107 protein-coding genes and 5 pseudogenes (2 of these 112 running past the window's edge) are annotated in these 112,689 nt (G+C 71.6%); 56 read left to right on the plus strand and 56 right to left on the minus strand.

Going from position 1 to position 112,689, the window contains the following annotated elements; genetic code table 11:
- Positions 1-554: the 5' portion of a helix-turn-helix domain-containing protein gene (locus tag U9R90_RS20275; RefSeq protein WP_411058068.1), read on the minus strand. It extends 133 nt beyond the left edge of the window; the window shows 554 of its 687 coding nt (coding positions 1-554); its start codon is at positions 552-554; its stop codon lies beyond the left edge, outside the window.
- A 248-nt stretch (positions 555-802) separates the two neighbouring features.
- Here U9R90_RS20275 and U9R90_RS20280 point away from each other — a divergent pair, with 248 nt between their 5' ends.
- The 5 genes and pseudogenes from U9R90_RS20280 to U9R90_RS20300 form a co-directional block, all read left to right on the plus strand.
- Positions 803-1,210 carry an STAS domain-containing protein gene (locus U9R90_RS20280; protein WP_411058069.1) on the plus strand — a complete coding sequence of 136 codons (408 nt, stop codon included), beginning with the start codon at positions 803-805 and terminating at the stop codon, positions 1,208-1,210.
- Positions 1,211-1,301: 91 nt separating this feature from the next.
- Entirely contained in the window at positions 1,302-2,177 is an 876-nt protein-coding gene (locus U9R90_RS20285; protein ID WP_411058070.1) for a universal stress protein, read from the plus strand.
- An 85-nt stretch (positions 2,178-2,262) separates the two neighbouring features.
- Positions 2,263-3,006, plus strand: a complete 744-nt coding sequence (locus U9R90_RS20290; RefSeq protein ID WP_411058071.1) for an HAD family hydrolase — start codon at positions 2,263-2,265, stop codon at positions 3,004-3,006.
- The gene (locus tag U9R90_RS20295; RefSeq protein ID WP_411058072.1) at positions 3,003-5,402 is read left to right on the plus strand and encodes a glycoside hydrolase family 65 protein; all 2,400 of its coding nucleotides are present in this window, start codon (positions 3,003-3,005) and stop codon (positions 5,400-5,402) included. The genes U9R90_RS20290 and U9R90_RS20295 overlap by 4 nt, the downstream gene beginning before the upstream one ends.
- 130 nt (positions 5,403-5,532) lie before the next feature.
- Positions 5,533-5,634, plus strand: a pseudogene (locus U9R90_RS20300) (IS3 family transposase); the annotation flags it as partial.
- Between the two features lie 39 nt (positions 5,635-5,673).
- On the opposite strand, the gene U9R90_RS20305 reads toward U9R90_RS20300, so the two are convergent.
- The 5 genes from U9R90_RS20305 to U9R90_RS20325 form a co-directional block, all read right to left on the minus strand.
- Positions 5,674-6,279, minus strand: a complete 606-nt coding sequence (locus tag U9R90_RS20305) for a hypothetical protein (protein WP_411058073.1) — start codon at positions 6,277-6,279, stop codon at positions 5,674-5,676.
- A gap of 47 nt (positions 6,280-6,326) precedes the next feature.
- Positions 6,327-7,658: a TerD family protein gene (locus U9R90_RS20310; RefSeq protein WP_411058074.1), complete on the minus strand. Its 1,332-nt coding sequence runs from the start codon at positions 7,656-7,658 to the stop codon at positions 6,327-6,329.
- 124 nt (positions 7,659-7,782) lie between these two features.
- Complete coding sequence (locus tag U9R90_RS20315) at positions 7,783-8,025, minus strand: hypothetical protein (protein ID WP_411058075.1); 243 nt, start codon at positions 8,023-8,025, stop codon at positions 7,783-7,785.
- 86 nt (positions 8,026-8,111) lie between these two features.
- Positions 8,112-8,267, minus strand: coding sequence for a MerR family DNA-binding transcriptional regulator (locus tag U9R90_RS20320; RefSeq protein WP_411058076.1), 156 nt, complete (start codon positions 8,265-8,267; stop codon positions 8,112-8,114).
- A 532-nt stretch (positions 8,268-8,799) separates the two neighbouring features.
- A complete protein-coding gene (locus tag U9R90_RS20325) occupies positions 8,800-9,117 on the minus strand; it encodes a DUF427 domain-containing protein (protein ID WP_411058077.1) in 318 nt (105 codons plus the stop codon).
- Between the two features lie 517 nt (positions 9,118-9,634).
- On the opposite strand from U9R90_RS20325, the gene dhaK reads away from it, so the two are divergent.
- The 6 genes from dhaK to U9R90_RS20355 all read left to right on the plus strand — a co-directional run bounded on the left by dhaK (position 9,635) and on the right by U9R90_RS20355 (position 14,218).
- A complete protein-coding gene (gene dhaK, locus U9R90_RS20330; protein WP_411058078.1) occupies positions 9,635-10,627 on the plus strand; it encodes a dihydroxyacetone kinase subunit DhaK in 993 nt (330 codons plus the stop codon).
- 21 nt (positions 10,628-10,648) lie between these two features.
- Positions 10,649-11,245, plus strand: a complete 597-nt coding sequence (dhaL, locus tag U9R90_RS20335) for a dihydroxyacetone kinase subunit DhaL (RefSeq protein ID WP_411058079.1) — start codon at positions 10,649-10,651, stop codon at positions 11,243-11,245.
- Positions 11,242-11,652 carry a PTS-dependent dihydroxyacetone kinase phosphotransferase subunit DhaM gene (locus U9R90_RS20340; RefSeq protein ID WP_411058080.1) on the plus strand — a complete coding sequence of 137 codons (411 nt, stop codon included), beginning with the start codon at positions 11,242-11,244 and terminating at the stop codon, positions 11,650-11,652. The genes dhaL and U9R90_RS20340 overlap by 4 nt, the downstream gene beginning before the upstream one ends.
- A 109-nt stretch (positions 11,653-11,761) precedes the next feature.
- Positions 11,762-12,295 carry an RNA polymerase sigma factor gene (locus U9R90_RS20345; protein ID WP_411058081.1) on the plus strand — a complete coding sequence of 178 codons (534 nt, stop codon included), beginning with the start codon at positions 11,762-11,764 and terminating at the stop codon, positions 12,293-12,295.
- A gap of 1 nt (position 12,296) precedes the next feature.
- Positions 12,297-12,935: a hypothetical protein gene (locus tag U9R90_RS20350; protein WP_411058082.1), complete on the plus strand. Its 639-nt coding sequence runs from the start codon at positions 12,297-12,299 to the stop codon at positions 12,933-12,935.
- 53 nt (positions 12,936-12,988) lie between these two features.
- On the plus strand, positions 12,989-14,218 hold the full coding sequence (locus U9R90_RS20355; RefSeq protein ID WP_411055621.1) for an IS701 family transposase: 1,230 nt from the start codon (positions 12,989-12,991) through the stop codon (positions 14,216-14,218).
- A gap of 349 nt (positions 14,219-14,567) precedes the next feature.
- On the opposite strand, the gene U9R90_RS20360 is transcribed toward U9R90_RS20355, so the two are convergent.
- The 3 genes from U9R90_RS20360 to lnt all read right to left on the minus strand — a co-directional run bounded on the left by U9R90_RS20360 (position 14,568) and on the right by lnt (position 17,508).
- Positions 14,568-15,299, minus strand: coding sequence for a GNAT family N-acetyltransferase (locus U9R90_RS20360; RefSeq protein ID WP_411058083.1), 732 nt, complete (start codon positions 15,297-15,299; stop codon positions 14,568-14,570).
- A gap of 106 nt (positions 15,300-15,405) precedes the next feature.
- Entirely contained in the window at positions 15,406-15,879 is a 474-nt protein-coding gene (locus tag U9R90_RS20365) for an NUDIX hydrolase (protein ID WP_411058084.1), read from the minus strand.
- A gap of 27 nt (positions 15,880-15,906) precedes the next feature.
- Positions 15,907-17,508, minus strand: coding sequence for an apolipoprotein N-acyltransferase (gene lnt / locus U9R90_RS20370; protein WP_411058085.1), 1,602 nt, complete (start codon positions 17,506-17,508; stop codon positions 15,907-15,909).
- 233 nt (positions 17,509-17,741) lie between these two features.
- On the opposite strand from lnt, the gene U9R90_RS20375 reads away from it, so the two are divergent.
- On the plus strand, positions 17,742-18,806 hold the full coding sequence (locus U9R90_RS20375; RefSeq protein ID WP_411058086.1) for an O-antigen ligase family protein: 1,065 nt from the start codon (positions 17,742-17,744) through the stop codon (positions 18,804-18,806).
- A gap of 59 nt (positions 18,807-18,865) precedes the next feature.
- Here U9R90_RS20375 and U9R90_RS20380 read toward each other — a convergent pair whose 3' ends face one another.
- Entirely contained in the window at positions 18,866-19,423 is a 558-nt protein-coding gene (locus U9R90_RS20380; RefSeq protein ID WP_411058087.1) for a hypothetical protein, read from the minus strand.
- Between the two features lie 71 nt (positions 19,424-19,494).
- Positions 19,495-20,280 (minus strand): glutamate racemase, encoded by a 786-nt coding sequence (locus U9R90_RS20385; RefSeq protein ID WP_411058088.1) that lies wholly within the window; start codon positions 20,278-20,280, stop codon positions 19,495-19,497.
- 58 nt (positions 20,281-20,338) lie between these two features.
- On the opposite strand from U9R90_RS20385, the gene U9R90_RS20390 reads away from it, so the two are divergent.
- On the plus strand, positions 20,339-21,541 hold the full coding sequence (locus U9R90_RS20390) for a glycosyltransferase (protein ID WP_411058089.1): 1,203 nt from the start codon (positions 20,339-20,341) through the stop codon (positions 21,539-21,541).
- A 4-nt stretch (positions 21,542-21,545) separates the two neighbouring features.
- On the opposite strand, the pseudogene U9R90_RS20395 reads toward U9R90_RS20390, so the two are convergent.
- Positions 21,546-22,193: pseudogene (locus U9R90_RS20395) on the minus strand (Tellurium resistance); the annotation flags it as partial.
- Positions 22,194-22,198: 5 nt separating this feature from the next.
- Here U9R90_RS20395 and U9R90_RS20400 point away from each other — a divergent pair.
- From U9R90_RS20400 to U9R90_RS20415, 4 genes and pseudogenes are all read left to right on the plus strand, one after another.
- Positions 22,199-22,483, plus strand: a pseudogene (locus U9R90_RS20400) (DUF6643 family protein); the annotation flags it as partial.
- 70 nt (positions 22,484-22,553) lie between these two features.
- Complete coding sequence (locus tag U9R90_RS20405; RefSeq protein ID WP_411058090.1) at positions 22,554-23,378, plus strand: MOSC domain-containing protein; 825 nt, start codon at positions 22,554-22,556, stop codon at positions 23,376-23,378.
- Positions 23,379-23,434: 56 nt separating this feature from the next.
- On the plus strand, positions 23,435-24,043 hold the full coding sequence (locus U9R90_RS20410) for a hypothetical protein (protein ID WP_411058091.1): 609 nt from the start codon (positions 23,435-23,437) through the stop codon (positions 24,041-24,043).
- 136 nt (positions 24,044-24,179) lie between these two features.
- Positions 24,180-26,588, plus strand: a complete 2,409-nt coding sequence (locus tag U9R90_RS20415) for a right-handed parallel beta-helix repeat-containing protein (RefSeq protein ID WP_411058092.1) — start codon at positions 24,180-24,182, stop codon at positions 26,586-26,588.
- On the opposite strand, the gene U9R90_RS20420 is transcribed toward U9R90_RS20415, so the two are convergent.
- Positions 26,558-28,903 carry a hypothetical protein gene (locus U9R90_RS20420; RefSeq protein WP_411059749.1) on the minus strand — a complete coding sequence of 782 codons (2,346 nt, stop codon included), beginning with the start codon at positions 28,901-28,903 and terminating at the stop codon, positions 26,558-26,560. The genes U9R90_RS20415 and U9R90_RS20420 overlap by 31 nt on opposite strands.
- 282 nt (positions 28,904-29,185) lie before the next feature.
- On the opposite strand from U9R90_RS20420, the gene U9R90_RS20425 reads away from it, so the two are divergent.
- Together U9R90_RS20425 and U9R90_RS20430 are read left to right on the plus strand one after the other, a co-directional pair.
- Positions 29,186-30,016 (plus strand): DeoR/GlpR family DNA-binding transcription regulator, encoded by an 831-nt coding sequence (locus U9R90_RS20425; protein ID WP_411058093.1) that lies wholly within the window; start codon positions 29,186-29,188, stop codon positions 30,014-30,016.
- Positions 30,017-30,079: 63 nt separating this feature from the next.
- Positions 30,080-30,562, plus strand: a complete 483-nt coding sequence (locus U9R90_RS20430; RefSeq protein ID WP_411058094.1) for an SRPBCC family protein — start codon at positions 30,080-30,082, stop codon at positions 30,560-30,562.
- A gap of 351 nt (positions 30,563-30,913) precedes the next feature.
- Here the strand turns inward: U9R90_RS20430 and U9R90_RS20435 are convergent, their stop codons facing one another.
- The gene (locus U9R90_RS20435; protein ID WP_411058095.1) at positions 30,914-31,372 is read right to left on the minus strand and encodes a DUF1348 family protein; all 459 of its coding nucleotides are present in this window, start codon (positions 31,370-31,372) and stop codon (positions 30,914-30,916) included.
- Between the two features lie 133 nt (positions 31,373-31,505).
- Between U9R90_RS20435 and U9R90_RS20440 the strand changes: the two are divergent.
- Positions 31,506-31,859: pseudogene (locus U9R90_RS20440) on the plus strand (TetR/AcrR family transcriptional regulator); the annotation flags it as partial.
- Between the two features lie 54 nt (positions 31,860-31,913).
- Here the strand turns inward: U9R90_RS20440 and U9R90_RS20445 are convergent.
- Positions 31,914-32,372, minus strand: coding sequence for a DUF1348 family protein (locus tag U9R90_RS20445; RefSeq protein WP_411058095.1), 459 nt, complete (start codon positions 32,370-32,372; stop codon positions 31,914-31,916).
- Positions 32,373-32,505: 133 nt separating this feature from the next.
- On the opposite strand from U9R90_RS20445, the gene U9R90_RS20450 reads away from it, so the two are divergent.
- The 3 genes from U9R90_RS20450 (at position 32,506) to U9R90_RS20460 (ending at position 37,607) form a co-directional block, all read left to right on the plus strand.
- Entirely contained in the window at positions 32,506-33,090 is a 585-nt protein-coding gene (locus U9R90_RS20450; RefSeq protein WP_411058096.1) for a TetR/AcrR family transcriptional regulator, read from the plus strand.
- Positions 33,091-33,174: 84 nt separating this feature from the next.
- Positions 33,175-35,874: a SpoIIE family protein phosphatase gene (locus tag U9R90_RS20455; RefSeq protein ID WP_411058097.1), complete on the plus strand. Its 2,700-nt coding sequence runs from the start codon at positions 33,175-33,177 to the stop codon at positions 35,872-35,874.
- 77 nt (positions 35,875-35,951) lie between these two features.
- Complete coding sequence (locus tag U9R90_RS20460) at positions 35,952-37,607, plus strand: right-handed parallel beta-helix repeat-containing protein (RefSeq protein ID WP_411058098.1); 1,656 nt, start codon at positions 35,952-35,954, stop codon at positions 37,605-37,607.
- Here the strand turns inward: U9R90_RS20460 and U9R90_RS20465 are convergent.
- From U9R90_RS20465 to U9R90_RS20485, 5 genes are all read right to left on the minus strand, one after another.
- Complete coding sequence (locus tag U9R90_RS20465; protein WP_411058099.1) at positions 37,541-38,968, minus strand: UDP-glucose dehydrogenase family protein; 1,428 nt, start codon at positions 38,966-38,968, stop codon at positions 37,541-37,543. The genes U9R90_RS20460 and U9R90_RS20465 overlap by 67 nt on opposite strands.
- Positions 38,969-39,007: 39 nt before the next feature.
- The gene (galE, locus tag U9R90_RS20470; protein WP_411058100.1) at positions 39,008-40,030 is read right to left on the minus strand and encodes a UDP-glucose 4-epimerase GalE; all 1,023 of its coding nucleotides are present in this window, start codon (positions 40,028-40,030) and stop codon (positions 39,008-39,010) included.
- Positions 40,031-40,055: 25 nt separating this feature from the next.
- Positions 40,056-41,930, minus strand: a complete 1,875-nt coding sequence (locus U9R90_RS20475; protein WP_411058101.1) for a glycosyltransferase — start codon at positions 41,928-41,930, stop codon at positions 40,056-40,058.
- Positions 41,927-42,967 (minus strand): UDP-glucuronic acid decarboxylase family protein, encoded by a 1,041-nt coding sequence (locus tag U9R90_RS20480; RefSeq protein ID WP_411058102.1) that lies wholly within the window; start codon positions 42,965-42,967, stop codon positions 41,927-41,929. Before U9R90_RS20480 ends, U9R90_RS20475 begins: the two co-directional genes overlap by 4 nt.
- A 307-nt stretch (positions 42,968-43,274) precedes the next feature.
- Positions 43,275-44,405, minus strand: coding sequence for a PLP-dependent cysteine synthase family protein (locus U9R90_RS20485; RefSeq protein WP_411058103.1), 1,131 nt, complete (start codon positions 44,403-44,405; stop codon positions 43,275-43,277).
- A gap of 316 nt (positions 44,406-44,721) precedes the next feature.
- On the opposite strand from U9R90_RS20485, the gene U9R90_RS20490 reads away from it, so the two are divergent.
- A complete protein-coding gene (locus U9R90_RS20490; protein ID WP_411058104.1) occupies positions 44,722-45,051 on the plus strand; it encodes a hypothetical protein in 330 nt (109 codons plus the stop codon).
- 207 nt (positions 45,052-45,258) lie between these two features.
- Entirely contained in the window at positions 45,259-45,750 is a 492-nt protein-coding gene (locus U9R90_RS20495; protein ID WP_411058105.1) for an ATP-binding protein, read from the plus strand.
- Between the two features lie 171 nt (positions 45,751-45,921).
- On the opposite strand, the gene U9R90_RS20500 is transcribed toward U9R90_RS20495, so the two are convergent.
- From U9R90_RS20500 to U9R90_RS20515, 4 genes are all read right to left on the minus strand, one after another.
- Complete coding sequence (locus U9R90_RS20500; RefSeq protein ID WP_411058106.1) at positions 45,922-48,492, minus strand: ABC transporter permease; 2,571 nt, start codon at positions 48,490-48,492, stop codon at positions 45,922-45,924.
- Entirely contained in the window at positions 48,489-49,301 is an 813-nt protein-coding gene (locus tag U9R90_RS20505; RefSeq protein WP_411058107.1) for an ABC transporter ATP-binding protein, read from the minus strand. The genes U9R90_RS20500 and U9R90_RS20505 overlap by 4 nt, the downstream gene beginning before the upstream one ends.
- Positions 49,298-49,579 (minus strand): SHOCT domain-containing protein, encoded by a 282-nt coding sequence (locus U9R90_RS20510; protein WP_411059750.1) that lies wholly within the window; start codon positions 49,577-49,579, stop codon positions 49,298-49,300. The genes U9R90_RS20505 and U9R90_RS20510 overlap by 4 nt, the downstream gene beginning before the upstream one ends.
- 178 nt (positions 49,580-49,757) lie before the next feature.
- A complete protein-coding gene (locus U9R90_RS20515) occupies positions 49,758-50,993 on the minus strand; it encodes an ROK family protein (protein ID WP_411058108.1) in 1,236 nt (411 codons plus the stop codon).
- 112 nt (positions 50,994-51,105) lie between these two features.
- Between U9R90_RS20515 and U9R90_RS20520 the strand changes: the two genes are divergently transcribed.
- A complete protein-coding gene (locus U9R90_RS20520) occupies positions 51,106-51,237 on the plus strand; it encodes a hypothetical protein (protein ID WP_411058109.1) in 132 nt (43 codons plus the stop codon).
- A gap of 37 nt (positions 51,238-51,274) precedes the next feature.
- Here the strand turns inward: U9R90_RS20520 and U9R90_RS20525 are convergent, their stop codons facing one another.
- On the minus strand, positions 51,275-51,934 hold the full coding sequence (locus U9R90_RS20525; RefSeq protein WP_411058110.1) for an alpha-ketoglutarate-dependent dioxygenase AlkB family protein: 660 nt from the start codon (positions 51,932-51,934) through the stop codon (positions 51,275-51,277).
- A gap of 166 nt (positions 51,935-52,100) precedes the next feature.
- Between U9R90_RS20525 and U9R90_RS20530 the strand changes: the two are divergent.
- The 4 genes and pseudogenes from U9R90_RS20530 to U9R90_RS20545 form a co-directional block, all read left to right on the plus strand.
- Positions 52,101-52,796, plus strand: a pseudogene (locus U9R90_RS20530) (serine/threonine-protein kinase); the annotation flags it as partial.
- Between the two features lie 89 nt (positions 52,797-52,885).
- On the plus strand, positions 52,886-53,182 hold the full coding sequence (locus tag U9R90_RS20535) for a hypothetical protein (protein ID WP_411058111.1): 297 nt from the start codon (positions 52,886-52,888) through the stop codon (positions 53,180-53,182).
- A gap of 177 nt (positions 53,183-53,359) precedes the next feature.
- Positions 53,360-54,100, plus strand: a complete 741-nt coding sequence (locus tag U9R90_RS20540) for a maleylpyruvate isomerase family mycothiol-dependent enzyme (RefSeq protein WP_411058112.1) — start codon at positions 53,360-53,362, stop codon at positions 54,098-54,100.
- The gene (locus U9R90_RS20545) at positions 54,100-54,405 is read left to right on the plus strand and encodes a DUF6332 family protein (RefSeq protein ID WP_411058113.1); all 306 of its coding nucleotides are present in this window, start codon (positions 54,100-54,102) and stop codon (positions 54,403-54,405) included. Before U9R90_RS20540 ends, U9R90_RS20545 begins: the two co-directional genes overlap by 1 nt.
- Here U9R90_RS20545 and U9R90_RS20550 read toward each other — a convergent pair.
- From U9R90_RS20550 to U9R90_RS20560, 3 genes are read right to left on the minus strand one after another with little or no spacing between them, the layout of a single operon-like run.
- Complete coding sequence (locus tag U9R90_RS20550) at positions 54,366-55,031, minus strand: response regulator (protein WP_411058114.1); 666 nt, start codon at positions 55,029-55,031, stop codon at positions 54,366-54,368. The two genes, U9R90_RS20545 and U9R90_RS20550, sit on opposite strands and share 40 nt — an antisense overlap.
- On the minus strand, positions 55,028-56,302 hold the full coding sequence (locus U9R90_RS20555) for a histidine kinase (protein ID WP_411058115.1): 1,275 nt from the start codon (positions 56,300-56,302) through the stop codon (positions 55,028-55,030). Before U9R90_RS20555 ends, U9R90_RS20550 begins: the two co-directional genes overlap by 4 nt.
- Positions 56,303-56,355: 53 nt before the next feature.
- The gene (locus tag U9R90_RS20560) at positions 56,356-58,560 is read right to left on the minus strand and encodes an MMPL family transporter (protein WP_411058116.1); all 2,205 of its coding nucleotides are present in this window, start codon (positions 58,558-58,560) and stop codon (positions 56,356-56,358) included.
- A 130-nt stretch (positions 58,561-58,690) separates the two neighbouring features.
- On the opposite strand from U9R90_RS20560, the gene U9R90_RS20565 reads away from it, so the two are divergent.
- Positions 58,691-59,524, plus strand: coding sequence for an AfsR/SARP family transcriptional regulator (locus U9R90_RS20565; RefSeq protein WP_411058117.1), 834 nt, complete (start codon positions 58,691-58,693; stop codon positions 59,522-59,524).
- 13 nt (positions 59,525-59,537) lie between these two features.
- Here U9R90_RS20565 and U9R90_RS20570 read toward each other — a convergent pair whose 3' ends face one another.
- Positions 59,538-60,239: a TetR/AcrR family transcriptional regulator gene (locus U9R90_RS20570; RefSeq protein ID WP_411058118.1), complete on the minus strand. Its 702-nt coding sequence runs from the start codon at positions 60,237-60,239 to the stop codon at positions 59,538-59,540.
- A gap of 134 nt (positions 60,240-60,373) precedes the next feature.
- Here U9R90_RS20570 and U9R90_RS20575 point away from each other — a divergent pair, with 134 nt between their 5' ends.
- On the plus strand, positions 60,374-60,844 hold the full coding sequence (locus U9R90_RS20575) for a nitroreductase family deazaflavin-dependent oxidoreductase (RefSeq protein ID WP_411058119.1): 471 nt from the start codon (positions 60,374-60,376) through the stop codon (positions 60,842-60,844).
- Here U9R90_RS20575 and U9R90_RS20580 read toward each other — a convergent pair.
- Positions 60,828-62,192 (minus strand): geranylgeranyl reductase family protein, encoded by a 1,365-nt coding sequence (locus tag U9R90_RS20580; protein ID WP_411059751.1) that lies wholly within the window; start codon positions 62,190-62,192, stop codon positions 60,828-60,830. The two genes, U9R90_RS20575 and U9R90_RS20580, sit on opposite strands and share 17 nt — an antisense overlap.
- A 237-nt stretch (positions 62,193-62,429) precedes the next feature.
- Here U9R90_RS20580 and U9R90_RS20585 point away from each other — a divergent pair, with 237 nt between their 5' ends.
- Positions 62,430-63,794, plus strand: coding sequence for a dipeptidase (locus U9R90_RS20585; protein ID WP_411058120.1), 1,365 nt, complete (start codon positions 62,430-62,432; stop codon positions 63,792-63,794).
- 131 nt (positions 63,795-63,925) lie between these two features.
- Positions 63,926-64,645: an MBL fold metallo-hydrolase gene (locus U9R90_RS20590; RefSeq protein ID WP_411059752.1), complete on the plus strand. Its 720-nt coding sequence runs from the start codon at positions 63,926-63,928 to the stop codon at positions 64,643-64,645.
- 64 nt (positions 64,646-64,709) lie between these two features.
- On the opposite strand, the gene U9R90_RS20595 is transcribed toward U9R90_RS20590, so the two are convergent.
- Positions 64,710-65,750 (minus strand): NUDIX domain-containing protein, encoded by a 1,041-nt coding sequence (locus U9R90_RS20595; protein ID WP_411059753.1) that lies wholly within the window; start codon positions 65,748-65,750, stop codon positions 64,710-64,712.
- A 794-nt stretch (positions 65,751-66,544) separates the two neighbouring features.
- On the opposite strand from U9R90_RS20595, the gene U9R90_RS20600 reads away from it, so the two are divergent.
- A complete protein-coding gene (locus tag U9R90_RS20600; RefSeq protein ID WP_411058121.1) occupies positions 66,545-67,864 on the plus strand; it encodes a phosphatase PAP2 family protein in 1,320 nt (439 codons plus the stop codon).
- Positions 67,865-67,879: 15 nt separating this feature from the next.
- On the opposite strand, the gene U9R90_RS20605 is transcribed toward U9R90_RS20600, so the two are convergent.
- Positions 67,880-68,836 carry an ROK family protein gene (locus tag U9R90_RS20605; protein ID WP_411059754.1) on the minus strand — a complete coding sequence of 319 codons (957 nt, stop codon included), beginning with the start codon at positions 68,834-68,836 and terminating at the stop codon, positions 67,880-67,882.
- Between the two features lie 116 nt (positions 68,837-68,952).
- Here U9R90_RS20605 and U9R90_RS20610 point away from each other — a divergent pair, with 116 nt between their 5' ends.
- The 4 genes from U9R90_RS20610 (at position 68,953) to U9R90_RS20625 (ending at position 72,749) form a co-directional block, all read left to right on the plus strand.
- Positions 68,953-70,038, plus strand: a complete 1,086-nt coding sequence (locus tag U9R90_RS20610; RefSeq protein WP_411058122.1) for a LacI family DNA-binding transcriptional regulator — start codon at positions 68,953-68,955, stop codon at positions 70,036-70,038.
- Positions 70,039-70,130: 92 nt separating this feature from the next.
- The gene (locus U9R90_RS20615; protein WP_411058123.1) at positions 70,131-71,024 is read left to right on the plus strand and encodes a metalloregulator ArsR/SmtB family transcription factor; all 894 of its coding nucleotides are present in this window, start codon (positions 70,131-70,133) and stop codon (positions 71,022-71,024) included.
- Positions 71,021-71,644 carry a dihydrofolate reductase family protein gene (locus tag U9R90_RS20620; protein ID WP_411058124.1) on the plus strand — a complete coding sequence of 208 codons (624 nt, stop codon included), beginning with the start codon at positions 71,021-71,023 and terminating at the stop codon, positions 71,642-71,644. The genes U9R90_RS20615 and U9R90_RS20620 overlap by 4 nt, the downstream gene beginning before the upstream one ends.
- 181 nt (positions 71,645-71,825) lie before the next feature.
- Entirely contained in the window at positions 71,826-72,749 is a 924-nt protein-coding gene (locus U9R90_RS20625; RefSeq protein WP_411058125.1) for a hypothetical protein, read from the plus strand.
- A gap of 26 nt (positions 72,750-72,775) precedes the next feature.
- Here U9R90_RS20625 and U9R90_RS20630 read toward each other — a convergent pair whose 3' ends face one another.
- The 5 genes from U9R90_RS20630 to U9R90_RS20650 form a co-directional block, all read right to left on the minus strand.
- Positions 72,776-74,062, minus strand: a complete 1,287-nt coding sequence (locus U9R90_RS20630; protein ID WP_411058126.1) for a DUF6986 family protein — start codon at positions 74,060-74,062, stop codon at positions 72,776-72,778.
- A 152-nt stretch (positions 74,063-74,214) separates the two neighbouring features.
- A complete protein-coding gene (locus U9R90_RS20635; RefSeq protein ID WP_411058127.1) occupies positions 74,215-75,177 on the minus strand; it encodes an electron transfer flavoprotein subunit alpha/FixB family protein in 963 nt (320 codons plus the stop codon).
- Between the two features lie 59 nt (positions 75,178-75,236).
- Entirely contained in the window at positions 75,237-76,022 is a 786-nt protein-coding gene (locus U9R90_RS20640; RefSeq protein ID WP_411058128.1) for an electron transfer flavoprotein subunit beta/FixA family protein, read from the minus strand.
- Between the two features lie 208 nt (positions 76,023-76,230).
- Entirely contained in the window at positions 76,231-76,752 is a 522-nt protein-coding gene (locus U9R90_RS20645; RefSeq protein WP_411058129.1) for a flavin reductase family protein, read from the minus strand.
- Positions 76,753-76,918: 166 nt separating this feature from the next.
- On the minus strand, positions 76,919-77,239 hold the full coding sequence (locus U9R90_RS20650) for a TlpA family protein disulfide reductase (RefSeq protein WP_411058130.1): 321 nt from the start codon (positions 77,237-77,239) through the stop codon (positions 76,919-76,921).
- A 251-nt stretch (positions 77,240-77,490) separates the two neighbouring features.
- On the opposite strand from U9R90_RS20650, the gene U9R90_RS20655 reads away from it, so the two are divergent.
- Positions 77,491-78,219, plus strand: a complete 729-nt coding sequence (locus U9R90_RS20655; protein WP_411058131.1) for a lysophospholipid acyltransferase family protein — start codon at positions 77,491-77,493, stop codon at positions 78,217-78,219.
- 25 nt (positions 78,220-78,244) lie between these two features.
- Here the strand turns inward: U9R90_RS20655 and U9R90_RS20660 are convergent, their stop codons facing one another.
- From U9R90_RS20660 to U9R90_RS20690, 7 genes are all read right to left on the minus strand, one after another.
- Positions 78,245-78,937, minus strand: coding sequence for a B3/4 domain-containing protein (locus tag U9R90_RS20660; protein WP_411058132.1), 693 nt, complete (start codon positions 78,935-78,937; stop codon positions 78,245-78,247).
- Positions 78,938-78,959: 22 nt separating this feature from the next.
- On the minus strand, positions 78,960-79,577 hold the full coding sequence (locus U9R90_RS20665) for a transglutaminase domain-containing protein (RefSeq protein WP_411058133.1): 618 nt from the start codon (positions 79,575-79,577) through the stop codon (positions 78,960-78,962).
- A gap of 75 nt (positions 79,578-79,652) precedes the next feature.
- On the minus strand, positions 79,653-80,723 hold the full coding sequence (locus tag U9R90_RS20670) for a threonine aldolase family protein (protein WP_411059755.1): 1,071 nt from the start codon (positions 80,721-80,723) through the stop codon (positions 79,653-79,655).
- On the minus strand, positions 80,720-81,475 hold the full coding sequence (locus U9R90_RS20675) for an SDR family NAD(P)-dependent oxidoreductase (RefSeq protein WP_411058134.1): 756 nt from the start codon (positions 81,473-81,475) through the stop codon (positions 80,720-80,722). Before U9R90_RS20675 ends, U9R90_RS20670 begins: the two co-directional genes overlap by 4 nt.
- A 26-nt stretch (positions 81,476-81,501) precedes the next feature.
- Positions 81,502-82,899 carry a DUF6421 family protein gene (locus U9R90_RS20680; RefSeq protein ID WP_411058135.1) on the minus strand — a complete coding sequence of 466 codons (1,398 nt, stop codon included), beginning with the start codon at positions 82,897-82,899 and terminating at the stop codon, positions 81,502-81,504.
- Between the two features lie 81 nt (positions 82,900-82,980).
- Positions 82,981-83,988 (minus strand): alpha/beta hydrolase, encoded by a 1,008-nt coding sequence (locus tag U9R90_RS20685; protein WP_411058136.1) that lies wholly within the window; start codon positions 83,986-83,988, stop codon positions 82,981-82,983.
- Positions 83,989-84,102: 114 nt separating this feature from the next.
- Positions 84,103-85,239 (minus strand): LLM class flavin-dependent oxidoreductase, encoded by a 1,137-nt coding sequence (locus U9R90_RS20690; protein ID WP_411058137.1) that lies wholly within the window; start codon positions 85,237-85,239, stop codon positions 84,103-84,105.
- Positions 85,240-85,390: 151 nt separating this feature from the next.
- Here U9R90_RS20690 and U9R90_RS20695 point away from each other — a divergent pair, with 151 nt between their 5' ends.
- The gene (locus U9R90_RS20695) at positions 85,391-86,011 is read left to right on the plus strand and encodes a helix-turn-helix transcriptional regulator (RefSeq protein ID WP_411058138.1); all 621 of its coding nucleotides are present in this window, start codon (positions 85,391-85,393) and stop codon (positions 86,009-86,011) included.
- Between the two features lie 351 nt (positions 86,012-86,362).
- Complete coding sequence (locus U9R90_RS20700) at positions 86,363-86,959, plus strand: HdeD family acid-resistance protein (protein WP_411058139.1); 597 nt, start codon at positions 86,363-86,365, stop codon at positions 86,957-86,959.
- A 182-nt stretch (positions 86,960-87,141) separates the two neighbouring features.
- Here the strand turns inward: U9R90_RS20700 and U9R90_RS20705 are convergent, their stop codons facing one another.
- Positions 87,142-87,912: an SDR family NAD(P)-dependent oxidoreductase gene (locus U9R90_RS20705; protein WP_411058140.1), complete on the minus strand. Its 771-nt coding sequence runs from the start codon at positions 87,910-87,912 to the stop codon at positions 87,142-87,144.
- Positions 87,913-88,124: 212 nt separating this feature from the next.
- Here U9R90_RS20705 and U9R90_RS20710 point away from each other — a divergent pair, with 212 nt between their 5' ends.
- Positions 88,125-88,748 carry a TetR family transcriptional regulator gene (locus tag U9R90_RS20710; RefSeq protein ID WP_411059756.1) on the plus strand — a complete coding sequence of 208 codons (624 nt, stop codon included), beginning with the start codon at positions 88,125-88,127 and terminating at the stop codon, positions 88,746-88,748.
- A gap of 251 nt (positions 88,749-88,999) precedes the next feature.
- A complete protein-coding gene (locus U9R90_RS20715) occupies positions 89,000-89,683 on the plus strand; it encodes a glycerophosphodiester phosphodiesterase (protein ID WP_411058141.1) in 684 nt (227 codons plus the stop codon).
- 57 nt (positions 89,684-89,740) lie between these two features.
- Here U9R90_RS20715 and U9R90_RS20720 read toward each other — a convergent pair whose 3' ends face one another.
- Positions 89,741-90,301, minus strand: coding sequence for a GNAT family N-acetyltransferase (locus U9R90_RS20720; RefSeq protein WP_411058142.1), 561 nt, complete (start codon positions 90,299-90,301; stop codon positions 89,741-89,743).
- A gap of 79 nt (positions 90,302-90,380) precedes the next feature.
- Between U9R90_RS20720 and U9R90_RS20725 the strand changes: the two genes are divergently transcribed.
- From U9R90_RS20725 to U9R90_RS20740, 4 genes are all read left to right on the plus strand, one after another.
- Positions 90,381-90,773, plus strand: coding sequence for a VOC family protein (locus U9R90_RS20725; protein WP_411058143.1), 393 nt, complete (start codon positions 90,381-90,383; stop codon positions 90,771-90,773).
- Positions 90,774-90,936: 163 nt separating this feature from the next.
- Positions 90,937-91,497 (plus strand): DUF5134 domain-containing protein, encoded by a 561-nt coding sequence (locus tag U9R90_RS20730; RefSeq protein ID WP_411058144.1) that lies wholly within the window; start codon positions 90,937-90,939, stop codon positions 91,495-91,497.
- Between the two features lie 96 nt (positions 91,498-91,593).
- Complete coding sequence (locus U9R90_RS20735) at positions 91,594-92,529, plus strand: M56 family metallopeptidase (RefSeq protein ID WP_411058145.1); 936 nt, start codon at positions 91,594-91,596, stop codon at positions 92,527-92,529.
- An 89-nt stretch (positions 92,530-92,618) separates the two neighbouring features.
- On the plus strand, positions 92,619-93,662 hold the full coding sequence (locus U9R90_RS20740) for a methyltransferase domain-containing protein (protein WP_411058146.1): 1,044 nt from the start codon (positions 92,619-92,621) through the stop codon (positions 93,660-93,662).
- 21 nt (positions 93,663-93,683) lie between these two features.
- Here the strand turns inward: U9R90_RS20740 and U9R90_RS20745 are convergent, their stop codons facing one another.
- On the minus strand, positions 93,684-94,661 hold the full coding sequence (locus U9R90_RS20745; RefSeq protein WP_411058147.1) for a serine hydrolase domain-containing protein: 978 nt from the start codon (positions 94,659-94,661) through the stop codon (positions 93,684-93,686).
- A 67-nt stretch (positions 94,662-94,728) separates the two neighbouring features.
- On the opposite strand from U9R90_RS20745, the gene U9R90_RS20750 reads away from it, so the two are divergent.
- Entirely contained in the window at positions 94,729-95,418 is a 690-nt protein-coding gene (locus tag U9R90_RS20750) for an HAD family hydrolase (protein WP_411058148.1), read from the plus strand.
- A gap of 28 nt (positions 95,419-95,446) precedes the next feature.
- Here U9R90_RS20750 and U9R90_RS20755 read toward each other — a convergent pair whose 3' ends face one another.
- A complete protein-coding gene (locus tag U9R90_RS20755; protein ID WP_411058149.1) occupies positions 95,447-96,820 on the minus strand; it encodes a pyridoxal phosphate-dependent decarboxylase family protein in 1,374 nt (457 codons plus the stop codon).
- 325 nt (positions 96,821-97,145) lie between these two features.
- On the opposite strand from U9R90_RS20755, the gene U9R90_RS20760 reads away from it, so the two are divergent.
- Positions 97,146-97,817 (plus strand): TetR/AcrR family transcriptional regulator, encoded by a 672-nt coding sequence (locus U9R90_RS20760; RefSeq protein ID WP_411058150.1) that lies wholly within the window; start codon positions 97,146-97,148, stop codon positions 97,815-97,817.
- Here the strand turns inward: U9R90_RS20760 and U9R90_RS20765 are convergent.
- Positions 97,805-99,304: an LVIVD repeat-containing protein gene (locus U9R90_RS20765; protein ID WP_411058151.1), complete on the minus strand. Its 1,500-nt coding sequence runs from the start codon at positions 99,302-99,304 to the stop codon at positions 97,805-97,807. The genes U9R90_RS20760 and U9R90_RS20765 overlap by 13 nt on opposite strands.
- Positions 99,305-99,506: 202 nt before the next feature.
- On the opposite strand from U9R90_RS20765, the gene U9R90_RS20770 reads away from it, so the two are divergent.
- From U9R90_RS20770 to U9R90_RS20780, 3 genes are all read left to right on the plus strand, one after another.
- Positions 99,507-100,178: a DUF305 domain-containing protein gene (locus U9R90_RS20770; protein ID WP_411058152.1), complete on the plus strand. Its 672-nt coding sequence runs from the start codon at positions 99,507-99,509 to the stop codon at positions 100,176-100,178.
- A 164-nt stretch (positions 100,179-100,342) separates the two neighbouring features.
- Positions 100,343-101,698, plus strand: a complete 1,356-nt coding sequence (locus U9R90_RS20775; protein WP_411058153.1) for an FAD-dependent oxidoreductase — start codon at positions 100,343-100,345, stop codon at positions 101,696-101,698.
- A gap of 180 nt (positions 101,699-101,878) precedes the next feature.
- The gene (locus tag U9R90_RS20780) at positions 101,879-103,309 is read left to right on the plus strand and encodes a nucleobase:cation symporter-2 family protein (RefSeq protein ID WP_411058154.1); all 1,431 of its coding nucleotides are present in this window, start codon (positions 101,879-101,881) and stop codon (positions 103,307-103,309) included.
- Here U9R90_RS20780 and U9R90_RS20785 read toward each other — a convergent pair.
- Positions 103,229-103,594, minus strand: a complete 366-nt coding sequence (locus U9R90_RS20785) for an ArsR/SmtB family transcription factor (protein WP_411058155.1) — start codon at positions 103,592-103,594, stop codon at positions 103,229-103,231. The two genes, U9R90_RS20780 and U9R90_RS20785, sit on opposite strands and share 81 nt — an antisense overlap.
- 119 nt (positions 103,595-103,713) lie before the next feature.
- On the opposite strand from U9R90_RS20785, the gene U9R90_RS20790 reads away from it, so the two are divergent.
- On the plus strand, positions 103,714-104,793 hold the full coding sequence (locus tag U9R90_RS20790) for an NADH:flavin oxidoreductase/NADH oxidase (RefSeq protein ID WP_411058156.1): 1,080 nt from the start codon (positions 103,714-103,716) through the stop codon (positions 104,791-104,793).
- On the opposite strand, the gene U9R90_RS20795 is transcribed toward U9R90_RS20790, so the two are convergent.
- The 6 genes from U9R90_RS20795 to aroQ all read right to left on the minus strand — a co-directional run bounded on the left by U9R90_RS20795 (position 104,790) and on the right by aroQ (position 111,194).
- Entirely contained in the window at positions 104,790-106,013 is a 1,224-nt protein-coding gene (locus U9R90_RS20795) for a GDSL-type esterase/lipase family protein (protein ID WP_411058157.1), read from the minus strand. The genes U9R90_RS20790 and U9R90_RS20795 overlap by 4 nt on opposite strands.
- A gap of 48 nt (positions 106,014-106,061) precedes the next feature.
- Positions 106,062-107,450, minus strand: coding sequence for an aspartate ammonia-lyase (aspA, locus tag U9R90_RS20800; RefSeq protein ID WP_411058158.1), 1,389 nt, complete (start codon positions 107,448-107,450; stop codon positions 106,062-106,064).
- A gap of 62 nt (positions 107,451-107,512) precedes the next feature.
- A complete protein-coding gene (locus U9R90_RS20805) occupies positions 107,513-108,571 on the minus strand; it encodes an asparaginase (RefSeq protein WP_411059757.1) in 1,059 nt (352 codons plus the stop codon).
- A 20-nt stretch (positions 108,572-108,591) separates the two neighbouring features.
- A complete protein-coding gene (locus U9R90_RS20810; RefSeq protein WP_411059758.1) occupies positions 108,592-109,311 on the minus strand; it encodes a FadR/GntR family transcriptional regulator in 720 nt (239 codons plus the stop codon).
- Between the two features lie 269 nt (positions 109,312-109,580).
- Positions 109,581-110,645: a hypothetical protein gene (locus tag U9R90_RS20815; protein WP_411058159.1), complete on the minus strand. Its 1,065-nt coding sequence runs from the start codon at positions 110,643-110,645 to the stop codon at positions 109,581-109,583.
- A gap of 90 nt (positions 110,646-110,735) precedes the next feature.
- The gene (gene aroQ, locus U9R90_RS20820) at positions 110,736-111,194 is read right to left on the minus strand and encodes a type II 3-dehydroquinate dehydratase (RefSeq protein ID WP_411058160.1); all 459 of its coding nucleotides are present in this window, start codon (positions 111,192-111,194) and stop codon (positions 110,736-110,738) included.
- 93 nt (positions 111,195-111,287) lie between these two features.
- Between aroQ and mmuM the strand changes: the two genes are divergently transcribed.
- Positions 111,288-112,232, plus strand: coding sequence for a homocysteine S-methyltransferase (mmuM, locus tag U9R90_RS20825; protein ID WP_411058161.1), 945 nt, complete (start codon positions 111,288-111,290; stop codon positions 112,230-112,232).
- Positions 112,233-112,341: 109 nt separating this feature from the next.
- Positions 112,342-112,689, plus strand: partial view of a WD40/YVTN/BNR-like repeat-containing protein gene (locus tag U9R90_RS20830; protein ID WP_411058162.1) — the 5' portion only. 735 nt of this gene lie beyond the right edge of the window; the window shows 348 of its 1,083 coding nt (coding positions 1-348); its start codon is at positions 112,342-112,344; the stop codon falls past the right edge of the window.

The following is a 112,689-nucleotide window of genomic DNA, read 5'->3' on the forward strand; positions in this document are numbered from 1 at the left end:
TCCCGGGCGTGGCCACGGACGAGCACGCTCCAGCCCTGGCTGAGCGCGTCGTCGATCTGGTCGACCTCAAAGGCGACGTGGGTCCCGACGGCCGCCGCGAGCGTGCTGTCGGGTGCGGTGCGGAAGACGACCTCGCCGTCGATGACGCTGTAGTTGACGGGGACGACGACCGGCCCCTGGGATGTGGATACCGCGAGGTGTCCCACGCCGTGCGTCGACAGCCGCGCCCGGCACTCCTCGGCGCTGAGCTCGTCCCACTGGGGGTTCGCGGCGGCTCGGCCCACGCCGGGTGGCAGGTCGGTTTCGGCTCCGCGCAGGACCGCGACCGTGGTCTGAAGGGCGTCGGCCAGCCTGATGAGGAGGCCGATGCCCGGCGCGGCTGTGGGATGTTCCTCCAGATAGCGGATGTATCCAGGCGCGGTCCCGGCCCGTGCGGCCACCTCCTGCACGGTCAGCCCCAGCTCTTCGCGCCGGTGCTCGATGCGCCTGCCGAAGTCGCTGTGTGCCGGCGCCGGCGGTGCGGGTGCGCCGGGTGAGGGGGTCTGCTCGGACATCGTCACTCACTTCCCTCGGAGCGTTCTGCGTCTCCATCCTGACCGGGACGGCGGCTGTGCGCATGAGCCGCTTGGTCCCCATCGCCCAGCCGGGTCGGTCCCGTCCACCCTCCGCGTTCCGCGCCGGGCCACGGCGCCCACACGGCCCCGCACGGCGCCCATACGGCTCCGCAGGGTGCCCGTACGGCTCCGCAAAGGGACCAACGGGCCCTTCCACCCACGGCCGCCGCCCCGATTTCCTGGGGCACATGCCCGAGACACCACTCCTGTGCACGCCCCTCCTGCGTGAACATGTCGTCGGCGGGGCCACCGTGGTGGCGCTGTACGGCGAGATCGACATCCTGACCGCGCCGCCCATCTCCGCGCGCCTCGACGTCCTGACCGCAGGTCCGCAGCCCGAGCTGGTGCTGGACCTGCGCACGGTGGCCTTCATGGACTGCAGGGGCCTGGCCCTGCTGTGCCGGGCCCGGAACCGCGTCCAGACCCGCGGCGGCCGCATCAGGCTCGTGGTCGACAACCCGCACGTCCTGCGGCTGCTGCGCCGCGCCGAGCTCGGCCAGGCCTTCGACCTGTACCCCAGCCTCCTCGGAGCCCTTCCCGCCGTGCCGGGCCGAACGTCCCGCAGCGGGGCCGGGGCGGCCCCTCCTGCCGGCTGACTCCCGATGGCACGCTGGAAAGTGGCCAACCGGCACCCGAGCGACCTTCGCGGCACATCCGTGGAGGCACCCGCGAGAGGCGGTACAGATCATGGAACTTCCCCTGGTCGTCGGTGTCGACGGCTCGGAGTCCAGTCTCCAAGCGGTCGACTGGGCGGTGGACGAGGCCACCCGGTACGGCCTTCCGCTGCGGCTCGTGCACGGGTCGCTGTGGGGGCGCTACGACGGACTCGCCCTGGCCGGAGGCGTGGGCGGCCCCCCGGAGCAGGCCATGGGCGAGGAGATCGTGCACGCGGCGGGCGAACGGGCGCGGCAGCGGGGCCCTGAGGTGAAGATCACCGCCATGGTGCTGCCCGAGGAGGCGGAGGACGCACTGCTGCGCGAGGCGCGCAACGCGACCGCCGTGGTCATCGGGCACCGCGGCCGGGGCGCGGTGGCCGAACTCCTGCTGGGCTCCGTGAGCCTGGCCATGGCGGCCCGGGCCCATTGCCCGGTGATCGTCGTACGCGGCGGTAAGGAGAGCCGGGACGGCACACATCGGCGCATCGTCCTCGGCGTGGGCGACGCCACGACCGGGGACGCCGCGGTCCGGTTCGCCTTCCGCGCGGCCGAGGCCCGCCAGTGCGCCCTGGAAGCGGTACGCGCCTGGCGGTGCCCGGCGCACGAGACGGCCGACCACCCGCTGCTCGTCGGAGAGCCCGCCCACTATCACCAGCGGCACGCGTCGGAGCTCCTCGACGACGCGCTGAGCGCCGCCAGGCGCGAGCACCCGGAGATCGAGGTCCACCGCTCCGTCGTCGAAGGCGCCGCCCGCAAGGTCCTCCTGGACCGGTCGGCCACCGCTGACCTCCTGGTCGTCGGCGCCCGACGCCGCCACGGGCACTTCGGCCTCCAGCTCGGACGCGTGGGACACGCCGTACTGCACCATGCCGAGTGCCCGGTCGCCGTCGTTCCGCTGCGCGGGTGAACGACCTCGTGGTGAACGACCTCGTAGCGACCGACCTTGCGCTGAACGACCTTGTGCTGAACGACCTCGTGGAGAAGGGGACTTCGTGACGGAAATCGCCGCACCGCTCAAGGGCGTTCAGGCCGTGGTGCTCGACACCGACGGCGTGATCACCGACTCGGCGCGGGTGCACGCCGCCGCCTGGAAGTCGGCCTTCGACGCCTTCCTGCGCGCCTACCCGCCACAGGACCCCGAGCAGCGGGGGCCCTTCGACGCGCACAAGGACTACCTACGCTATGTGGACGGCATGTCCCGCCTGGATGGTGCGGCCTCGTTCCTCGCCTCCCGGGGACTGCGACCGAGCGACACCGAAGTGCGGTCGGTGGCCGCGCAGAAGGAGGCGGTCTTCGTCGAGCGGCTGCGCCGGGGAGGCATCGCCGCCTACCCGGGCACGGTCCGTCTGCTGCACGCCCTGAGCCGCGCGGGCGTCGGCCTCGCCGCCGCGTCCGCGTCCCGCCACGCCCGCGAGCTCATCGAACGGGCCGGCCTCCTCGACGTGTTCGACGCGGTCGTCGACGGCGGTGAGGCGGCGCGGCTGCACCTGCCGGGCAAGCCGGATCCCGCGCTGTTCCTGGAGGCGGCCCGCAGGCTCGGCCGTACACCGCGGGACACGGCGGTCGTCGAGGACGCCCTGGCCGGCGTCGAAGCCGGCCGCCGCGGCGGCTTCGGCCTGGTCGTCGGCGTGGACCGTACCGGGACCGACGGCATGGGCGTCCGGCTTCGGCGGCACGGCGCCGACATAGTGGTACGCGACCTGGGAGACCTGCTCCTGGAAGGAGCCCCCTCATGACGGACTGGACCTGGGAGTACAAGGGCTACGAGCCCGCTCAGGAACAGCTCAGGGAATCGCTGTGCACCCTCGGCAACGGCTACTTCGCCACCCGCGGCGCGCTCCCGGAGTGCGCGGCCGACGAGGTGCACTACCCCGGCACGTATGCCGCGGGCTGCTACAACCGGCTCACCTCCGACGTCGCGGGACACCAGGTCGAGAACGAGGACATGGTCAACCTGCCCAACTGGCTGCCACTGCGCTTCCGCATCAGCGCCGACGACCGCACCGGACCGTGGCTGTCCCCGGACGTCGTGCGCCTCCTCGAACACCGTCAGACCCTCCACATCGGCTCCGGCATGCTGGAGCGCCACACGCGCTACGAGGACGACCAGGGCCGTCGGCTCGCCGTGCGCCAGCAGCGCCTCGTCCATATGGCGGACCCTCATACGGCGGCGCTGCGCACGGAGTTCACCGCCGAGAACTGGACGGGCGACCTGGACGTCGAGGCGGCCCTGGACGCGGCCGTCACCAACTCCGGCGTTGCCCGCTACCGCGATCTCGACGGCCGCCACCTCATCCACGTACATACCGGTACGGCCGCCGAGGACACCGTCTGGCTGCGCTGCCGCACCCGTACCTCCGACATCCGCGTCGGCATGGCGGCGCGCACGACCACCCTCGGCACAGCGGTGGCCGAGACCCGGCACGAAGGGCCACGCGCCACCCAGTCGTTCCGGCTCGCTCTCACGCCCGGCCGTACCGTCACCGTCGACAAGACCGTCGCCCTGCACACCTCCCGCGACCCGGCGATCAGCGACCCGTTGCAGGCCGCCGTCGACCGGGTGAGCACCGCGCCCGGCTTCGACGACCTGCTGGAATCGCACCTCACCGCATGGGACCAGCTGTGGCGCAGGGCCGCACTGGACGTACCCGACGAGCCGGGCGACATCCTGCGCCTGCACCTCTTCCACGTGCTCCAGACGCTCTCCCCGCACACAGCGGACCTCGACGTCGGCGTCCCGGCCCGCGGACTGCACGGCGAGGCCTACCGCGGGCATGTCTTCTGGGACGAGCTGTTCGTCCTGCCGTATCTGAACCTGCACTTCCCCGAGGTCTCCCGGGCGCTGCTCACCTACCGCCACCGGCGCCTGGAGCGGGCGTGCACGGCGGCCCGGAAGGCCGGCCGCGCCGGCGCCATGTACCCGTGGCAGAGCGGCAGCGACGGCCGCGAGGAGACCCAGGAGCTGCATCTCAACCCGCGCTCAGGACGCTGGCTCCCCGACCACTCGCGTCTCCAGCGCCATGTCGGCTCCGCCGTCGCCTACAACGTCTGGCGGTACTGGGAGGCCAGCGGCGACGCGGAGTTCCTGCACACCAAGGGCGCCGAGATGCTGCTGCAGATCGCCCGCTTCTGGGCGGACTCGGCCACGTACGACGACGCGCTGGGCCGCTACCGCATCCGCGGGGTGGTCGGCCCCGACGAGTACCACGAGCGGTATCCCGGCTCCGAGCGTCCGGGGCTCGACGACAACGCGTACACGAACATCACCGCCGCCTGGGTGCTCGCCCGCGCGCTGGAGCTGCTTGCGGTGCTGCCCGAGCCGCGCAGGCGCGAACTCGCCGAGCGCACCGGGTTCGACGGCGGCGAGCTGGAGCTGTGGGAGGACGTGTCCCGCTCGCTCCACGTGCCTTTCCACGCGGACGTCATCAGCCAGTTCGAGGGGTACGGCGAACTGGCCGAGCTCGACTGGGCCACATACCTGAAGCGGTACGACGACATCCGGCGCCTGGACCGGATCCTGGAGGCGGAGGGGGACAGCGTCAACCGCTACCAGGCGTCGAAGCAGGCCGACGTGCTGATGCTCGGCTACCTCTTCTCGCCTGCCGAACTCCGCTCGCTGTTCACGCGGTTGGGCCACACACTCGATGACGCCCTCTGGCAGCGCACCGTGGACTACTACATGCGCCGCACCAGCCACGGCTCCACGCTGAGCGGTCTCGTCCACGGCTGGGTGCTGGCCCGGGCACGGCGCTCCGACGCATGGGAGTTCGTCCAGGAAGCCCTGCTGGGGGACATCGCCGACCTGCAGGGCGGCACCACCGGAGAGGGCATCCACCTGGGTGCCATGGCCGGCACACTCGACCTCGTACAGCGCGGGCTGACCGGCCTGGAGACCCGCGACGGCGCGTTGTGGCTGGACCCGGTGCCGCTCCCGGAGCTGTCCGAGTACGGCTTCGCGATCCGCTACCGCGGCCACTGGGGCGTACAGCTGCGCACCCGGCCGGGTCTGCTGCACCTGGAGGTTCCCGCGTCCGGCCTCTCCGCCATCCGCGTGGAGCTGCCCGACCGCGCGGTCAGCGTGGCGCCCGGCGACTCCTCCGAACTGACCTTGCCCGCGGGCCTTGACCCTTGATCTTGGACACACGAGACACTGGATCCTGAGGATCTGAGAACGGACATCTCGTGGTCATGAAGCACTACCCGCCGGAGTTCAAGACGGACGCAGTGGGGGCGGAGAACCCGGCCCTGCGCAACAAGGTCCGATCAACCACAGCTCGGACGGCACCTACGGAGTCCCGAGGATCACCGCCGAGCTCCGCGAGGACGGCGAGCGGATCAATCACAAGCGTGTCGCCCGCCTCATGCCGTTCGGGTGGTGTTCTGAGGGTCCTGAGAGCCTGTCGTCAAACTCCCGCCTGCCCCGCGACGTCTGGGACGCCCGCCGCCGTGTACACGCGGCGCACCACCTCCAGGTCGACCGGCCGCTCGTAGTAGTCCTCCGCCCACTCCCGGAACTTCTCCGGGGTTCCCTCGACGAGGAGGTCGAGGAGCCGCTCCGCGCCGTCCACGTCGCCCTCCTCGTCGGGGAACGCGATGTCACCGGTGTGCCAGTGGGTGTCGCCAGTCTCGCGCCAGATGCAGGCCGTGACGCGCGGCAGGCCGTCGTCGGTGAACGCGGGCTCGTCGACGTACGCGCGGAAGGCCTCGGGCACCGAGTCGAGGACGCCGGGCCAGGCCTGCTCCTCGTCGTTCCCGTATGGGCTCATCGGCGACTCGTGGCTGAAGGCCCGTATGTAGACACCGGCCGGGGCGAAGACGACCGTGCAGTCGTCCCCCGACCCGGTGTCCACGGACAGCGCCTCCTCGGACTCGCCCCAGTTCGCTGCGTACACGTGATACGCGTACTCACCACTGGGGTTGACCATCGCCTCCGCCGCCGCGAGGGCACGGCACAGGGCGCGCAGGGTCGGGATGTCGGGCAGTCGGCGGGCTGCGTCTGGGGCGGTCATGGACCGATTGCACCAGACGCCACTGACAACGCCCGCCCGTACTCCGGTCAGCCCCTGCCGCGCCAGCCCCAGCGCGAGGACTTGCGGACGGTGTCCACCTTCTCCGGGCCCGGCACTGTGAACGGAGCGAACGTCTGGGCCGCGGCACCGTCCTCGGGCGGGGTGTCCTGCGGCTGCCCGACGCCCCTGAGCCTGGCCCGCCACGGGCCGTCCGCCATCTCCAGCTCGACAATCACCGGACCCGCGGGCAGTGGGTGGGTCTCCCGGCGGGAGCCGATCTCGTTGATGAAGTTCTCGCGGCGCGGGAGCGTCGTGTGGTCGGTGTAGCCCTCGAGCTCGTACCGGTGGGCGATGAGGTTGTCGTCGCCCTTGTAGCGGATGGCGAAGTCTGCCGGGCCCGCGCTGTGCAGAAGGACGTCCGGGCCGCGCCACTCCAGCCACTCTCCGGTCAGCCGGTGGGCCGCGGCGAGTGGCAGCACCGTCACCTGCCAGTGTCCCTCGGCCTGGAGTCGCAGGCGCAGCGGGCCGCCCTGCGGGACCGTGGTGAGCAGCCTGCCCTGGAAGTCGTCCTCGGTGCTGTTGACGAGGACGTCGCCCTCCTTGTTGCGCTGGTTGAGGGGCGTCAGACACGTCCACCCCTCGCCGCGGACGAACAGCTCGACAACGACCGGGCCCGGCGGGAGGCCGTCCACCTGGATGACGTCGTTGTCGCGGCCGGTGCGCGTGCGCGGCTCGAAGACGGGGCCAAACACCCAGTCGTGCGGGGCCGGTTGAGGCCGCGGGGGTGCAGCCGCCGGGATCGGCACCACGACAGTCGGTGCCGGTGCCTGGGCCTGTGCCGGAATGGGCGTCGGTATCGGTGCGGCCGCAGGCGCCCCCGCCGGCGGCGCGAACGGCACCGCGTCGCGCACTGGCGCCGCCCCCGCCACCGGCATCACCCTCACACCGTGATCCGCCGCCAGCGCCTCGAGCCCGCCCGCGTACCCCTGGCCGACCGCCCGGAACTTCCAGCCGCCCGCCCGCCGGTACAACTCCGCGAGCACCAGCGCCGTCTCGTCTCCCACCTCCGCCACCGCGTACCGGGCGACCGACGTCCCGTCCGGCGCGTACGCCTCCACCGACGGAACCCCCGTCTCCCGCACCGTCCCACCGCGCGTGGACCCGACGACGAGCACCCGTTCGACGTCCGCCTCGACCTCGCTGAGCCCCGCCTCCAGCCATGTGGTGCCGTCCGCGCCCCCCGCCAGGCGCACCGCGCCCGACGGATGTGCCGGCGCGCCGTCGGTCACGACGTCCTGGTCCCCCCGGACCTGGCCGTCCGCCGCCAGCAGCAGCGCCGTCGCCCGCAGTTCGCCGCGCACCGCGATGCGCAACGGCACTGTCGGAACGAATGTGTTGGCCCCTTTGACCAGATTGCTCACGGAAATGCCCCCTCCGTCATCACCGTCGTCCCTGCCGACGGCAGTTCTCTCAAGATATTCAGCACGTAGTCATCACGATGATCTACGGGCGGAGCATCCCATACGGCGACGTATCGTCGCCCCGCAAACGGACGATCATGATGTTGGGTGCCAGATCGTCCAGGTAGTTGGCGAAGTCCTCGGCCGCGCCCAACTCCCGGCGCAGCTCCTCGCACCGGGCATCCGCCTCGGCCCAGTGCCTGCGCAACCGTGCCACCAGTTCCTCGTACGCCCGCTCATCAGCATCAGGAGACAAGCTCCCCGGCTCGGGCAGTTGGTCCAGCACGTCCAGCAGTGCCCGTACGTCGTCCAGCCGAAGCCGAGCGGCTTCCTACGCCGCGCCATCGCCAGCCGTCGTACGTCCGCCTCCGTCTAGAGCCGGAATCCACCCGAGCTGCGCTCGCTGGGGGTGACCACCCCGGCCCTCTCGTAATAGCGAATCGTGCGCGGGGAGAGCCCCGTACGCTCGGACACCTCACCGATCTGCATCAGCCGCGCCGTCACGGCCCACCACATCGCGTCGCGCACGGGCTGCCTCGCCGGCCACAAACCTACTGTGACGTCAGGGTAGATTCCCAGACGCTGGGACGAGGACGCTCCAGGGAGCGCAGAGTGAGCAGCACGGCCTTCCCGCGTATCGCACGTTCCGATGCGCCCCTCATCGCCATCGGAACCCGATACGCCGAGGGCCCTGACCACCAGCGGCGGATGGCTGACGCCGACGCCGCCGAGTTGGACGGGGGCCCCGGGGTCGAGGGGCTTGCGGCCGTGACCTGGGCGCGGGCCCGGCGAGAGCCGTATCGAGGGTCCCGTCGTCGGCCCACTGCTCGTACGCCATCAGCGCTTGCCCGTCGGTACTCGTGAACAGCGACCAGCTCACCCGCCCCACGGGCCAGGCATGTTGGCTCCGGTCGACAGATGCCATCTCGGCCACGGAGCCACTGCGGCCCGTCGCGCACGCCCGCGACGGCGGCGCTGTCCGCCATCCGCGAGCGGCACGCTCTCGGAACCGGCTGTGCGCGAGGGCTGTCGCGGCGGGTTTCCGCGGAATGCCCAGGCGTCAGTGGCCCTGAACCGCTGGCTTCGCTTCTCGGGTTCCTTCGATGGTGACGCCGTTCCCGAAGGCGACGTGGTTCTTGATGTGGCGGGCGAGCGGGCTGGGGCGCGGGTAGTACCAGGCGGCGTCCGGCTTGGTGACGCCGTCGACGGTCACGGAGTAGTAGCGGGCGACGCCTTTCCAGAAGCAGAGCGACTTGGCCGGACTGTCGGTGACGTACTCGCGGTTGAGGGACTCGGGCGGGAAGTAGTCGTTGCCCTCCACGCGCTTGGTGCGGGGGGTTTCGGCGATGACGACGCCGTTGAAGACCGCTCGCATCATGGCGGCTCACACTCCTTCTGTTCGAGGGTTGCCATGGGAACCCGGTGGACTTGGGCCGGGCTTCCGCTTGTCGCGCGGATGGTGGAAGGCACCGTGTCCTCGCGGGGCTTCCCTCCTGTACGGCCCGTGCGGGCGGTTGCGAGTTGATGGAGGCCACATAAATGTCCAGGATTCCGGTCCATATGGTCGACAGTGCCGAGTCCTGCATCCCACGGGCGGCCAGCGGTGGACTTCCTCCCTCCTGATTCGGTACCGGGGCACGCCCAGGAGGCTCGCGCACGTGACCTTCACCGCAGCAAGGCCGATACTGCCGACAGCAGCACCCGAGCCGAGTCCCGCCCAACCGTCCGAACTACCTGATGCACCGTCACCAAAGTCAGCATTGAGTCAGCGAATGCGCCGCCACAACCAGCTTCAGGCCGTCACGGTCCGCCAAGATCGAAAACTGCCCACACAGCCACTGACCAGGAAATACGCGGGTCGCTGACCCGTTCGCTACCCTACTCAGGAGGTACCCATGAGGATGCTGATCAATGTCGCGGAGACGGTGGTCCCGGACGCGCTGCGGGGCATGGCCGTGGCCCATCCCGAGCTCACCGTCGACGTCGAGAACCGGGTGATCGTCCGCAGGGACGCGCCCGTCGCCGACAAGGTCGGTCTGGTCTCCGGTGGCGGCTCGGGGCACGAACCGCTGCACGGCGGGTTCGTGGGCCCCGGCATGCTGTCCGCTGCCTGTCCCGGTGAGGTGTTCACCTCGCCTGTGCCGGACCAGATGGTGCGGGCCGCGGCCGCCGTCGACAGCGGCAACGGCGTGCTGTTCGTCGTGAAGAACTACACCGGTGACGTCCTGAACTTCGACATGGCCGCCGAGCTCGCCGAGGACGAGGGCATCCAGGTCGCCAAGGTCCTGGTCAACGACGATGTGGCGGTGACCGACAGCCTCTTCACGGCGGGCCGGCGCGGCACCGGCGCCACCCTGTTCGTCGAGAAGCTGGCGGGGGCCGCCGCCGACGAGGGCGCGCCGCTGGAGCGGGTCGAGGCGATCGCCCGGCAGGTCAACGAGAACTCGCGCAGTTTCGGGGTCGCGCTGAGTGCCTGCTCGACGCCCGCCAAGGGCAGCCCCACCTTCGACCTCCCGGCCGGGCAGCTGGAGTTGGGCATCGGTATCCACGGCGAGCCGGGCCGCGAGCGGCGCGCGATGATGACCTCGCGGGAGATCGCGGACTTCGCCGTCGACGCCGTACTGGACGACCTGCGGCCGCGGAACCCGGTCCTGGTGCTGGTCAACGGCATGGGCGCGACCCCGCTGCTTGAGCTGTACGGCTTCCATGCCGAGGTGCAGCGGGTGCTCACCGAGCGCCAGGTGGCCGTCGCCCGGGTCCTCGTCGGCAACTATGTGACCTCGCTCGACATGGCGGGCTGCTCGGTGACGCTCTGCCAGGTCGACGAGGAACTGCTGCGGCTGTGGGACGCTCCGGTACGTACCCCCGCCCTGCGCTGGGGCGTGTGACGACCGATGCGAGGAGGGCATGTGCTCGACGCCGACTTCTTCCGCCGCTGGATGACGGCCGCCGCCGCGGCCGTCGACCGTGAGGCCGACCGGCTGACCGAGCTGGACTCGGCGATCGGCGACGCCGACCACGGCAGCAATATGAAGCGCGGTTTCACGGCGGTGACCCAGGTCATCGAAGCGGAGCCCCCACAGACGCCCGGAGCCGTACTGACCCTGGCCGGACGCCAGTTGATCTCCAAGGTGGGCGGGGCGTCAGGGCCGCTGTACGGCACTTTGCTGCGGAGTACGGGCAAGGCGCTCGGCGACGCCACCGAGGTCTCCGAGCCGCAGCTGGCCGAGGCGCTGCGTACCGGCGTGGCAGCGGTGGGCAAGCTGGGCGGCGCGGTGGCGGGCGACAAGACGATGCTGGACGCGCTGATCCCGGCGTCCGAAGCGCTGGACGAGTCCTTCGACGCGGCCCGCGCGGCCGCCGAGAAGGGCGCCCTGGCCACCACACCGATGCAGGCCCGCAAGGGGCGTGCGAGCTATCTCGGTGAGCGCAGCATCGGCCACCAGGACCCCGGAGCCACCTCGTCCGCGCTGCTGATCGCCGCGCTCGCGGAGGTGGCCGGGTGAGTGCGGACAAACAGGTCGGGATCGTCCTGGTCTCGCACAGCGGGCCGGTCGCCGCCTCGGTCGCCGAGCTGGCCAAGGGGCTGGCGGGCGGCGGCGCCACCGCCCCTGTCGCAGCGGCCGGCGGCGTCGAGGACGGCGGGCTCGGCACCAGCGCGGAGCTGATCGCCGACGCGGCGCGCACCGTCGACCAGGGCGCGGGCGTCGCCCTGCTCGTCGACCTCGGCAGTGCCGTCCTCACGGTGAAGTCGCTCATCGCCGACGGCGACGAACTCCCCGACGGTGCCCGCCTGGTGGACGCACCGTTCGTGGAGGGCGCGGTCGCGGCCGTGGTCACCGCCTCGGCCGGTGCGGATCTGGACGCGGTGGAGGCCGCGGCCAGGGAGGCGTACGCGTACCGCAAGGAGTAGCCGGGCCCCGTCTGCCTCGCCGTATACCCCGTATGAGAATGAGCCGCCCCCGGACCGAACGTTTCCGGGGGCGGCTCCGTCATTGGGGAAACGAGGCGAGGGGATGCGGATGGTGCGCTGGCTCGGAAGAGGGGCCACGAAGGACGGTTCGCCGCTGTTCTCCGATGCGGACAGCAGGCGGGTCAAGGCGGTGTTGCTGATGGGGGGACTGCCCTTCGACCAGCTCGACGACGGCCTGCAGCAGGTACGGCTGAAGCTCCTGGAGGCCCAGGCCGACCCGGACCGGCCGGAGATCCGCGAACCGGTGGCGTGGATGACGGTGGTGGCCTCCCGGCTCGCGGCCGACTGGCACCGGGGCCGGGCCAGGGACGCGGGCCTGCGCGAGCGGCTGGCCGCCCGCTGGTCCCTGCGTCCCGCGACGGACCATCCGCAGGAACACCGCGACCTGGCGCTGACCATGGCGGACGGACTGGAGCGGCTGACCCCGCTGCAGCGCCAGGCCGTGGTCCTGCGCTACTACGCCGACCTGCCCGTGACCGATATCGCCCGGCTCCTGGACGTACCCGAAGGCACGGTCAAGAGCCGGATACACGGGGCCGTCGCGGCCCTGCGGAACCAACTGAGCGACATGGAGGCGATCTGACATGCCCGACGAGCGGGAGCTGACCGGGCACGAGGAGGAGCGGCTGCGGCTCGCCCTCCGGGTGATCGGCGACGAGGCCGCACGCGAGGAGCCCGCGACGCCGCGGCCGCTCGCGTGGTGGCGCAACGGCAGCGTGATCGGCCCGCTGGCCGCGGCGGCGGCCGTGGTGGGGGTGATCGTGCTTGGCATCGCGAACGGCGCGGGTACGGGCTCGACGAACAACGCCAAGGACGCCGGTGCCGACGCCGGGGACAAGAAGGTCAGCGACGGCGCAGGCCAGGGACAGACCCACCAGGAGGGCATCGCCTGCGCCAAGATGATCGTCGAGGGAGACGTCCTCGCCGTCCGGAAGTCCTCCGCCGAGGGACGCGTCCTGATCACCCTTGAGGTGACGGAGTGGTTCAAGCCCACCAAGGGCACCGAACGCGTCGAGCTCGACCTGGTGGACCCGTCCCTCGTGGACGACGAGCGGTCCTTGCGCAAGGGACAGCACATCCTGGTCTACGTCCCGGTGCGGGAGGATCTCGATACCAACCCCAGCATCGACGACGAGGTGCCGTCAGAGCGGAAGAACCTCGAGTACTACCTGCCCAGGTCGGCGGAGACCGTGTGCCCGCCGTACTGGAAGAACGGGGACTAGTAGTGCTTCGTTAGGAGTGCCGATCTTGGCTGGTCGGGGGCATGCTGCGGGGTATGAGGCTCGGGGAGGTGGAACGGCTCCGGGGTGAGTTGGCGGAGTTCGTTGCCGAGGTGTTCGGTTCGCTGCCGCGGCGGGATCAGCGCCGGTGGGGCGAGTGTTATCTGCGTGGTCTGATGCTGGACGGTCGGCGTAAGTCGATCCAGCCGATGGCAGATCGGTTGCCAGACGGCAATATGCAGGCCCTGCAGCAGTTCGTGAACCAGTCGCCGTGGGACTGGTCCCCGGTGCGCCGACGGATCGCCGAACGGCTCGTCGAGGTGGTGCGGCCTGAGGTGTGGGTCATCGATGACGTGTCGTTTCCCAAGTGCGGGAAGGCGTCGGCGGGGGTGGCCCGGCAGTACTGCGGGGCGGTTGGCAAGCGGGCCAACTGTCAGGTCGCGGTCAGTGTGCATGCGGCCACCGATATGGCGTCCTGCCCGCTGGAGTGGGAGTTGTTCCTGCCCGAGGAATGGGCCGCGGACGATCCTCGGCGCAGGTCCGCCCAGATTCCCGACGAGGTCGGCCACGTCCCCAAGTCCCGTCTGGCTCTGGGCCTGTTGGACCGGCTGGCGTCCTGGTGGCTGGATGTCCCGGTGATCGTCGCCGATTCCGGCTATGGCCGCAGCGTCAGCTTCCGGCTGGCCCTGGAAGCCCGCGCTTGGACTTATGTGATGGCTGTCCAGCCCAAGGAGATCGCCCGACCGGCCGATGCTGAGCCGTGTCTGGCGGCCTACGGCGGGCTGGGACCGCCCACCCTGCCCCGCTATCGGGCAGCGGCCCGGCCGCTGCCCGACCTCATTGCTGCGGACACTTTGTTCGAGGAGGTCGCATGGCGTAAGGGCAGCAAAGGGGAGATGGCCTCGTACTTTGCCGTCCTTGAGGTCAGGCCCTCCGGCAAGGAAGCCTCCCGCACCGCCCAGGAACAAGGCGGCGGCCGCAACCGGTGGGACGGAGTACTCCCGCTGCGAACCCTGCTGGTCGAACGGGCCGACCCGGGCCAGGAACCGACCAATTACTGGATCTCCAACCTGCCCGCCACCACCCCGATCGCGCACCTGGTGAGGCTCGCCAAAATGCGCTGGCGGATCGAACACGACTACCGCGAACTCAAACACGGCCTGGGTCTCGATCACTTCGAAGGCCGCACCTGGCGCGGCTGGCACCACCACGTCACCCTCGTCACCGCCGCCCAGGCCTTCCTCACCCTGAGGCGGCTCGACCCAAAAGCCCGCACACCGGCCTGACCCTCTACCAGACCCTCGACGCCCTCCAGAACCTACTCCGCTGCTGGACCGGAACCTGCACCACCTGCGGCAAACCCCTAACACGAGCCAGAACCTAACGAAGCACTACTAGGGGGCGTCTCCCCGATCTTCGCGGATCAGCCTGCGCCCGCTGCGAAGCAGCTGATGTCTCGCGGTGCGGTGCATCGGCGTGCGGCCGGATCGCCCTCGTACTGGACGTACTTGGGTGATTCGGCCGTGCGTCGAAGGGGGTCCCTCCCTGCTCGAGCGCAGTCGAGAGCTTGGGGGCGCGTGCCAGGCGTCGCGGGCCCGCGAAGATAGGGGAGACGCCCCCTAGGGGGCGTCTCCCCTAGGACACCTCCGGCACCCGCAGCCCCGTGAACGACGGCCTGCTGCGCAACCGGAAGCCCAGCGTCTCGTACAGACGGATGGCCGAGGTGTTGGACGCGGCGGCGTTCAGGAGCGGGACCTCGCCGCGCTCCCGGATTCCGGCGCAAACCGCGCGGATCAGGCGCGCGGCCAACCCCTGGCCGCGGAACGCCGAGTCGGTGCAGACCGCGCTGATCTCCGTCCAGCCGGTCGGGCGCAGCCGCTCCCCCGCCATCGCCACCAACTCCCCACCGCGGCGAATGCCGAGGTAGGTGCCGAGCTCGACGGTGCGCGGCGCGAACGGGCCCGGCCGGGTGCGGTCGACGAGGGCCAGCATGTCCGGCACGTCGGCGGCGCCGAGCACCACGGCCTCGTCGTCCACCGCGGCGGCCACCGACTCGTCGACCAGCTGGACTCCGTCGGCGTGGAAGGTCACCTCCCAGTCCTTGGGCAGCTCGCCCGCGTATCCGGCGAGCGCGAAGGTCCCGCCGGGGCCGACCAGTGCGGCCACATCGGCCCAGTCGGCCGCGTCCGGGTCGTCCGGCAGGGCCAGCCACGGTGTGACGTCGGCCGGATAGCGCAGTACCCGGCCGCGCCGCTCGGCGAAGTGCGCGTGCGGCCCGGTGAGCGCGGACCGCGCCATGTGGTCGAGGGGGTGCGGTGCGCTCTGGTCGGGTCCGTCCAGGAGCCCGGACGGCTGCTGCGTGCTCATGCGGTCACCTCGGCCACGTACTGGTCCTCCTGTGGAGTGCTCTCGCTACGGGTGGGGATACGGCAGAGAAGGGTGGGCATACGGCAGAGAAGAAGGCGGGCGCGGGCTACGGCGCGGGGGCGAACCAGGTCGGTGCGTCGGACAGCGCCTGCTTGATACGGAACAGCCCGAACTCCTCCAGCTCCGGCAGCGCGTCCACCGCGAACCACGCCACGTCGAGGGACTCGTCGTCGTTCACCCGCGCCTGGCCACCCACCGCGCGGCAGCGCAGGGTGATGTCCATGAACTGGCAGATGTCGCCGTTCGGGTAGCGGACCGGCTCGCGCGCCTCGACGAGGACGACGCGCTCGACCTCACACCGTACGGCCGTCTCCTCGTACACCTCGCGGACGGCGCACACCGCGGGCTGCTCCCCCGGCTCCGGAATCCCGCCGATCACCGACCACTTGCCGGTGTCGGTCCGCCTGCCCAGCAGCACGCGACCCTCGTCGTCGAAGACGATGGCGGTGACGCCGGGCAGGCTCAGCATCTGGTGTCCTGCGGTGGCGCGGATGTCGCGGATGAAGTCGGGAGTTGCCATGCCCCCGACCCTAACCGGCCACGGGAATCAGTCGGTTCGAGTACGCCGAGCGCGTACGGCCAGCGTGCCCGCCCAGCCGAGACCGGCGACGCCCAGCGCCACCAGGACCAGCTCCGGGGCCACGCCAAGGCGCGTCGCGGGGGTGAGCGAGGAGCGCAGCGGCACTTCGGCGACCAGCGAGTCGGCCGTGAACAGCTCCGTACGCTGCACGATCTTGCCGTCCGGCATGATCACGGCGCTGACGCCGCTGGTGACCGGCACCAGGACGGGGCGGCCGTGCTCGACGGCCCGCACCCGGTCCATGGCGAGTTGCTGGTACGTCATCTGACTGCGCCCGAACGTCGCGTTGTTGCTGGGCACCGACAGGATCTGCGCGCCTGCCTTGACCTGGTCCCGGACCACGCTGTCGAAGGCGGCCTCGTAGCAGGTGATCGGGCCGACGCCGGCGCCCGCCATGTCGAAGACCTGGGTGCGGTCGCCCGGGACGAACCGGCCGGCCCGGTCGACGTCGGAGCTGAAGAGCCTGAAGAAGGACCGGTAGGGCATGTACTCGCCGAACGGCTGGAGCTGGCGCTTGTCGTAGAAGGCGCCGGGCCCGGTCTCGGGGTTCCAGAGGATCTGGCGGTTGCGGGGGGTGCCGTCATCGGCCGCGGCGACCGCGCCCACCGAGATCGGCGCCTTGATCGCCCGCGCGGCCCGGTCGATCACCTCGCGCGCGTCGGGGTTCACATACGGATCGATGTCGGAGGAGTTCTCCGGCCACAGCACCAGGTCCGGCTGCTCGGCCTTGCCCTGGGCGACCCGCTTGGCGAGCCGCTCGGTCTCGCGTACGTGGTAGTCGAGTACGGCGCGGCGCTGGGCGTTGAAATCCAGGCCCAGGCGTGGAACGTTGCCCTGGATCACCGCGACGGTGGTGGTGCCGTCCTCGGCCGAGGTGTTCACCAGCGGCATCGCGGCCGCTCCGGCCGCGAGGGGAAGTACGGTCAGCGCGGCGGCGAGCGCGACGCCCCGGTCACGCACCGCGCGCAGCTCGGCGAGCCGACGCACCAGGTCATACAGACCGAAGCCGCACAGCACGACGGCGAAGCCGAGCAGCGGGGTCCCGCCGAGCGCGGCGAGCGGCAGGAACACACCCTCCGGCTGGCCGAAAGCGGCCTTGCCCCAGGGGAATCCACCGAACGGGAAGCGGGCCCGCGCGGCCTCGGCCACGATCCACACACCCGCCGCCCACAGCGGCCACAGCGGCAGCCGCGAGACCAGTGCGATGCCCGCACCCGCGGCCCCCAGGAACAGCGCCTCGACCAGGGCCAGCGCGACCCACGGCAGCGGGCCGACGTCCACACCCGTCCAGGACAGCAGCGGCAGCAGAAAGCCGAGGCCGAAGAACCAGCCGAGGCCGAACGCGGCCTTCCAGGTGCGGCCGCGCAGACACCAGGCGAGCCCGGCGAACGCGGGCACCGCCAGCCACCACAGGGGGCGCGGCGGGAAGCTCGCGTACAGCAGTACTCCGGAGAGTGCCGCCGCGGCGGGCCACCGCAGCCGTCGCAGCAGCCGCTTGCCGCGGGATTCCGCCGCGGGCAGCGGTGCGGGCTGCTCCGGCACGTCTGTCGAGGTCGTGGTGGCTGTCACCTCGTGGAGTCTACGGCGCGGCACTGTCACCCCCGCACCGTGGGCCTGCCGGGCCGTCCTGGCGCCCGGCGCACCCCCGCCGCACACAACTGCAGCATCGTTCCTGCGCAACCCATGCACACATCGTGCCGCCAGCCGTTACGGTGTGCCCGAGTCCCTGCCGTCCAGCCGGATCGATCCGGCCACGGTGTTCGGGACCCGTCACAAGCCGGGGGTCGACGGGGGGCTAGCGCATGGCTTCAGCCACGCGGCCGGGGATGCGGGAGCGGCGTGCCGCGGCGGACGCGACCGGGGTCGCCGTGCTCGGAGCCTGCGCGGCATGGTCGCTGGTCACGGCCGCGGTGGGCGGCGGCAGGCCGGAGGGGGTACTGCTCGCGGTACTCGCCGTGGCCGCCGGCTACGCGGGCGGGCGCATCTGTGGAGCCCTGCTGCCCGCGGCCGCCTGCGGGGCCGCCGCGCTCGCCGCGCTGGGTCTCGCCGCCGCCTCGTCACAGGGCGTCCCCGGCGGGGGCGCCACCTCGCCGCTCGGCCACACGGGCGCCGCCGCGGCGCTGCTGATCCTGGCGGCCGGTGCGGCCTGCTGTGGGGCGTGGGCGACCGGGCGGCCCGCCGCGCGGCTGATGCTGCGGCTGCTGGCAGCCACGGTGGCGGGGACCGCGCTGGCGCTGGGCTCGTTCGCGGGGTTCGCGGGGGCCACCGGCGTGCTGCTGTGCTCCCTCGCGGCGGCCAGGATGCGGTACCGCGCGCTGGGGCTCGCGGGGTTCGCGCTGGCCGCGGTGGTGGTGACGGGGGTGTCCTGGGCGGTCGCCGAGGAGGCCCTGCCCGACGGTCTCACCGTGTCCCTGGAGGGCCAGCTCACGCAGCACCGGGTGCTGCTGTGGCAGGACGCGCTGACCGTGGCCAAGGACGATCCGGCGCTGGGCGTGGGACCTGGCAGGTTCGGGGAGGTCAGCGACACCGCCCGGCAGACCGTGCACGCTTATGGCCGACCGCATTCGGCGCCGCTTCAGCAGGCCGCTGAGCAGGGTGTGGTGGGCGTGGCCCTGCTGGCGGCGGTGTTCGGCTGGCTGCTGTACGCGCTGTGGTGCTCGTCCCGCTCGACGCCGGTGGTGCTGACGGCGGCCGCTGCGCTCACCGGGCTGGCCGCGCTGGCCTCGGTCGGCAACGCGCTGAGCTTCACTCCGGTGACGGCGGGGGCGGGATTGCTCGCGGGGCTCGCGACGGCCCGCCCGGTGGGCGACGAGCTGGTTCCTCCGCTGGGTCCTGACGAGGTACGGCCCTGGGGTGGCCGTACGTGACGTTCAGGCGCTACGTGACGTTCAGGCGCTATGTGACCGTTCAGGCGCTACGTGACCGTTCAGGCGCCGGGTGCCGGACCGGCGAGTACCCGCAGTCGGTCCCGGATGACGCGGACGGCCGCTTCGGCGTCGTCCACGGTGACGGTGAACTTGCGCCCCTCGACGAGGTCCAGGACCACGCCCTCACCGCGGCGCACCACGACAGCGGTGCCCTTCTCCGGCCGCCAGCGGTACCCCCAGCCACCCCACTGACACGGGGTGACCCGAGGCGCGAAGTCGGCGCCGACGACATGGCTGAGCGGAATGCGACGGCGCGGCAGGCCCATATGGCCGCAGCGCACCTCAAGTGAGTCCTTGTCCACCCGGACGGCCACATGGACGAACGCGAGCGTCCCGAAGAGCATCAGCAGGCCCGCGGCGACACAGCCGACCACCGCCATCAGCAACGGCGCGATCCCGGAGGTCCAGGCCGAGTCGACAGCGAGCTCGATACCCAGCGCCATGCACGCGGCGCCGGCCGACGCCAGCAGCCACTGCATGCGGTTCGTCGCGCGTCCGGTCCAGATTTCGGGTGGGGTCTCGCTCGCGCCCCGCTCGCTCTGGGGGTGGTCCCTCATGCGAAGCAGGCTACTCGTGTTCCGCTCCGAAGGCAGGGCTTAGCGCAGCGTCACTACCGAAAGGGGAGGTTTCAGCGCGCCGTGCTGACGGCCGCGAGCAGCTTGCCCTCGGCATAGGTCAGCGCGGGTCCTGACAGCTCGCCCTCGCGGCCGCTGAGGAGCACGGTGAGGCGCCCGGTGGGAGCCGCATCGGGCTGTGCGGGAACCCCGGCCCTGCGCAGCGCCTGGGCCGCGACCGCGTCGGCGCTGCCGTGCAGCACGAGCGGCACCAGGCCAGGGCCGCGCACGGCGGCACGGATACGCTCCGCTACCAGTTCGTAGTGGGTGCAGCCCAGGACGACGGCCCGCACATCGGGCGGGGTGCGCCGGGCGGCGGCGGCCACCGCCTGGTCGATCGCGACGTCGTCGGCCTGCTCGACCGCGTCGGCGAGGCCGGGGCACGGCACTTCGGTCACCTCGACGCCGTCCGCGAACGCGCGAATGAGGTCGCGCTGGTAAGGGCTGCCGGTGGTGGCGGGGGTGGCCCAGATGGCGACCGGGCCGCCGCCCGTCGCGGCGGGCTTGATCGCGGGGACCGTGCCGATGACGGGCAGTTCCGGCTCCAGACGTGCCCGCAGGGCGGGCAGGGCGTGCACGGACGCGGTGTTGCAGCCCACGATCAGCACGTCCGGACGGTGCGCGGCGGCCGCTTCGGCCACGGCCAGGGCACGGGCCGTCAGGTCTTCGGGCGTACGCGGCCCCCAGGGCATCCCGTCCGGGTCCGATGAGACCACCAGATCGGCGTCGGGCCGCAGGCGGCGTACCGCGGCGGCGGCCGGGAGCAGGCCGATTCCGGAGTCCATGAGCGCGATCTTCACCCGGTCACCTTAGACGATCGGCGCTGGCCGGCCCCAGGTGTGGGGCACACTCCCGTCCATGAGCGCCCTCGCGTGGACCGCCGTCGTGTCGCTGGCCGCCTGGCTCTGGCTGCTGCTCGGCCAGGGCTTCTTCTGGCGTACGGACGTACGCCTGCCGCCGCGCCGGGATCCGGCTGACTGGCCGTCGGTCTGCGTGGTCGTCCCGGCCAGGGACGAGGCCGCCGTACTGCCCGAGAGCCTGCCGTCGCTGCTGACCCAGGACTATCCGGGTCGGGCCGAGGTCGTCCTGGTCGACGACGGCAGCTCGGACGGCACCGGGCAGCTGGCCCGCTCGCTCGCCGATGCGTACGGCGGGCTGCCGCTGACCGTCACATCGCCGGGTGAGCCGCCCGCGGGGTGGACGGGCAAGCTGTGGGCGGTACGGCACGGCATCGCACGCGCGCGTGAGGGGCGATCCGGGGCCCCGGAGTACCTGCTGCTGACCGACGCGGACATCGCCCATGCCAGCAGCAGCCTGCGGTCGCTGGTAGCCGCGGCCCGTACGGGAGACTTCGACCTGGTCTCGCAGATGGCGCGGCTGCGCGTCGCGAGCCGGTGGGAGCGGCTGGTGGTGCCCGCCTTCGTGTACTTCTTCGCGCAGTTGTATCCGTTCCGGTGGGTGGGCCGGGCCGGGTCCAGGACGGCGGCCGCGGCGGGCGGCTGTGTCCTGCTGCGTACGGAGGCCGCCGAACGCGCGGGCGTTCCCGAGTCGATCCGGCAGTCCGTGATCGACGACGTGGCGCTCGCCCGCGCCGTGCGGCGCGCGGGCGGGAGGATCTGGCTCGGCCTCGCCGACCGGGTGGACAGCATCCGGCCCTATCCGCGCCTGGGGGATCTGTGGCGGATGGTCTCCCGCAGTGCGTACGCCCAACTGCGGCACAGCCCGCCGCTGCTGCTCGGTACGGTCGTCGGGCTCGCCGTGGTGTATCTCGCGCCGCCCGTCGTGCTGGTCGCGGGCCTGCTGGGCGGCGACGGAGCGGCGGCCGCCGCGGGCGGCGCGGCATGGCTGCTGATGACGGCGACGTATCTGCCGATGCTGCGCTACTACCGGCAGCCGCCGTGGCTCGCGCCGCTGCTGCCCGCGACGGCCTTCCTCTACCTGCTGATGACCGTGGACTCCGCGGTCCAGCACTACCGGGGGCGGGGTGCGGCGTGGAAGGGGCGTACCTACGCACGCCCCGAACGCACCGCACCCGGACCCCAGGGGCGGCCGGGCCGATGAGGCGTCACTTCCGGCCGGGCGTCCAGTTCATGCCCCAGCCGTAGGTGTAGTCCATGGTGCGCTGCGGGCTGACGCCGCGCTCCGGGATCAGGTAGCGGGCCTCGCGCCGCACCTGCAGGTCGCCGCCTTCGTTGGTGATCAGCGCGAGGGAGCACACCGGCGACGGGACGTTGCACTCGTCGAGGAAGAACTCGATCGGCGCGCCGTTCTGCGGCTGGAGGGTGACCGTGGCGTTGAGGTCGGCGAAGCTGTTCGCGCCCTCGTAGATGGTCACGAAGATGACGATCCGGCGGAACTTGCTCTTGTGGTCGAGGTTGATCGTGAGGTTCTCGCCGCTGTCGCGGGCTCCGGTGCGGTCGTCGCCGTCGAGCAGCATGTACGGCGGCTGGTTCAGTGCGCCGAAGGCGTTGCCCAGCGCCTGCACCACGCCCTTGGTGCCGTCGGTGAGTTCGAACAGGGCGCACAGGTCGAGGTCGAGCGGGGGCCGCATGGCCCGGCTGAGCTTGCTGCCCCAGCCGCCCTTGGTCTGCGGACGCATCTGCCAGTTGAGGTTGACCCGCATCGCGCCGGAGGTGCTGCCCTGCTTGGTCAGCGAGACCGACGGGGCCTCCTTGGTGAGCGTGACCTTGCTCAGGCTGATGGGCGCGGCGGGGGNCGGGCAGCAACCTGCCCGCGCTCGCGGCACCCCTACCCGCCCTGCCGGCCGCCCCTTCGCCACAGGCTTCCGGGTACGGCTACCAACAGGCACCGCAGCCCGCCCCGCTGCAGCACGCCCCCGCCCCTTACATCCCGCAACAGACCTCGGCGCCGCGGGGCTACCCGGGCAACCAGCCCCAGCAGGGCACGGGGTACGAGGCGATGCGCCCGGCGGCGCCGCGCCCCGCGCCCACCCAGTACGAGGACCCGTACTACCGCCAGAACCCGGGCGGCCGCGGGTACTGACGCCCAGCCCCCCGTCAGCCGGGCCGACCAGCCGAGGGCGCTGTCGGTGCCGCCTGGCAGGATGGGGGCCATGCCGAACGCCGCTCTCCACTCGATCCACGTCTATCCGCTCAAGTCGGTCGGGGGTCACTCCCCCGCCGACGCGGCCGTGCAGCCCTGGGGCCTGGCCGGGGACCGCCGGTGGATGCTGGTCGACGCCGAGGGGCGGCATGTCACCCAGCGTCCGCAGCCGCGCCTGGCGTTGGCGGCCGCCGAGCCCCTGCCCGGCGGCGCCATCCGGTTGTCCGCACCGGGGCGCGAGCCGCTGACCGTGTCCGTGCCTGATCCGGCGCACAGCGTGCCGGTGGAGGTCTGGCGGGACAAGGTCGAGGCCGCGCTCGCCGACACTGCCGCCCATGAGTGGATCAGTGACTATCTGGGTGCCGAGCTGCGCCTGGTGCACCTCGACGACCCGGCGACCCGCCGCCCGATCGACCCCGGCTTCGCCCGCCCGGGCGAGACGGTGAGCTTCGCTGACGGCTTCCCCCTGCTGCTCACCACGCTCTCCTCGCTCGACGCCCTCAACTCCCTGATCGCCCAGGGCGACCACGCGGACGAGGGCCCGCTCCCGATGGACCGCTTCCGGCCGAACGTGGTCGTGGACGGCACCGCGCCCTGGGCCGAGGACGACTTCCGGCGGATCGCCATCGGAGAGGTCACCTTCCGGGTCACCAAGCCGTGCGGCCGCTGCGTGGTGACCACCACCGACCAGCGCACCGCCGAGCGCGGCAAGGAGCCGCTGCGTACCCTCGCCCGGCACCGACGCTTCGGCGACCAACTCGTGTTCGGACAGAACCTGGTGCCCGAGCAGGAGGGCACCATACGTCTGGGCGACCCGGTGCGGATCATCGAGTAGCGTCCGCGCATGGACCGTGCCCGCACGGGACAGGTGATGTGGGGAAGGGGGGCGACATGCGGACGGTGGCCGGACTCTGGCGGTGGCGGCGCAGCGCGCTGTGGCGCCGCACCGATCGCGTCGAGGCCTGGACCGCGCTGGTGGCCGCGGTGCTGATCGCCGTGGCCGTGCCGCTCGTCGGCTGGACGGCCAGTGCGCGGTCCGCGGACGCGCTGCGCCGCTCGGCGCTCGCCCAGCACGAGCGGCACCACCAAGTCCCCGCCACCGTACTGCGGCAGCGGCCACAGCCCCCGGCCGACCCGGACCCCGAGACCTCGACCGATCGGGCCGGACACCGCCGGGTGGTCGCCACCTGGACGGCGCCGGACGGCACCCTGCACACCGAAACCGTCGCGGCCGCCCTGCGCTCCCCCGAGCCCGGCGACCGCTTCACGCTCTGGACCGACGCACGCGGCCGGGTGGTCGCGCCGCCCATGGACGACCACACCGTGCGCACCCACGCGGCGCTGGCGGGCATCGGGGCCGCCGCCGCGACGGCCGGCCTGGTGGAGTACGTCCGGCGGCTGGTCGTACGGCAGCTGGTCCGGCTGCGGTACACGGCGTGGGACCGGGCCTGGGAGAAGGCCGGTCCCGACTGGGGCCGGACGATGGGCACCGGAACCTGACCGGGCGCCACCCCCCTCCGCACATCCGGGTGTCCGCACTCGCGGAGCGGTCAACTCGTGCTGCCCGCGCACGCTACGGTGGACCGGCAGATCGGTCACGGACAGCGCACACATGAGGTGGGGGCACAGCAGCGCCATGGCACAGGGCACGGTCCAGGTGACGCACACCGGCACGTCGCGGTGGCGGCGCCGCACGGGCGAGTACGCCTCCCTCGCCGCCGCTCTCGACGCCGCGGGCGACGGCGACGTGCTCACCGTCGCCCCCGGTACGTACCGGGAGAACCTGGTGGTGCGGCGCGCGGTCACACTGCGCGGCCCCGACGGCTCCCCCGGCTCGGTGCGCCTGGCGCCCCTGGACGGCGTCCCGCTGACGGTGTGTGCGTCCGCCGTGGTGCAGGGCCTCCAGGTGGAGGGCCAGGACGCGGCCGCGCCCGCGGTGCTCGTCGAGGACGGCGCCCCCGAGCTCGGCGATCTCCGGATCGTCACGCGTTCCGCCGCGGGCCTGGAGGTGCGCGGCGGCGCCCGTCCCACCGTGCGCCGCTGCACCGTCGACAATCCCGCGGGCGTCGGGATCGCCGTACTGGACGGCGCGGGCGGGGTGTTCGAGGAGTGCGAGGTCGTCTCGGCGGGCCAGTCGGGGGTGGCGGTACGCGGCGGCGCCCATCCGCGTCTGGAGCGCTGCCGGGTCCACCACGCCTCGGGCGCGGGCCTGTCGGTCACTGGTGAGCACTCCGCGCTGGAGGCGCTCGGGTGCGAGGTGTACGAGGTCAAGGGCGCGGGAGTGCAGATCACCGGCCGGGGTACGGCACATCTCACGGACTGCGATGTGCACCGTACGACCGCCGACGGCGTCACCCTGGACACCGACGCCGTGCTCACCCTCGCCGACTGCCGCCTGCACGACATCCCGGAGAACGCCGTCGATCTGCGTTCCCGCTCGGTGCTCACCCTGACCCGCTCCACCGTGAGCCGCTTCGGCCGCAACGGCCTGTCGGTGTGGGACCCGGGCACCCGCGTGGACGCCAACCAGTGCGAGATCCACGAGAGTACGGGCGACTACCCAGCCGTCTGGGTCAGTGACGGCGCCACCGCCGTGCTCGACTCCTGCCGGGTGCACGACGTACCGGACGCGATCTTCGTCCTGGACCGCGGTTCGCGCGCCGACGTCGTGGACAGCGACCTGTCCCAGGTCCGCAACACGGCGGTGTCGGTGAGCGACGGCGCGACGGCCCAACTCGACGACTGCCGTATCCGGGAGGCCGCGACGGGCGCGTGGTTCCGCGACCACGGCAGCGGCGGTGTCCTGTCGGGCTGCACCATAGACGGCGCGCAGACCGGCGTGATCGTCACCAAGGGCGCCGATCCGACCATCGAACGCTGCACGGTCAACTCGCCCGCCGAGGCCGGGTTCTATGTCTCGGCGCAGGGCCGGGGCAGCTTCCACGGCTGCAAGGTCACCGACAGCGGCGGCTACGGCTTCCATGTGCTGGACGGCTGCCGTACGTCGCTGAAGAAGTGCCGTACGGAACGCTGTTCGCGCGGGGGGTACGAGTTCCCTGAGGACGGGCCGCTCGCCGAGGACTGCACCAGCGACGAGAGCGGCAGCAAACGGCCGGCGGCGCCGGAGTCGACGGTGCGGACCGCCACCGCCACCCAGTCGGCCGGGCTGCTCGGCGCGGTCCCCGGCCAACGCGGCACCGAGTCGGCTCAGCGGGCCGAGGCGCCGGCCCACTCCCGCTCGTCGGACGCGGTGCTCGGTGAACTCGACACGCTGGTGGGCCTGGAGAGCGTCAAGCGCGAGGTGCGGGCGCTCACCGACATGATCGAGGTGGGGCGGCGCCGACAGCAGGCGGGCCTCAAGGCCGCATCGGTCCGCCGCCACCTGGTCTTCACCGGCTCCCCCGGCACCGGCAAGACGACGGTGGCGCGGCTGTACGGCGAGATCCTGGCCTCGCTCGGGGTGCTGGAGAAGGGCCATCTGGTCGAGGTCTCGCGGGTGGACCTGGTCGGCGAACACATCGGCTCGACGGCCATCCGCACCCAGGAGGCCTTTGAACGCGCGCGTGGCGGTGTGCTGTTCATCGACGAGGCCTACGCCCTCTCGCCGGAGGACTCCGGGCGGGACTTCGGCCGGGAGGCCATCGACACGCTGGTGAAGCTGATGGAGGACCACCGGGAGGCGGTGGTGGTGATCGTCGCGGGCTATACGGAGGAGATGCGGCGGTTCCTGTCCGTGAACCCCGGGGTGGCGTCCCGGTTCTCACGGACCATCACCTTCGGCGACTACTCCCCGGAGGAGCTGCTGCGGATCGTGGAGCAGCAGGCGCAGGAGCACGAGTACCAGCTCGGCACGGGGTCGGCGGAGGCGCTGTTGAAGTACTTCACCGCGCTGCCCAAAGGGCCCGCCTTCGGCAATGGACGCACCGCGCGGCAGACGTTCGAGGCGATGGTCGAGCGGCATGCGGGGCGGGTCGCGCAGTTCGACGAGACGAGCACCGACGATCTGACGTTGCTCTACCCCGAGGACCTGCCCGAACTCCCCTGAGACCGGCCCGAATTCCCCTGAGACCGGCCCGGACTCTGCTGAGACTGACCTGAACTGCCCCGGGACTGTTCCGATTCGGGCCCCGGCTGCTGCGGCAGGGGCTGCTTGGCCGGTCCGCTGCCGCGCAACCGGGCGAGCAGCGCGGTGCGTTCGGCGTCGAAGGCCGGGTCGGCCTGGTAGTCGGAGTGACCGAGCAACGGCGCGGGCAGCGGCTGCGACTCGGTGCGGCCGTAGGCGAGAGGGTCCTTCAGGGACGGGCGGTCGACGTCGGGGCCGCAGTCGCCGGCCAGGCCGATAGGGCCGCCGATGGGGTCGGTAGGCCGGTGCAGATTGCGCCAGCAGTCCACTTCGTGGTGCAGGGCGGTCAGTGCCGCGGGGCCGAAGTGCGCCGGGAACCAGCGCCCGTAGAGCCGCTCCAGGGGTGAGCCGTAGGTGAGCAGGGCGACCCGTCTGCGGACGGAGGGGCTCAGCTGCCAGGCGGCCGCGGCCGCGAGGACACTGCCCTGGGAGTGCCCGGAGATGACCAGCCTGCGGCCCGGCGTGCGGGTCCAGGTGGCCATCCGCCAGGTGAGGTCGGGGACGGCGCGCTCCGCGTAGCAGGGCGGCGCGAAGGGGTGGGCGGCACGCGGCCAGAACGTGCCGACGTCCCAGACGATGCCGATGGTGCGGCGGGCCGAGGGGTCGCGGTAGGCGCGGCGGCCCCAGGTGACCAGCAGTATGAAGCCGAAGCCGATCAGCCAGGAGCCGAGCGCCTGGGCGGTCTGCGCCGCGCCCTGGAAGAACGGCGCGGCGTCCTTGGCCGCCTCGCCCGGTACCTCGCCGGTGCCCCAGGCACCGACCAGGGCCGCCGCGCCGAGCAGCAGTGTGACGGTCGAGACGATCCCCACGACCAGGGGTGCGTGGTCGGTGAGTTCGGCACGCGCGCGGGTGCCCGCGATGCGGCGGGTGCGCGCCGTGTCCTGAGGCTCGCCGGGGTAGTCGCGCGGTATCTGGTCGATCTCGTCGCGGCCCCGCAGCAGGGCGCGTACGGCGAGCACCAGCGCCAGCACCACCACCACGACCAGCAGGACGGGGATCACCGACGCCTGCCAGGTCAGCAGGGCGGGCGGGCCGGGGAAGGCCCGGCCCGCCTCACCCGGAGTGCCGCCGCTGTCCAGCCAGTCGCCGACCCGCTGGGCGACGCCGCCGGACATCACCCCGCCCAGCGCGCAACCCAGCATCGCCGCGGCGGGCCCGCCCAGGCCCCGTAGCGCGGTGCGGGAGCCGGGCGCGCTGCGGTACAGCACGCCCGCCACGACCGCGAGTGCCACCACCAGCAGCCCCTGGACCAGGGCTATGCCGCCGAAGGTCGCGTCGCCCGGCAGCCGCCCGGCGGAGACCCAGCCGGGGCGGTCCCAGCCCGCGTACACCAGGGCGAGGGCCAAGACACCGAGCGCCGCGCCGGGCAGCAGCCGGGTGACGGCCCGGTCCACCCGCTGGTCGATGACGTCCTCGCTGCGGCCTCTGCGGCACACCACCCACACCACGACGACGGTGCCCGCGACCAACGTCGCCACCATCAGGCGCCCGAGCAGGTCCAGGGCGAGGGGGCCGCCCGGCTGCCGGTCGAAGCGCGCCGCCGAGGTGGACACGGCCGCGGCGCAGGTGAGCAGGCCGGCCGCGGTGTGGGCAGCACGCAGCCGGGCGACCAGTCGGCGCCCGTACCAGAAGCCGGGCCTGCTGAGCGCCGATCGCCTGAGGTCGTCCTCCGGCTCCGGCTGGTGCGGCAGCGGATGCTGGGACTCATACGCGCTCCAGGTGCGGTGCGACAGGTACCAGAGCAGTCCGGTGAGCGCCGCGGGCACCAGGGCGGCGAGGGCGAGCCTGCGGCCCGGCTGCGACCACCAGCCGCCGTGCCCCGAGGCGTCGGTGGCGAGGAAGCCCAGCCAGGAGCGGCTCTCGGAGCACTCGGGGGTGCCCGCGCACTGCCAGGCCGCCAGATCGAGCGCGACCTCGCAGGCCGCGGCGACCAGGAGCACGGTGAGGGTGAGGCCGACCAGGCGCACGAGGACGCCGTAGAACCGCATGCTCCTGCGTAGGCCACGGGTGTTGGGCCGCATCCAGTGGGCGAGGTTGACCACCATGAAGGGCAGCAGAAGTAACCACAGGGCGCGGGCGCCGTTGCCGGAGGTGAGGTTGGACCAGACATACGCCTCGGGCACCGGTTTGCCCGCGTAGTCCTCGGGGCGCTCCTCGGCGTCCACGTCGTCGGTGCGGCGGAAGACGGCCGCGGTCTTGTCGCCGGTCACGCGGACGGTGCGCGGATCGCCCAGCATCTCCTCGGCCGTGGTGCCACCAACGCCGTGGACCAGCAGTTCCAAAGCGATGTCTTCGGCCGGGTCACGCTGCACTGTACGACTCCCCCGTGAGTCCCGAATGTGCTGTGTGCCTACCAGGATCGCGGTCCTTGGGCCCTGCGCGCACCCATCGTCACGGAATCTCCCCGAGACGAGTGACGCTGCCCGCCGAGACAGGGGAGAGCGGGGTGTCGGTGGGGCGTGCGAGGATGAAGGATCTTCACGGCATCAGCACGCGCGAAGGAAGGACCGGTATCGGGTGTGAGCGAGAATCAGAACCTCCTCGCGGAGCAGCGCCGCGCCCTGATCCTGGAGGAGGTCAGACGGCGCGGTGGGGTGCGGGTCAACGAGCTCACCAGGAGGCTCAGCGTGTCGGACATGACCATCCGGCGCGATCTGGACGCACTGGCCCGCCAGGGCGTACTGGAGAAGGTGCACGGCGGTGCGGTGCCGGTGGCCGACGCGAGCACCCACGAGCCGGGGTTCGAGGCGAAGTCGGGGCTTGAGCTGAGCGCCAAGGAGTCCATCGCGCGGGCGGCCGCGAGGCTGGTGGCGCCGGGCAGCGCGATCGCGCTGTCCGGGGGGACGACGACGTTCGCGCTGGCCCAGCATCTCGTTGAGGTGCCGGATCTGACGGTGGTGACCAACTCGGTGCGGGTGGCGGACGTGTTCCATGCCGCCCAGCGCGGTACGGGGCAGCGGCAGGGGGCGGCGACCGTGGTGCTCACCGGAGGGGTGCGCACACCGTCGGACGCCCTGGTCGGGCCGGTCGCCGACCAGGCGATCCGCTCTTTGCACTTCGATGTGCTGTTCCTGGGGGTGCACGGGATATCGATCCAGGCGGGCCTGTCCACGCCGAACCTCGCGGAGGCGGAGACCAACCGGCGTCTGGTGCGGTCCGCGCGCCGGGTGGTGGTGGTCGCGGATCACACCAAGTGGGGCACGGTCGGGCTGAGTTCGTTCGCCACGCTGGAGCAGGTGGACACCTGGGTCACGGACGCCGGTCTGTCCTCCGAGGTGCGCACGGAGGTCTCCGAGCAGCTGAACCAACTGGTGATCGCGGGCCAGCCGGATACCTCCGCAGACATCTGACGCCCCCTCAGCTATGGTGGCCGGGCCCGGTCAACGCCCGTCCCCCTGGGGGTGCAGATCCCAATGGCACGCCAACTGAGCCCGGTAGGGCTCGAGTTCGTCACCACCGCCCCCGTGCGGCTGGTCTTCGCCCATGAGATCGCCGCGCCCCCGGCCGCCGTGTTCGGTGCGCTGGCCGAGGATGTGGCGGGCTGGCCCCGGTGGTTCAAGGCCGTACGGATGGCCCGGCCGACCGAGGACGGCAAGGGCCGCGAGATCAGGCTGGTCGGCGGCACCCGCTTCGCCGAGACGATCCTGGCCGCGGACCCGAACGAACGGTACGCGTACCGGGTCGACCGGACCAACGCACCAGGGGTGCGCCACCTGGTGGAGGAGTGGCAACTGACGCCCGCGGGGACCGGCACCCGCGTGCGGTGGACGTTCGCCGCCGACGGTTCAGCGGTGTTCCGGTTCGCCCTGAAGGCCGCCCGGCCCGGCATCGGCCGCTCCTTCCGCGACGCGGTGGTCGCGCTGGACCGGCGACTGACAGCAGCGAAGTCCTCCTAAGGGCGCCCCCCTTGGTGGAGCGGGAGCTCCCCGGCGGAGCCGGAACTCCTTACCCGAGCGGGAGCTCCCCTGCGGCGCGGGAACTCGCTAGGGGGCGCCTCCCCGATCTTCGCGGATCAGCCTGCGCCCGCTGCGAAGCAGCTGATGTCTCGCGGTGCGGTGCATCGGCGTGCGGCCGGATCGCCCTCGTACTGGACGTACTTGGGTGATTCGGCCGTGCGTCGAAGGGGGTCCCTCCCTGCTCAATGGGGTCTCCCCTGCTCGAGCGCAGCCGAGAGCTTGGGGAAGCAGTCGAGAGCTTGGGGGCGCGTGCCAGGCGTCGCGGGCCCGCGAAGATCGGGGAGACGCCCCCTAGTGGAGGGGGAACGGGACGCCGCGCTCGCTCTCCGGCCGTGGGCCGAAGATACGGCGTTCGGCCTCGGTGATGCGCACGTCGTTGATGCTCGCCTCCCGTCGGGCCATGAGGCCCGCGGCGTCGAACTCCCACAGCTCGTTGCCGTACGAGCGCCACCACCGCCCCTCCGCGTCGCGGCTCTCGTACTGGAAGCGGACGGCGATCCGGTTGCCGTCGTACGCCCACAGTTCCTTGCGCAGCGCGTAGTCGCGTTCGCGTGCCCACTTGTCGGTCAGCAGGGCGACGATCTCGTCCCGGCCGGTGGCGAACATGTCGCGGTTGCGCCACACGGAGTCCTTTGTGTAGGCGAGCGCCACGCGACCGGGGTCGCGGGTGTTCCAGGCGTCCTCGGCGGCCTGGACCTTCTGTGCCGCGGTGGTCGCGGTGAACGGCGGCAGCGGCGGGCGAGTAGTCACAACTCTCCTCCAAGGTGCGTCGGCAGGCTTTCCACAGCGGAGAACGATCGTTCTCCGCCGCTGGCTGTTAACGTAGAGAACGATGGTTCTCACGTCAAGGGGACTGCCGCACAGGCCAGGAGGGAAACCGGCGATGGACAGCGCCACGGCCCGGGAGAGGGCACTGGACACGGCCGAGGAGCTGTTCTACTCGCGGGGCATCCAGGCGGTCGGCATGGACGCCATCCGCACCGCGTCCGGGGTCTCACTCAAACGCCTCTACCAGCTGGTCCCCAACAAGGAGCAGTTGCTCGACGCCTGCCTGGAGCGGCGCGACCTCAACTGGCGCCGACGGCTCGCCGAGCGGGTCGACCTGGAGACCGACCCCCGCCGCCGGATCCTCGCGGTCTTCGACTGGCTGTACGACTGGTTCAGCGAGCCCGGCTTCCGCGGCTGCGCCTGGATCAACGGGTACGGCGAGCTCGGTGCGACCTCCCCCGCCGTCGCCGAGTGGGGGCGCGTGCCAGGCGTCGCGGGCCCGCGAAGATCGGGGAGACGCCCCCTAGTGGAGGGGGAACGGGACGCCGCGCTCGCTCTCCGGCCGTGGGCCGAAGATACGGCGTTCGGCCTCGGTGATGCGCACGTCGTTGATGCTCGCCTCCCGTCGGGCCATGAGGCCCGCGGCGTCGAACTCCCACAGCTCGTTGCCGTACGAGCGCCACCACCGCCCCTCCGCGTCGCGGCTCTCGTACTGGAAGCGGACGGCGATCCGGTTGCCGTCGTACGCCCACAGTTCCTTGCGCAGCGCGTAGTCGCGTTCGCGTGCCCACTTGTCGGTCAGCAGGGCGACGATCTCGTCCCGGCCGGTGGCGAACATGTCGCGGTTGCGCCACACGGAGTCCTTTGTGTAGGCGAGCGCCACGCGACCGGGGTCGCGGGTGTTCCAGGCGTCCTCGGCGGCCTGGACCTTCTGTGCCGCGGTGGTCGCGGTGAACGGCGGCAGCGGCGGGCGAGTAGTCACAACTCTCCTCCAAGGTGCGTCGGCAGGCTTTCCACAGCGGAGAACGATCGTTCTCCGCCGCTGGCTGTTAACGTAGAGAACGATGGTTCTCACGTCAAGGGGACTGCCGCACAGGCCAGGAGGGAAACCGGCGATGGACAGCGCCACGGCCCGGGAGAGGGCACTGGACACGGCCGAGGAGCTGTTCTACTCGCGGGGCATCCAGGCGGTCGGCATGGACGCCATCCGCACCGCGTCCGGGGTCTCACTCAAACGCCTCTACCAGCTGTTCCCCAACAAGGAGCAGTTGCTCGACGCCTGCCTGGAGCGGCGCGACCTCAACTGGCGCCGACGGCTCGCCGAGCGGGTCGACCTGGAGACCGACCCCCGCCGCCGGATCCTCGCGGTCTTCGACTGGCTGTACGACTGGTTCAGCGAGCCCGGCTTCCGCGGCTGCGCCTGGATCAACGGGTACGGCGAGCTCGGTGCGACCTCCCCCGCCGTCGCCGAGCGGGCCAGGAGCCACAAGGAGGCCTTCAAGGACTATCTGACGGGCCTGACGGCGGCCGCCGGGCTTCCCGACGAGAGTGCCGAGCAGCTCCGCCTGCTCGCCGAAGGCGCGATGGCGACCGCGGGTATCCTTCGCGACCCCGAGACCGCACGCCACGCCGGGCGGGCGGCGGCCCTCCTCATCTCGGCACCCGCCCGCCTGACCGCGAGCCAACCCACCACCCGCTGAACAGGACAACGGACCCGAAGCCCGAACACATCGCCAGAATATGCGTAGTTCGCCCACCCCATCTGAGAGGTGTACAAAGAGCTTATGGCCGGACGCTACGGCCGCCCGCGCACGGTTCTGCGGATGCGAACCGTCGCAGGTCAGGTCTTCCTCCTGCAAGTGGCGATCGTGGTGATGCTGGTCGCTGTCGCCATCGCGGCGCTCGTGCTCCAGTCCCGCGCCGACAGCGAGCGGGAGGCACGCAACCGGTCGGTCGCCGTGGCGCAGGCTTTCGCCAACGCACCCGGCACGGTCGAGGCACTGGCCTCACCCGACCCCAGCGCGGTACTCCAGCCGCGGGCCGAGGCCGCCCGGGAACTCTCCGATGTGGACTTCATCGTCGTCTTCAACGTCGACGGCATCCGCTACACCCACCCGCTCACCGACCGCATCGGGAAGCGGTTCGTCGGCAACTACGGCCCCGCCCTGGAGGGCGAGGTCGTCACCGAGAACATCACGGGCACCATCGGCCCGCTGGTCCAGGCCGTCGTTCCGGTGCAGGACAGCGACGGTAAGGTCGTCGGCCTGGTGTCGGCGGGCATCACCATCGAGAAGGTGAGCGGGGTCGTGGAGGACCAGATCCCGCTGCTGCTCGGCGCGGCGGCCGGGGTGCTGCTGCTCACGACGGGCGGCACCGCACTGGTCAGCCGCAGGCTGCGCCGCCAGACACACGGCCTCGGGCCCGCCGAGATGACCCGGATGTACGAGCACCACGACGCGGTGCTGCACGCCGTGCGCGAAGGCGTGATCATCGTGGGCGGCGACGGGCGGCTGACGCTCGCCAACGACGAGGCGCGGCGGCTGCTCGCACTGCCCCCGGACGTGGACGGGACCCCGGTCGCCGAGCTGGGCCTGGAGCCGCGTACCGCCCAGCTGCTGGCCTCGGGGCGGATCGCCACGGACGAGATCGTCCCGGTCGGTGACCGGCTGATCGCCATGAACCAGCGCACGACCGACCAGGCGGGCGGACCGCCCGGCACGGTCGCCACGCTGCGCGACACCACCGAGCTCCAGGCCCTGACCGGCAAGGTCGACGTGGCGCGGGGCCGCCTGCAGCTGCTGTACGACGCGGGCACGGAGGTCGGCACGACCCTCGACGTGGCGGGCACCTGCGAGGAGCTGGTCGAGTTCGCCGCCGCCCGGTTCGCGGACGTGGCCACCGTGGACCTGGCGGAGACCGTACTGCGCGGCGAGGAGCCGACGGCCACCGGCATGGACGTCGACATGCGCCGCACGGCGTTCTGCGGGCCCCCGGACACCGCCCTGTATCCACTCGGACATCAGATTCGCTTTGTGCCGACGACGCCGCTGGGCTCGGGTCTCAGCAAGGGCGAGGCCGTACTGGAGCCGGATCTGGCCGCCTTCACGGGCTGGCAGCGGCAGGACCCGGTGCTGGCCAGGGAGCTGGTCGACGCCGGGATGCACTCGATGATCGCGGTTCCGCTGCGGGCCCGCGGTGTGGTGCTGGGCGTGGCGATGTTCTGGCGGTCCGTGACCCCGGAGCCGTTCGAGGAGGAGGACCTGTCGCTGGCCGAGGAGCTGGTGGCGCGTGCGGCGGTGAGCGTCGACAACGCCCGGCGCTACTCCCGCGAACACACCATGGCGGTGACGCTGCAGCGCAGTCTGCTGCCTCGGGTACTGCCCGAGCAGTCCGCGCTGGACGTCGCCTATCGGTACCGGCCCGCGCAGGCCGGGCTCGGGGGCCTGGGCGGAGTGGGCGGCGACTGGTTCGACATCATTCCGCTGCCGGGTGCGCGGGTCGCGCTGGTCGTCGGTGATGTGGTCGGGCACGGGCTGCACGCCGCGGCGACCATGGGCCGGCTGCGTACGGCGGTGCACAACTTCTCCAGCCTGGACCTGCCGCCCGACGAACTGCTGTGGCACCTGGACGAGTTGGTGGCCCGCATCGACCAGGACGAGGCGGACGACGGCTCGGATGCCTCGGTCACCGGGGCCACCTGCATCTACGCGATCTACGATCCGGTCTCGGGCCGCTGCACCATGGCGCGCGCCGGACACCTCCAGCCGGTGCTGATACTTCCGGACGGCACGGCGGAGTTCGTCGACGTGCCGGGCGGCCCACCGCTGGGTCTGGGCGGCATGCCGTTCGAGACCCTGGACCTGCGGCTGCCCGAAGGCAGTCGGCTGGTGCTGTACACCGACGGGCTCGTCGAGGACCGGGACCGGGAGATCGACGTGGGCCTGGAGAAGCTGCGGCACACCCTTGAGCACGACGGCGGGCGCTCGCCGGAGGAGACCTGCGAGGGGGTGCTCGCCGCGCTCGTGCCGGAACGACCCCGCGACGACATCGCGCTGCTCGTGGGCCACACCCGGGTACTCCCGTCGGAGCGGGTCGCCGAGTGGAACGTTCCTGCGGACCCGGCCGCGGTGAGCCGGGTCCGGGCCTCGGTCGCCGACACGCTGACGGCGTGGGGCCTGGACGAGGAGGCCTTCACCACGGAACTGATCCTCAGTGAACTGGTGACCAACGCGATCCGCTACGCCAGCGGCCCGATCCGGGTGCGCCTGATCCACGACCGCAGCCTGATCTGCGAGGTGTCGGACCACAGCAGCACCTCGCCCCATCTACGGCAGGCGGCGATCACCGACGAAGGGGGCCGCGGGCTGTTCCTGGTGGCCCAGTTCGCGGAGCGCTGGGGCACCCGCTACACACCCGACGGCAAGGTGATCTGGACGGAACAGCCGCTGCCGCCACCCGCGCCGTCTCCGGCCGACGACGACTGACACGCCGCGGCACTACCGGGAAACCGGGCATTCCGCCTGGCAGGCTGGCGCCGAACAGTCGGCAGTCAGGAGTGAGCGTGCCCCAGCGGAACCCACGGATCATCGCCGCGGCGGCCGGAACCGCCGTCGCGCTCGCGGCCGCCGCGGGCTGCGCCCTGCCCAAGCCGTACGCGACCCCGGCGCCGAACGCGGCGGGCGGGCGCAGCTACCACGTCAGTCCGGACGGCGACGACAAGGCGGACGGCCTGACGCCGGACACCGCGTGGCGGACACTGAAGCGCGCCGACTCCGTGAAGTTCAAGGCCGGGGACCGGCTGCGGCTGAAGGCGGGCGCCCGGTTCCGCGGCAGGCTGACCATCGGCGCGGGTGACGCCGGGAACCCCCGCAAGCCGGTCATCATCGAGTCGTACGGCAAGGGCCGCGCGACGATCGCCCCGGCCGGGACACGCGGTATCGAGGTCTACAACACGGCGGGCGTCGAGGTCCGCAACCTGGTGGTCGAGGGTGACGACGACACGTTCGACGACCACGAGGGCATCGTCTTCTTCAACGACCTCCCCGGCGGCAAGAAGCTCGCCCACGTACGCGTCAGCGGCGTCAACGTCTCCGGGTTCCAGAACGGCATCCGCCTGGGCGGCGGCCGCTCCGGCTCCGGATTCCGCGACGTCGTGGTCAGCGACTCGGTGGCACACGCCAACAAGGACGCCGGTGTGGTCTCCGACGGCCCGGCCTTCAACGCGACACGCCCGCGCTACGCGCACGAGAAGGTGACCGTCTCGCGCGTCAAGGCGTACAGCAACCTGGGCGATCCGGGGGCCGAAGACCGCAACACGGGCAGCGGCATCGTGCTGGGCAGCGTCCGCCGCGGCACGGTGCAGCACTCGGTCGCCCACGACAACGGGGCGCGGTCGTCCGCCGAAGCGGTGGAGGGCCCCGCCGGGATCTGGACGTTCGACTCGACGCGGATGACGCTCCAGCGCAACGTCTCCTACGCGAACCACACCGGTTCCGAAGTGGACGGCGGCGGCTTCGGTCTGGACAACAACGTCTCGTCGTCGGTGATGCAGTACAACCTGTCCTACCGCAACGACGGCGCGGGCTTCCTGGCGTACACGGCGGTCCGCAACAAGGCGCACACGGGGAACACGGTCCGCTTCAACATCAGCCGCGACGACGCCCGCAAGCTCTCGACGTACGCCGGCATCGTGGCCTTCGGCACCCGCGTCAACGATCTGTCGATCTATCACAACACCGTCTCCATCACGGCGAACGACGGGGTGCGCGCCCCGGCCCTGCGGCTGCACGACGGGCTGCGGAACGTCACCGTGCGCAACAACGTGTTCGTCACGGACGGCGCCCCCGTGGTCTATGCCGAGTCCGCCTACCCGGCCGAGCAGGTGCGCCTGCAGGGCAACGCCTACTTCAGCTCCGGCCCGTGGGCGCTGAGGTGGGGCCCCGGCGCGTACGCCGACCTGCGCGCCTGGCGCGGCAGGGCAGGTCAGGAGCAGCGTGCCGGGAGCCCGACCGGCACGAACGCCGACCCGTGCCTCGCGCTGGTGCCCTCCAAGGGCGCCACCCCCGCGGCGCTGGTGCCGCGCTGCGCCGCGAGGGTGGTGTCCGGAGCCATGGATCTGCGGGCCGCCGGAATCGATCCGGGACCGGTCGACTACTTCGGTGCCCGGCTGAGGACGTCGGCCTCGATCGGTGCGGTCCAGTCGGCGGGGACGGACTGAGGGATCGTCAGCCGCGAGCCGGGCAGCAGGCCGGGCACCGGGGCGGGCACCGGACGGCCGAGCGCACGGACGTCCCAGCCCGCCGCCACCCACCGGTCGGCATCCAGCGCGTTGCGCGCGTCCAGCAGCCGCGGCGCGCGCACCACGGCCGCCAGGGCGGCCGGGTCGAGGGCGCGGTACTGGGCCCATTCGGTCAGGTGGAGCACGACGTCCGCATCGCGGCACACGTCGGTCACCTCGGTGCCGTAGAGGGGGCCGGGCAGCGCGGCACGCGCGTTGTCGGTGCCCTCCGGGTCGTGGACCCGGACCTCGGCGCCCGCACGGTGGATCGCGGCGGCGACCGCGAGCGCGGGCGAGTCGCGTACATCGTCGCTGTCGGGTTTGAACGTGGCGCCGAGTACCGCGATCCGCCGTCCGGCGAGTTCCCCGCCCGCGAGGTCCCGGGCGATGGCGACGGCACGCCGCCGCTGCCGGAGGTTGATCTCGTCCACCTCCCGCAGGAAGGACACCGCGTGCCCCACGCCGAGTTCATCCGCGCGGGCGGTGAAGGCGCGGATGTCCTTGGGCAGGCAGCCGCCGCCGAAGCCCAGCCCCGCGGACAGGAAGCGTCGCCCGATACGGGTGTCATGGCCGATGGCGTCGGCCAGGGTCACCACGTCGGCACCGGTCGCGTCGCACACCTCGGCCATCGCGTTGATGAACGAGATCTTGGTCGCCAGGAACGAGTTCGCCGCCACCTTCACCAGTTCGGCGGTCGCCGGGTCGGTGCTGATGTACGGGACGTGGGCCGCGAGCATGGGCGCGTAGACGGAGCGCAGTGCCGCGTCGGCGTATGCCGAGGTCACACCGGCGACCAGCCGGTCCGGGCGCAGGGTGTCCTGGACGGCGAAGCCCTCGCGCAGGAACTCCGGGTTCCAGGCCACCTCGACGGTGGTGCCGGCGGCGACGAGCCCGGCAAGGCGCGCGGTGAGCCGGTCGGTGGTGCCCACCGGGACGGTGGACTTGCCGACGATCAGCGATCCGTCGCGCAGATGCGGTGCGAGGCCGTCGAGTACGGCGTCGACATGGCGCAGGTCGGCCGCCGTGGAGTCGGGGCGCTGCGGGGTGCCGACGCAGACGAAGTGCAGATCGGCGTGGACCGCGGCCTCGCGCAGCGAGGTGGTGAAGCGTAGTCGGCCGTTGGCGACGTTCCGGGCGAGCACCTCGTCGAGTCCCGGTTCGAAGAAGGGTGGTCGGCCCGCGGCCAGGGCCCTGATCTTCTCCGCGTCCACGTCGACGCCCAAGACGTCATGGCCGATGTCGGCCATGCACGCGGCGTGCACGGCCCCAAGGTATCCCGTACCGATGACGGTCAACCGCATGCCGATCCTCCTGTCTGGAAGGGGACGACTCCTGATGAGTCAGTCCGGGTAGCCCGCCGGGTTGAGGTCCTGGAACCGCCAGGCGTCGCGGCACATGTCCGCGAGGTCCCGTGAGGTCCGCCAGCCCCAGGCGCCGGCGACCGCGGTCGGGTCGGCGACGAGGGCCGCGACGTCTCCGGGGCGCCGCCCGGTGATCTCGTACGGCACGTCCCGCCCGCTGGCCTCGGCGAACGCGGCGACGAGTTCGCGTACGGAGGTGCCGACGCCGGTGCCCAGGTTGAAGACCCGCATCCCCGGCGCGTCGTCGAGATGGCCGAGTGCGACGCGGTGACCCTCGGCGACGTCCATCACGTGGATGTAGTCGCGTACGCCCGTGCCGTCCGGGGTCGGGTAGTCGTCGCCGAACACCCTGAGCCGGTCCAGGCGTCCGACGGCGACCTGGGCCACGTACGGCATCACGTTGTCCGGCACGCCGCGCGGGTCCTCACCGAGCAGGCCGCCCGGGTGGGCGCCCACGGGGTTGAAGTACCGCAGAGCGAGCACCCGCAGCCGTGGTTCATGGCGGCAGATGTCGGTGAGGATCTCCTCGCAGCGCAGTTTGGTGGTGGCGTAGGGGTTGGTGGGGGCGACCGGGTCGGTCTCGGTGAGCGGGACCTTGACGGCGTCGCCGTACACCGAGCAGGAGGAGGAGAACACCAGCCTGTGCACGCCGTGTTGGTGCATCACGGACAGCAGCGCGGTGGTGCCGCCGACGTTGGTGTCGTAGTAGTCGAAGGGTTTCTGGGTCGATTCGCCGACGGCCTTCTTCGCGGCGAAGTGGATGACGGCGTCGACGGGGTGCGCGGCGAAGACCTTGCCGAGTGCCTCGCGGTCGCGCACATCGACGTCGTACGCGGCCGCGAGCGGTCGGCCGGCGGTCTTCTCGATGCGCTCCAGTGCGGCGGGCGAGCTGTTGGAGTGGTTGTCGACGACGACGACTTCCCAGCCGTGGGTGAGCAGTTCGACGCAGGTGTGGCTGCCGATGAACCCGGCGCCACCGGTCACAAGGACCGTCGTGGTCATGGGATGTCTCCTGGTTGGGGGGCGGTCAGAGGTGGAGGACGCCCGTGAGGTAGGTCGGGAACAGGAGGAGGGCCAGCGCGAGCGGTGCCAGCACGGTGAGCCCGGCGACCAGCGGCACCGCGGCCGTGTGCAGTGCGCGGTACGGGGCGATCCCCACCGACCGCGCGGCCTCGGTGATGTGCAGGGCGCAGACGGTGAGCGTCACGACGGCGTACGCGGTCGAGCCGAGGATGCACAGGAACACATAGCCCGCCGCGGGCCCGGTGAGCTCGCCGATCACGGCGGCGGTGGAGAGTGTCGCGGTGATGAGGAGGTAGGGGGCGACGAGCCGCATGGGGAGGGGTTCGAGGCCGCCTCGGCTCTTGGGGGTGACCTTGAAGTCGACCGCCTTGGGCCTGACGCGCTGCACGAGCGCGGCTCCGACCCCCCAGGCCACGTACGGCCAGCGCGCCAGGCTGAACAGCCAGCTCTCCCAGCTCAGCACGGGCGCGTCGACCGGGCGGAGCAGCCTGCGGCGGCGCATCAGCACGGTGAGCAGGACCAGGCACAGGGACATCGCCCAGAACCGGGCCAGGAACTCGAAGTAGTTGACGTTGATCCAGGGAATGCCGGTGACGGCGGCGACGGGCGGCAGGGCGAGTCCGGCCGTCGTCGTGAGGGCGAGGAGCGGGTAGTACGACAGGGCGAAGGCGAACCGTACGCGCAGCCGTCCGGGCATCCGGCCGAGGTGCCGCGGCACCATGCCGAAGAGCATGGAGGCGAGGCTGCGGGACCACTGGAACTCCTGGGTCGCCATGGCCGCGAAGGTGATCGGGCCGTCGCCGTGCGCCTCGGCGTCGATCGCGAACGCGCCGTGCCAGCCCGCCGAGTTGAGCAGGAAGCTGGTGGAGAAGTCCTCGGCGAGTTCGGGCCCGAGGCCGCCGATGTCGCGCAGCGCCTTGGTCCGCACCGCGTAGTGCGACCCGATGCACAGGGGCGCCAGACCGTCGGTGTGTCCCTGCTGCATGACGCCGTGGAAGACGGCTTCGCGGTAGAGCCGGCCGCGGGCGGCCCAGGAGTCGTCGGCGTTGGCGTCGCAGACGCTGGGGGCGCCGACATAGCCGACCGCCGGGTCATGGAAGGGGCGTACGACCTCGGTGAGATAGCGCCGGGCGGGGACGTGGTCGCAGTCGAGCTGGGCGACTACGTCGTAGTCGCGGTAGCCCCAGTGGTCGTAGAAGTAGGCGAGGTTGCCCTCCTTGCAGCGGGTGCGGCGCGGCCAGCTGGTGCGGTGGTACTCGGCGATGCCGCGGCGGCAGGAGACCCGGACGCCGTGGTCCGCGCACCAGGCCAGGGTCTGGGCCGACGGGTCCTCGTCGCAGAGCCACACGTGGTACGGGTGCGGGAAGTCCTGGTCGAGCATGGCGCGCAGGGTGGTGCGGGCCATCTCCCAGGGCTCGGACGGGGCCCGGGTGACGACGAAGGCGGTACGCAGCGACGGCACCGCCACGAACCGGTCCAGGCTGCGCAGCCGCAGCACGGCGACGACGAAGTAGACGGGAAGCAGCGCGAGATAGAGCAGCAGGGCGCTGTTCACGCCGAGCCCGATCCAGCCCTCGCGGTGCTCCGGCTGCAGCCACCAGATCCAGAACCAGACGACCGCGGCGACCCACCCGGCCGACAGCACGGCCGCCTTTCGGCGGTCCGCAGCCCGCAGGGTGCGGACCCAGGCGCCGGGCACGGTCCACAGTCGGCGCGGCGGCCGGCCGAATACCGGTCCGTCGGCGGCGATGTCGACCACGTTCCCGTCCGAGATCCCCCGGATCTCGTCCTTCAGGGCCTGTGGTGCGTCGCCGACCGGGGGCGTGGGTGCGCCGGGACCGGCCGGAGCGGCGACGCGACCCGGATCGGCCGACGTCATGAAAGCGCGCTCCAGGGGGACGCGGCGGCCGGATCCGCGAGGACGGGATCGGGCGGGACGCCGTCCTGCTGGCCGCCCCTGATCGCGGTGAGCGCACCGGCCACGTCGGCGGGCCGTGCGGCGAACCACTCCACGGTGCGGCGCAGCCCTTCCTCGATGTCGACCTCGGGGCTCCAGCCGAGCCGCTCCTGGGCGCGGGTGATGACCGGGCGGCGGCGGGCCGGATCGTCGGCGGGCAGCGGGTGGTACTGCACGTCGGAGCGGGCGCCTGTGGCGGCGAGGACGAGTTCGGCGAGCTCGATCACGGTCTTCTCGACCGGGTTGCCGAGGTTGACCGGGCCGGGCTCGTCGCTGTCGATCATGGCGACGATGGCGCGTACGAGGTCGTCGGCGTAGCAGAAGCTGCGGGTCTGCTTGCCGTCCCCGTAGACGGTGAGCGGTTCACCGGCGAGCGCCTGGACGATGAAGCTGGACACCACCCGGCCGTCGTGCGGACGCATCCGCGGGCCGTAGGTGTTGAAGATCCGCATGATGCCGGTGTTCACTCCGAGGCTGCCACGGTAGGCCTGCGTGATGGCCTCGGCGAACCTCTTCGCCTCGTCGTACACGCTGCGCGGGCCGATCGGGTTGACGTGCCCCCAGTACGTCTCGTCCTGCGGGTGTACCAGCGGGTCGCCGTACACCTCGCTCGTGGAGGCGAGGACGAAACGCGCGTCGCAGCGGTGCGCGAGGCGCAGCGCGTTCTCGGTGCCCCGGCTTCCCGCGGCCAGGGTCTGCAGCGGGCGGCGGAGGTAGTCGGGTGGAGACGCCGGGCTGGCGAGGTGGGCGACGACGTCGACCGTGCCGGGCACCCTGAGCTCGGCGGCGATATCGGTCTGGATGAGGGTGAAGGAGGGGTCCCCCAGGAGAGGGGCGATGTTCCGCGGGTCGCCTGTGGAGAAGTCATCCAGGCAGACGACGGAGTCGCCGCGCCGCAGAAGTGCCTCACACAGATGGGACCCGAGGAAACCGCCGCCACCGGTCACGGCAACGCGCATGGATCTCTCCAGGATTCTCGCGAAGAAAAAACGCTTCCCCTGTCCCTGTTGCGGAGAGTTCAGGCGCCTTTCAGGGCCGGGGGCGGTTCCCCATGAACCGCGAGCACGAGCGTATGGGCATAAGTCACATTTCCTGCTTAATGCGGCGTGGTGGACCCCGCCGAACGGCCGGTACGCGGTCGGCGACGCACCGCGGACCGCGCCGCCCCGGCCTGGCGGACGGCCGCTGTCGGCGAGGAGCGCGGGTCACCCTCGCGGGTGACCGGTCCCGCGCGTCGGCCGGGGTACCCAGTAGGCCAGACCGGCTCTAGTTCCAGACCCCGGTCTTCAGCAGGGAGTCGATCGCGGCGGCGTACGGCGTGATGTCCAGGCCCTGTTCGGCCAGCCACGCGTCCGAGTAGTACTTGTCGAGATACCGGTCCCCCGGGTCGCAGAGCAGCGTGACCACGCTCCCCTTGCGCCCCTCGGCCACCATCTCGGCGACGATCTTCAGCGCGCTCCACAGGCCGGTGCCCGTCGAGCCGCCCGCCTTGCGGCCGATGGCCCGCTCCAGGGCGCGTACGGCGGCGACGCTGGCCGCGTCCGGCACCTTCATCATCCGGTCGATGGCGCCCGGTACGAAGCTCGGCTCCATCCGCGGCCTGCCGATGCCCTCGATCCGCGAGCCGCAGTCGCTGGCCGCGTCCGGGTCGCCCTTGGTCCAGCCGTCGAAGAAGCAGGAGTTCTCCGGATCCGGCACACAGATGCGCGTGTCGTGCTGCATGTAGTGCACATAGCGCGCGATGGTCGCCGAGGTGCCACCGGTACCCGCGGTGGCGACGATCCAGGCGGGCTCCGGGTAGCGCTCCAACCGCAGCTGCTGGTAGATCGATTCGGCGATGTTGTTGTTGCCGCGCCAGTCGGTGGCCCGTTCCGCATAGGTGAACTGGTCCATGTAGTGGCCGCCGGTGCGCACGGCCAGGGCCGCCGACTCCTCGTACATCTTGCGCGAGTCGTCCACGAAGTGGCATTGCCCGCCGTGGAATTCGATCAGCCGGCACTTCTCGGCACTGGTGGTGCGCGGCATCACCGCGACGAACGGGACACCGATGAGCTTTGCGAAGTACGCCTCGGAAACCGCCGTCGAGCCGCTGGACGCCTCGATCACGGGCCTGCCCGGCCTGATCCAGCCGTTGCACAGGCCGTAGAGGAACAGCGAACGCGCGAGGCGGTGCTTGAGGCTGCCGGTCGGGTGGGTCGATTCGTCCTTCAGGTACAGGTCGATGCCCCACTGCTCGGGCAGCGGGAAGCGCAGCAGATGTGTGTCGGCCGAACGGTTGGCGTCAGCCTGGACTTTGCGTACGGCCTCTTTCAGCCAGTCCCGGTAGGCCGAATCGCTGCGGTCGACGTCGAGGGTGGTCCTGGCCGTACCGGCCTCTGGGGGCTGTGGGTCGCTCACGGTGCCGCTCCTTCACCTCGTGCCGGACCCTGGCGGCCACAGCCGGACGGCACCGATCATAGACACCTTCCCCACGCTTCTCACCTGCATAAAGACGCCTTTGACACCCCCAAAGCCCCACCTTGCCCAGGCGCCTGGCACACCGCTGGAACGGACGCCGGGGCGTGGGCCGGTGCACTGCGGGGGCGCATTCGCGCGCCCGGCCGAGTGCACCCACACTGCCCCGGGGGGCACTGGTGCTCGAGGCGCCCTGCGGGCAGACTGCCCAGCACAGGTTCACGGCGGCAACTATGCGGGAAGCGAGGGGGCGGACGGCATGACGGAGCCGGAGTTCACAGCTACGGGCGTACGGATCGGACGGCGACTGCGCTCGCTCACACGGGCCGGTCAGGTACGGATCAGCGGTGGGCGCCTCCAGTTGCTGACCAGCTATGGCCGGGAGATCGACAGCGCGCCACTGAACGCGGTCCGCGCGGGTAAACCGTGGTTCGCTCACGACGACAAGGCGCAGGCCACCGTCAACGGCACGCGGTACTCCCTGACGCTCGGTGAGCACGACCCCGCGCCAGGCGAGTCGGGGCCGCCGGCGGCGCGACGGTTCATCGAGGCGGTGCGCAGGGCGAGTGGCGCGCTCTCCCGGGGATGAGACGGAGACGAACGGGGGCGTGCGCCGCGAGTTGCGCTCCCGTACCCGCTGAGTCACCCTGGTCTCACGTCACTCAGGGTTTATCGGCGGTTACGCTGTGACCCAGCCACCGCCCCAGCAGCAGGCAGCCACTGTGGGACTCGGGGATCTTCCGCCCCGGTTCCGATCTTCGTCTTCTTCCGGACCTCAATTCGGGGAGTCGCAGCCGTGATCAGCCAGCCCAGCAGGCACTGCACGGTGGAGCTCCAGGCCCTGCCGTCGCGGATCGGACAGGTCCGCAGAATCGTATCTGCGCAATTGCGCTACTGGCATCTCGACCCGTTGATCGACGTTGCCGCACTCGGTGTCACCGAGTTGCTCACCAACGTCCACCGGCACGCCAGGCCGGACAAGATGTGCACCGTGGAGATCGAGCTACTGCTCGACCGGCTCACGGTCTCCGTCCACGACCACGACCCCCGGCTGCCCGAACTGCGGGACGCCGAGCCGTTCGCCACCTGCGGACGCGGGCTCGCCATGGTCGCCGCGGTCAGCGAGAGCTGGGGGGTGCGACCGCAGGGTGCCGCGGGAAAGATCGTCTGGTTCACGCTCCCGGCGCCGCCGATGACGATGGCACTGCCCACGTACCCCGTGTACGGGGCGGCCGCCGACGGCCGGTACGCGGACACCCGGGACGCGGGGCAGCAGGCTCCGGTGTGACGGACGGTCTGCGTTCCGTCTGACGGACGGTCCTGCGTTCCGTCTGACAGAGGGTCTGCGCTCGGTCTGACGGACGGTCCGCGCTCCACCCCCACACGCTCCCGCCCGGTCGACCGTAGTGGGCCGACCGGGCGGTGACATCCCGTCACACCGTTTACCCCGTCACACCGTTTACTCGGTACCGATCGCGCGCAGTACGTCCAGCCGTGCCGCCCGCCGCGCCGGGCGCCAGCCCGCGAGCGCGCCGGCCGTGAGCCCGACCAGGGCCACCAGCGCGAGCCGTACCGGCGGCAGCGCGAAGGCGAAGGCGGTGTCGCCCGCGCCCTCCGACGCCTCGACCAGCACCCAGCCGAGGAAGCCGCCGAGCGCGAGGCCGCCCACCGTGCCGAACGCGGCGACCAGCACCGACTCCCAGCGGACCATGGCCCGCAGTTGGCCGCGGGTCTGTCCGACGGCCCGCAGCAGTCCGAGTTCACGGGTGCGCTCATGGACCGCGAGGGTGAGCGTGTTGGCGATCCCGAGCAGGGCGATCAGCACCGCGAGGGCGAGCAGGGCGTAGACCAGGGTGAGCATCATGTCGATGGCACCGGCCGAGGACTCCGCGTACTCCTCCCGCGTCTGGACATCCGGGTTGCCGTACTCCGCGGCGATCCCGCTGACCGCGGCCTTGCCCTCCTCCGGACTCACACCGTCCTCGAACGTGACCGCGACCAGCGTGTCCGAGTCCTGTCCCCGGTGTGGGGCCCAGGCCTCGCGGGTGAGGACGTAGTCGCCCGCGAGCTCCGACTGCTCGTAGACCGCGCGGACGGTGAAGTCCTGCTTCTCGCCGTCCGTGAAGGCCAGTTCCACGGTGCTGCCCGTCTTCAGGTCCCGCTTGTCGGCCTCGGTGTCCGACATCGCGATGCCGTCGGTGCCGAGGTCCTTGAGGGAGCCGTCGACCTCGCCGAGGTCGAAGCCGCGGGCGAGGGCGACCGGGTCCGCGACGGTCAGCGCACGCCCCGCGCCGTTCACTTCGGCGACGCCCTGGCCCAGGCCGACCGCGTCGGCGACCTCGGGCTGTCGGGCGATCCCACCCGCGAGTTCGGGGCTCAGACCGCTGCCGCTCGCGCCGAAGCCGGGAACGCTGACCGCCACGTCGCCCGCGAAGGAGCGCGAGACGGTCTGGTCCATGGTGGCCTTCAGCGAGGCGCCGAAGACCGTGAACAGCGACACCACCGCGACACCGATCATCAGCGCGCTGGCCGTCGCGGCGGTGCGCTTGGGGCTGCGCAGGGCGTTGCGCCTGGCCAGACCGCCGGTGACACCGCGCAGCCGGTCCAGCGGGCCGCCCAGGACCCGTACCGCCGACGTGGACGCGACGGGCCCGAGCACCACGAACGCGGCCAGCGCCAGCACCGCCCCGGTCCCCGCGAGCCAGATCGACGGGGTGGCCAGGACCCCGGCCAGGGTGATGCCCACGGCGGCCAGCGCCAGGGCGATCCCGGTGACCGCACGGGCCCGCGAGGCCCCGGACTGGTCCACGGCGCTCTCCCGCAGCGCGGCCAGCGGCGCGGTGCGTCCGGCCCGTACGGCGGGCAGCAGCGCCGAGCCGACGCAGACCACGATGCCGACGGCCAGCGGCAGCAGCAGCGAGAGACCGCTGACCACCAGGTCGCCCTCGGGGAAGGGGAATCCGATGGCCGGGAACAGCGCCTGCAGCCCCGCGGCGATGCCGATGCCGCCGAGCAGCCCCGCGGCCGACGCCAGGACCGCGACGACCGCGGCCTCGACGAGTGTGCAGCCGACCACCTGGCCACGGGCCGCGCCCAGGGCCCGCAGCAGGGCGTTCTCGCGGGTGCGCTGGGCGACGACGATCGCGAAGGTGTTGTGGATGGAGAAGGTCGCGACCAGCAGGGCGATCCCGCTGAACACCAGGAGGAAGGTGGTGAAGAGGTCAAGGAACTGCCCGGAGATCATCTCGGTGTTCTCGTCGGCGGCCGCCTGTCCGGTGACCGCCTCAAGCCCGTCGGGCAGTACGGGAGCCAGCGCGTCGACCAGGTCCTGCTGGCTGGTGCCGGGCCCGGCGCGCACCTGGATGGACGCGGCCTCGCCGGGCTTCGGGGTGAGGTACTTCTCGGCGTCGGCCCAGGTCATCCCCGTGTAGGTGACCTGGGCCATGCCGTCCTCGCCGCCGAAGGTGGCCAGGCCCACGAGGGTCACCTGGACCGGGTCGGGGGTGCGCAGGGTGGTCGTGTCGCCGACCTTGAGATCGCCGGACTTCGCGGCGCCGCGGTTGACGACGACCTCGCCGGACTTCTCCGGCGCGCGCCCTTCGGCCAGTTGGTAGGCGTTCAGCTCCGGGTCGTCGATCCAGTTGCCCGCCACGGTGGGCGGCCCCTGTCCACCGATCGGCTCGCCGTCGCTGCCGACGAGCTGACCCGCGCCTTCGATGGCGGGCGCCACGGCGGCGACGCCGGGCACCTTGGCGATCTCGTCGACGAGACCGGTGTCGACGGGCTGCCGTACGCCCTGGCTCTCGCCCGGTGTGGTGATCGTCTGGGAACTGCGGACGACCGCGTCGGTGCCGCTGGTGGCGTTGGCGAACATCGTGTCGAAGCTGGCCCGCAGGGTGTCGCCCATGACGAGGGTGCCGGCCAGGAAGGCGACACCGAGGAACACCGCGATGGAGGTGCCCGCGAAGCGGCGCTTGTGGGCCCGTAGCGAGGACAGGCTGATCCGCGCCGCGGTGGATGCGGCGCTCATGACGCCACCTCCTTCTCGTCCTTCTCGTCCTTCTCGTCCTTCTCGTCCTTCTCGGCGTGCGTGCTCTGTCCGTCGAAGGCCTTGAGGCGGTCCAGGACACGCTCGGCGGTGGGCGCCTCCATCCGGTCCACCAGGCGGCCGTCGGCGAGGAAGAGCACCTCGTCCGCGTGGGCGGCGGCGACCGGGTCGTGGGTGACCATGACGACCGTACGGTCCATCTGGCGCACCGCCCGGCCGAGGAGTCGCAGTACCTCCTCGCCGGAGCGCGAGTCGAGGTTGCCGGTCGGTTCGTCGGCGAAGACGACATCGGGGCTGCCGGCGAACGCGCGGGCCACGGCGACGCGTTGCTGCTGGCCGCCGGAGAGTTCGGTGGGCCGGTGGTGCAGCCGGTCGCGCAGGCCCACGACATCGATCAGCGCGTCGATCCACTCGGCGTCGCCACGGACGCCCGCGAGGTCCATCGGCAGGGTGATGTTCTCGGCAACGGTCAGCGTGGGCAGCAGGTTGAAGGCCTGGAAGACGAAGCCGACGCGGTCGCGCCGCAGCAGCGTCAGCCTGCGGTCGTCGAGCGTGCTCAGCTCGGTGTCGCCGATGAAGGCGGTCCCCGCGGTGAGTGTGTCGAGTCCGGCCGCGCAGTGCATCAGGGTGGACTTACCGGAGCCCGACGGCCCCATGATCGCGGTGAAGCGACCGGCCGGAAACCCGACGCTCACCCCGTCCAGGGCCCTCACTTCGGTGTCGCCACTGCCGTAGACCTTCACGGCGTCGACGACCTGGGCCGCGGCTTGGGTGTGGAGGTCGGTGCTCATGCCGCACCGCCCTTCCGGCTCGGGCCGAACTGCTCGTCCAGGACGGACAGCCGGCGCCAGTACTCGTCCTCGTCGATCTCACCGGCGGCGAACCTGCGGCCGAGCAGCGAGATCGGCGACTGGTCGCCGGGTACGGAGCGCCCTGGGCCGTGTCGGCCGCGCCAGACGGTGCGCCGCAACAGCTTGACGATGCCGATGACGACGGCCGCCCAGATCAGCGGGAAGAGCAGAATCCACGGGCCGGGCCCGCCGTCTGCGAAGTGCGCCAGAGTCTGCATCTCGTTCATCTCCTCGGGAGCGAATCCTTGGGATTTCCTCGATGCATCGAGGCTCGCTCCACGAGGGGGTCCGGGTCGTCGTACGGCCAGCGGCCGTGTGCGTACCTCCCGGGGAGTACGCGGGCGCGTGGCGGCTGCTTCCGGCGACGTGGCGGCCGTACGCTGACCCGCCGGGCCGTCACCCGGCCAGGGCCCCCAGCGGGTCGTCGAGCACCGGCTGCCAGGCCAGTTCCGCGGCGCCGACCAGGCTGTTGTGGTCGAGGGTGCAGGCCAGGATCGGGACGCCGCCGCTGCGGCCCCACAGGCTGCGGTCGGCGACGACGGCGCGCAGCCGCTCCGGGTCGGCGTCGAGGAGTTCGCGGTGCAGGCCGCCGAGGATGATCCGGTCGGGGTTGAGGATGTTCACCAGGCCCGCGAGGCCGAGGCCGAGCCGGTCGATGAGCTCTTCCGCGGCACGCCGCACCAGGGGGTCGTCGGCGTACTCCCTGCGAAGCAGGTCGCGGGACTGCTGCAGCAGGTTCACCTCGGGGCCCGGGGTGCGTCCGGCGGCGGTCAGGAAGGCGAGCGGGTCGGCCTCCACGTCCAGGCAGCCGCGGCTGCCGCAGTAGCAGGGGCGGCCCTCGGGGTTGACGGTGAGATGGCCGACCTCCAGGGCCAGACCCGAACTGCCGGTGTGCAGGCGGCCGTCGAGTACCAGGGCGCCGCCGACGCCGCGGTGTCCAGTGGCCACGCACAGCAGGTGCCGGGCGCCGAGGCCCGCGCCGTGCCGGTGCTCGGCGAGCGCCGCCAGGTTGACGTCGTTGCCGGTGAACGCGGGCACGGGCAGGTTCGCGGCGCGCACCTGTGCGGCGAAGATCTCGCGGACCGGGGCACCGGCCGGCCAGGCCAGGTGCAGCGGGTTGAGCGCGTTGCCCTCGGGTTCGGCGACCGCGGACGGCACGGCGAGCCCGGCGCCCGCACAGCGCCGCCCGGTCCGCCGGAGCAGTTCGGCGCCCGCTTCGACGACGGAGCCGAGTACCTGCGCCGGGTCGGCGTCGATGGTCTCGCAGCCGGGCGCGGTGGCGACGATCTCGCCGCCGAGCCCGACGAGCGCGGCCCGGAAGCCGTCGGCGTGCACCTGGGCGGCGAGCACCACGGGGCCGTCGTCCGCGACCACCAGCCGGTGCGAGGGGCGGCCCTGCGACCCGGCGGCGGCCCCGGGTTCCACCCGGATCAACCCCAGCGCCTCCAGCTCGGCCGCGACCGCCCCCGCGGTGGCGCGGGTGACGCCCAGCTCGGCGGTGAGGACGGCACGGGTCGGCGCGCGGCCGGTGTGGACGAGCTCGAGCGCCGGTCCCAGTGCGCCGCGCCCTCTCTCCAGCCGGGTACGCGTGGACACTTGCCCGACTTCGTTGGGCTCCGCCTTGCCGTTCATGGAGGCGAGTCTCCCATGATCCCCGGCGCGTGGACGCGGGGTCCCCATTTATGTGCAGTCATCAAGTACATGGACAGGAACCTCCCACTCGCGTGACGAGCACCCTCATCCAGTGTCTGATCGCCCTGCGCCCCCCGCCCGCGTCGGCGGCGCCCGCGCCGTGCAGGCCGCAGGCGTGGACATCGACGGCGGCAGGATCACCGCGCAGGGCCACGGGTACGGCGTCTACGCGCTCCCCGAGTAGCCGCCTGAAACCCTGGCGGCCTTGGGGGCGTCTCCCCCTAGAACCCGCTCACCCGCAGCGTGATGTTCAACCGCCCGGTCAGCTCGAGACCGGGCGGCCCGGTGCCCGCGTACACCCGAGGCACACCGTGGTAGGCGAGCCGCGAAGGCCCGCCGAAGACGACCAGGTCGCCGCTGCGCAGCTCGATGTCCCTGTACGGCTTGGTGCGGGTCTCCGTGTTGCCGAACCGGAAGACGCAGGTGTCGCCGAGGCTGAGCGAGACCACCGGGGCGTCGGACTTCTCGTCGCTGTCCCGGTGCATCCCCATCCGCGCGTCGGCGTCGTAGAAGTTGATGAGCGCGATGTCGTACGGGGCTGTCGCCACCTCGTGTCCCAGTGCCGCCACCACCGCCTCGCGGGCCAGGTCTGCCAGCCACGGCGGCATGGGTTTCACGGGCGCGCCGTCGCCGTCCAGTGCCGTACGCACATAGCGCGGGCCCTGCCGCCACGGCCCCCAGTGCCAGCCGAGGCACACCTGCCTGGCCGACATGGTGCCGCCGCCCGGCGTACGGACCGTGCGCAGTCCGGCGGGCGGCTTCGCCCACTGGCGGCACGCCTGGAGCAGGTGGCGCTGGCGGTCGGCCGGGAGCCAGTCGGGCAGGTGCACCGCGCCGGGCGCGATCTCGGTCCGTTCGCGGGGAAACAGTTCCTCACCCATGGCTCCCCATCATCCAGGGCGAACCCCGGACCGTGCAGCCCGCACTCCCCCGGCTATCGTGTCGCCTCCATGACAACGGGGATCAGAGGGGCACGTGGTGGCGGCGAACGAGGGAGCGCGCATCGCCGGGAGATACCGGCTGGTGGAGCGCATAGGCCGCGGTGGCATGGGCACCGTGTGGCGGGCCGAGGACGAGCTGCTGGGTCGCCAGGTGGCCGTGAAGCAGCTGCACGCCTCGCCGCACCTGGCCGCCGACGAACTGGCCACCCTGTACGAGCGCACCCGTCGTGAGGCGCGCAGTGCCGCGCGGATCAGCCACTCCAACGTGGTCGTGGTGCACGACGTCGTGGATGACCACGAACGCCCCTGCATCGTCATGGAGTACGTGCCCTCGCAGACGCTCGGCGACGTCATCAAGCGTGACGGGACCGTGCCGCCGCGGGAGGCGACCCGGATCGGTCTCGGCATGCTGGCCGCGCTGCGGGCCGCGCACGCGGCGGGGGTACTGCACCGGGACGTCAAGCCCGGAAACGTCCTGCTCGGCGCCGACGACCGGGTGGTGCTGACGGACTTCGGCATCGCCCAGGCCAGCGGCACGTCCACGCTCACCAGGACGGGCGAGCTGGTCGGCTCCGTCGACTACCTGGCGCCGGAGCGGGTCAAGGGCGGCACGCCCGGGCCCGCGTCCGATCTGTGGTCGCTGGGCGCGACGCTCTATCAGGCCGTGGAGGGCAGGCCCCCGTTCCGCAGGGACACGGCGCTGGAGACGGCGTACGCGATCGCCGCCGAGCCGCTGCGGGCGCCGGAGCGGGCCGGGGCACTGACCGCGCTGATCGAGGGCCTGCTGGCGAAGGACTGGGAACCACCACCGCACCCCCCACCACCGCACCACCCACCGACGTCGCCGACGACACCCCGGACGACGCAAGCCCCACACCACCCGTGGAGCTGGTGCGCGACGCGTTCGCCACACTCCAGGCCACCCTGAACGACTCCTGCACGCCGGGTAACTGCGCGTACTTCCTTGGCCGCGTGTACGACGAACTCGACGGCCTCGACGCCGCGATGAAGGCGGACCCGAAGGGCCCCGGCCACTTCCCCGAACCCATCAAGTGGATCGCCGATCTGCGGCGGACCCTCGACGGGGACCGCTCCTTCGAGAACCTCAAGAAGCACCAGACCCTGCTGATCGGCACCCGCGACAAGATCAACACGTGGATGCAGGACCACCCCGACGACTACCGCTGAGGCGACCCGCCTACGCGGATGGCGGCAACTGTGACACCGCGGGACAGTTCTGCCGCATGGACGGCAACCAGGCGCGCTGGCAGTACTGAGCGACCCAGGGTGAGACACGGCAGCGTACAGCGGCCTCCGGGTGGGACACGGCGGCATCCGGTGGGCTCCATCAGGCACACTCCCGGTATGGATATCGCCCAATACCTTCGCGTCCTTGAGAAGGAAGGCCAGCTTCTGGCCAGCAACGCCGAGTTGGCGGGGCCGGACGCCACCGTGTCCACCTGCCCCGGCTGGCAGGTGCGCGATCTGCTCCGGCACACCGGGATGGTGCACCGCTGGGCCACGGCGTTCGTGGTCGAAGGGCACCGTTCGTACCATCCCGCCGGTGGGGAGCCCGACCTGGACGGCGCCGAGTTGATCGCCTGGTTCCGCGAGGGGCACGCCCTGCTCGTGGCCGCGCTCCAGGACGCGCCCGCCGATGTGGAGTGCTGGACGTTTCTGCCCGCGCCGTCGCCGCTCGCGTTCTGGGCGCGGCGGCAGGCGCATGAGACGACGGTGCACCGGGTGGACTCGGAGTCCGCGCTGAGCAGCACGGACCGGGACACCATCGACTCGGCCTTCGCCGTGGACGGGATCGACGAGTTGCTCCGCGGCATGCACGCCCGTGCGAGGAGCCGGGTGCGGGCGGCGAAGCCCGGCGTGCTGCGGGTGCGGGCCACCGACGCGGACGCGGTGTGGACGGTCCGTATCTCCGAGGAGCCGCCGCTTGCCGAGCGGGGCGACGCGGGCGAGGCCGACTGCGAGCTGAGCGGGCCCGCCGCGCGCCTCTATCTGGCGCTGTGGAACCGCCTTCCGGCACCGCGGATCACCGGGGACCCGGAACTGGCCCGGATCTGGCGCGAGACTTCGGCCGTGGTGTGGGGCTGATGCGCGACACATCGGGGCGCCGTACGCAGGCCACGCGGGACGCGATGACCGTGGAGATCGGGTACGCCCTGCTCTCCGCGACGCTCGCCGCCGCGCTCACCCTCGGCGCGGTCGCCGGGCCCACGGTGCTCTTCACGCTGCCGGGGTGGGCGGAGACCACGCTGTTGATCGCGGCCGCGGTACTGGTACCGGTGATCTTCATGCTCCGGGTGGTCGGGGTGCTGGGGCGGTTCCGGGAGGCCGTACGCGAGGACGAGGAGGAAGGTCAGCCAAGCCAGCCGGGCCGTACCAGCCCCGACTCGTAGGCGAGGACGACCAGTTGGGCGCGGTCGCGGGCGCCCAGCTTGACCATCGTGCGGCTGACGTGGGTCTTGGCGGTGAGCGGGCTGACGACCAGGCGGCGGGCGATCTCCTCGTTGGAGAGGCCGATGCCGACCAGGGCCATCACCTCGCGCTCCCGCTCGGTCAGTTGCCCCAGCGAATCGGCGGCCGCGGGTTCCTTGGAGCGGGCCGCGAACTCGCCGATGAGACGACGGGTCACACCGGGCGAGAGCAGCGCGTCGCCCTCGACCACCGCCCGTACCGCACGCAGCAGTTCCTCCGGTTCGGTGTCCTTGACCAGGAAGCCCGAGGCACCGGACCGGATCGCCTCGAAGACGTACTCGTCGAGCTCGAAGGTGGTCAGCATGACCACCCTGACCTGCTCCAGGTCCGGGGCCTCGGTGATCTGCCGGGTGGCCGCGAGGCCGTCGACCAGCGGCATCCGGATGTCCATCAGGACCACGTCGGGGCGCAGTTCGCGCACCAGGCGCACCGCCTCCTCGCCGTCGGCCGCCTCTCCGGCGACCTCGATGTCCCGCTGGGCGTCGAGCAGGGCCTTGAACCCGGCCCGGACCAAGGACTGGTCGTCGGCGAGCAGTACGCGGATCACGGGGTGTTCTCCTCAGGTCTCCGGGGCAGTAGGGCCCGCACCCGGAAACCGCCGTCCGGGCGTGGGCCCGCCTCGATCGTGCCACCCAACGCGGCCGCGCGCTCCCGCATTCCGGCGAGGCCGTTGCCGCTGCCGCCCGCGTCGGCGTGACTCGCCGGACCGTCGTCGTCCACCCGAAGCTCCAGGGCCTCGTCGTCGTAGCGCACGCGTACGCGCGCGTGGCGTGAGCCCGAGTGCCGTACGACGTTGGTGAGCGCCTCCTGGACGATCCGGAAGGCGGCGAGATCGGCGCCGGGCGGCAGAGTCGCGCGCGGTCCCTCGGTGTCGACGTCCACGGTGAGTCCCGCGCTCGCGGCCTGGGTGACGAGTTCGGGGAGCCGGTCGAGTCCTGGCGCCGGGGCGCGCGGCGCGTCGCCGGGGCCGCGCAGGGTGTCCAGGACCTGGCGTACCTCGCCGAGCGCCTCCTTGCTGGCCGACTTGATGGTGGTCAGCGCGGTGCGCGCCTGCTCCGGGTCGCCGTCCAGGAGGGCGAGTCCGACGCCCGCCTGGACGTTGATCACCGAGAGGGAGTGGGCCAGTACGTCGTGGAGTTCGCGGGCGATACGCAGCCGTTCCTCGTCGGCCCGCCGCTTGGCGGCCTTGGCCCGCTCGGCCCGCTCTCGCGCCCACTGCTCCCTGCGGAGGCGGACCAGTTCGGCGACGGCGGCCATGGCCACCACCCAGGTCGCGACGACGAGTTCGTCGCTCCAGGAAGTGGGCCCGTCCCCGGACGGCGGCAGATAGCGGTACAGCCAGTGCCCGATCAGCAGGTGCCCCAGCCACAGCGTGCCGACGGCCGACCAGGCGGCGCGCCGGTGACCCGCGACGATCGCCGCGAAGACGCCGAGGGCGACACTGAAGAAGACGGGCCCGTACGGGTATCCGGCGCCCAGGTAGACCATGGTGCTCGCCGCGACACCGAACACCACCGGCACCGGCTGGCGATGGCGCCACAGGAGCAGCACCGAGCCGATCAGCAGCAGCGCCCGCGCGTAGAGGTCGACGTCGGCACGGTAGTCGACCTGCCCCTCGGCCGCGAAGGTGGTGCCCAGCTGGACGAAGACCCCCAGGGCCAGCGTGGAGATCCAGGGCAGCCCGCCCTCCCCGGTCTGTTCCTCCCAGCGCCGGAGGCCGGCCGGACCGTGTCGCCACCACGCCGGGCCCTGTCGCCACCACGCCGGTCCGCGCCAGCCCCGCGGCATACCGCACCTGCGTCTGCGCTGCTCATCCATACCGGCCACGCTAGACCGCGGCGCCCTTCCGCGACGTCAGCCCAGTGCAGTGATCACACATACTCCCGCTGGAGTACGCCGGTCTCCGGCGCCGGAGCCTCGCTCAGACCGGCCCTGCGGTGCAGGCGCCGCAAATGCCTTGGCGCCCACCAGTTCGCCCGGCCCGCGAGCCGCATGGCGACCGGCAGCAGCACCACCCGGATCAGGGTCGCGTCGACGAGGATCGTCAGCGCGGTGCCGACACCGAGCTCCTTGAGGAAGACGACGCCGCCGGTGGCGTACGCCAGGAAGGACAGCGCGAGGATGGCGGCCGCCGCGGTGATCAGGGGTGCGCTGCGCCGGATTCCGGCCGCTACCGCGCGTTCGGTGTCGCCGGTGCGCTCGTACTCCTCCTTGATCCGCGACAGCATGAACACCTCGTAGTCCATCGAGAGTCCGTAGGCGACGCAGAACATCAGCACCGGGATACTCGGCTCGATGGAGCCGGTCGGCGTGAAGCCGAGCAGGCCGGACAGATGTCCCTCCTGGAAGACCCAGACCAGGCAGCCGAACATCACCGACAGGCTCAGCAGGTTGAGCACGGTGGCCTTGGCGGGCAGCAGCAGCGACCCGGTCATCAGGAAGAGGATCAGAAAGGTCGCCACCAGGACGATCCCGACGGCGTACGGCAGCCGGTCCAGGAGAACGGCGCGGAAGTCGCTGGTCTCGGCCGGGTAGCCGCCGACCAGGGCGGGGGCGGGCGCGTCCAGGGCCCTGATCTCCTCGACGAGGGCCGGGACATCGCCGTACATGGCCTCCTGGGTCGGTATGACGGCCAGTCGCAGCCCGCCCTGCGGGGAGGTCAGACCGTCTTGCCGCGGTTCACCGGTGCGGTTGCCCTCGCGGTAGGTGCCGGTGGGCGCGTCGACCTGGAAGATGCCGGGGATGCGGGAGAGCTCGGCCGCGTACGCCCCGGTCTCGGGGGCCTCCGGGGTCCCGCGCGGGGTCTTGGGCGGGGTCTCGCGCAGGACGACCTGGATGGTGTCGGTCGGCTCGGCGGGGAACTCGCTGTGGACGATCTCCGATGTGGTGCGCGACGAGGCGCCCTCGGGCAGGGTGCGCTCGTCCGGCAGTCCGAACGTCAGGCCGAGCAGCGGCGACGCGGCGAGCAGCAGCACGGCGAGCACGGCCGCACCGGTGAGGACGGGGCGCCGCATGGCGGTCAGAGCGGCCCGATGCCACAGGCCGCGATCCCGTACGGGCCCCGTGCGTTCCACGCGATGGCCCCAGCGGGCCAGGGCCGCGGGCAGAAAGAGCAGTGCTCCGGCAACGGCCGTCGCCACGACCAGCACGCCCGCGTACGCGAACGAACTGAGGAAGAAGAACGGGAAGACCAGCAGCGCGGTGAGCGAGACGGCGACCGTGACCCCGCTGAACAGGACGGTGCGTCCGGCCGCGGAGGTGGACCGGACCACGGCGTCGCGCTGCGCGTGGCCCGCATGCCGCTCCTCACGGTAGCGGCTGATCATGAACAGGCTGTAGTCGATCCCAAGACCGAGTCCCAGGACAAGTGCGAGGTTCGCGGCGAAGGTCGACACCTCGGTGAACTGCGCCAGGGCCCTGAGCCCCGCGAGCGTGCCGAGGACCGAGAACACCCCGACGCCGACGGTGAGCAGCGCGGCCGCCGTACGCCGGTACAGCAGAACCAGCAGCAGCACAACACCGGGCAGGACAAGTACCTCAGCGCGCAGGAAGTCCGCGCGCGCCTGCTCGCCGACCTGCCGGGAGATCTCCTCCTGGCCGCCGACCTGAACCGTCAGATCAGGCGTGGTACGGGTCAAGCGGGGCGAAAGCTCGGCGAGTTCCTCACGGGTGTCGGTGGCGTTGCCTTCCAGTCGGGCCAGGATCAGCGCGCGGGAACCGTCCGCGCTGCGCAGGGCCTGGCTGCCGCCGCGCCAGTACGAGGACACGTCGGTGACCATCGGGAGCCTGCCGACCTCGGCGCCGAGCTCCCGTGCCGCGGCCGCGACGGCGGGCGCGTCGACATCGCCGCCGCGTGCGGTGACCAGCAGCGCGAGGTTCGGGTTACCGGTCCCGAACTCCGCACGCAGCACCTCGCCGGCCGCCACCGACTCGGTGCCCGGCGCGTCCCAGCGCGACAGGTCCAGGTCGCTCTGCGCGCCCGCTCCGTAGGCGCCCAGGCCCAGCAGGGCCACGAGTGCGGTGATCAGTACGGCACCGCTGTGCCGCACCAGTTGACGGCCGAGCCGGGTCAGCATGGTGGTGCGCCCTTTCGTCAGGAGTGTGTGCTGCCACGGTCGCGGGGGCCGCTGACCGTCCGCTGGAAGGCCCGCTGGAAGGTCCACTGGAAGATCCGCTGGACGGCATGGACCGGGATACGCTCGGCCCATGGCTGAGGGGATGCGGTTCGAACTGCTGGGCCGGTTGCGGGCGTTGTATGGGGGTACGGAGGTGCCGCTCGGGCCGCCGAAGCAGCGGGCCGTGCTGGCCGTGCTGTTGTTGCAGGACGGGCGGCCGATGTCGTACGAGGCGCTGGTGGCGGCGGTGTGGGGCGAGGAGCCGCCCGGCCAGGTGCGGAATCTGGTGCAGAAGTACGTATCCGGGCTGCGGCGGGCCTTCGACGGCGCGGGCGTGGGTGCGGGGGCCGGTACGGGCGTTGACGCGGGCGACGGTACGGGCGTGGGAGTGTGGCCCGAGCTCGTCTGGACCGGCAGTGGTTACCGGCTTACCGGCGCGGCGGCCGACGATCTGCGGGAGCGGCGGGCTCTGCTGCGGGAGGCGCTCGCCGCGCGGAACGGTGGGGATCTGCGCGGGGCCGGAGAACTGGCGGAGCGGGCCGAGGCGTTGTGGCGGGGGGAGTTCGCCGAGGGTCTGGCCGGGCCGTATCTGGCGGCGGAGCGGCGGCGGTTCGCGGAGAAGCGGCTGATGGTGCTGGAGGCCCGGCTCGAAGCCGATCTCGAACTGGGGCGGTATCACGAGTGCGTCCACCAGCTGGTGCATCAGGTGGCGGCGCATCCGCTGCGGGAGCGGTTCGTGTATCTGCTGATGCTCGCGCTGTACCGCAGCGGGCGCTCATCGGACGCGCTCCTCGCCTACGCGGAGGCCCGGTCCCGGATCGCCGAGGCGATGGGCGCCGATCCGGGTCCTGCCCTGCGGGCGCTGCACCAGCGGGTGCTGCGGCAGGACCCTGCGCTGTTGCCGGGGTCGGCGCCCGCCGCCTGACGGCCCCGCGCCTTCATCGAGCCTGGGGCGTCACCAGGCCTACGGTGTGGGCGAGTTGGGCAGTGGCCTGCGTGAAGAACGCCGCTCGGTCCTCGACGATCCGGTTGAACTGGCCGAAGACCTCGAAGGAGATCAGGCCGAACAGCTGTGACCAGGCCGCTGCCAGCGCCACGGCCGTCGCCGGGGGGAGGTCGGGCGCGAGGTCCGCCGCCAGCCGCTCGGCCTCCGGGCGTACCGCCTCGGACAGTCGCGGGACCGCGAGCCCCGCGCCGTGCTGGGCGTCCCGGGCGAGGGAGATCAGCAGCAGGCCCACCCGGGACGCCGGTCCGACCGTGTCCCGTGGGGCGGTGTAGCCGGGCACGGGCGAGCCGTAGATGAGCGCGTACTCGTGCGGATGGGCGAGGGCCCATGCGCGGGCGGCGCCGCAGACCGCGACCCAGCGCTCCGCGGGCGCGGCACCTTCGGTCGCGGCGTGAGCGGCTTCGGCGGCCTCGCCCACGGCGTCGTAGGCGTCGACGATGAGGGCCGTGAGGAGGGCGTCACGGCTGGGGAAGTAGCGGTAGAGCGCCGAGGAGACCATGCCGAGCTCGCGGGCGACGGCGCGCAGCGACAGCTTGGCCGCGCCGTCCGCGGCGAGCTGTCTGCGGGCCTCGTCCTTGATGGCCGCGGTGACTTCGATGCGGGCGCGCTCCCTGGCGCCTTGTGTGCTGCTCATAGGGGCCAGTCTGCCAGAGCAGCGCACTGAAACAAGAGCGCCGCACCAATTCGAGAGCAGTGCTCTTGTTTTGGATCGCCACCCGTGGAACACTGCTCACAAGCGAGAGCAGTGCTCACACTTCGGAGGTCGCCATGTCGTCGTCATCGTCATCGTCGCAGCCGTACTACCTCAAGGCCGGACCCGTCGCCACGCGTCTGAACGGCTTCATCGGCTGGCTCGCCCGCCACGGAGTCAGCCTCCTGGGCTCCGCCGAGCTCTCGGTCATCGGCCGCAAGAGCGGGCGGCCCCAGCGCGTCCCGGTCAACCCGCACCACCACGAGGGCGCCCAGTACCTGGTGTCCGCCCGCGGCCACTCCCAGTGGGTACGCAACATGCGCGCCGCGGGCGGCGGCGAGCTCCGGGTCGGCCGCAAGGTCCGCACCTTCACGGCCGTCGAGATCCCCGACGACCAGGAGAAGGTCCAGATCCTGCGCACCTACCTGGAGCGCTGGGGCTGGGAGGTCAACGGCTACTTCCAGGGCACGACGGCCACCTCGACCGACGAGGAGCTCCTCGCGTCCGCCCCGGACCACCCGGTCTTCCTGATCACCGTCCAGAAGTGACCTCGGCCCCGCCTTCGCCGGTGTTCCCGCCTCCGCCGGTGTTCCCGTCCCCGCTGGTGTTCCCGGCACCGGCCGCGGCCTCGGCTCCGGCGCCCGTACCGCTCTCGTTCCCGGGGTCCTGCGGCTGCGGCGGCCGGTCCAGGGCCGTCATCGCGCGCCGGGCCATCGGATGGTCCCGTACGATCTCGGCGAGTGAGGTCGACCCGCGCACGATCCGCGCGAACGCCCTCCACGCGGGCCGGAACCCGGTCACCGCCGCGTGCACCATGCCCGGCCTGCGCTCGAAGACGGCGAGCAGCCGCCGTCCCATGCTCATCTCCACGCCGAGCCCCGCCTTGATCGCGAAGGCGTAGTTCTGCGTCTGCCGACGCGCGTCCACCGCGTCGTGCGCCTCGGCGATCCTGACCGCCCACTCCCCCGCGAGCCGCCCGGACCGCAGAGCGTACGAGATGCCCTCCCGGGTCCACGGCTCAAGCAGTCCGGCCGCGTCCCCGCACACCAGGACCCGGCCACGCGAGAGCGGCGAGTCGTCGGTGCGGCAGCGCGTCAGATGCCCCGAGGAGATGCTCGGCTCGAAGCCCGCGAGGCCGAGCCGTCCGATGAAGTCCTCCAGGTAGCGCTTGGTGGCCGCGCCCTCGCCGCGCGCCGAGATCACCCCGACGGTCAGTGTGTCGCCCTTGGGGAACACCCAGCCGTAGCTGCCCGGCAGCGGGCCCCAGTCGATGAGCACCCGGCCCGCCCAGTCCTCGGCGACCGACTCAGGCACCGGGATCTCCGCCTCCAGGCCGAGGTCCACCTGGTCCAGCCGTACGCCGACATGGGCTCCTATCCGGCTGGCGCTGCCGTCGGCGCCGACGACCGCGCGGGCGAGCACGGTCTCACCGTCGTTCAGGACGACGGCGACCGTGCGCCGGTCCGGAACGGCCGGGCCGTGCTGCTCCACGCGCGCGACCGTCGCACCGGTCCGCAGCTCGGCGCCGGCCTTCTCGGCGGCCTCGACCAGCCGCTGGTCGAACTCGGGGCGGTTGATGAGCCCGAACAGCATCTGCCGGGAGCGGCGGGTGCGGGGGAAGCGGCCGTCAAGGGAGAACGTCACCGCGTGCACCCGGTCGCGCAGCGGCAGTTCGAAGCCGGGCGGCAGGGCGTCGCGCGAGGGGCCGATGAGGCCGCCGCCGCAGGTCTTGTAGCGGGGCAGTTCGGCCTTCTCCAGGAGCAGGACGCGGCGTCCGGCGACCGCGGCCGCGTAGGCCGCGCTGGCGCCCGCGGGACCGGCACCGACCACCACGACGTCCCATACCCGCTGGGTGCCGTCCGCAGAGTCCTCGCTTGAGTCCTCGCTTGCGTGCACGGTTGAGTGCTCGGCTGAGTGCTCGGCTGAGTGCTCGATGGGGTTCTCGGTGGGGTGCTCAGTGGGGTTCTCGCTGCTCACGTGGTCTGCCGCTCCCGGTCAAGCTCGCTGCCGCTCCTGTCCACGGCATCCTACGGCGGAGGCCGCCGTACCCCCGCTGTGGGAGGATCGGCACCGTATCCGCAGTGCTTACCCAGCACCCGTATGTACAACGTCGCACCCACCAGGAGCGTGCCCATGCCGTCCCGTCAGATAGTGGAAACCGTCGCCTCGCTGATGCCGCGAGCGAAGGCCGAACTGGCCGAACTGGTGGCGTTCCAGTCTGTGGCGGACTTCGAGCAGTTCCCCAGGAGCGAGAGCGAGGCCGCCGCGAACTGGGTGGCCGACGCGCTGCGCGCCGAGCGCTTCACGGATGTGGCGCTGCTCGACACGCCGGACGGCACCCAGTCCGTCTACGGTTTCCTGCCGGGCCCCGAGGGCGCGCCGACGGTCCTGCTGTACGCGCACTACGACGTGCAGCCCCCGCTGGATGAGGCGGCCTGGGTCACCCCGCCCTTCGAGCTGACCGAGCGCGACGGCCGCTGGTTCGGGCGCGGCGCGGCCGACTGCAAGGGCGGCGTACTGATGCATCTGCTCGCGCTGCGCGCCCTGAAGGCGAACGGCGGGGTTCCGGTGAGCGTGAAGTTCATCGCGGAGGGCTCAGAGGAGCAGGGCACCGGCGGCCTGGAGCGGTACGCCGAGGCGCACCCCGAACTCCTTAAGTCCGACTCGATCGTCATCGGCGACAGCGGCAACTTCCGGGTCGGCACCCCGACGGTCACCTCGACGCTGCGCGGGATGACCATGCTGCGGCTCCAAGTGGACACGCTGGAGGGCAATCTCCACTCCGGGCAGTTCGGCGGCGCGGCGCCCGACGCGCTCGGTGCGCTGATCCGCGTACTGGACTCGCTGCGTGGCGAGGACGGTTCGACCACGGTGGACGGTCTCGACGGGGACCAGTCCTGGGACGGTCTGCAGTACCCGGAGGACGGCTTCCGCACCGACGCCAAGGTGCTGGACGGCGTGGAGCTGATCGGCTCGGGCACCGTCGCCGACCGCATCTGGGCCCGCCCCGCGGTCACGGTGCTCGGCATCGACTGCCCGCCCGTGCTCGGCGCGACCCCTTCGGTGCAGGCGAGCGCCCGCGCCCTGATCAGCCTGCGGGTGCCGCCGGGCGTGGACGCCGCGGATGCGACCAAGCTGCTGCGCGCCCACCTGGAGACGCACATCCCGTGGGGTGCCCGCGTGCGGATCGACCAGATCGGCCAGGGCCAGCCGTTCCGCGCGGACACCGCGAGTCCGGCGTACGCGGCGATGGCCGAGGCCATGCGGGTCGCGTACCCGGGTGAGGAGATGCAGTACGCGGGTCAGGGCGGGTCCATTCCGCTGTGCAGCACCCTGGGCGCGCTCTACCCGGACGCGGAGATCCTGCTCATCGGGCTGAGCGAGCCGGAGGCGCAGATCCACGCGCCGAACGAGAGCGTGTCGCCGGACGAGCTGCGGCGGCTGTCGGTGACGGAGGCGCTGTTCCTGCAGAAGTACGCAGCGGGCAAGGCCTCTTGAGCCCTGCGCTCGTGAGCTCGTGAGCTCGTGAGACGGTACGCGGCGAGCTGAACCCGTACGCCCACGGCGAAGGCCCCTCGCGCGGCGCGAGGGGCCTTTCTACGGTCAGCCGCATGAATGTCATGGATGCCGTGGATGTCATCGAGGTTGTTCCGCGCCTGCATATGCTGCGCTTCGCGGTCGGCCAGGCCTATCTCTGGCGCGACGGCGACGCGTTGACGCTCGTCGACGGCGGCCCCGCGGGCTCGGGCCCCCGGATCGCGGAGGCGATCACCGACCTGGGGCTGCGCCCCACCGACGTACGCCGTATCGTGCTCACCCACTTCCACGAGGACCACATGGACGGCGCGGTCGAGTTCGCCGCGCCGAGCGGCGCGCCGGTCCTCGCACACCGACTGGACGCACCCTTCGTCCGCGGCGAAGTACCGGGGCCGCCACCGGTGTTCGAGGACTGGGAGCTGCCGATCTTCGCCGAGGTCGCCAAGGTGCTGCCGCCGCGCCCCGCGCAGCCGGGGTACGCCGGCGAGGTGCGGGAGCTGGACGGCGGCGAGGTACTCGACTTCGGCGACGGCGCGCGGGTCGTACCGGCGCCCGGTCACACGGACGGCAGTATCGCGCTCCATCTGCCGCGGCACGGTGTGCTGTTCACCGGTGACGCCATCGCGGCGTCACCGATCGACGGGCAGGTGATGCTCGGCGTGTTCAACCTGGACCGGGAGCAGGCTCTGGCCTCACTTGGGGAGTTGGCGGCGCTGGACTCGCAGGTGGCCTGCTTCGGCCACGGCGACCCGGTCACCGAGAACGCGTCGGCGGCGCTGCGGGCCCTCAGTGACAGCCTCTCAGCCGAATGACGCGCTCTCAGCCGAGTGACAAGCTCCCGGCCGAATGAAGTGCTCTCGGCCGAGTGACGGGCTCTCAGCCGACGGGTACCCCGGCCTCAAGGTATAGCGCGGCTCCCCGCTCCCGCGCCCGCAGGGCCCAGCGCAGCCGCTCGTAGCGCACCGGGGGCAGCATCCGGGCCGCTTCCTCCTCGGTGGCGAAGCGGCAGCCGCGCAGTTCAGGGCCTGGCAGCAGCAGCCGTTCGGCGGCCCGGCTGTCGAGCCGCCCGCCGTCGAACAGCATCCGCATTCCGCCGTATCCGGGCGGCTGGGGCGGCTCCCAGTCGACGACCAGCAGTCCGGGTACGCGGTCGAGCCGGATGCCGGTCTCCTCGGCGACCTCGCGTACGCCCGCGCGGGCGGGGGCCTCGCCGGGTTCGACGACTCCGCCGGGGAACTCCCAGCCCGCCTTGTAGGTGGGGTCGACGAGCAGGAAGCGGTCCCGCTCGTCGAAGAGGAGCACGCCCGCGGCGACGGTCTCGGCCGTGGGTTCGGGGGTCTGCACGATGTCGCAGACGCCCGCGGTGCCGGTGCGTATGGCGTCGGCGATGCGCTCGGCCGTGCCCTGCGGGGTGAGCGCGCTGGTGTCCAGGACGTGGGCGTCGGCGGCCAGCCAGTCGCCCAGTGCGGCGCGGTATGGCTCGATGTGGTCGTACGACCCCTGCCGTACCCGGAGTTCGCCCTCCTCGCCCGGGGGCGTCTCGCGCCCGGCCATGCGGGCGCGCAGGATCGTTTCCGCAGGGGCGAGCAGTACATGCCGCACCTCGATCCTGCGGGCCGCGAGCCCACCGAAGATCTCGTCGCGGTAGTCCTGCCGCAGCAGGGTCATGGGGACCACGAGCACACCGCCGACCTCGGCGAGCACCGCGGCGGCGGCGTCGACGACGAGGCGGCGCCAGATGGCCAGGTCCTGGTAGTCGCCGACCTCGTCGAGGTGTTTGGGCGGCAGCAGGTGCGGCAGGCTCGCGCCGATGACCTCCGGGTCGAAGAGCGTGCTGTTCGGGATCAGCTCGATCAGTTCTCGTGCGGTGGCGGACTTCCCCGCACCGAACGCACCGTTGATCCAGACGATCACGATTCCCCCTCCTGAGTCGGACCCCTGTGGCTTGCCCGCTGGACCCTGCCTCGGAAACCCACGGCCCGGTGGTTCAGGCCGGGCCGCCCCGGCCGCCCCGCGGAACGCGGCCAGGACCGTCCGTCCGCCGTCCATGCCCTCGGCGAGCGTCTGGACGGTGGTGGAGCAGCGGCCCAGCGGGCCGACCGGCAACCCGCGTTCCTCGGCGGTGAAAGCGTCACCGAGGCGACGCTCGATGTCCACTGCCGAGGAGGCGGCGATGGCCGGAGTCCGCTCCCCCTCGTCGGTGAGCGGGATCCGCTGCCGGCCCTGGGCCGAGGGGGCGTCCGGCGCCTCGCCGCGGATCCGGAACATGGCCAGTTACGGCGTCAGCGGCCCGGCGGCAGCCATGGTCACCGGGACTACTAGAGTGCTGGGCCAGGAGCGAGAGACACGGGAGACCACTGATGCACGAGGCCCGACTCGCAGGTCGGCCGAGCGGGTCCGTCGCGAGTGCCCACGGATGCGCGTGTCTGTCCTCTCAAGTCGTCGCCGATGCCACGCGCCGCGCCGTGACCTGAGCCGATGTGCGGCCGGGCGCGCATCGGGCGCGGCGCTCGGACGAGGTCCGGAACCCGGACTGTGATCCTTCCGTCTTCTTCTGCCGGGAGCCCCGTCGGGCCCTGGCGTCGTCGGCCGAGCCAGGCCTCCAGCGAATCAACTAGAAATTGAGATATATGACATCGCGTGCGTTCTCGTACATAAACGGCAGAATAATATTCTCCGTGTGGCGTCAACCACGGGCGAGACTCTGGGCCGTGGTGGGTGTGGCGGCTCTTGGATTCCTCATCACGCTGGAGATAGCCGCGCGTCACTACGGCCTGCCAGGGCCGATGACCAACCAAGTGCAAGAGCTGATATTCGCCCCCAAATCGGGGCCTTTGCTGTACGCCAGCATGGCGTTGATGATGGTGGTACTCACCTGGCGACAACGGTTCATCGCGGCCGGTGCCGCGATCGGAATCGACGTCGCCTTCTTGCTGGTGCGGTGGGCGGCCGACATCAAGATCACCGAGGGCCACCACTTCGGCAACGGCGCGTTGTGGGTGATCCTGGCCTGTGCGGTCATCGCCATCACGCGCCGCACCGGCCGGGAACGTGTCCTGCTGCTGAAGGGCGTCGGGCTGGCCCTGATACTGGTGGCCGGCCGCAAGACCGGCGATACCTGGCTCCTCATCACATCGAAGACCCGCCCGACGGTGCTCGACCAGTACGTGGCAACCGCCGATCACGCGCTGGGTAACCCGTCATGGCTGGTAGGCCGGATCGTCACGGCCACCGGCTCGATCGGCTTCAATTTTCTCGACTTCGTCTACGGTCAGCTCGCGGTGGCCGCGGTCGTCGTCGCGCTATACCAACTGCGTAACGTGGCGGCGGAGCGTCGCTTCCCGGGCCATCATCTGGTGCGCACCTTTCTGGTGATCGGCCTCCTCGGGCCGGCCATCTACATGGTCTTCCCGGTGGTCGGACCGATCTACGCCTACGGCGACGGCACCGAGCACTGGGCGGATGTCAGCCTGTGGTGGTCGGAATTGGATTCCAGCGCGCAATGGGCGGTGGCCAATCTGTGGCCGGAAACGCCGCCGCCGATCAGTACCCCGAACTCCATGCCGTTCGACGGAATCACCCCGCGCAACTGCATGCCCAGCCTGCACACGGCGTGGGCTACCGCGATCTTCATTCACTCCCGCAAGGGCCCATGGATTCTGCGATGGGCAGGAACGTTCTGGCTGATCGCCACACTCGCCGCGACGCTGGGCTTCGGCTACCACTACGGCGCGGATCTCGTGGCCGGCGTGGTGTTCACGCTCACGATCGAGGCCGGTCTGCGCGCGCACGCACGCGGCTGGGACCGATCGGGAATCCAGCTGGTCGCTTACGGCACAACGGTGTTCGCCGCGTTCTTGGTGTCATATCGCTATCTGTCGGTGCAGATGGCCGAGCATCCGTGGGTGTTCGGACCACTTCTCCTTCTCGCGATGGCCTCAGTGATCTACGGCTACGTACGGACGACCAAGCTGTGGGAAACGAAGTCCGCACCGGCGCGCCAACCGGAACCGGAACTCGAACTGGTGTGAACGCGCCCCGGGGGTTCAGCCGCCGATGCCCGCGGCCGCCGTGCTCGGCAGGTTGAGCGCCGCGGCTGCCGCGCCCACCAGACCCGCGTCCGTGCCCGTACGGGCGGGCACCACCGTCAGGTCGCGGACGAAGGACAGCGTGGCGTACTCGCGCAGGGCGCGCCGCAGTGGGGCGAAGAGCACCTCGCCCGACTCGGCCACTCCCCCGCCGACCACCGCGATCTCGATCTCGACGAGCGTGGCGGTGGCCGCGATCCCCGCGGCCAGGGCGCGCGCGGCACGCTCGAAGGCGGCGCGGGCCACCGGGTCGCCGTCGCGTGCCGCGGCGGCGACCGCCGCGGCCGACGTGTCGCCGTCCGGCCCCGGGCGCCAGCCGTCGCGCAGGGCGCGGCGCGCGATGGCGGGACCGCTGGCGATGCCCTCGACACAGCCACGGGAGCCGCACGGGCAGGGGTCGCCGTCGAGGTCGACGCTGATGTGGCCGATGTGGCCCGCGTTGCCGGTGGGGCCCGGGTACAGGCTGCCGCCGAGCACCAGACCGCCGCCGACTCCGGTCGAGACGACCATGCACAGCGCGTGGTCGTAGCCCTGGGCCGCGCCCTGCCAGTGCTCGGCGGCGGCGATCGCCGCGCCGTCACCGATCAGCGAGACGGGCAGGCCGCCGGTCACCGCCTTGACGCGTTCCACGAGGGGGAAGCCGCGCCAGCCCGGTACGTTCACGGGGCTGACGGTCCCCGCGACGGCGTCCACGGGGCCCGCGCTGCCGATGCCGAGTGCCCGGGCCTCGGCCCAGAGCGGCGACTGGGCGAGCTCGGCCAGGACCTCTTCGACGGCCTTCTGCACCGTGTCGCCGTCCTCGCGCGCGGGCGTCGGCCGCTGCGTACGCACCCGGATGCGGCCGTGGCCGTCCACCAGAGCTCCGGCGATCTTGGTTCCGCCGATGTCGAGCGCAGCAACTAGGTCGGTCCGCATCTCGGTCCGCATCAGCGTCAGATCCCCTGGTGAGAAGGTCGGTCGGAGTGGGTGAGGAACAGTCTTCCCAGATCTGACAACGTTGTCCAGGCCCTATGCTCGACGGCACACGACCCATGGCAAGGAACGAAACCCGACGAAACAGGACAGGACCGCGCACTGTGGCCGACACCGCCAGCCGCCTCACACACCGCCGCTACGGCAACCGTCCGACCATGAAGGACGTCGCCGCACGCGCGGGCGTCGGGCTGAAGACGGTCTCGCGAGTGGTGAACGGCGAGCCCGGCGTCACTCCGGACACCGAGCGCCGCGTCCAGGAGGCGATCGAGGCGCTCGGCTTCCGCCGCAACGACAGCGCGCGGGTGCTGCGCAAGGGGCGTACGGCGAGCATCGGCCTGGTCCTGGAGGATCTCGCCGACCCGTTCTACGGGCCGCTGAGCCGCGCCGTGGAGGAGGTGGCGCGCGCCCACGGCGCCCTGCTCATCAACGGCTCCAGCGCCGAGGACCCGGAACGGGAGCGGGAGCTGGCGCTCGCCCTGTGCGCGCGGCGGGTGGACGGCCTCGTGATCATTCCGGCCGGTACCGACCAGCGCTATCTGGAGCCCGAGATCAAGGCCGGGGTCGCCACCGTCTTCGTGGACCGGCCGGCCGGGGGGATCGACGCCGACGTGGTGCTCTCCGACAGCTTCGGCGGCGCGCGGGACGGCGTCGCCCATCTCATCGCCCACGGTCACCGCCGTATCGGCTTCATCGGCGACCAGCCGCGCATCCACACCGCGACGGAGCGACTGCGCGGCTACCGTGCCGCCATGGAGGACGCGGGCCTGCCAGTCCACGAGGACTGGGTGTCTCTCGGCTCCACCGCGCCGGGTCGGGTCCGGGTCGCGGCCGAGGCCATGCTCACCGGCGCGGAGCCGGTGACCGCGGTGTTCGCGGGCAACAACCGGGTGACGGTGACGGTCGTCCGCGTCCTGGCGGCCCAGCCCCGTCCGGTCGCACTGGTCGGCTTCGACGACTTCGAGCTCGCGGACCTGCTGCGCCCCGGTGTCACCGTGATCGCCCAGGACGCCGCCCTGCTCGGCCGCACGGCCGCACACCGACTCTTCGCCCGCCTGGACGGCGACGCGGGCCCTCCGGCACGCACCCAGCTCGCGACCCGTCTGATCCCCCGAGGTTCGGGCGAACTGCCACCGGCGCCCTGACGACCTGACGACCTGAGCGATCCCGACGCGGCCTGACCGATCTGTAAGTTATTCCTTGACACGAATATTCTCTGTAGAGAATACTCGCCTCCATGGACGTACTCCTCGCCGCACTGGCCGACCCGGCCCGCTGGCGGCTCGTGAGCTTGTTGGCCGAGCGCCCCCGCTCGGTCGGTGTCCTCGCCCAGCTCGCCGAGGCACGCCAGCCGCAGACGACCAAACATCTGCAGACCCTCGAGCGCGCCGGTGTCGTCACCTCGCAGCGCACCGGCCAGCGCCGCGTCTACGCGCTCCGGCCCGTTGCCCTGCGGGACTTGGCGGCTGCGCTCAACCGGCTCGCCGACACCGCGGACCAGGTCGGTGGCCCGCGTACGACCTACCACCGCCACGGGCTCAGCCTCGACGCGGAGCGGCTCGCCGCACAGGAGTCGGGGTGGGCCGACGGCCGCTCGTTCCGGTTCCTGCGGTCGCTGACAGGGCGCCCCGAGCTGGTTTGGCGCCACCTGACCGAGGCCTCGCTGCTCGCCCGCTGGTGGACGCCCGACGACCTGCGCGTCTCCGAGCTCGTCTTCGAGGCGCGACCGGGTGGGCGGATCGTCCAGGAGTACCGCGACGCCGAGGACGCCGACGGCTCCGACCTGGTCGCCGGGCGCGCGGAAGGAATCGTCGACGCCGCGCGCCCCGGTGAGCACCTCGCCTACCGGCTCTCCCCGCTGCTTCCCGACGGCGGCCTCGCCTTCACCGCCCACGTCGACTTCGACCTCCGGCCCACCGACACCGACACCAACACCGGCACCGGCACCGGCACCGGCACGGACCTCGACGTCCGCTGGCGGATCACCGACAGCACGGTCGACTCCGCGGACTTCATCGCAGGCATCGAGATCGGCTTCGGCCAGAGCCTCGACAAACTCGCGGCGGCCCTTGCCGCGGACTCGCACGACATCGACAGGACCGGCAGCACCGACACAGGGAGTACGAAATGACGGAGCAGACCGCTGGCCGCAGAGTCGTCGCCAACATCAGCCTCTCCCTCGACGGCCACTACGACGGGCCAGGCGCCCCCACGAACATGGCCTGGGTGATGCCGTACGCCGTCACCGACGTCGCCCGCGACCACCTGACCAGCCTCTGGAAGCCGGCGACAACGGCCCTGCTCGGGCGGGTCAACGCCGAGGGGTTCCTCGCCTTCTGGCCCACCGTCATCGGAATGGAGGGCGCCGACCCGCGCGACGAGGGCTTCGCGAAGTGGCTCGTCGACGCGGACAAGGTGGTCCTCTCCTCCACCCTCCGCCAGGCGCCGTGGGAGCGGACGACGATCGTCGACAAGCCGACCGCCGAGGTCGTCGCGGACCTCAAGGCCACCGAAGGCGGCGACATTCTCGTGCTCTCCAGCGCGAGCGTCATCAAGGCGCTGCTGGAGGCCGACCAGGTCGACCGGCTGGCGATCACGATCTTCCCGGTCTTCCTCAGCGGTGGGCCGCGCCTCTTCGACGACGGACTGCCCACGGGTCAGTGGGAGCTCGTCAGCCAGGCCGCCGGCGAGCACGGCACGTTGGCTCTCGTCTACGACCGAGTCCGCGCGGGGCGCCCGACGGCCCCCTGAGCACCTGTCCAGCCCGGTGTTCGGGCGGCCGCCGAACGGCTTCTCAGCTCGCCGACACGGCCGAGAGGGGCGAGCCTTGGCCCGCCCCCGCTCGTATCGTCTGGGACACGCGCCCCACGCGTGCAGCCGCACCTCGCCGGGCACGCGAGGGCGGCCGCGACACCCGCCCGACAGGAGGACCGTGCCCAGCGACCGCTCGCTCACCGCGCTCGGGCTGCACACCGCGCCGCTCAGTGACCCCCTGACGTACCCCGGCGCCACCCCCGACGCCTCCGGGCTCCTGGTCCAGGGCCACTACCTGCGCCTCATTCCCGTACGCGGCCGACGCCTCGGGCAGTGGTGGGTGGAGAGCGCCGCCGACGGGGGCCAAGTGCCCCTGGATCACGTGCTGTTGCGCCACGACCGGGTCGACGCCGGGGCCCGCGTACCGGTGCTCGCGGTCGGGTCGAACGCGGCTCCGGCGCAGCTGCACCACAAGTTCACGCGCCGGGGTGTGCTGGGCGCGGTGCCGATGGTCAAGGCCGTCGTCACCGGCCTCCGCTCGGGGGTGTCGGCGCACGTCGGGCGGGCGGGATACGTACCGGCCACATCCGTCCTGGCGGCGGGCGCCCCGTCCACACTCACGCTCTCCTGGCTCACCGAAGCCCAACTCGCCGTGCTGGACGGCACCGAGCTCCACTACAACCGCGTACTGCTGCCCGGCGCGCGGTTCCCCGTCGAGTTGCCCTCGGGGGAACGGCTCGGCGGCTGTCAGGCCTACGTGAGCAAGCACGGCTGCCTCCTCGCGGACGACGGCGCGCCGCTCGCCCTGCTCCCGCAGCGCGAGTTGCTGACCGTTCTGCTCGAACGGTCAGCCGCGCTACGGGAGTTGCTCGGCCGTACGCCAGAAGCCGCGGTGGCGCGGGCGGCCGCCGACGAGGCCGTACGGGAGGCCGCTCGGCGGATCTTCGCGACCGAGGGGCAGATCGGGCGCCAGCCGGAGCTCGAAGCGCTTGCAGCCCTTGAATCACTCGAAGCACTCGGCACGCCCAACCGGTGGGGTCCCGCCTACGACGAGCTGCCGCCCCTCGCCTTGCCGGACCCCGCGCCGCCACCCGCCGCGTGAACGGACACCAGCGCCCTGGGCGGTAACTACCGCGAGGCCGTGAGGTCCGCGCGACGCGGCGCCGAGAAGCCCTCCAGGTCGGCGCGGGTCAGACCGGTGAGGCGGGCGACCTCGGCGATGTCCAGCGCGCCGCAGTCCAGGCCGCGCAGCAGATAGCCGCTGAGCGCCTTGGCGGTGGCGGGCTCGTCCATCACGTCGCCGTCCACGTGGTTGGCGTACGCGGCGAGGCGGGCGGCAGCGGTCTCGAAGCCCTCGCGGTAGAAGGCGAAGACGGCGGCGTACCGGGTGGGGATGTGCGCCGGGTGCATGTCCCAGCCCTGGTAGTAGGCGCGGGCCAGGGCGCGACGGGTGAGGTCGTAGTGGAGCTTCCAGGCCTGGTGGACGTGCTCGGTCGAGCCGACCGGCAGGACGTTGGTGGAGCCGTCCGAGACGCGTACGCCGGTACCCGCGGCGGCGACCTGCATGATCGCCTTGGCGTGGTCGGCGGCCGGGTGGTCGCTGGCCTGGTAGGCGGCGCTGACGCCGAGGCAGGCGCTGTAGTCGAAGGTGCCGTAGTGCAGGCCGGTGGCGCGGCCATCGGCGGCGTCGATCATGCGGGCGACGGTGGCGGTGCCGTCGGCGGCCAGGATGGACTGGCTGGTCTCGATCTGGATCTCGAAGCCGATCCGGCCCGCTGCCAGGCCGCGCGCCTTCTCGAACTCCTCGACCAGGCGCACCATCGCGGTCACCTGCTCGGTGTACGTCACCTTCGGCAGCGTCAGTACGAGGCCGTCGGGCAGGCCGCCGGCCTCCATCAGGCCGGTGAGGAAGATGTCCAGGGTGCGGATGCCGCGGTCGCGGACCGGGGCCTCCATGCACTTCATCCGGATGCCCATGTACGGGGCGGCGGTGCCGTTCTTGTACGCCTCGGCGATCAGGCGGGCCGCGCGGGCGGCGTCGGCGTCCTCGTCGGCGCCCTGGTAGCCGTCCTCGAAGTCCACGCGGAGGTCTTCGATCGGCTCGCGTTCGAGCTTGGCGCGTACCCGGTCGTAGACGGGGGCGGCCAGCTCGTCGCTCAGGCCGACGACCTTGGCGAAGGTGGCGGCGTCCGGGGCGTGCTGGTCCAGGGCCGTCAGGGCCTTGTCGCCCCAGGTGCGTACGGTGTCGGCCGCGAAGGCGTCGCCGGGTACGTAGACGGTGTGGACCGGCTGGCGGGTGCCCGGGTCGCCGGGGTAGCGGCGCGCGAGCTCCGCGTCCACCGGGGCGAGCGACGCGCTGATGCCCTCGCTGACCGCTCCTGCGAGGCTCGTCGCCACCTGCTCTTGCTGACCCATCCCTACACCCTCCATATTTCCGCTTCACGGAATCAATAATCCGTATGGCGAATTTATCCGGGCGACTGATCCGCGTCAATGGTCTCCCACAACGGCTCGGGGCCGCGCGGTGAGGATCACCACGCGGCCCCGGGCCGTGAAAACCTCGCAGGTCAGCCCTTGCGGGTGTCGACCTCTTCGGTCAGCTGCGGGACGACCTCGAAGAGGTCGCCGACCACGCCGTAGTCGACCAGGTCGAAGATCGGGGCCTCGGCGTCCTTGTTGATGGCCACGATGGTCTTCGAGGTCTGCATACCGGCCCGGTGCTGGATCGCGCCGGAGATGCCCGAGGCGATGTACAGCTGCGGCGAGACCGACTTGCCGGTCTGGCCGACCTGGCTGGCGTGCGGGTACCAGCCGGCGTCCACCGCGGCGCGCGAGGCGCCGACGGCCGCGCCCAGCGAGTCGGCGAGCGACTCGATGATCGCGAAGTTCTCGGCACCGTTGACGCCACGGCCACCGGAGACCACGATCGCGGCCTCGGTCAGCTCGGGGCGGCCGGTCGACTCGCGCGGGGTGCGCGAGGTGACCTTGGTGCCGGTGGCCTTCTCGGAGAAGGACACGGCCAGCGCCTCGACGGCGCCCGCGGCCGGGGCGGCCTCGACCGCGGCCGAGTTCGGCTTCACGGTGATGACCGGGGTGCCCTTGGAGACACGGGACTTGGTGGTGTAGGCGGCGGCGAACACCGACTGGGTGGCGACCGGACCCTCGTCGCCGACCTCGAGGTCGATGGCGTCGGTGATGATGCCGGAGCCGATACGGACCGCGAGGCGGGCCGCGATCTCCTTGCCCTCGGCGGAGGACGGGACCAGTACGGCGGCCGGGGAGACCGCGTCGTACGCGGCCTGCAGCGCGTCCACCTTCGGTACGACGAGGTACTCGGCGAACTCGGGCGCGTCGGCGGTGAGGACCTTGACCGCGCCGTGCTCGGCCAGCGTGGCGGCGGTGTCGGCGGCGCCGTTGCCGAGGGCGACGGCGACCGGCTCGCCGACACGGCGGGCCAGCGTCAGCAGCTCCAGGGTGGGCTTGCGGACGGCACCGTCCACGTGGTCGACATAGACGAGAACTTCAGCCATGGGACTTCAATCTCCTGCGAATGCGAAGAATCTGGGGGCAGTTGGGGGCTCAGCGAGCCTTAGATGAACTTCTGGCTCGCGAGGAACTCGGCCAGCTGCTTGCCGCCCTCGCCCTCGTCCTTGACGATCGTTCCCGCCGTACGGGCCGGACGCTCGGCCGCGGAGTCGACCTTGGTCCAGGCACCCTCCAGGCCGACCTGCTCGGCCTCCAGGTCCAGGTCGTCCAGGTCCAGCGACTCGACCGGCTTCTTCTTGGCGGCCATGATGCCCTTGAAGGACGGGTAGCGGGCCTCGCCCGACTGGTCGGTGACCGACACGACGGCCGGCAGCGACGCCTCGAGCTGCTCGGTGGCGGTGTCGCCGTCCCGGCGACCCTTGACCACGCCGTCCTCGACAGAGACCTCGGAGAGCAGGGTGACCTGCGGGACGCCCAGGCGCTCGGCGAGGATGGCCGGGAGGACACCCATGGTGCCGTCGGTGGAGGCCATACCGGCGATGACCAGGTCGTAGCCGGTCTTCTCGATGGCCTTGGCCAGCACCAGCGAGGTGCCCATCACGTCGGTGCCGTGCAGGTCGTCGTCCTCGACGTGGACGGCCTTGTCGGCACCCATGGACAGCGCCTTGCGCAGCGCGTCCTTGGCGTCCTCAGGGCCGACGGTCAGCACGGTGATCTCCGCGTCGTCCGCCTCGTCGGCGATCTGCAGTGCCTGCTCGACCGCGTACTCGTCGAGCTCCGACAGCAGGCCGTCCACGTCCTCGCGGTCGACGGTCAGGTCATCGGCGAAGTGCCGGTCGCCGGTGGCGTCGGGCACGTACTTCACACAGACAACGATCCTCAAGCTCACGCCGGCTCTCCTACTGCATCGTCTTTTCGGGCTGCCCCTCTTACAGGCAGCATATGCGCCTGAAGCGGCCGATCCCGATCGGGGCGGCCCGCGCTCCGATCGAAATATTACTCACCAGTACACCCAGGTCTTTCCCGGTAAGCAAGCGCTTTGAACTGTGACCTTGACAACGCCTCGGAAGCACGCTCCCGAACAGCGCTCAGGCAGGTCAGTCGCGTAGCGCGGTGAAGCCGCCCTGGTGGTAGAGCAGCGGGCGGCCCGCTCCCGCCGGGTCGCCGGTGACTACCTCGGCGAGCACCAGCCGGTGGTCGCCCGCGGGCACCCGCGCCACCACCCGGCAGACCAGCCAGGCCAGTACGCCGTCGAGGATCGGCACGCCTTCGGGGCCCGTGCGGTAACGGGTCGGCGCGGCGAAACGGTCGGCGCCACTGCGCGCGAAGGTGGCGGCGAGCTCGCGCTGGTGCTCGCCGAGCACATGGACACCGACGTATTCGGCCGCTTCGACGACCGGCCAGCTGGAGGACCCGGTGCCGATCCCGAAGGAGACCAGCGGCGGCTCGGCGGCGACCGAGGTCAGCGAGGTGGCCGTGAAGCCAACCGGCCCCGCGCCCTGCGCGGTGATCACGGCGACCCCCGCCGCGTGCCGCCGGAAGACGGAGCGCAGCAGGTCGGCGGAGCGCGGCAGGCCGGTGGCGGGCTGCGCGGTGGCGAGCTCGGATGGCGCCGTCATCGGGTGGCCCCTCCGCCGTCGGGTACGCGCTCCACGGGGCCGTACGCGCGGAACGGGAGCTGTATCGGCATCCCGCAAGGCTCGCGAGGTCGGGTGGTCGCGGTCAAGTGAGCCTCCGTAGATGCGGGCAAGATCACGGGCCGCACGCGCACGGCCGTGCGGGGCCTCATACGGCCGCGCCCAGCGCGGCGATCACGTCGGCCTTGCGGGGCTGGCCCGTAGCTCGGCGGATGATGCGGCCTTCGGCATTGAGGACCAGGACGGTCGGGGTGCGCTGGATTTCCAGTTCACGCACCAGGGCCAGCTGCTGTTCGGCGTCGACCTCGATGTGGGCGACGCCGGGGACCAGGTCGGCCACCTCCGCGAGGATGCGCCGGGTGGCTCGGCAGGGTTGGCAGAACGCGGTGGAGAACTGTACGAGGGTGGCCCGCTCACCCGGTTCCGCGCCAAGTTCCCCGCTGCCGAGCACCCTGCCGTCGTCGCTCACCCTGCCGCCCTTCGCCGTACCCCGCACGCCCGTCGCCAGGCGCTCTCGTCGTATTCTGCAGCGTTCAATGAAGCGCGGAGATTCCCCTGGCCCGCGACCCGGCGTGACGAGAATCTCCCTGCTCAAAGCCGTTAGGGGTGGCCCCCCGGCCCGCAATGGGGCACGATCTGCCCATCGCCCGTAACCTACGGATCCGTAACTTCCCGCCGGGGATACCCGTTCCCAGGCGCACAGAAGGGTTTCACCCGCCCATGGCAGAACTCGTCTACCGCCCGGTCATCGGTGCTGCGCTCACCGTGTTCAAGGCACTGGACCTGAAGATCGACTGCAAGGGCTCGGAGAACTTCCCCCGGTCAGGCGGGGCCGTACTCGTCAGTAACCACATCGGCTACATGGACTTCATCTTCGCGGGGCTCGCGGCCCGGCCGCAGAAGCGTCTGGTGCGCTTCATGGCCAAGGAGTCGGTGTTCCGGAACAAGATCGCCGGTCCGCTGATGCGCGGGATGAAGCATATTCCGGTGGATCGCAAGCAGGGCGAGGCGGCGTATGCGCACGCTCTGGAGTCGCTGCGCAGCGGGGAGATCATCGGGGTCTTCCCGGAGGCCACGATCTCCCAGTCCTTCACCCTGAAGAGCTTCAAGTCGGGTGCGGCGCGGATGGCCCAGGAGGCCGGGGTCCCGCTGATCCCGGTGGCTCTGTGGGGCACCCAGCGGCTGTGGACCAAGGGCCGTTCACGCAACCTCAAGCGCAGCCACATCCCGGTGACGATCCGGGTCGGCGAGCCGCTTGAGGCCCCCGGCGACCAGTACGCGGGAGCGATCACCCGGCGGCTGCGGGAGCGGATGCAGGAGCTCCTGGAGGCCGCGCAGCGCGCCTACCCGGTACGCCCCGGCGGCCCGAACGACACCTGGTGGGTACCGGCCCACCTCGGCGGCACCGCGCCGACCCCGGCGCAGGTACGTGAGGCCGAGGCGGGCTGACCTCGCCCTACTCCGGGGCCTCGCCCTACTCCGGGGCGCGGACGGAGATCCGCGCCCCGGGGCTGAACTTCTCCAGTAGCTCGGCGAGTTCGGCGCCGGCCCGCTCCAGGTCCGCGACCGGCATCGGCGCCAGGGACTCCAGCAGGAAGACCGCCCGTACGGTGTCCTCGGTCAGCCGCGTGCGCGGGCCCTGGCGCCAGTTCCAGCGTCGGCAGGTCACCCCCGCGTCATCGCACCAGACGACCTCGCCGGTGTCCGGGTGCTCGATCGCCCGCTCCCCCGCCGCGACGGTGACGAACTCCTCGTCGCCCGTGGCGCGCACCAGCCGCATCCCGCCCTGGATACGGTCGGTGTCCTCGCCGCCGACCGGGATCAGATGGGCCACGCTGATCGCGTTGTAGAGGTCGACCAGCAGGTTGATCCGGGGCAGGCCCGCGTCCGACAGTGCGCGCTTGGCGAGCGCCTCGGCGGAGTTGCGGGTACGCGAGGGCTTGGAGCCGAACGCCGTGTACGCCTCCCGCCAGGCGGCCATGTGCGGGTCCTCGTGCGGGGCGCGGCCGCCGAGGCGTTCGGTGAGCCGCCGCGCCGCGTCGTCCAGGAGCGCCGAACTCTCGTCGGTGCTGGGGCCGTTGACGAGTCCGGTGGCCTCGATGGCGAGATGGGTGAAGCCCGGGGCGAGGGCGCGTACGTCGTCGGACACGGTGAGTGTGAGGGTCATCGGCTGCCTTGATCTCGGGGCGTCAGAGCGCGGCGGGGAGGGTCTGCCAGAGGTGCGGTCGGTCCGGAGCCGCCCGCAGCGCCTCCAGCACAACCGGGTGCGGTACATCGTAGAGTACTGGATAGTCCAGCTCACTGCACTCTGCTCGCGGTGTCCACGCCAGCCGCTCACCCTCGACGGAGAACTGCGCGTCGATCCCCCGGACATTGCCGCGCGGGTCCTGCCGGTGCCAGGCGCCGCCCAGCCGCACGGCGACCAGGCCGTGCACGCTGAACCCGCTCGCGGGGTCGTCCCCGAGCGTCAGGCGCTGGTAGCACAGGGCGGCGGGGATCGACTCGGTACGCAGCAGGGCGGCCAGGGCATGGGCCTTGGCGAAGCAGATTCCGGTGCGCTGAGTGAGTACGTCCGAGGCGCGCCAGGTGACGCGCGGGTCGCCCGCGTCGGCGGAGTGCGGAATGGTGTCGCGTACGAACTCGAAGGCGGCCTTGGCGTATGCATATGCATCGTCTACATCGCCTGCATCGGCCGCTTCCGTACGCAGTCGGGCGGCCGTCTCGACGATCAGCGGGTGGGCATGGTCGATGACCTCGTCGGCGACCAAGTAGGCGGACAGGTCAGGGTTTTGCTGGATCAGCTCCATGCCGGGTGAGCATAAGGACGCGACCGACCGGAAGACAATACCTTTCCGGTCGGTCGCATACCTATACGGTGATGGCTACTTGGCCATCTCCTCCTTGAGCGCGGCGAGGAAGCCGTCCACGTCGTCCTCGGTGGTGTCGTAGGAGCACATCCACCGGACGTCCCCGGCGGCCTCGTCCCAGAAGTAGAAGCGGTAGCGCTTCTGCAGCCGCTCACTCACGTCGTGCGGCAGCCGGGCGAAGACCGCGTTGGCCTGCACCGGGTAGAGGATCTCCACGCCGCCGACCGCACGCACCCCGTCGGCCAGGCGCCTGGCCATCTCGTTGGCGTGCCGGGCGTTGCGCAGCCACAGGTCCTTGGCGAGCAGCGCCTCCAGCTGCACGGAGACGAAGCGCATCTTGGAGGCCAGCTGCATCGACAGCTTGCGCAGATGCTTCATATGCCGCACGGCGTCCGGGTTGAGCACCACGATCGCCTCGCCGAAGACCATGCCGTTCTTGGTGCCGCCGAAGGAGACGACGTCCACCCCGGCCCGGTTGGTGAAGGTGCGCATCGGCACGTCGAGGGAGGCCGCGGCGTTGGCTATCCGGGCTCCGTCCAGGTGCACCTTCATCCCGAGCTGATGTGCGTGGTCGCAGATCGCGCGGATCTCCTCGGGCGTGTACACGGTCCCGAGTTCGGTGTTCTGTGCGATCGAGACGACCTGCGGCATGGCGCGGTGCTCGTCGTCCCAGCCGAACGCCTCGCGGTCGATCAGCTCGGGGGTGAGCTTGCCGTCCGGGGTCGGCACGGTGAGCAGCTTCAGGCCGCCGACCCGCTCCGGCGCGCCGCCCTCGTCCACGTTGATGTGGGCGCTCTCGGCGCAGATGACCGCGCCCCAGCGGTCGGTGAGCGCCTGCAGGGCGGTGACGTTGGAGCCGGTGCCGTTGAAGACCGGGAAGGCCTCGGCCGTACCGCCGAAGTGCCCGCGGATGATCTGCTGCAGATGTGCGGTGTACTCGTCCTCGCCGTAGGCGACCTGGTGGCCGCCGTTGGCGAGGGCGAGCGCGGCGAGCACCTCGGGGTGCGCGCCGGCGTAGTTGTCACTGGCGAAGCCCCGGATATCCGGATCGTGATGCCGTCTGGCGTCGGTCTTCGGCGGATTCACGGCTTCTCGGTCAGCCACAGGCGATTTCCGTTCACTTCCCCGGCGGGCCGCTCCCAGACTCCGGCGATGGCCTGGGCCAGCTCCTTGACGTCGGTGAAGCCCGCGAACTTCGCGTTGGGCCGCTCGGCGCGCATGGCGTCGTGGACCAGCGCCTTGATCACCAGGATGGTAGCCGCGGAGGTCGGGCCGCTCTCGCCCCCCGCCTTGCGGAACGCGTCCCCCATCGCCAGGGTCCACGCCTCGGCGGCCGCCTTGGCCGCCGCGTAGGCCGCGTTGCCCGCCGTGGGCTTGCTCGCGCCCGCGGCGCTGACCAGCACATAGCGGCCGCGGTCGCTGCGCTGCAGCCCGTCGTGGAAGGCCAGCGAGGTGTGCTGGACGGTGCGGATCAGGAGCTTCTCAAGGAAGTCCCAGTCGGCGAGGTCGGTCTCGGCGAAGGAGGCGCTGCCGCGCCAGCCGCCGACGAGGTGCACCAGGCCGTCGATACGGCCGAACTCCTTCTCCGTACGCATAGCCCAGTCGCGGGCCGCGTCCAGGTCCATCAGGTCGACGGTGTCACCCGTGACCGTGGCGCCGCCGTGCGCGTAGCGGGCCGCGTCCACGGCCTCCGCGAGCCGCTGGGCGTCCGCGTCGGACGCCACGACGGTGGCCCCCGCCTCCGCGAGCTGGAGCAGTGTGGCGCGCCCTGCCGGGCCGGCGGCTCCCGCCACCGCGATCACCGCACCACTGAGTGCGCCATTGCCGTTGCCGTTCATGGTCCTCACCTCCGGGCCGCGGGCGGTCATGCGGCCACTCGCTGGGCGTCTTCCGCGGTGATCCCCTTGGTGGCGGCGATCACGGCCTTGAGTTTCTTGGAGAGCGCCTCATAGAACATGCTCAGCGGAAACTCGTCCGGAAGCACGTCGTCGACGAGCTTGCGCGGCGGCAGGGTCAGGTCCAGGGCGTCCGGGCCCTTGGCCCAGCGCGATCCGGGGTGCGGGGCGAGGTACTGGGAGACCAGGTCGTAGGCGGCGAACCAGTGGACCAGCTTGGGGCGGTCGATGCCCGCCCGGTAGAGCTCCTCGATGTCGGCGCAGAGCTGGTTGGTGACCTGCGGCGCCCGCTCCCAGTCGATCTTCAGGGTGTTGTCGGTCCAGCGCACCACGTCGTGCTTGTGGAGGTACGCGAAGAGCAGCTGGCCGCCGAGTCCGTCGTAGTTGCGGACCCGCTCGCCGGAGACGGGGAAGCGGAACATGCGGTCGAAGAGCACCGCGTACTGCACGTCGCGGGCCTGCGGGACGCCGTCGGCCTCCAGCTTCACGGCCTCCTTGAAGGCGGTGAGGTCACAGCGCAGCTCCTCCAGGCCGTACATCCAGAACGGCTGCCGCTGCTTGATCATGAAGGGGTCGAAGGGCAGGTCGCCGTGGCTGTGGGTGCGGTCGTGGACCATGTCCCACAGGACGAAGGCCTCCTGGCAGCGCTGCTGGTCGCCGACCATCTCGCGGATGTCGTCGGGCAGTTCGAGGCCCAGGATGTCCACGGAGGCCTCGGTGACCTTGCGGAAGCGCGCCGCCTCGCGGTCACAGAAGATCCCGCCCCAGCTGAAGCGCGCGGGCGCCTCACGCACGGCGATCGTCTCGGGGAAGAGCACCGCGGAGTGGGTGTCGTATCCGGAGGTGAAGTCCTCGAAGGTGATCCCGCAGAACAGCGGGTTGTCGTAGCGCGTACGCTCCAGCTCCGCCAGCCACTCGGGCCACACCATGCGCAGGACGACGGCTTCCAGGTTCCGGTCCGGGTTGCCGTTCTGGGTGTACATGGGGAAGACGACGAGGTGCTGGCGTCCGTCCGCGCGCTGGGCCGCGGGCTGGAAGGCGAGCAGCGAGTCCAGGAAGTCGGGGATCTGGAAGCCGTCGTCCGCCCAGCGGCGCAGGTCGGCGACGAGCGCCTGGTGGTACGCCTCGTTGTGCGGGAGCAGCGGGGCCAGCTCCTCTACGGCGGCTATGACGCGGCCGACGGTGCCTTCGGCGGTGGCCTTCTCCGGTGCGCCCTCGGCGTCGAAGTCGATCGAGCCGTCCTTGGACTGCCACGGCCTGATCTGCTCCACGGCATCCTTGAGCACGGGCCAGGCAGGATGCTCGACCACCCTCACCGCGGGAGGAAGAGTCCCCTCCGTAGCGGCCTGCACAAGAATTTCCGTCATAACACTTCCTCCACGGGAGAACCTCACGTACGCACACCGTATGCGGGTGAGGTTCTCCCCCACAAGTGGGGCCTGAGGAAATTATCCTGCGACACCCCCCGTTCCACGGAAGTTTTTCCTGTTGCCCAGGGGGTGGTCGAGGTCGTTCAGCGCCGTCACCACACCGGCCAGTGCGGTACGAGCGTCCTCCAGCAGCTCGGGGAAGCCGAGGAAGCCGTGGAACATCCCCGGGAAGTGACCCTCGGTGACCGGTACACCCGCCTCGCGCAGCTTCGCCGCGTACGCCCGGCCCTCGTCGCACAGCGGGTCGCAGCCCGCGGTGACGACATGGGCGGGCGGCAGTCCGGTGAGGTCACCCCGCAGCGGTGAGATGTGCGGGTGGGCGGGGTCGCCCCCGCCGCCGAGGTACTGCCTGCCGAACCAGGCCATGTGCGCCGAGGTCAGGAAGTACCCGCTGGCGTTGCGGGTGCGCGACTGCCCGTCGTACGTCATGTCGGTGGACGGGTAGACGAGGACCTGCAGGCCGATCGCCGGGCCGCCCCGGTCCCGGGCGATCTGCGCCACGACGGCGGCGAGGTTGCCACCCGCGCTGTCCCCCGCGACGGCCAGCGGACCGGGGTCACCGCCGAGCTCCGCCAGGTGCGCGGCCACCCAGCGCACGGCGGCGTAGGCGTCGTCCACGGCGGCCGGGAAGGGGTGCTCAGGGGCCAGCCGGTAGTCCACCGAGACCACGGCGGCGCCCGCGTGGCGGCAGAGCTGGCGTGCGGTGCCGTCGTGGCTGTCGAGGTCGCACAGGACCCAGCCGCCGCCGTGGAAGAACACCAGGGTGGGCCGTGGCCCCGGCGCGTCGGCGGGGTCCGGCAGATAGACCCGTACGGGGATCTCGGGCGCCCCCTCGGGGCCCGGGATGGTCCGGTCCTCGACCGAGCCGACCTGCAGTGGCTGCCACGGCGGCTCGGGCGCGGCGGCCAGGATACGGCGCGCCTCGGCCGCGTCCGTGACGGTGTTCCCCAGGTCGGGGAAGACGGCGCTGATCAGGTCGACCAGACCCCGGACATCGGGGGCCAGCCGGTCGTCCGCCAGGCTCATCGGGCTTCCTCCAGACTCATCGGGCTCCCCTTGGGCTCATCGGACTTCCTCCGCGCTCATCGGGCTCCCCTGGGCTCATCGGGCTTCCTCCGCGCTCATCGGACTCCTCTGGGCTCATCGGGCTTCCTCCTCGGCTTCGCGGAAGTGCGGGATGACTTTCTCGCCCCACTGCCGGATGGTCTCCAGGCAGGCCCGCTGCGGCACCGTGCCCATCTGGATCAGGCACATCACTTCGTCGGCGCCCGCGTCTCGGAGCCGCTCGACATAGGCGATGGCGTCGTCGGCGGTGCCGTAGGCGTGGTCGGCGTTGAAGGTCGCGGTCGAGTTGGGGCGTACCGGAATGTGGTGCTCGTGCAGCCGTGCCACGACCTGCTCGGCGGCCCTGCGCATCTCCGCGGCCTCGTCCGTGCCCTCGACGACGGCCTCGTCGGGGATGCCTGCCCCGCCGTACCAGTGGCCGATGGACTGGGCGAAGAACCGCTGCCCGCGGATGCCGATGCGCTGTGCCGTGTCACGGTCGTCCAGGACGATCGTCGGACAGAGTACGGAGAAGTGGTCGTTGGCGACAGAGGACACGAAGCGCTCGCCGGTACGCGCGGCCACGGCCGCGTCGTACGCCGCCCGCATCTCAGCGGTCGACTCGGGCCCCGCGAAGCCCATCACCAGGGCGCCGATGCCGAGTTCGGCGGCCTGGGTGAGGGTTTCGGTACGGCTGCAGGCCAGGAAGAGCGGGGGGTGCGGGCGCTGCTCGGGGCGCGGCAGGATCGGGTGCGGGTCGATGTCGAGCAGCTCGCCGTGGTGCTCCAGCTCGTCCTGCTGCCACGCCTTGCCGATGATCCGCAGCGCCTCCTCGACCTCCTGGGTCGTACGTTCCTTGTCGACACCGCACAGCGAGGTCTCCTGCGTGGTGCCTCCGCGCCCCGCGCCCAGGTCGAGCCGGCCACCACTGAGCAGGTCGAGCATGGCGGCCCGCTCGGCGACGCGTACGGGGTGGTTGAAACGGAACGGCATACAGACGACGCCGTGGCCGATCCTGATGCGGCTGGTCCGCGCGGCGACCCAGCTCAGGAAGATCTCCGGCGCACTCATGTGCGCGTACCACTTCAGGGAGTGGTGCTCGACCGCCCAGACACGGTCGAACCCCATCTCCTCGGCGAAGACCGCCTGTTCCACGCAGTCACGGATGACCTGGTGCTCACGTTCGACGGTCGGGTCGGCCAGCTGTGCCTCGAAGATCACCGAGAACTTCACACTGCCTCCAGGGAGTTGGACACACGAGGGTCCGCAGGGGTTCCGTACGGCTTGTTTCAATTAGCTATATGACTAGTCGTCAGATCCCGGAGTGGCAAGAGATGCGGCGCAGGGATTGCGCTCCCGCCGCCGACGCGCCTTCAATGCGGCCATGAGTGATCGCCGAGCGGCCGAACGTCCCCAGGACCCGGCAGCGGGGCTGCCGCCGACCGCGTGGGCCGTGCTGGGGCTGCTCTCCTTCCCGGGCGAGCGGACCGGGTATGAGCTGAAGAAGTGGGCGGACGCCTCGCTGCGGTTCTTCTACTGGTCGCCCGCGATCAGCCAGATCTACGCGGAGCTGCGACGGCTGGAGTCGCTCGGGTACGCGACCTCGCGCCGCTCTGGGCCCGAGGAGCCGCGCGCCAAGCGTACGTACGCGATCACCGGCGAGGGGCGTGCCGCACTGGCGCGCTGGGCCGGTTCGGGGCAGGACGCGGGGGCTCCCGTACTCAAGCATCCGCTGCTGCTGCGGGTCTGGCTCGGGCATCTGGCCGCGCCGGACCAGTTGCGGGGGTTGGTGGAGGAACACATCGCCCGTACGAAGGGGGAGTTGAAGGAGGCGCGGGACGCGCTCGCGCGTACGGACGGGGTGGAGACCTGGGGCCATCCGCGGATCGTGCTGCGCTGGAGCGAGCGGCGGCTGCTCTCGGAGCTGGAGCTGGCCGAGGCGATGCTCGACGACCTGGAGGCGATGCCGCGTCAAGGCACGGGGGACTCGCCCACGTACGAGTGACGGAGTGGCTCACCGTCGGCCGGGCCGATAGGACGGTGCGGGTCAGCTGCCGTCCGCCGTTTGGAGCAGTGCCCCGTGAGTATGCGTGCCGTCCTTGTCGCAGCCGTCATCACCGGGCTGATCCTGGGGATCGCCGGGGCCAGAGCGGAGCACTCCGCCCTTCCGCAGAGGCCCGGGGCGTCCGCCGACAGCGGCCGTTAGGGATCAGAAACAGGCTCTCGGCCGCGGCGACAAGTTCTGCGAGGTGCGGGCCGCGTTTCTACAGTGGCCGGGAGAACCCCGGCTGTGATCCGCGCACCGAAGCACAGCAGCACAGAACGAAGCACAGCAGCACAGAACAGAGGGCCGAGCATGAGCCGAACCGCCGCACCCCCTCAGAGCCCGCCCACCGGACCGCTCGGGCGCCTGGCACACAGCGCCTGGCAGGCCGTCCTGTTCGCCGGGGTCGCGACCCTCTTGCTGGGCGTGCTGATCCTGGTCTGGCCCAGCGCGTCGCTGGTCGTGGCGGGCGTGCTCTTCGGGCTCTATCTGGTCGTCAGCGGCATCCTGCAGCTGGTCGCCGCGTTCGGTACCCATGTCTCCACGGCACTGCGGGTGATGGCGTTCATCAGCGGCGTCCTGTCGATCCTGCTGGGGCTGTTCTGCTTCCGTGGCGCGATGCAGTCGATCCTGCTGCTCGCCCTGTGGATCGGCATCGGCTGGCTGTTCCGCGGCATCACCCAGACCCTCGCGGCGGCTTCCGACCCCGCGATGCCCGCGCGTGGCTGGCAGGCCGCCCTCGGCGTCATCAGCGCGCTGGGCGGTGTCGTGCTGATCGCCTCGCCGCTGGAGTCGGTCGCCGTCCTGACGCTGCTCTGCGGTCTGTGGCTGGTCGCACTCGGTGCGATGGAGATCGTCACCGGGCTCCAGGTGCGCGGCCGCGCCAAGGACATCCCGCCCGGCGTGTGAGCCTGGCGCGCGCGGCGGCACACCGGAGCCCGCGCCCGGAGCCCGCGCCCGGTGACCGCCGCGGTCTGGGAGGCGCGGCCGGAGGGACTCGACCCGAGCGACGCAGCCCGAGCGACGCAGCCCGAGGGGCCCGGCCTGAGGGGCCCGGCCTGAGCGACGCGGCCCGAGCGACGCGGTCGGCGTCAGAAGTGCGTGCCGCCGTCGACGCGTACCTCGGTGCCGGTGATGAACCTGCCGTCATCGGAGCCGAGCATGGCGACCACGCCCGCGACCGTCTCCGGGGCCGCCATACCCTCACCGATGGCCGGGGCGAGCTTGGCGAACAGCGACCAGTCGGTGTCGTCGGGCAGGCCGGGGCCACGGCCCGTGGTCATGTCGGAGGCGATCGAGCCGGGCGCCACCGACACCGCGCGCAGCCCCTGCTTGCTGTACTCGCTCGCGATGGAGTGGGTCATCGACTGGATGCCGCCCTTGGAGGCCGCGTACGCCGCCATATACGGGTGCGCGAAGGACGCCGAGGTGGAGGAGAAGTTGACGATGACCGGCTCGTCGCCTTCGAGCAGCGCCGGGATCGCCGCGCGGATCATCAGGAACGTGCCGGTGAGGTTCACCGCGATGATCTGGTTGAAGAGGTCGAGCGTCGTCGTGTGCGTGTGCCCGGAGCGCAGGATTCCGGCAGCGTTCACCAGGACGTCGAGGCCACCCAGGGTGCGGACCGCGGCCGCGACGCCCTCGGCGACGGACGCCTCGTCGGAAATGTCGAGCCGTGCCGTACTCAGCCGCTCCGCAGTGCCGTCGGCGACGGCCGTGTCGAAGGTGGCCTTCAGCCCCTCCTCGTTGACGTCCACGCCGACGACCCGGCCGCCCTCGGCGAGTATCCGGTGCACGGTGGCCTGGCCGATGCCCGAGGCCGCGCCGGTGATCAGTACGCGGCGACCCGTATAGCGGTTCATGTGCTGCCTCCCACTCCCTGGGCGCCGAGATCTCGACGCGCTGCACACGGTACGCCTGGGTGACACGCTTTGCCATAGCGACCAAACGTGCACTCCCGGCACCTCAGGCATCCGTCAGGCGTAGGCTTTCTCCGGTGAGCACCAGGCCGTCCCCCTCCACTTCCTCCACCTCCGCTTCCTCCGCTTCCTCCGCCTCCCCTTCCTCCCCCTCCCTGACCGAGCGCCGCAAGGCGGCCACCCAGCTCGATATCGCGCACGCCGCCGTCGAGCTGTTCATCGAGCGTGGCCCCGACGGCACCACCGCCGAGGAGATCGCGCACCGGGCGGGGGTCGCGCTGCGCACCTTCTACCGGTACTTCCGCAACAAGCAGGATGCCGTCGCCCCGCTGCTCGCGAGCGGCGCCGACCGCTGGCGCGCCCTGCTCGCCGCCACCGAGCCGGGCACCTCCGCGCCCGATGCTCTGGAACACGCCATCGCCGAGGCCCTGTCCGTACCGGACGAGCAGGCCGCCGGAGGGCTGCGCAGCACCCGGGGACTGCTGCGCGCCGCTGCCGACGACCCGGCGCTGCGGGCCGTCTGGTACCGCGTAAACCAGGAGTCCGAGGAGCGGCTCGTGCCGGTGGTGGCCGAGATCGCGGGCGCGGGCGCGGACCCGCTGGAGGTACGGCTCGCCGCGGCCGCCGCCACGGACGCGATCCGTATCGCACTGGAGGCCTGGGCCGCGACGGACGCCGACGTCGAGGGCCCGGACTCGCCCGCCGCACTGGCCGTGCGCTGCCTGCGGGAGCTCATGGGCGGGATGCGCCTGGTGGGGTTGGGCAACGGCCCGGGCTAGCCGCTTGGATACGGCCGGGCTAGCCCTTGGGTGCGGCCGGGCTGACCCTCGGGTACGACCGGACTGGCCCTTGGGTAACGGGCCGGACCAGTACAACGACGGGCCCGGGCACCCGGTACCGCGCGGCGCGGGTTACGCGACCGGCTTCATACGTTCGTGAACGTTGTCTTGCGCTCTCCGGTGTCCCTCGCCAAGCTTGCGCAGTGGATCAGGCGGGGGCAGACACTGGCGTCGACGGAAGCGAGAGAACCTTGAACTTCCTCACCATCGGTCATCGCGGGCTCATGGGCGTGGAGCCCGAGAACACCCTCCGCTCCTTCGTCCGCGCCGAGCAGGCCGGACTCGACGTCATCGAACTGGACCTCCATCTGAGCAAGGACGGCGCACTCGTCGTCATGCACGACGCCCAGGTGGACCGGACGACCGACGGCAAGGGCCCGATCGCCGAGAAGACCCTCGCCGAACTCCGGGAGCTGGACGCGGGCCGCGGCGAGCGCATCCCCGTCTTCGAAGAGGTACTCGACGCCGTACGGGCCCCGCTGCAGGCCGAGATCAAGGACACCGCCGCCGCCCGCGCCCTCGCCGAGGTGATGCACGGGCGCGACCTCGTGTCACGGGTCGAGGTGCTCTCCTTCCACAGCGCCGCGCTCGCCGAGATCTCCCGCCTCGTGCCGGGGGTACGCACCGCGCTCGTCGCCAGCCGGTACGGCACCGACGTCGTGGAGCGCGCGACGGAGGTCGGCGCCACCACGCTCGTCCTGAACATCCGGCGGCTCACGCTGGAGACCGTCGAGCTCGCCCGCAAGGCGGATCTGCGGATCATCGGCTGGGTGGTGAACACCCAGGACCAGCTGCGCCTGGCGCGTGCGCTCGGACTCGACGGGGTGACGACCGACTACCCGGAGATCAAGCGTACCGGCCGCTTCACCGCCTGAGCGGCTGCCTGAGCGGCTGCCTCAGCGCCTGCCGCCAGGCCCTGCACCAGCAGGCCCCTACACCGGGTCCTGCGCCAGGTCCTTCACCAGCAGCTCGAACTCCAGGTCAGGCCGCTGCGGGACGCCGAAGCGCTCATCGCCGTACGGGAAGGGGCTCAGTTGTCCCGTACGGCGGTAGCCGCGCCGCTCGTACCAGGCGATCAGCTCATCCCGTACGGAGATCACCGTCATGTGCATCTCGCGCACCCCCCACTCCTCGCGGACCGTGCGCTCCGCCGCCGCCAGGATCACCTTGCCGAGACCCGCGCCCTGGAGTTCGGGCCGGACCGCGAACATCCCGAAGTAGGCGGCCGTGCCACGGTGCTGGAGCTGGCAGCAGGCGACGATCCGGCCGTCGCGCTCGACGGTCAGCAGACGGCTGTCCGCCGCGCGTATCACCTCCAGGACGCCCTCGGCGTCGGTGCGCTGCCCCTGGAGGATGTCCGCCTCCGTGGTCCAGCCCGCCCGGCTCGCGTCGCCGCGGTAGGCCGACTCGATGAGCGCGACGAGCTCGTCGGCGTCGGTGTCCCGGGCCGCGCGGAAGGTGAGCTCTCCTGCGGCGTGTGCGGCGATGTCCATGCGGCGCGCCCCTTCGTTCCCTGGTGTCCTGTGGCTCGGCAGCCTCCGAGCGTAACGCGGTCCCGCTAAGGTCCAGATCATGGTCCACGTACTGAGCAGCCGTGTGCTCCTTCGGCCCACCGACCCCGAGCGCAGCCGGGCCTTCTACGGCGAGGCCCTGGGGCTCGCCGTGTACCGCGAGTTCGGCACCGGGCCCGAGCGCGGCACCGTGTACTTCCTCGGCGGGGGCTTTCTGGAGGTGTCGGGACGCGCGGACACCCCACCGTCGCCGGCGATCAGATTGTGGCTCCAGGTCGCGGACGTCGCCGCCGCGCACGAGGAGCTCACGGCGCGGGGGGTGCCGGTGCTGCGCCCGCCGCAGCGTGAGCCGTGGGGTCTGGTGGAGATGTGGATCGCCGATCCCGACGGCTGCGAGATCGTGCTGGTGGAGGTTCCCGCGGACCATCCGATCCGGTACCGACCGGGCATCTGACGCCGCCCGATCCGCTACGGGCCGGGCTTCCGACACCGCTCGTGCTCCCCATATACACCCATGCGCCGCGTACGCCCCTGCCAGTACGGGGAATCGACCTGTCGACACCGTCGATGCGTCGACACCGTAGATGCGTCGACACCGTCGATCGGGGAGGTCCGCGATGCACGGACCGGCACTCGCCGGCTGGTTGATGGTCGCGCTCTGTGCGGCGACCGGGGCGTACTGCCTGTTACGGATGCGCAGTCCGGTCGCGGCGCAGCGGGAATCGGCGGGTGGTGAGGCGCTGATGGGGTTCGGGATGGCGGTGATGGCCGTACCGGCCGCGGTGCTCTGGCCGCCCTGGTGGGTCTGGGCCGGGTACGCGCTCGTCTTCGGTGGCGCGACGCTGCGGGCGCTGTGGGCGGTACGCGGCGCCGCCCACCATCTGCACCATGTGGTGGGCACCCTCGCCATGGTCTACATGGCCGTGGCGATGGCCGTCACACCGGCCGCGCACGCCGGGCACACGGGCGCCGGGGTTCCGATGCTCACCGGCGTACTGCTGCTGTACTTCGGCGGCTATGTGCTGCGGTCGGGGGCCCGCCTGGTGCCGGTACCGGCCACGGCCGCGGGGGGTGGTGGCACTCCCCCGGCGGCGGCCTGGGGCGATCGGGCCGAGATCGCGACGGTGTGCAGGCTGTCGATGGGGATCGCGATGTTCGCGATGCTTCTGGTCATGTGAGCAGTGCCCGCTGGCGACCTCCTCCGCCGCCGTGGCATGCGTCACTTGGCCTCGCAGCCCATACCGCCCGGTAGCAGACCCTCATAGGGTGGACCCATGTTGGTCCCTGTCGCCCTGCTGCTGCTTGGCGTACTGACCGCCGCCTTTGCTCCTCGTCTGCTCGCACGGGCCGAATGGCCGGAGCGCGAGCCCGTGGTCGCCCTGTGGGTGTGGCAGTGCGTGGTGGCCGCCGTGCTGCTCTGCTGCGTCCTGTCGATGACGCTGAGCGCGGCCGCTGCCTGGCACACGGTACGCGGCCAGGTGTTCGCACCGGCGCCGCACGGGGTGATCGAGGCGTACGCGCTGGGGACCACGGGGCCGTGGGCCGCGGCGACCGCGGTGGTGCTGGCCTGTGGCGGGCTGTGGACCGGGGCGATGCTCGTCCGCGAGATCGCGCGGTCCCGCACCAGGCGTCGGCGGCGCCGGGCCGAACTGCTGGTGCGCTCCCCGCTGCTGCCGGGCGAAGAGCCGGGACCCGACCGGCTGGTCGTCCTGGAGGGCGAGCGTCCTGATGCCTGGTGGCTGCCGGGCGCGACACCCCAACTGGTCATCACCACCGCCGCGTTGCGCCGCCTCAAGGGGCGCCAGCTGGACGCGGTGCTCGCCCATGAACAGGGTCACGCGCAGGCCAGGCATGACTGGCTGCTGCACTGCTCGGCCGCGCTGGCGTACGGCTTTCCGCAGGTGCCGGTGTTCGCCGCGTTCCGGGACGAGATGCACCGACTGGTCGAACTGGCCGCGGACGACGTCGCCTCGCGCCGCTTCGGGCGCCTGACGATCGCCCTGGCGCTGGTCGAACTCAACGAGGACCGCGGCGTGTTCGGCCCCTGCCCGGCCCCGCACGCGCAGGTCCCGCAGCGGGTGCACCGGCTGCTGGCGGCCACACCGCGACTGACCGCAGGGCGCCGACTGCGGCTGACGGCGACCGCGGCGCTGGTACCGGCGATTCCGCTCCTGGTGACCTTCGTACCGGGACTCACGGCGCTGGGATAGCACCCGCCCGCCAGTTTTCCTCGCCCCTGCCCTCGGCCATTGCTACGCTCCGCGTACTACGTGCCACGTACTACGGGACAGGGGTAATGATGCGGACCAACGACGCCCAGATGCTCGTACTGAGCACCCTCACCGACGGACCGCGGCACGGGTACGCCATCAACGCAGCCATCGAGCGGCTGTCGGGCGAGCGCCTCGGCCCGGGCAGCCTCTACGGGGCATTGGCCCGCCTGGAGGCGAAGAAACTGGTGGAGCCCCTCCCGGGACAGGGCCGTCAGCGCCCGGTCCAACTCACGTCGCGGGGGCGTGACCTGCTCGATCGGGAGGCGCGGTCCATGGCCAGGGTGAGCGAGCACGTCTTCGAGACCGCCACGCCCGACGAGATCGGCTACCTGGACCGGGTGGCGGCGACGGCCATCGGCCGCTCGTACAAGCAGCTGGCGCTGGACGCACTGGAGGTCCGACCCGGCCAGACCGTGCTCGACCTGGGGTGCGGGCCGGGAACCGACCTCGGGTCGCTGGCCGAAGCGGCCACCGCCTCCGGGACCGTGATCGGAATCGACGCGAGCGACGAGATGGTCGAGCGGGCCGGCGCGCGTACGGCCGACCTGCCCACGGTCGAGGTACGGCGAGGCGACATCCACGCGCTGCCGCTGGCGGACGACAGCGCCGACCGAGCCCGCACGGACCGCGTCCTGCAACACGTGACGGACCCACTCCTGGCCCTCACCGAGGCGCGACGCGTACTCCGCCCCGGCGGGCGCCTCGTCATGGCCGAACCCGACTGGGACTCACTGGCCATCGACCACCCCGACGTGGAGCTCGCCCGCGCCTACACCCGGCACATCACCGACAAGGTCGTACGCAACGGAGTCATCGGCCGCCAACTCGCCCGCCTCGCCGAAGAGGCCGGATTCGCCCCGCCGAGGGTCATCCCCAGCACATCGGTCTTCCGCGACGCCCGCGAGGCCGACGCCGTCCTCGGCCTCCACCGCAACACCGAACGCGCCACAGCAGCCGGCTACCTCCCCGCCGAGTCCGCCCAACCCTGGCTCGACGACCTCGCCACGGGGCCCTTCTTCGCCGCGGTGACGCTGTACGTCGTGGTCGCGGACGCGCCCGCGGAGCCTTAGCGATACGCCGGTCAGCGCGGGTCAGCCACCCGCCAGGACCGCTTCGAGCCGCCACAGCAGCGCATCGATGTCGGCCGCCTCGTCGTTGCAGAGGACCGCGAGGGTGACGTCGAGGTCGGGCAGCCTGGCGAGGAAGGACTGGTATCCGGGATTGTCGCCGTGATGGAAGTACGCCGGGTGTCCGGCCAGGGTGCCGAGGCAGTAGCCATACCCGTAGCTGTCCGCGGTCGCCGGACCGTCGGTGCCATGCTCCCGTGGCAGGCGCGCGTGCGGGGTGACGAGCGCCATGCTCGACCCCGCGCCAAGCAGGGTGCTGGACGTACGGGCGGCGGTGAAACGGTGCAGATCGCCGACGGTGGACCAGACGTCTCCGGGACCTGGCAGGGCCGCGAACTCCGGGGCGTAGACGCGGCGGCCGTTCCGGTGGCCGTATGCCAGCGTGTCGGAGGGGGCCGCGCCGACACATGTCGACCTCATGCCGAGCGGCCGCAGTATCCGCTCGGTGACGAAGTCCGCGTACGGCTGTCCGGCGATCCGCTCGACAACCCGCGCCACCAGAAGGTAGCCAGGACTGCTGTAGTACCACTCACGTCCGGGCACGTTGCGCAGCGGCACCTTCGAGAGTTGGTCCAGGACGTCGTCGGCGTGCCCTGGTCGGCTGACGTGGAAGCCGGGGATGTCCTGCCAGTGGCCCAGGCCCGCGGTGTGCGAGAGCAGTTGATGGAGGGTCAGGTGCTGCCAGGCCGCAGGGCAGCCGGGCAGCCAGTGGGCAATCGGGGCGTCGAGGGTGAGCCGCCCCTCCTCGGCCAGCAGCAGCGCCGCCGTGGCCGTGAACTGCTTGCTTACCGAGGCGATTTGGAAGCGCGTGTCCGGCGTGCAAGGCGCTCCGGTCCCGGCTTCGCAGGCTCCCGCGGCGGCCTGGCAGGCCACGGTTTCGCCGCGCACCACGCGCAACGTACCGCTGAATCCTCGGGGCAACTCCAGGCCCGCACCCGCCATCCGGTAACGGTAGTTCCGCCGCGACAGGTCCGAAAGTTGTCCGTCGCTGGCCAGTAGGCTCTGCCCAATGGATGCCGTGCTGTTTGATTTCTCCGGGACTCTGTTGCGGATCGAGTCCGCCGAGTCGTGGCTGCGCGCGGTGCTCGCCGCGTCTGGAACGGCCTTGCCGGAGCCGGAGTTGCGTCGGTATGCGGCGGCGCTGGAGACGGCGGGCGCGCTGCCCGGTGGTGCGTCCCCCACTGCGGTGCCGGATCAGCTGGCCGAGTTGTGGGCCACCCGCGACCAGAGCGCCGAGCGGCACCGTGCCGCGTACACGGGGCTCTCGCGCCAGGTTTCGCTGCCCTCGCCTCACCTCCATGACGCCCTGTACGACCGGCATATGAGCCCGGCCGCCTGGGTGCCGTATCCGGACGCGGTGAAGGTGCTCGGTGCGCTGCGCGGGCGTGGGATCAGGGTTGGCGTGGTCAGCAACATCGGGTGGGATCTGCGGCCGGTGTTCCGGGAGCACGGGCTGGCGGCGTTCGTCGACGCGTATGTGCTGTCGTACGAGCACGGGATCCAGAAGCCCGATCCGCGGCTCTTCCTCACCGCCTGCGAGCTGCTCGGTGTCGCCCCCGCGGACACTCTCATGGTCGGCGACGACCGGCGCGCGGACGGCGGTGCCGCTGACGCGGGCTGTGCGGTGCATTTCGTGGACCATCTCCCGGCGCACGAGCGACCCACGGGGCTGTTGCCGGTACTCGACCTGGTCGGCTGACCGTGGACCGCTGACGTCGCGCGCCCGGTCACACTGCTTTGCGGAGGGCCTCGATCACCGTACGGACGTCGTCTTCCGTGGTGCGCCAGTTGCTGAACGCCGCCCGGAGCGCGGGATCGCCCGCGTACACGGTGGGGGTGAGGAAGGCCCGGTCGGCGAGCGCCGCGGTGAGTGCGGCAAGCCGGGCGGGGGTGGGGTCGTCGGCGAGGGTGAAGCAGACGACGTTGAGCCGGGCCGGAGCCAGTAGCCGCAGTTGCGGGATGGTGTCGATGGCCTCGGCCAGGGACTGGGCGCAGGCCAGGCTCCGTTCGACGATCTCGCGGTGGCCGTCCCGGCCGTAGGCGCGCAGCGCGAACCACGCGGCGAGCGCGCGCAGGCGGTGGGAGTTCTCCGGGGTGAGGTGGACGCTGTCGGGGGTGTCGCCCAGAGGGCCGAGGTAGGCCGCGGAGTTCTGGAACACGCGGGACTGCAGGTCGCGGCGGCGGGTGAACTGCACCGCGCTGTCGTAGGGCACGTTCAGCCACTTGTGCAGGTCCACACAGATCGAGTCGGCGGCGTCGAGGCCGTCCACCAGGTGCGCCGTCGCCGGGGTGAGCGCGGCGAAGGCGCCGAAGGCGGCGTCCACGTGCAGCCAGAAGTCATGGCGGTCGCGGAGTGCCGCGACCGCCCGCAGGTCGTCGAAGTCGCCGGTGTTGACGGTGCCTGCGTTGGCCACCACGACGCACGGCCCGTCGGACTCGGCGAGGGCCGCGTCGAGCGCCACCGGGTCGACCGCCTCGCGCCCGGCGAGGGTCGCCACCGTGGTCAGTGCCCCCCTGCCGAGGCCCAGCATCGACAGGCCCTTGGCCACACTGGAGTGCGGGGTGCCGGACAGCACACGGGCCGGTCCGAGCGCCCCGGCTCCGTCCTCGGCCGGGGAGACCCCGCGCCGCTCCCCGAGCCATTCGCGGGCGATCGCGAGACCGACGGTGTTGGACATCGTCGCCCCGCTGACGAAGGTGCTCTCGTGCGCGCCGGACAGCCCGAACAGGTCACGCAGCCAGCCGACCGTCTCGCGTTCCAAGCGTTGGCCCGTGCTGTCCAGGGACGACATGGAGTTCTGGTCCACGGCTGCCGTCAGCCAGTCCCCCGCCAGGGCCGCCGGGGTGGCGCCGCCGGTGACGAAGCCCAGGTAGCGCGGCCCGGCGCTGGCCGACAGGCCGGGCTCCCAGCGTTCGGCGAAGTCCCGCAGCGCGGCGAGCAGGCCGCTCCCCTGCTCGGGCAGCGCGGCTCTGTGCGGGCCCGTCGCCTCGGGCACCACCGGCCTCTGGTCGACGTCCTCCAGGAACGCCGTCGCATGCTCGCGGACCGCCTGCAGCAGCGCGGGCAGGTGCGCCAGGTCGGCGGCGAGGTCGGGGTGCATGGCGAGCTCCGTTCGTCACAGCTCCCCATGTCCCCCATGAGGCGTCAGGGGGATCGTTGCGTGGGGGGCCGTGGCCTGATCGCCGAATGGCAGATACGGGCGGCGCCCCACGGCCGCGGCGCAGGCGCCAGGGCCGCCGTACACGCGCGGAGTCATCCGCTTTGGGCGATCCCCCGCGTCGCCCAATGCGCGGAGTCATCCGCTTTGGGCGATCCCCCGCGTCGCCCAAAGCGGACAACAGCCTGGATCGGAGCCCACACCAAGGACCCCTGACAGGACGACCTGAGTATATTGGCTGGGAGCCAGTCAACGCAGGAGTTACAGGATGTCCCCGCGCAGCGCATCGGTCAATGAAGAGTTGCGCAGACGTTCCCGCGAGCGGCTGCTGCAAGCCACGGTCGAGCTGGTGGACGAGCGCGGATACGAGGCGACCACGCTCGGTGACATCGCGGATCGGGCGGGTTCCGCGCGCGGGCTGGTGTCGTACTACTTCCCTGGCAAGCGGCAGCTGCTGCAGTCGGCGGTGCACCGGCTGATGCATCGCACCCTGGAGGCCGCCCTGGAGCGCGCGCCGGGTACCGATGACGGGGCGGAGCGGCTGGCGCGGGCGATCGACGCGGTGCTGGGGCTCGCGCGTGACCACCCGGTGCTGATGCGGGCGCACATGGCGGGGATTCTGCAGGCCGAGGGGTTTGTGCAGTGCCCGGAGCAGCAGCGGCTCGCGGCGCTGCTGCGCGACACGGTCGCCCGCCGTGGTGTGCGGGATGTCGACACGGAGTATCCGCTGCTGCGCGCCCTGCTGATGGGTGCGGTGTTCGCGGTGCTGCTGCCGGGGGCGCCGATGCCGGTGACGACGCTCCGGGCGGAGTTGTTCCAGCGGTTCGGGCTCGCCTGGGAGCTGGGCGTTCCGCCGGGCGGGAAGCCGCCCGACGGAACGCACGGGGTGCTGCCGGGTCAGTCGACCCAGTGGGCTCAGCCGCTGACTCAGCGGAAGTAGTTCGGCTGCGTCTGTACGTTGAGCTCGTGCAGCCGGACCCGCTTCGCCGGGTTGGTGCGGTGGTCGTCGATCTTCAGGACGTCGAAGCCCTTGGCGATGTCGTTGGAGTAGATGTAGCCGTTGTAGTAGTACGCCGACCACGAGCCGCCGACCCGCAGCGAGTCGGTGGTGAGGGGGCCGCGCTCGAAGTAGCCGATCTCCTTCGGCTTCTTGGAGTCGGTGAACTCCCAGACGGAGACGCCGCCCTGGTACCAGGCCTGGACCATGATGTCCCTGCCCCTGACCGGGATCAGCGAGCCGTTGTGGGCCACACAGTTCTCGGTGTCCGCCTGGTGCCGCGGGATCTTGAAGTAGCTCTGGAAGACGAGCTTGCGGTGGTCGCCCTTGCCCTTGATGGCGTAGATGCCGTTGGCGCCGCGGTCGGGGCCGACCTCCTCGTTGCAGGTGGCGCCGCCGCCACCGCCGAGCTCGTCGGTGAAGACGACCTTCTTGGCCTTCTGGTTGAAGGTCGCGGAGTGCCAGAACGCGAAGTTGACGTTGTCCTGGACGGTGTCGATCACCCGCGGCCGCTCCGGGTCCTTGATGTCCATCAGGATCCCGTCGCCCATACAGGCTCCGGCGGCGAGGTTCTCGGAGGGCAGCACGGTGATGTCGTGGCAGCCGGTGGTCTTGGTGACACCGGGGTTGGTGGGTCCGCCGGGGTTGCCGCCACCGTCGGGGCCTTCACCGGGGAAGAGCACCGAGAAGTCCACCAGGGCGGCGTTCTCGGGGGCCTTGCGCGGGACCTTGACGATCGAGATGCCGTCGTGCGGCGGCTGGCAGTCGGGGAACGACGCGCTGGGGAAGTACGAGGAGACGTAGATGTAGACGTTTTTGCGCTTCGGTACCAGCGTGTGGGTGTGCGAGCCGCACGCGGTCTCGACGGCCGCGACGTACTTCGGGTTCTTCTTGTCGCTGATGTCGAAGACCTTCATGCCCTCCCACGAGTCCTTCTCGGTCGCGGGCTGGGACGTGCTCTCGCAGGAGTCGTCACTGCGCGAGGAGTCGGTGGACAGGAAGAGCAGGTTTCCGGAGACGGAGATGTCGTTCTGCCCGCCGGGGCAGAGCACCTGCGAGACGGTCTTGGGAGCCTTCGGGTTGCTGATGTCGAAGATCCGGAAGCCGTCGTAGTTGCCCGCGAAGGCGTATCTGCCCTGGAAGGCCAGGTCCGAATTGGTGCCTGGCAGTGCGTCCTTGGGGATGTTGGCGATGTGCTTCATGTTGTCGGAGGTCACGATCTCGTCGGGCTCGGGGATCTCGCCACGCTTGATCGCTGCCTCGGTGTCGGCGGCCGTGCCTTGCGAGACGCCCTGCGACGAGGGTTCGTCATCGGGGTCCGGTGTCGCACCGGCCGGAGCTGCCGTGAAGAGCGTGGCGACGAGCCCGGCAGCGGCGGCCATGACGCACAGGCGTCTGCGCCGTGTTCGGGATTCCTTCAACAGGGTCACTGCGTCCTCCCTAATGGCCGTTCATGGTTGAACGGTTCAGAGACAACGGCAGTATCGTGCGGGGCATGCACATTTCAACAGGGGGCGGCCTACTTGTCATCGGGGATTTCGATCACTGACGATCGGATGCGTACCAGGGTCTGATCCGCCGGACAGGCCGAGGCCCCGCCGTCGTCCAACTCGTGTGCCACAGGAGGCCGTTGTGCCGCTCCGCCGCAGATACCCGCGCGACCACGCCGTTGCCGTCACTGCCTGCCTGGCCGCGGCCGTACTCGTCCTCACCGGGTGCGAATCCGATGGCGGCTCCAAGGCCGCGGACCGCACCGGCCCTCCGGTGATTGCCCCCGGCAAGCCGGGCGAGGCGGCGCGGACACTCTCCCCCGAAGAAGCCGCACAGAAGTCCGATGTCTCGCCCCCCAACTCGGCGGACTTCGACTACGTCAGGATGATGATCGAGCACCACCAGCAGGCGCTGGTGATGACCGAACTGGCCCCGAAGCGCGCCGAGTCGGCGAAGGTAAAGCGCCTGGCCGCGCGCATAGAAGCTGGTCAGGGCCCGGAAATCGGCACGATGCGGGGTTGGTTGAAGGAGCACGGGGGCAAGAAGAAGGGCGGCGACAAGGACGGCCACGACCACGGCGACGCCCCGATGGCCGGCATGGCGACCGAGGCCCAGCTCAAGACGCTGCGCGCGGCCAAGGGCAAGGCCTTCGACGAGCTCTTCCTGAAGCTGATGATCACCCACCACGGGGGCGCCGTGACGATGGCCACGGACGTGCTCGGGCAGGGCAACAACGTACGGGTCGAGCAGATGGCGAGCGACGTCATCGCCCAGCAGACCAGCGAGATCGGCCGGATGCGCGCCATGCTGTGAGTGCGCACACGCTCAGTGCACGCGCTCAGGGCGCACGCTCAGTGCATGCGCTCAGGGCACGCGCTCAACGAGGGCCGCATCCCGACAGTGCACCTCTCCCCCTTCCGGCACAGCAATGCGATGCTGGATACCACCGCAGGGTTTCCCGCGGAAGGAGCCGTACCGTGCTTCAGGTCGCCGTCGTCGGATCTGGTCCGAGCGGGGTCTACACCGCCCAGTCACTCCTCCAGCAAAGCCGGGTGCCGGGGGTGCGGGTCGATGTGCTCGACCGTCTGCCGTGCCCGTACGGCCTGGTCCGCTACGGTGTCGCGCCGGACCACGAGAAGATCAAGTCGCTGCAGAACAACCTGCGCACGGTCCTGGCGGACGACCGCGTACGGTTTCTCGGCAGCGTCGAGGTGGGCTCCGGGCCGCTCACCCCCGAGCGGCTCCGCGAGCTCTACGACGCGGTGGTGTACTGCGTGGGAGCCGCCACCGACCGCAGGCTCGGCATCCCCGGCGAAGAGCTCGCCGGCAGCTACTCCGCGACCGAGTTCGTCTCCTGGTACAGCGCGCACCCGGACACAGACGAGAACGGCTTCCTGCGCGTCGCCCGCTCGGCCGTCGTGATCGGCGTGGGCAATGTCGCGGTGGACGTGACCCGGATACTGGCCCGCGGCGCCGACGAGCTGCGGTCGACCGACATGCCGCAGTCGGCGCTCGACGTCCTGGCCCGCAGCCAGGTACGGGACGTGCACATGGTGGGCCGGCGCGGCCCGTCGCAGGCGAAGTTCAGCACCAAGGAGCTCCGCGAACTGGGAGCCCTGCCGGACGCCGAGGTGGTGGTCGACCCCGCGGAGCTGGCGCTCGACCCGGCCTGGGCCGACCCCACATCGCTGCCCGCGGTGAACCGGCGCAACCTGGAGGTGCTCCGCGGCTGGTCCGAACGGGCGCCACAGGGCCGCGCGCGGCGGATTCATCTCCGGTTCTTCCTGCGCCCGGTGGCGATACTCGGGACGGCCGGGCACGTGACCTCCGTACGCTTCGAACGCACCCTGCCGGACGACCAGGGCCAGGTGACGGGCACCGGACAGTACGAGGACCTCGACGCACAGCTGGTGCTGCGGTCGGTGGGCTATCGCGGAGTGCCGCTGGAGGGCCTGCCGTTCGACGCGGGACACGGCACGGTGCCGCACCGCGCGGGACGGGTACTGCGGGACGGCGCGGTGTCGCCCCGCGAATACGTCGCGGGGTGGATCAAGCGCGGGCCGACCGGGGTGATCGGCACCAACCGCCCGTGCGCCAAGGAGACGGCCAGCTCCCTGCTCGACGACGCCCCCGGCCTCGTACGCCAGGAACGGGGCGACGACCCGCTCAGCGCGCTGCGCGCCGCGGGGCTGCGGCCCGTCGAGTGGACCGGCTGGCAGGCGATCGAGCGCGCCGAGTCGGAGCTCGGCGCCGCACAGGGGCGCGGATCGGTGAAGATTCCCGACTGGGACGGGCTGCTGCGGGCCGCGCGGGACGCCGACGACAGGGCTTAGTGCCCAGGTGCGGACCGGCGCCGGGGACCGCCCAGAAACGTCGACACGGCGCGGCAACACTCACGTAATCAACAGAATGTTCAAGGCGCTTACGGTCTCGTCCTGTCCCCGTCATCCGCATCCGGCTGCCGATCGCCCCCCATTCGACCGGCCGCGCGGAAGCCGAGCCCCAGGAGCGCCATGGCGTCCGCAGCACCCCCGTCCCGGCACCCCGTCGACGCGGTACCGCCCCTTGCCCAGCTGGGCGCCTTCGGCCTGCAGCATGTGCTGGCGATGTACGCGGGCGCGGTCGCCGTACCGCTGATCGTCGGCGGCGCGATGAACCTGCCGCCCGCGGACCTCGCGTATCTGATCACCGCCGATCTGCTGCTGTGCGGGATCGCGACCCTCATCCAGTGCGTCGGGTTCTGGCGCTTCGGCGTACGGCTGCCGATCATGCAGGGCTGTACGTTCGCGGCGGTCTCGCCGATGGTCCTGATCGGCACCGGGGGCGGCGGACTGCCCGCGATCTACGGCGCGGTGATCGTGTCCGGGCTGGCGATGATCCTGCTGGCGCCCGTCTTCGGACGGCTGTTGCGGTTCTTTCCGCCGCTGGTGACCGGCACGGTGATCCTCATCATCGGGGTCTCGCTGCTGCCGGTGGCCGGCAACTGGTCGGCGGGCGGGGTGGGTTCGGACGATTTCGGCGCCCCCGGGAATCTGGGCCTCGCGGGATTCGTCCTGCTCGTGGTGCTGGCCGTGCAGCGGTTCGGGCCCGCCTTCCTCAGCCGTATCGCCGTACTGGCGGGCATCGTGGCCGGAATGGCCGTCGCCGTGCCGCTCGGTTTCGCGGACTTCGGCGGGGTCGGGGACGCGAGCTGGCTGGGGGTCAGTACACCGTTCCACTTCGGGGCGCCGACCTTCGAGTGGGCCGCCGTGCTGTCGATGCTGGTCGTGGCGCTGGTGATCATGACGGAGACCACGGGTGACATGATCGCGGTCGGCGAGCTCACCGACCGCAGGGTCGAGCCGCGTGCGCTGGCCGACGGGCTGCGCGCGGACGGACTGTCCACCGTACTCGGCGGGGTCTTCAACACCTTCCCGTACACGGCGTTCGCCCAGAACGTGGGTCTGGTCGGTATGACGCGGGTGCGCAGCCGCTGGGTGGTCGCCACCGCGGGCGGGATTCTGGTGCTGCTCGGGCTGCTGCCCAAGCTGGGCGCGGTGGTGGCGTCGATTCCGGCGCCGGTGCTCGGCGGGGCCGGTCTGGTGATGTTCGGCACCGTCGCCGCGAGCGGGCTGCGGACGCTGGCGACCGTCGACTTCCGCGGCAACCACAATCTGACGGTGGTCGCCGTGTCGGTCGCGGTCGGGATGCTGCCGGTCGGGGTTCCGGAGATCTACGCCGAGTTCCCCGACTGGTTCCAGACCGTGATGGACAGCGGGATCAGTGCGGGCTGCCTCACGGCGATCGCGCTGAACCTGCTGTTCAACCATCTCCCGGGCGGGAAGCGGGAGTTGTCGGGACCCGCAAGTGACTCAGCGGGCGAATCAACCCTCGCCGAGCCGGTCGTTCTGCCGCCCCAACGCGCCGAGAAGACTGTCGAGGAGGCCCGGATAGAGCGCGGCTAGGTCCGCTCGGCGCAGCCCGTTCATCTTGGCGGTGCCCCGGTAGGTCTGCTGGACCACCCCGCTCTCGCGTAGCACCCGGAAGTGGTGGGTCAGCGTGGACTTGGTGACGGGCAGGTCGAAGTGCGAGCACGGCAGCTCGTCTTCGACCCGCGCCAGCTCATGGACGATGCGCAGGCGCATCGGATCGGACAGTGCGTGCAGCACGCCCTCAAGCCGCATCTCCGCGCGCGAGGGGTGCTCAAGCTCGCGGCCACCACTCCGCGCGGTGTTCACCGAGGTCGTCATGCGGGCTCCACATCGTCAGGGGACTCCATCGTACGAGACTCATCGTAGTTTGACATCTCCCGTACTACGAGGGATATCGTACGAGCGTCAACCGGCCCCGCCGACGAATGGAGTCCGCCGTGAGCGCACTGTTCGAGCCCGTCACCCTGCGGTCCCTGACCATCCCCAACCGCGTGTGGATGGCCCCGATGTGCCAGTACTCGGCCGAGGTCTTCGGGCCGAACGCGGGCGTGGCGCAGGACTGGCACTTCGCGCACTACGCGGCACGCGCCACCGGCGGTACCGGACTGATCCTCCTGGAGGCCACCGCGGTCAGCCCCGAGGGCCGGATCAGCCCGGCCGACCTGGGCATCTGGAACGACACCCAGGTGGCTGCCCTGCGCCGGATCACCGGGTTCCTCAAGGGGCAGGGCACGGTCCCCGGCATCCAGATCGCGCACGCCGGACGCAAGGCCTCGACCGACCGGCCCTGGAAGGGCGGCGCCCCGGTCGGCCCCGACGCGCACGGCTGGCAGCCGCTGGGGCCCAGCCCGCTGCCGTTCGACGAGGGCCACCCGGTGCCCACCGAACTGACGCCCGGCCAGATCGACGAGATCGTCGGGCAGTTCGCCGACGCGGCCCGCCGGGCGCTGGACGCCGGGTTCGAGGTCGCCGAGATCCATGGCGCACACGGCTATCTGATCGGCGAGTTCCTCTCCCCGCACAGCAACCGCCGCACCGACGAGTACGGCGGCTCCTTCGAGGGCCGTACGCGCTTCGCCTTGCGCGTCGTGGACGCCGTACGGGAGGTGTGGCCGAAGGACAAGCCGCTGTTCTTCCGGATCTCGGCCACCGACTGGCTGGACGAGGCGGGCTGGACGGGGGACGACACCGTTCGCTTCGCGGCCCTGCTCAAGGAGCACGGCGTCGACTTGCTCGACGTTTCCACCGGGGGGAACGCCGCCCGGGCCCGTATCCCCACCGGGCCTGGCTACCAGGTCCCGTTCGCCGCCCGGGTCAAGCAGGAGACCGGCCTGCCCGTCGCCGCCGTCGGCCTGATCACCGAGCCCGAACAGGCCGAGAAGATCATCGCGAACGGCGAGGCCGACGCCGTGCTCCTGGGGCGCGAACTGCTCCGCGACCCGTCCTTCGCGCGGCGTGCCGCGCGTGAACTCGGCGGCGAGGTCCATGTCCCCGACCAGTACCACCGGTCCGTCTAGGGCGTACCCGCGAAGGGCCCACCGGTGCCGAAGGCCACGGCGGCGAAGCGTTCACCCATACGGCGGTGGGTGGCGGCGTCCGGGTGGATCTGGTCGGGCAGCGGCAGTTCGGCCAAGTCCGCGTCGCCGTAGAGGTCGCGGCCGTCGAGGTAGTGCAGGTTCGGGTCGTCGGCTGCCCGCTGCTGCACGATGCGCTCCAACTCGTCCCGGATGACGCCCAGCGTCAGCTTCCCGGTGGCCCGTTCCGCAGGGTCGCCCGCGGCCCGGAACTGGAGCCTTCCCTCCCTTAGGTTGGTGAAGTCCGGGGCGCTGGGGCCGGGGGTGTCCTCGTGTATGGGGCACAGGACGGGCGAGGCGACCAGCAGCGGAGCGGTGGGGTGCCCCTCGCGGACGGTGTCGAGGAAGCCGTGCACCGCGGGACCGAAGGCACGCAGGCGCATCAGGTCAGTGTTGACCAGGTTGATGCCGATCTTGACGCTGATCAGGTCCGCGGGGGTGTCGCGCAGGGCGCGGGCGGTGAACGGGTCGAGCAGGGCGCTGCCGCCCAGACCGAGGTTGATCAGTTCCACGCCGCCGAGGCGGGCGGCCAGCGCGGGCCAGGTCGTGGTGGGGCTCGCGGCGTCGGAGCCGTGGCTGAGCGAACTGCCGTGGTGCAGCCACACCCGGCGCCCCGCGTCCGGTACGGGCTCGACGGGGGCGTCCGTGCGCAGGGTGACTAGTTGGGTGATCTCGTTGTACGGCAGCCAGATCTCCACGTCCTTGACGCGGTCGGGGAGGCCGGCGAACCGGACGGTGCCGACCGGACCTGGCCGGGATTCCTCAGACCCGGCGGCCAGGTCCACGGTCAGGACGTTGCCGCCGGTGACGGTGGCCTGCCCGGCCAACTGGCCGTCGACGAGCAGGTCGTACACGCCGTCGGGGCGCGGCGGGGCGCCCTGGTAGACGATTTTGGTGGGGAGCGTGTCCAGCTCGACGGCGGTGGCCCGCGTGCGGAACGCGAGCCGTACGCCCGATGGCTGGGCCTCGACCCTCGCCAACTGCCCGTCGGCGCACTGCGCACGGGCCCGGGCGGGGAGGCGGTGCGGCAGCACCCCGTGCGCGGTGCGCTCCAGGTCGAGCGCACCGCGCAGGAGACCGGCGGCGGTGAGGGGTGTGGTGGTCCAGTCCGTCGCCCGGGGCGTGGTGGAGGAGGCAGGGACGGGGTCGTGCTGAGCGTTCATGGCCTCAGCCTGTCAACCGGATACCTGATCCGCACACGCTTTTCCGGCCTACGCCCCGGCCAAGACCTCGGGGCGCAGCAGCGCGGCCAGCTTGTCGGCCGGCAACAGGTCCTTCTCCAGGACCAGTTCGGCCACGCCGCGGCCCGTGGCCAGGGCTTCCTTCGCGATGTCGGTGGCTGCCGAGTAGCCGATGTGCGGATTGAGTGCCGTGACAAGGCCGATGGAGTTCTCGACGGCCGCGCGCAACTCGTCGGTGTTGGCCGTGATTCCGGAGACGCAGCGCTCGGCGAGCGTCAGGCAGGCGGCGCGCAGGTGCGTGATGCTCTCGGAGAGCGAGTGCAGGATGATCGGCTCGAAGGCGTTCAACTGGAGCTGGCCGGCTTCCGCCGCCATGGTGATCGTGACGTCGTTGCCGATCACCTCGAAGGCGACCTGGTTGACGACCTCGGGGATCACCGGGTTCACCTTGCCCGGCATGATGCTCGAACCGGCCTGCACCGGCGGCAGGTTGATCTCGTTCAGGCCCGCGCGCGGCCCGGATGACAGCAGGCGCAGGTCGTTGCAGCTCTTGGAGAGCTTCACCGCGATCCGCTTGAGCACCCCGGACATCTGGACGAAGGCCCCGCAGTCCTGGGTGGCCTCGACGAGGTTGGCGGCGGTGACCAGCGGCAGCCAGGTGATGTCCGCGAGATGCCGGCGCGCGGCCTCGGCGTACCCGGCGGGCGCGTTGAGACCCGTACCGATCGCCGTCGCGCCCAGGTTGATCTCGTGGATCAGCTCGACCGCCTCGGCCAGCCGGGCGCGGTCCTCGTCCAGCATCACCGCGTACGCCGAGAACTCCTGCCCGAGTGTCATCGGCACGGCGTCCTGCAGCTGCGTACGCCCCATCTTCAGCACGTCGCGGAACTCGACGGCCTTGGCGGCGAACGCGTCCTGGAGCACCATCATCGCCTGGAGGAGCCCGCGCACCGCGAAGACCGTGGCGATCTTGACGGCCGTCGGGTAGACGTCGTTGGTCGACTGGCCGAGGTTGACGTCCTCGTTCGGGTGCAGGAACGCGTACTCGCCCTTGGCGTGGCCGAGCAGCTCCAACGCCCGGTTCGCGATGACCTCGTTGGCGTTCATGTTGGTCGAGGTCCCGGCCCCGCCCTGGATGACGTCCACGACGAACTGGTCGTGCAGCTTGCCCGCCCGGATCTCCTGACAGGCCTCGACGATGGCGGCCGCCTTGCGCGGCTCAAGCAGGCCGAGCTCCTCGTTGGCGCGGGCGGCGGCCTCCTTGACGGCGGCGAGTGCCTCGATCAGGTGCGGGTACGACGAGATCGGCGTTCCCGTGATGGGGAAGTTCTCCTTGGCACGCAGGGAGTGGACTCCCCAGTACGCCTCGGCGGGGACGTCACGGTTGCCGAGCAGGTCGTGCTCACTGCGGACGGTCATGGCGGTGCTGTTCTTCCTTCTGGAGTCCGGGTGGAGTGAGTGGGCCGCGGGAGCGACGGGCATCAGGCGTACGCCCCGCTGGGCGCAGTGGCCAGGGGGAGCGGCTCGAGCGCCCGCGCCGGCCGGATGCTCCCGACCACCGCACCGCCCCCGAGCAGCGGCGCCCCGGCGAACTCGGCGAGCGCGGCCGGATCGACGCCGCAGCGAGCGAGCGCCGCGGCGGTCACCGGCACCCGCGCCCGGTCCGCCCCGTCCGCGATCTTCACGGCGACGGCCCGGCCGTCCGGAAGCGCCGCGACCTGCACCCCTTCGAAACCGTCCTTCGAGAGCAGCCCCGGCACGGCACGCATCAACGCGGCGACATCGCGACCGGAGCCCGACGCCATCTCGGCGTGCTCGCGCATCGCGTCGGCCACCAGCGCCTCAGGGGTGCCGGGCGCGGCCGTGGTGATCCGGGCGGCGGCGCGCGCGAGCCCGTGCAGGGAGACGGAGAACAGCGGCGCGCCGCAGCCGTCGACCGTCACCCTTGCGACGGCCTGACCTGTCAGGTCCTCGACGGTCTGCGCGATCGCCTGCTGGAGCGGGTGCGCGGGGTCGAGGTAGTCGTCGAGCGACCAGCCGTTGAGTCGCGCCGTGTAGAGCATCGCCGCGTGCTTGCCCGAGCAGTTCTGCGCGAGCCTCGACGGCAGCCGGGCCGCGCGGATCCACTCGTCCCGGACGGCCGGGCCGAAGGGCATGTCCGTGACGTTGCGCAGATCGTCCTCGGCGAGTCCGGCGCGTTCCAGGATGCGCCGGGTCCCGGCCAGATGCCGTTCCTCGCCGGAGTGGCTGGCGGCGGTCAGCGCGAGCAGCTCGCCGTCGAGCGGCAGCCCGGCCCGCAGCAGCGCCACGGCCTGCACGGGCTTGAGCGCCGAGCGCGGATAGAAGGCCGCCTCGATGTCACCGATCTGCAGTTCCACGCTCCCGTCGGCGGCGAGCACGACCACCGAGCCGTAGTGGATGCCCTCGATGACCTCGCCGCGTACGAGATGGGCGACGGGCGCGTGCAGGGGTTCCCGGATGGCGGGCGCGTCGGCGGGTGACGTGCCGTACTCCGCAAGCGTCTCGGTGTGCCGGGATATCAGGTCGAGGGACTGCTCGGTCACGCCTGGGGTCCACTTTCCTTGGAGGTGCTGTTCGGGTTGCTGTTCGGGGTGCTGTCGGAGGTGCTGTCCGTGCGCTCGGGGCGCACGATCTCGGTGAGGGTCGACTCGACGCGGTTGAGGTGGTGGGCCATGGCCTCGGTCGCGTCGTGCTCGCTGCCGTCGATGAGGGCTTCGACGATGGCTCGGTGCTCTCGGTTGGACTGCTCGCGGCGGCCACCGAGATCGTTGAGGAACGCCGACTGGCGGGCCAGCGCGTCCCGGATCTCCTCGATCACACGGCGGAAGACCGGGTTCTGAGCGGCGCGCGCGACGGCCAGATGGAAGAGCGTGTCCATGGCCACCCACGCGGTGGTGTCGGTCTCGCGCTCCATCCGCTCCAGCAGGTGGGCGAGATGATCGAGGTCCTCGGGGGTACGGCGCACGGCGGCGTAGCCCGCCACGGGGATCTCGATGTGCCGTCGGACCTCCAGCAGGTCACTGGAGGCGTAGTCGCCGAAGGTGGGGTCCTCGACCGGCCCGTTGGACACGACGAACGTGCCCTTGCCGGTCCGGGCCACTGTCAGCCCCATCGTCTGCAGAGCTCGCAACGCCTCTCGCAGCACCGGGCGGCTGACCTCCAGCCGTCGGCAGAGCTCCGCTTCGGAGGGGAGCTTGTCCCCCACGGCGTACTCACCGCGCTCGATGGCACCGCGCAGATGCCCGAGTACCGCTTCCATGGCGCTGACACGCCTCGGCACCACACCAGCTGTCTGGCTGTCTGACAGGTTCACACAGGCGATCGTGCGGGAGGCGTGAGGTGCCTGTCAAGCGTGGGGCCGGTGTGAGCTCCGCCGCACGCCGTCGCCGGTGACCTGGCCGGTCACCAGCCGCCGTCCGTCACGACGCGCGGTCCGTCACCAGTCGCCGTCCCTCACGACCCGCGCTCACCATTCGCCGTCCTCACGACCCGCGCTCACCATTCGCCGTCCTCACGACCCGCCGTCCGTCACCATTCGCCGTCCGTCACCGCCTTGCCTGGCTGCGGGGCGTCCTTGAGCGGCTTGACCTGGCCGGGTGACGGCTCCTCCCAGGGCTCGTGGTCGTCTCCCAGCCACTCCCCCACCGGCCGTACGCCTTCCAGGGTGTCCGTGGGGGCCAGGTCCTCGGCGTCCGCGTCGTAGTAGTCGAACCACGGCAGCCCGGCCCGGGTGTACGCGGCGCGGTCGACGGGAGACGGCGGGGGCGCCTCGCCGGTGATACGCCGCCAGTCCGGAGGCGTCACCAGGTGCACGAACACGCGCCCGGCCGGCTCGATGGCCCAGTCCGACGCGGGCCGGTCGTCCCGGTACACCTCCTGCCGCATCGCACCGCCCGCACCGAGGCCCATCGCCGCAGCGGCCCGGGGGCGCGGTGCGCCGGGCCGCCCCCTGGGCGCGGCCGCCGGTGCCGGAGGCGGCCCGGCAGCGGCCGCCAGCGCGACACCGCCTCCGAACGTGCCCCCAGGCGCGGGCGTGCGCTGCGCGGCACGCCGCTGCTCCTCGCGCCACCGCTCGCGGGCCTCGTCGGTGAGCGGGAAGGACTGCAGCTGCAGCCCGCCCCAGGTCTCCTCGCCGGTGACCTGGCCCTCGACCGTGGCGCCGAGCCCCAGCGGCACCGCGACGAACTGCCGGACCTTGCCCTTGCCGGAGTTGATGCCGTCCAGCCACGGCTGGCGCGGCAGCACCAGGTAGTTCTGCGGCGTGCGGGACAGCCGGCTGCTCCACGGCTTGCCCGACACGGCGCACACCTTGCCGACGCCCACCTGGAGGGCGGCGGGTTCCGATGTGCCGAGGAAACTCAGCCACATCGCCTCCCGCAGATACACGGGCAGCATCACCCCGCCGCGCTCCCGCCACTCGGGCGGCACGGTGTCGGCGTAGTCCTCGACCCTGCGCAGCGGGAAGTTCCCGAGGCCCGGCGGCAGCGCGTGCGTCCCCTTCTCGGGCAGCCGCAGGGTCCGTACGAACTGCACGCGCGCCCCGCCCGGCAGCACCAGGCTGTCCCCGTCGATCCGTACGGTCTCGTTGGCCACCGGCCCGCTCCCCTGCTCGTGGCGTCCCCTACGGAGCTACAACGCCCAGCCCGCGCCGTCTGGTTCCACCAGCGGGTTCCCCCGATCGGGTCAGCTCTCCGCGGCCGCGATCCTGTGCAACCCCTGGATGGCGAGCGGGTAGCCCTCCGTACCGAAGCCGACGACGATCCCGGCCGCGGCCGGGGACAGGTAGGAGTGGTGCCGGAACGGTTCGCGCGCGTGGACGTTGGAGATGTGCACCTCGATGACACGCAGGCCCGAGCCCTTGATCGCGTCGTGCAGGGCGATGGAGGTGTGGGTGTACGCCCCGGCGTTCAGGACCGCCCCGATCAGGTTCCCCGCGGCCTGCTCGGCGCCCGCCTCGTGAATCCAGTCGAGCAACTGCCCCTCGTGGTTGGACTGCCGGCAGTCGGCGGTCAGCCCCAGTCCCTCGGCTGTCTCGTGGCAGAGCGCCTCGACGTCCTTGAGGGTCTGGGCCCCGTAGATGCCCGGTTCGCGGGTGCCCAGCAGGTTGAGGTTGGGGCCGTTGAGGATCAGTACGGATGCCATGGTCACAGCGTACGGCGGCGGCCACGGGGGCTGGCGTCAACCAATGGCACGGGGGCTGGCGTCAATCTATGACACGGGGGCTAGCGTCAACCTATGGCACGAACCACGGAGCCGATGAACCCGACCGCTGAGCCGACGCTGACCGAGGCCGTCGCGGCGGGCCCGGTGGTACTCGACGGCGGAATGTCCAACCAGCTTGAGTCCGCCGGGCACGACCTCGGTGACGCCCTGTGGTCGGCGCGGCTGCTCACCGACCGGCCCGACGCGATCACGGCAGCCCACCTCGGGTACTTCGAGGCGGGCGCGAGCGTCGCCATCACGGCGAGCTACCAGGCGACGTACGAGGGCTTCGCCCGGCGCGGCATCGACGCCGGGCGCACCACCGAACTGCTCGGTCTGAGTGTGCGGCTGGGGCGCGAGGCGGCCCGGCTCGCACGGGCCGGGGGTGTGCGGCGGCCGCTGTGGGTGGCGGCGTCGGCCGGTCCGTACGGGGCGATGCTCGCGGACGGTTCGGAGTACCGCGGGCGGTACGGGCTGAGCGTGGACGCGCTGGAGCGGTTCCACCGGCCGCGGCTTGAGGCGCTCGCCGCGGCCGGTCCTGACGCGCTGGCCCTGGAGACGGTGCCGGACACCGACGAGGCCCGTGCACTGCTGCGGGCGGTACGCGGGCTGGGGGTACCGGCGTGGCTGTCGTACAGCGTCGCCGGGGGCCAGACACGGGCCGGGCAGCCGCTGGACGAGGCGTTCGCACTGGCCGCGGAGAGCGAGGAGGTATTCGCGGTCGGGGTGAACTGCTGTGCGCCCGACGAGGCGGACGCGGCGGTGGCGCTCGCCGCGCGGATCACCGGCAAGCCGGTGGTGGTGTACCCCAACAGCGGCGAGGCGTGGGACGCCGCGGCCCGTGCCTGGCGCGGCCGTTCGACGTTCGCGGCCGAACGGGTCGCGGGCTGGGTGCGAGGCGGGGCGCGGCTGGTCGGCGGGTGCTGCCGGGTGGGGCCCGAGGGTATCGCGCGGCTGGCCGAGCAGGTCCGAGGTTAGGCAGAAAACCGCAGGTCCGGGTGGCTTTCACGGCGTTTGTCAGTGGTCGGGTGCAGACTGAGTCGTGTCGTGGACAGCGAGGTCGACTGACATCTCGGAGGTGGTCGGCATGGCCGACGTACTACTGACCGTAGGCACCCGCAAGGGACTCTTCATCGGGCGGCGACGCGGCGGGACCTGGGAGCTCGAAGGACCGCACTTCAACGCGCAGGCCGTCTACTCGATCGCGATCGACACCCGGAATTCGGCGCCGCGGCTGCTGGTCGGCGGGGACAGCGCGCACTGGGGCCCGTCCGTGTTCCACTCCGACGACCTGGGGGCGACCTGGATCGAGCCGACCAAGGCCGCGGTCAAGTTCCCCCAGGATACCGGCGCTTCGCTGGAGCGGGTATGGCAGCTGCACCCGTCGGCCGCCGAACCCGACGTAGTGTACGCGGGCACCGAGCCCGCCGCGCTG

This window comes from Streptomyces sp. E11-3 (assembly GCF_046540415.1).
Lineage (GTDB): Bacteria > Actinomycetota > Actinomycetes > Streptomycetales > Streptomycetaceae > Streptomyces.

Excerpts from the sequence above, each read along its gene's own strand:
- U9R90_RS20280 (WP_411058069.1), top strand. The coding sequence starts at position 803 with ATGCCCGAGACACCACTCCTGTGCACGCCCCTCCTGCGTGAACATGTC.
- U9R90_RS20285 (WP_411058070.1), top strand. The coding sequence starts at position 1,302 with ATGGAACTTCCCCTGGTCGTCGGTGTCGACGGCTCGGAGTCCAGTCTC.
- U9R90_RS20295 (WP_411058072.1), top strand. The coding sequence starts at position 3,003 with ATGACGGACTGGACCTGGGAGTACAAGGGCTACGAGCCCGCTCAGGAA.
- U9R90_RS20305 (WP_411058073.1), bottom strand. The coding sequence starts at position 6,279 with ATGACCGCCCCAGACGCAGCCCGCCGACTGCCCGACATCCCGACCCTG.
- U9R90_RS20325 (WP_411058077.1), bottom strand. The coding sequence starts at position 9,117 with ATGATGCGAGCGGTCTTCAACGGCGTCGTCATCGCCGAAACCCCCCGC.
- dhaK (WP_411058078.1), top strand. The coding sequence starts at position 9,635 with ATGAGGATGCTGATCAATGTCGCGGAGACGGTGGTCCCGGACGCGCTG.
- U9R90_RS20345 (WP_411058081.1), top strand. The coding sequence starts at position 11,762 with ATGGTGCGCTGGCTCGGAAGAGGGGCCACGAAGGACGGTTCGCCGCTG.
- U9R90_RS20350 (WP_411058082.1), top strand. The coding sequence starts at position 12,297 with ATGCCCGACGAGCGGGAGCTGACCGGGCACGAGGAGGAGCGGCTGCGG.
- U9R90_RS20355 (WP_411055621.1), top strand. The coding sequence starts at position 12,989 with ATGAGGCTCGGGGAGGTGGAACGGCTCCGGGGTGAGTTGGCGGAGTTC.
- U9R90_RS20360 (WP_411058083.1), bottom strand. The coding sequence starts at position 15,299 with ATGAGCACGCAGCAGCCGTCCGGGCTCCTGGACGGACCCGACCAGAGC.
- U9R90_RS20365 (WP_411058084.1), bottom strand. The coding sequence starts at position 15,879 with ATGGCAACTCCCGACTTCATCCGCGACATCCGCGCCACCGCAGGACAC.
- U9R90_RS20375 (WP_411058086.1), top strand. The coding sequence starts at position 17,742 with ATGGCTTCAGCCACGCGGCCGGGGATGCGGGAGCGGCGTGCCGCGGCG.
- U9R90_RS20380 (WP_411058087.1), bottom strand. The coding sequence starts at position 19,423 with ATGAGGGACCACCCCCAGAGCGAGCGGGGCGCGAGCGAGACCCCACCC.
- U9R90_RS20390 (WP_411058089.1), top strand. The coding sequence starts at position 20,339 with ATGAGCGCCCTCGCGTGGACCGCCGTCGTGTCGCTGGCCGCCTGGCTC.
- U9R90_RS20405 (WP_411058090.1), top strand. The coding sequence starts at position 22,554 with ATGCCGAACGCCGCTCTCCACTCGATCCACGTCTATCCGCTCAAGTCG.
- U9R90_RS20410 (WP_411058091.1), top strand. The coding sequence starts at position 23,435 with ATGCGGACGGTGGCCGGACTCTGGCGGTGGCGGCGCAGCGCGCTGTGG.
- U9R90_RS20415 (WP_411058092.1), top strand. The coding sequence starts at position 24,180 with ATGGCACAGGGCACGGTCCAGGTGACGCACACCGGCACGTCGCGGTGG.
- U9R90_RS20420 (WP_411059749.1), bottom strand. The coding sequence starts at position 28,903 with ATGCTGGGCGATCCGCGCACCGTCCGCGTGACCGGCGACAAGACCGCG.
- U9R90_RS20430 (WP_411058094.1), top strand. The coding sequence starts at position 30,080 with ATGGCACGCCAACTGAGCCCGGTAGGGCTCGAGTTCGTCACCACCGCC.
- U9R90_RS20450 (WP_411058096.1), top strand. The coding sequence starts at position 32,506 with ATGGACAGCGCCACGGCCCGGGAGAGGGCACTGGACACGGCCGAGGAG.
- U9R90_RS20455 (WP_411058097.1), top strand. The coding sequence starts at position 33,175 with ATGGCCGGACGCTACGGCCGCCCGCGCACGGTTCTGCGGATGCGAACC.
- U9R90_RS20465 (WP_411058099.1), bottom strand. The coding sequence starts at position 38,968 with ATGCGGTTGACCGTCATCGGTACGGGATACCTTGGGGCCGTGCACGCC.
- galE (WP_411058100.1), bottom strand. The coding sequence starts at position 40,030 with ATGACCACGACGGTCCTTGTGACCGGTGGCGCCGGGTTCATCGGCAGC.
- U9R90_RS20475 (WP_411058101.1), bottom strand. The coding sequence starts at position 41,930 with ATGACGTCGGCCGATCCGGGTCGCGTCGCCGCTCCGGCCGGTCCCGGC.
- U9R90_RS20480 (WP_411058102.1), bottom strand. The coding sequence starts at position 42,967 with ATGCGCGTTGCCGTGACCGGTGGCGGCGGTTTCCTCGGGTCCCATCTG.
- U9R90_RS20490 (WP_411058104.1), top strand. The coding sequence starts at position 44,722 with ATGACGGAGCCGGAGTTCACAGCTACGGGCGTACGGATCGGACGGCGA.
- U9R90_RS20500 (WP_411058106.1), bottom strand. The coding sequence starts at position 48,492 with ATGAGCGCCGCATCCACCGCGGCGCGGATCAGCCTGTCCTCGCTACGG.
- U9R90_RS20505 (WP_411058107.1), bottom strand. The coding sequence starts at position 49,301 with ATGAGCACCGACCTCCACACCCAAGCCGCGGCCCAGGTCGTCGACGCC.
- U9R90_RS20510 (WP_411059750.1), bottom strand. The coding sequence starts at position 49,579 with ATGCAGACTCTGGCGCACTTCGCAGACGGCGGGCCCGGCCCGTGGATT.
- U9R90_RS20515 (WP_411058108.1), bottom strand. The coding sequence starts at position 50,993 with ATGAACGGCAAGGCGGAGCCCAACGAAGTCGGGCAAGTGTCCACGCGT.
- U9R90_RS20525 (WP_411058110.1), bottom strand. The coding sequence starts at position 51,934 with ATGGGTGAGGAACTGTTTCCCCGCGAACGGACCGAGATCGCGCCCGGC.
- U9R90_RS20540 (WP_411058112.1), top strand. The coding sequence starts at position 53,360 with ATGGATATCGCCCAATACCTTCGCGTCCTTGAGAAGGAAGGCCAGCTT.
- U9R90_RS20545 (WP_411058113.1), top strand. The coding sequence starts at position 54,100 with ATGCGCGACACATCGGGGCGCCGTACGCAGGCCACGCGGGACGCGATG.
- U9R90_RS20555 (WP_411058115.1), bottom strand. The coding sequence starts at position 56,302 with ATGGATGAGCAGCGCAGACGCAGGTGCGGTATGCCGCGGGGCTGGCGC.
- U9R90_RS20560 (WP_411058116.1), bottom strand. The coding sequence starts at position 58,560 with ATGCTGACCCGGCTCGGCCGTCAACTGGTGCGGCACAGCGGTGCCGTA.
- U9R90_RS20565 (WP_411058117.1), top strand. The coding sequence starts at position 58,691 with ATGGCTGAGGGGATGCGGTTCGAACTGCTGGGCCGGTTGCGGGCGTTG.
- U9R90_RS20570 (WP_411058118.1), bottom strand. The coding sequence starts at position 60,239 with ATGAGCAGCACACAAGGCGCCAGGGAGCGCGCCCGCATCGAAGTCACC.
- U9R90_RS20575 (WP_411058119.1), top strand. The coding sequence starts at position 60,374 with ATGTCGTCGTCATCGTCATCGTCGCAGCCGTACTACCTCAAGGCCGGA.
- U9R90_RS20585 (WP_411058120.1), top strand. The coding sequence starts at position 62,430 with ATGCCGTCCCGTCAGATAGTGGAAACCGTCGCCTCGCTGATGCCGCGA.
- U9R90_RS20605 (WP_411059754.1), bottom strand. The coding sequence starts at position 68,836 with ATGCGGACCGACCTAGTTGCTGCGCTCGACATCGGCGGAACCAAGATC.
- U9R90_RS20610 (WP_411058122.1), top strand. The coding sequence starts at position 68,953 with ATGGCAAGGAACGAAACCCGACGAAACAGGACAGGACCGCGCACTGTG.
- U9R90_RS20615 (WP_411058123.1), top strand. The coding sequence starts at position 70,131 with ATGGACGTACTCCTCGCCGCACTGGCCGACCCGGCCCGCTGGCGGCTC.
- U9R90_RS20620 (WP_411058124.1), top strand. The coding sequence starts at position 71,021 with ATGACGGAGCAGACCGCTGGCCGCAGAGTCGTCGCCAACATCAGCCTC.
- U9R90_RS20630 (WP_411058126.1), bottom strand. The coding sequence starts at position 74,062 with ATGGGTCAGCAAGAGCAGGTGGCGACGAGCCTCGCAGGAGCGGTCAGC.
- U9R90_RS20635 (WP_411058127.1), bottom strand. The coding sequence starts at position 75,177 with ATGGCTGAAGTTCTCGTCTATGTCGACCACGTGGACGGTGCCGTCCGC.
- U9R90_RS20645 (WP_411058129.1), bottom strand. The coding sequence starts at position 76,752 with ATGACGGCGCCATCCGAGCTCGCCACCGCGCAGCCCGCCACCGGCCTG.
- U9R90_RS20655 (WP_411058131.1), top strand. The coding sequence starts at position 77,491 with ATGGCAGAACTCGTCTACCGCCCGGTCATCGGTGCTGCGCTCACCGTG.
- U9R90_RS20660 (WP_411058132.1), bottom strand. The coding sequence starts at position 78,937 with ATGACCCTCACACTCACCGTGTCCGACGACGTACGCGCCCTCGCCCCG.
- U9R90_RS20665 (WP_411058133.1), bottom strand. The coding sequence starts at position 79,577 with ATGGAGCTGATCCAGCAAAACCCTGACCTGTCCGCCTACTTGGTCGCC.
- U9R90_RS20675 (WP_411058134.1), bottom strand. The coding sequence starts at position 81,475 with ATGAACGGCAACGGCAATGGCGCACTCAGTGGTGCGGTGATCGCGGTG.
- U9R90_RS20680 (WP_411058135.1), bottom strand. The coding sequence starts at position 82,899 with ATGACGGAAATTCTTGTGCAGGCCGCTACGGAGGGGACTCTTCCTCCC.
- U9R90_RS20685 (WP_411058136.1), bottom strand. The coding sequence starts at position 83,988 with ATGAGCCTGGCGGACGACCGGCTGGCCCCCGATGTCCGGGGTCTGGTC.
- U9R90_RS20695 (WP_411058138.1), top strand. The coding sequence starts at position 85,391 with ATGAGTGATCGCCGAGCGGCCGAACGTCCCCAGGACCCGGCAGCGGGG.
- U9R90_RS20700 (WP_411058139.1), top strand. The coding sequence starts at position 86,363 with ATGAGCCGAACCGCCGCACCCCCTCAGAGCCCGCCCACCGGACCGCTC.
- U9R90_RS20705 (WP_411058140.1), bottom strand. The coding sequence starts at position 87,912 with ATGAACCGCTATACGGGTCGCCGCGTACTGATCACCGGCGCGGCCTCG.
- U9R90_RS20720 (WP_411058142.1), bottom strand. The coding sequence starts at position 90,301 with ATGGACATCGCCGCACACGCCGCAGGAGAGCTCACCTTCCGCGCGGCC.
- U9R90_RS20725 (WP_411058143.1), top strand. The coding sequence starts at position 90,381 with ATGGTCCACGTACTGAGCAGCCGTGTGCTCCTTCGGCCCACCGACCCC.
- U9R90_RS20730 (WP_411058144.1), top strand. The coding sequence starts at position 90,937 with ATGCACGGACCGGCACTCGCCGGCTGGTTGATGGTCGCGCTCTGTGCG.
- U9R90_RS20735 (WP_411058145.1), top strand. The coding sequence starts at position 91,594 with ATGTTGGTCCCTGTCGCCCTGCTGCTGCTTGGCGTACTGACCGCCGCC.
- U9R90_RS20740 (WP_411058146.1), top strand. The coding sequence starts at position 92,619 with ATGCGGACCAACGACGCCCAGATGCTCGTACTGAGCACCCTCACCGAC.
- U9R90_RS20745 (WP_411058147.1), bottom strand. The coding sequence starts at position 94,661 with ATGGCGGGTGCGGGCCTGGAGTTGCCCCGAGGATTCAGCGGTACGTTG.
- U9R90_RS20750 (WP_411058148.1), top strand. The coding sequence starts at position 94,729 with ATGGATGCCGTGCTGTTTGATTTCTCCGGGACTCTGTTGCGGATCGAG.
- U9R90_RS20755 (WP_411058149.1), bottom strand. The coding sequence starts at position 96,820 with ATGCACCCCGACCTCGCCGCCGACCTGGCGCACCTGCCCGCGCTGCTG.
- U9R90_RS20760 (WP_411058150.1), top strand. The coding sequence starts at position 97,146 with ATGTCCCCGCGCAGCGCATCGGTCAATGAAGAGTTGCGCAGACGTTCC.
- U9R90_RS20780 (WP_411058154.1), top strand. The coding sequence starts at position 101,879 with ATGGCGTCCGCAGCACCCCCGTCCCGGCACCCCGTCGACGCGGTACCG.
- U9R90_RS20785 (WP_411058155.1), bottom strand. The coding sequence starts at position 103,594 with ATGACGACCTCGGTGAACACCGCGCGGAGTGGTGGCCGCGAGCTTGAG.
- U9R90_RS20795 (WP_411058157.1), bottom strand. The coding sequence starts at position 106,013 with ATGAACGCTCAGCACGACCCCGTCCCTGCCTCCTCCACCACGCCCCGG.
- aspA (WP_411058158.1), bottom strand. The coding sequence starts at position 107,450 with ATGACCGTCCGCAGTGAGCACGACCTGCTCGGCAACCGTGACGTCCCC.
- U9R90_RS20810 (WP_411059758.1), bottom strand. The coding sequence starts at position 109,311 with ATGGAAGCGGTACTCGGGCATCTGCGCGGTGCCATCGAGCGCGGTGAG.
- aroQ (WP_411058160.1), bottom strand. The coding sequence starts at position 111,194 with ATGGCATCCGTACTGATCCTCAACGGCCCCAACCTCAACCTGCTGGGC.
- mmuM (WP_411058161.1), top strand. The coding sequence starts at position 111,288 with ATGGCACGAACCACGGAGCCGATGAACCCGACCGCTGAGCCGACGCTG.